This is a genomic window from Paenibacillus sp. R-74696 (genome assembly GCF_055814915.1).
This window is the reverse complement of record NZ_JBPULM010000022.1, coordinates 1-87,037: the sequence shown is the minus strand read 5'-3', so window position 1 is coordinate 87,037 and position 87,037 is coordinate 1. Positions and strand designations below refer to the sequence as shown.

Genomic DNA, 87,037 nt, shown 5'->3' with positions numbered 1-87,037 from the left:
CGGAGCAAAAAAAGAGACCGGAGCCGTCCCCAGAACGGACTCCAGCCTGATGCCGTTAGCTATACGAGCCTTGCAGCGTGTTGGTTTTCAAGGCAGTGCAAACCATCCTTACAGTATTATCGTCATTTATGGCGTGTGATGCCCCATATACTGGTACGTCCCTTTTGGATAAAACGACCATTGGCTCGTATCGTACAAGCTTTTGCCGATTTCCCCCGATTTGCGGACCATTGTGCCACCGCTTGGGAAAAGGGTGCTTGTTAAAGCTCCGTTTGAGCTGATATCGCCAACCACATCAACGACAACGCCATCTTTCTTAAGAGCGATGCCGCTCACGATAAATCCCCATTCTGGAGCAAGTTTTTCTTCAAGATTGTAATAGACAGCATTGGTTAAATCAAAAAAGTCGTACCACGCCGTGTCTATTATAACGGTTACTCCGTTCGGAGTGAATTGAGAAAGAGCCAGTTCTTTCTCGTAATATTGTCCATTGGTAGAGTTGCGCCCGTAAACAAACAAGCTATAGCCTGTAAGGTTGTTGCTATAAATTTCTACGGCTGCCCGGTTTTCATCCTGAAGTAAAAATTCAGAAATATAAACGGGCGACGTTGTGAATGGCGGAGCGTCAGCAACCGTCGTAAACGTCCACTGCGTCTTTGAAGTCATTGCCGTCGATGTCAGGCCATTGCTATCTTTAAAGCTTCCAGCAGCAAACTTCACATAATAAGCGGTCGCGCCTGATAAACCGGATATTTGGACATTTGCCGTATTGCCGTTAAACGTCACCTTAGACGGATCATCAAGGGCGATGCTGGCGGCAACGGTATCGTCTGATGCTTTATACACGGTAAGCGTTTGGCCTGCTGCCGCTGTAACGGGCCGATTAAACGTAAGGGAGAGCGGTGAATTTTTATTCACACCCGTCGTCTGGTTGGCAGGGGACAGGCTGGTAATCTCCAACTCATCCGTTGCTGCAATCAGCATGGCAGGAGTTGTAAGCGTACGTCCGCTGGTCAAAGCGCTCGCCTTGGCCGTAATGCTGAAATTTGTAATATCCGTATCGAAGTCGGTGTCGTCGTAATCAACCGAGAGCCAAATTTCCTTGGAGGATAAATGCATAACAGACAGTATAGACATGCCTTGTGGAGCATGATTGAGGTCGAAGTCGCTAATGTCTGCTGCTGAATTGAAGGTATCCTGATCTAATGTAACGTTGAAAATAGCCCCGCCGGAAGCCCGCAGCTGATCCTCCGTCAAATCCTCAAGATCGACAGCCGTTAACGTCCGCGAATCTGCGGTCAGGAACGTCCAGGCTGCATCACCGCTGATGCCTGCAAACGGATTGCCATGCACATCTGTAAATGCGCCTTCCTCAACCTCTACGTAATAAGCCGTTATGCTCGTGAATTGAAAAAGTTGTGAAGCGGGATGGAGAATCGCTTTGCCGCCTTGAATCGTAACCTGCTCTGATTCAGATACGATGTAGGTTTGCACGATCGTATCGTCTGAGGCCTGCCGAATCGTAATTTTTTTGCCTGTGACCGGAACGATATCCTCGTTAAACGATAGGGAAGGCTCGGCTGACAAAGCATAATTCAGCTCCTGATTTGCAGGAGAGGTCTGCACGAGCAGCGGAGCGGCGATATCGGCAATTGTAAAGCTCCATGCCGAGGAATCACTGATGCCTTCAAATGCATTGTCCGCTTGATCGATGAATGCGCCAGCGTCAATCGTGACGAAATAGCTCGTCTCACTGCCTAGATCAGCATGCTTAATCGAAATATTTTTGCCATCTATGATGATATGACTGGTATCAGCTGCATCGTAGGCCAGAACATCAAGCGGGTTTGCCGTATTTGTAATATAAATCTTCTTGCCAGAAACAGCTGTAACAGGCTTATTCATTGTCAGTTCCAAATCGGCAGTGGCACTAATTTCGCCCGCTGAATGAGCCGGAACTCGGTTCTGAATATAGGGTGCAGACGTATCTGGCACCACCGTGCTGGAGGTCAGCGTGATGGATTGACCATGTGTTGTGCCTGTCGCTGCAACTGGTGTAGCCTCGACAAACAAATAAAGGCCAACATCCTCAGGCGCGACGAGGTAGGAGGCCGAAGTTGCGCCAGCAATGGCCGTGTGGTCCGAGCCATCAGCCTGCGAGCCGCGGTACCATTGTAAGATGGATGTGGCTTCGGCGTCATTTTCGGCATCAAAATAATCATATTGCACCGTCATCATTTCGCCCGCCTTCAGTAAACCATTGAGCGAAGCGCCATACAGCACAGGAGCATCGTTGATGGAGCTAAGCGTGACAATGTAAGTGGAGCTGTTTGTAGAAATGCCTTTGCCCGCATAGCTGCTCATTAGCTTGGTCGCATCAGCAGCGGTTACAACGCCGTCACGATTAATATCAAGCAGGTTCATTTCTTCCGGCGTCAGTACAGTGCCGCTGTTTACCACCTTCATGATGTACAGGGCGTCAGCGGCTGTGATAACACCGTCGCCAGTTGTGTCCCCGATGCGGGTTACCGTCAGTTCAAACTGCTCCGTAAGCTTCTCAAGGCTAGCGGTATGTGCTTCCAGCGTAATCGTAGTTCTTCCCGCAGATAAAATTTCTAATTCAGTGTAAAGCTGATAAGCATTTGCTGTAGCAACAGCGGAATTGCTGGAGGAGGCTGTTAGCTGTGAAAGACCAGCAATACCAGAGAACAGCACACTTGCATCCAAGGCAATATGGGAACCGCTGTGCTCGATAGCGGCGCCAAATGGCACATTGGAATCGGAGGAAGGCTTAATCCAACTAATGTCCCTATTAACGATTGGGGTGAAAAAGTTGGAACTAGCTGGAGTTGCATTTGCTGCATTGGGCAGCGGCAGTGCGGTCCCCAGCATAGTCGCACACAAAATAAGCGCAGGCCCCTTGCTGCGGGAAAAAGTAGTCATTTTACGCCAATAGTTATTCATTCGCACAGGTCTCCTTGTAAGCCGATTGATGAGATGATGCTTTTATTGTAGAACAAGCGGTTGAACGAATTCTGAATCTTTTTGTCGAATATCATCGGTGGAAAAAGGCTGCAAAATTCTAGAGACAGAATTTTGCAGCCTGATTAAAACCATACAGATTAAGCTTAGCCGTTAATCAGTCCAGCTTTGACAAGCAGGCGTTTTACGATAGCAGCCGTTTCTGCTCGGGTCACATTGGAATTTGGGTTCAGTGAACCGTCAGCACCTTGCACAATGCCGTTTTTCAAAGCGCTGGCAACAGCGGCTTTCGCATAGCTCGATACCGATGCACTGTCTCCGTAAGCAGCCAGCAGGCTATCGATTTCAGCAGTATCGCTGACGGTTGGCAAAGCTGTAAGCGCAAGAGCACGGTTTAAAATAATCATCGCTTCTTCACGTGTAATCAAACCGTTTGGACGGAAGGTGCCATCCGAATAGCCGCTGATCAGCTTGTTTGATACCGCGAGCTTCACTTCATTTTCATACCAGCTGCCTGCCTTTACATCGGAGAAGGAAACCGAAGTGGTGCTGGAAGCCTTGTGAATGCCAAGCGCGCGAAGCAAAGTTGCTGTAAACTCAGCGCGTGTAATGGAAGCATTCGGTGCGAACTCCGTGCTCGATACGCCCTTCATGATCAGACGGGAGCCGAGATCGTTGACGTCATTTTTGCTCCAGTGATTTTCAACATCCTTGAACGAAGCAGGGGCATAAACGACCGCATAGCTGCTGTTCGTCAAGCTGTTGATATTGGCAAAATACGTGCTGCCCGTTACGGAAATATAGGTCGGTACATGGTGCAGCGTACCATCTTCGCCAAATACAACGCCTGTTGTAATCGCTTTGCCGTCAGAGCCGGCAGGCAGAGCAATCGTACGCTCTACATAATGGTTAAATTGGCTAACGACTACACTTTTCCCGTTGTAATTTGCGGTAACTTCAAAGTCTACCGGAGTGCCAACAACGTTCAAGCCTTGCTTGGAAGCTTGAGCTTGGATGGCGCTTGCTGCTGCACTGTCCGCTGTTTTCACGGTAATCGTGATTTTAATATCCGACAAGGCAACCGAAGCTCCAACCTGTGCGGAAATGCTGTCAATGTTAATGTCGATGGCCGGCAGCGTGTAGGTAGCGGTTGGCGTTTGGATTTTAACAGCTGCGCCGCGGCTTTCCAGCTCTTTCACCAGTTGGCCGTTAAGCTCGCCGGTTACAATAGTAGCAGTTGTATCTTGAACCGGAAGTACCAGCTCCTTAATGCCGGTAGTACTGATTTGCTTGATTACTTTATCGTTGTCAACCTCAAGCAGGACGGATTTGCGTCCATTTTGCTCAGAGGTTTTGGAAGTTGCGAATTGCGGCTGTTCCTTGCCATCAATGTAGACAATGACAGGTGTTGATATTGCTGTTGGAGCCGGTGTGCTTGCAGCAGGAGTCGGAGTCGGTGTTGTGGAGCCACCGCCCGACGAGCCAGAGCCAGAACCTGAACCCGAGTTGGCTTTGGAAATGACAATTTCTCCACCATCAATGGTAGACGGGATCGTATACGATGAGCTGCGGTAGACCGCCCATTTCTCATCGTCTGAAGTATCTACAGTCAAATGATACGTTCCAGTCGTTTCGCTGCTTAGCGATTTAACTTCAATAGCGAACAGTTGGATCGGATCATGAATGCGCGCATTTCCGCCCGTGGAATCTATCCAGATAACGCGAGCCCAGCCGGCTGTGTTGTCAAAATTAGACTGGAAATACCCTGTATCCGACGGAGCGCCGTCTTCGGGAGCAACTACTCCATGTGTAGGCGTGATGCTGACGATGCTCAAGATGGAAGGATCAAAGTCGATTTGCATATTGTAAGCGCCGACGCCGTCTCCTGGGCTTGTCAGCATGACAGGCACAGTTGCCGATTGTCCGGCTGTTACATTGGTATTCGTAATCGTAACCTGAGCAGGAGCGCTTGATTCAGCGTGTGCGGCAGCTGGGAGAAGAACAGCTGGCAACACGAGCAGGCAGCTCAGCATGAGCAGCAAAAGGCGTCTTGCAGGAGCTTGCTTCAATAAAGTTTGCATAATAACCTCCATGATTGTAAGGGTAGATGTGTGGTGCTTGGGTATTTTGACGTTGGGTAGTTTTCACAAAATTAACCTACGTATTGGGTAGTGAAGACCCATTCAGCAAATGCAGTGCCTGCAAAATCATTGCCATCCATATCTTCAAAGGCGCCGTCATCAATGATAATGCTGAATTGTGTATCGGATGGCAGGAACATGGTTAAACCGCTAATGGTAACCGTATTTCCGCTAATGATAACGTGAGCTGGATAGTCGGTTGGAAAGCTCAGCACTTCACTGTTAGTTGAGGTATCAATAAATTTGATCTCTTTACCAGCAACGGCGGAAATGTCTCTATCAAATGTAAAAACAATATCGTCATTTTGATTGACATTGACGCTTCCGTTTACAGGGGTGCGGCTTACAATGAAAGGAGCAGCGCTTGCTACGGCAGCATTTGACTTCAAGAGGACAGCCTGGCCCGTCAGCAGATCACCAGATGCGGCAACAGGCGTAACCTCTGCGAACACATAATAATTGACATCGGCTTGCTGGAGGCTATAGGTATTCGCCGTTTCACCGATGATTTCCGCACGGTCGGAGCCGTCAGCCAGCGTGCCGCGGAACCATTTAATGCGGGTATTGCCCTCGGCATCATTTTCGGCGTCAAAATAGCTGTATTGTGCAGTAGCGGTCTGGCCAGACACCCATGAGTTGACACTTAAGGAAGTGTTGTACACAGCAGGAGCATCGTCAATGGAGCTTAACGTAACGATATATTTTTCAGTTGAGTCAAGGGAGGTTTTGCCGGTATACAGATTCATCAGTGCTGTTACATCTGCCATGGAGACGCTGCCGTCACGGTCGATATCGTACAGATTGGCGTCGCCCGGGGACAGGACGGTATTCCGGTCTATCTCTCTTGCGATTAGGAACGCATCCGCTGCTGTAACCATGCTGTCCTTGTTCGTATCCGCAAAGCGGTCGACCGTAACGCGGAAATGCTCGGTAAGCTTTTCATTTCCAGCTGTAACGCCTTCAATTCTGATTTCAGTCGTTCCAGCAGCTAAAATTTCAACGTCTATATAAGGCAGCTGCCCATTAACCGATGCGACATTTGTATCGCTGGACCAAGCGGTTAACGTAGTGATGATGGCTCCCTGAGGGAACAGCTTCCTCGTATCCAGCATAATGGAGGAGTCGTACGTAATAATCTCCGATCCCAAGCTAGGGACAGGACTGTAATTAGAAGTAGGCTTGACCCACTGTATATCGTTATTTACAACAGGTAGGAAGTAGTTCAATGGACCAGATGCTGCATGCGCCAGAGTTGATAATGACAAGCTTGTTCCTAGTACAGCGGTGCACAACAATAGCGAGGGACCTTTGCTGCGTGAAAACCCAGCCATTTTACGCAAAGAATGCTTCATTTGTCGTAAGTCTCCTTTATTCCGAGTAGTTTGTATAATTCCAGCAGCTGAGTTTGAAAAGCTGCAAGATTCCAAGCTCAGAATCTTACAGCTTTATAACAAGCTTGCTAGTAGCTTAGCCGTTAATCAGGCCAGCTTTGACGAGCAGGCGCTTCACAATAGCAGCCGTTTCTGCTCGGGTCACATTGGAATTCGGGTTCAGTGAACCGTCAGCACCTTGCACAATGCCGTTTTTCAAAGCGCTGGCAGCAGCGGCTTTCGCATAGCCCGATACCGATGCACTGTCTCCGTAAGCAGCCAGCAGGCTGTCGATTTCAGCAGTATCGCTGACGGTTGGCAAAGCTGTAAGCGCAAGAGCACGGTTTAAAATAATCATCGCTTCTTCACGTGTAATCAAACCGTTTGGACGGAAGGTGCCGTCCGAATAGCCGCTGATCAGCTTGTTTGATACCGCGAGCTTCACTTCATTTTCATACCAGCTGCCTGCCTTTACATCGGAGAAGGAAACCGAAGTGGTGCTGGAAGCCTTGTGAATACCAAGCGCGCGAAGCAAAGTTGCTGTAAACTCAGCGCGTGTAATGGAAGCATTCGGTGCGAACTCCGTGCTCGATACGCCCTTCATGATCAGGCGGGAGCCGAGATCGTTGACGTCATTTTTGCTCCAGTGATTTTCAACATCCTTGAACGAAGCAGGGGCATAAACGACCGCATAGCTGCTGTTCGTCAAGCTGTTGATATTTGCAAAATACGTGCTGCCCGTTACGGAAATATAGGTCGGTACATGGTGCAGTGTACCATCTTCACCAAGCACGACACCCGTTGTCATCTTCGAGCCATCGGAGCCGGCAGGCAGAGCGATCGAGCGTTCTACATAATGATTAAATTGGCCAATGCTGATGTTTTGTCCGTTGTACTGCGCAATGACTTCAAAGTTTACCGGAGCGCCAACGACGCTTACGCCTTGTTTGGACGCTTGGCTTTGTACAGAATTGATGGTTGCATTGTCTGCTGCGGTAATAGTAATGATGATTTTAATATCGGACAGCTTCACCGTGGTACCGACCTGTGCGGAAATCGCATCAATGTTGATGTCGCTCGCAGGCAAGGTGTAGCTAGCCGCTGGCGTCTCGATTTTAACAGTTGCGCCGCGTTTCTCCAGCTCCTTCACCAGCTGACCGTTCAAGCCGCCAGTTACGACAGCAGCTGTGCTGTCTTGAATCGGGAGCACAAGCTCTTTAATGCCAGCTGTGTCGATTTGCTTAATGACCTTGTCATTGTCTACATCCAGCTGAACCGTTTTGCGGCCATTTTGAACGGATGTTTGAGCCGTTGCGAACTGCGGCTGCTCTTTGCCGTCGATGTATACAATAACCGGAGTTGTTGTAGTTGTCGGAGCTGGTGTAGTTGTAACAGGAGTTGTGGTGGAACCGCCGCCTGACGAGCCTGAACCTGAACCTGAACCTGAACCTGAACCAGATCCTGAGTTGGCCTTCGAAATGACGATTTCTCCGCCATCAACGGTAGAAGGCGTCGTATGCGATGGGCTGCGGTAGAACGCCCATTTCTCAGCGTTCGTCGTATCTACAGTGAGGTGATACGTTCCTGTCGTTTCGCTGCTGAGCGATTTAACCTCAATAGCGAACAGTTGGACAGGATCGTTAATGCGCGAGTCTCCGCCCGTAGAGTCTATCCAGATGGCGCGTGCCCAGCCCGCCGTATTGTCAAAGTTGGACTGAAAATAGCCTGTAGCTGATGGAGCGCCGTTTTCTGGCGCCACTTCACCATGTGTAGGTGTAATGCTGACGATGCTCAGTACGGAAGGATCGAAGTCGATTTGCATATTGTAAGCGCCGACGCCGTCTCCTGGATCTGTGAGCATGACGGGCACGGTTGCTGATTGTCCGGCTGTCACATTGGTATTCGTAATCGTAACCTTTGTAGGGGCGTCTGATGCAGCATGTGCGGCAGAAGGGACGAGAAAAGCTGGCAATACGAGCAGGCAGCTCAACATGAGCAGCAGAAGGCGTCTTGCGGGAGCTTGCTTCATTGATATTTGCATAATAACCTCCATGAAAGTAAGAGTAGATGGATGAAGCTTAAATATCAGTTGAAATTTATAAATGTAAGGGCTGATGCAGGGTTAGCTCGGGTATTCGGTAGCGAATTCCCATTCTGCACCATTGAAGCCTGCAAAATTGTTGCCGTTTGCATCTTTAAAGGCACCAGCGGAAATTAAAATTAAATAATTTGTACCGTATGTCAGTTTTCCAGCCAGGTTTTTAATGGTAACTGTTTTTCCATCAACCTCGATATTGTAATCATCATCGGCATCATAGTTTAATACAACGCCGTCTATATCAGTATTATAAAAACGAATAAATTTACCAGGAACAGCTGTAACCTCTCTATCAAAAGTGAAGACAATATCGGCATTTCTATTGACATTTACACTTCCACTTTCGGGTGCGCGGCTAACAATGATAGGAGTAGCACTCAATACGATAGAATCGGGCTTCAATAGGACAGTTTGGCCCGTCAGCAGATCGCCCGATGCGGCAACCGGTGTCACTTCTGCGAACACATAATAATTTAGATCGGTTTGCTGAAGCGTATAGCTATTCGACGTTTCGCTTATGATTTCCGTACGGTCTGATCCATCAGCTTGCAGGCCGCGGAACCATTTAATGCGGGTATTGCCTTCGAAGTCATTTTCAGCATCAAAATAACTGTATTGCGCAGTCACCGTTTGGCCTGGTGCCCATGTATCGGCGCTTAAGGAGCCGTTATATACAACTGGAGCATCGTCAATGGAGCTTAAGGTGACGATATATTTTTTAGACGAGTCTGGAACGGTTTTGCCAGTGTAGAGGCTCATTAGGGCGGAAGCATCCGCTGCCGTTACGGATCTGTCGCGGTCGATATCATATAAATTGAGGTCTCCGGAAGTAAGGGTGGAATTTCTGTTCAACTCTCGAACGATGTGAAAGGCATCCGCTGACGTAATAATGCCGTCTTTATTCGTATCGGCGAAGAGGTCTACCGTCAAGCGAAAGTGTTCGGTCAGCTTTTCATTTTCAGAGGTAACGCCTTCAACCCTGATTTCAGTCGTTCCCGGTCCGAATATTTCCATCTCAAAGTCGGGCAAATAACCATCCGCAGACGCGACGTTCGTATTGCTGGAAGTAGCAGTTAACATCGTTATGGTGGTTGATGGGGGGAAGAGCTTCTGTGAATCCAATGAGATGTAGCTGCCATAAACGTCAATGGTTGATCCCATTCCCGCATTCGCATTGGAATCAAATTTAACCCATTGTAGATCATTGTTTACTACAGGAAGAAAGTAGTTCGAAGGTTCTGGAATTGCATATGCCGGAGCAGATAGTGACAAGGTGGTTCCCAATACTGCAGCACAAACAAAAAGAGAGGGGCCCTTTTTCAGGGATAATGCGGTCATTTTGCGCCAATAATTGTTCATTTGTCCGGGTCTCCTTGTTACGAATAGTAGGATGCTTAGCTTCATTTTACTTTTTAGGGCTGAACCGATTCTGAACGGAAGTGTCTAATTGGAAAGAATAAAGTAGCAAAATGTCGAAAAATGTTGAAATTAAAAAGAAAAACACAAAAAAACCGTTAATATCTGCAAGCAGAATTTAACGGTTCAAAATATTATTTCTTCATTAAAGGTCCATGCTTAGCAGCACCGGACAATGATCGCTTCCCATAATTGCGGAATCAATGGCCGCGTCCTTCAGCAGTGGAGCGAGTCGCTCTGAGATCAGAAAATAGTCAATGCGCCAACCGACGTTCCGCTCGCGAACCTTCGGCATATAGGACCACCATGTGTAGGCATCGGTGCGGTCAGGGTAGAGATAGCGGAAGCTGTCGACAAAACCGGCGGCCAGCAGCTCGGTCATTTTGCCGCGTTCTTCCGGGGTGAAACCGGAATTGCCGTGGTTGGCTTTGGCGTTTTTGAGATCGATTTCCTGATGGGCGACGTTGAGATCGCCGCAGACAATGACGGGCTTCACCGCATCAAGCTGCTGCAAATAAGTGCGGAAGCGATCCTCCCATTCCAGTCGATAATCCAGCCGCAGCAAATCGCGCTTGGCATTAGGCGTATATACATTAACCAAATAGAATCCCTCAAATTCCAACGTCAAAATGCGGCCTTCCGGCTCTTCATTTTCTTCAATGCCATAGCGGACGGAAAGCGGTGGTACTTTCGTAAACACTGCCGTACCGGAATAGCCCTTCTTAACAGCATAGTTCCAGTAATCCGAATACGCCTCACCGAGCTCCAGCGAAATTTGCCCCTCCTGAAGCTTCGTCTCCTGCAGACAGAAAATATCCGCATCCATCTCGGTAAAATAATCATTAAACCCTTTATTTACACAGGCTCTCAGCCCGTTAACATTCCATGAAACCAGCTTCAATGCGGAACCTCTCCTCTGTTGGCATTTATATAAAAAAAAGCTAAAAGCAGTGCTTCAACTAAGCGGGCAGCAGGATGAAGACTTTGCCATCGGTATTCAAAATCTGGCTTCCATTGCTAAGCGTGGCATAGGGAGGCTCCCAGTGTGAGTGCCCGCAAAATACAAGCGTCTCTGGCAGTTGTTCAAGCGCAGTGCGAATGGCGCTGTTCCCCTCAAGCCCAAGTGTCGGCTCATCCGGTCCCTGATGCAGAAGCAAAGCGTGGGGCTGCTTCATAATAAGCTTGCGAAGCCACTTCACATAATCGTGCTGAGACATGCGATTAGGCTTGTCTGCTCGTCCGATAATGCCGCTTAGACCGGCAAGGCGGAGTCCTAATATTTCGGTCAAAGCTGGCAGGTCCATGAAATGCATGCAATCGCTAGCGGCGAGCATATTCATATGCGCAGACTCCATTATATCATGGTTGCCGGGTACACCTGCGACCCAGCCGAATGTTTCACCGAAAGCGAGCCAGACTTGAAGGGGATTACCGCTGCTGCCCCTTTTGCTGGCATCCCCATATAAATCGCCGCATAACAGAGCGACCGTACGCTGTAGGGAAAGATGGGGAAATTCAATCGCCATTAATAGCGCTAAATATTCGGGGAGCAGCTCGCCAAGCTGTACCTCACAACCATCATCGATGGCAACGCCCTGCAAATCGGAGGTGACAATTAGGGCATCTACACGCTCGGGCAATCCGGATACAAAGCCCTGATAGACGGGCAGCAGCACAGGGGAGGTTCCACCGCCAGCCGCCGCTGTTTGATAGGGGAAGCTTTCAAGAGGTTCGGGAAGTATTCGCTCGATTTTCATAGCAGCCGATGTAGCCCCCTTTGCAACTGGAAATGATTCATGCTTTCGCTATTTATACCATGCTTGCGAGTAGTGGGCAACTCAGGAGATTTGATCATTTTTACTAGGGTGCGTTATGATAGGGGAGGTAAATACAAGCAAAAAAGGAGACGGTATGGACAATTTCGTATTATGGCTGAAGTATTTGATTCTCGGTATTATTCAGGGCTTTACGGAGCCGATCCCCGTATCATCAAGCGGACATTTAATTATTGCCCAGCAACTGCTAGGCGTAGATCAGCGAGGACTGGCATTTGAGATTTTAACGAACACGGCATCGCTGATTGCGATTGGCTACATTTTTCGCCAGGATATTAATCGGCTGATCGTTAACACCATCAAATATATGAGAACACGGGACAAGGCCTACAAAAGCGACTTCCTGTTCGCTATGTATGTCGTCATTGGAACAGTGCCGGCCGTCATTATCGGGCTGCTGTTCAAGGATCAAATCGAATCATATTTCTCCTCCGTGCGCACGGTGGCGATATCGCTGCTCATAACGGGTGTGGCACTTTGGCTAATCCGCAATTTGCAAGGACGCAAGCGGGATGGCGACCTGACGGTCAAGGACGCTTTAATTGTAGGTTTGGCACAGGCTGTAGCGCTCATTCCAGGTATTAGCCGCTCCGGTTCTACCGTCATTACATCTATTGCGGTTGGGATGAAGCAGGAGACGGCGCTGCGGTTTTCTTTTATGCTATACATACCAATTAGCTTGGGCGGACTGGTGCTGGGCGTGTCGGACATTGCCAATGATCCTAACCGCACCTCGCTGATGATTCCTTATCTCATAGCCTTCATCGCTACTTTAATCGTGACCTACTATTCTATGCGCTGGTTCATGAACATTATGGCGCGTGGCAATTTGAAATATTTCTCCTATTATTGCTTTGTCGCAGGCATTCTGCTGCTCATTTTCCTCTAGAACGACTGCTGGAAGAGAGGGCGCACGGGTCCGGGTAAAAAGGGTTTGAGAGGCTGGTATCCGAACAGGGATGCCAGCTTTTTTGTAATTATAAACATTTAAAAGTTCCACACTTATAATCGACTATATTTCAAGGTGAAACGCGCCGCGCCGCCAGAGGACGGCGACAGCCGTTTCACCTTGGCTGCGCCACCTGTAATGGGCGTTTATGCATGCCTGCGAATAAAAAAAAGGGGATGGTGAAGCATGATTTTGTTGCTTTCAGTAGAATTTACAACTTTTTCCTGTCTGATCTGAGCAGAAAATCGTTATTTCTTTATGAAAAACTCACAATATCTAAATTCAGGAAGAATTATAATTAAAAAATATATTGAATTTATTACTTAATTAATTTACAGTTGTGAATATTTATTTAAGGTTTTAAATAAATATTACGCCTTCATATATGTTAATACTTGACTAACATTATCTCTTAAATCGAACTAGATGTTAAAAAAAGAGAGAAAGATAAATAAAAAGTATTGTAACTCTATTCTTAATGATATAAAATGTGACATAGATTGAGGCTCAGGATGCCATCTTCGAACAGCAAGATTCGCCTGAAATGCCGAGCCAAGCGCTTCATTATTTTCAGAATTATCAATTTAATTGACGCTCGAAATTATAATTCGTTAGGGTGATTAAATATGAGTGAGGAATTGCTGAGAATGGAGCATTTAACGACGTCCTTTCGTATAGCTGACCGCTACTATGCGGCAGTGGATGACGTGTCGCTAGCCGTCAGGAAAAATGAAATTTTAGCGATTGTCGGCGAATCCGGCTCGGGGAAAAGCGCATTGGCCTTTTCGATTATGGGGCTCCACACGCGGGCGAAAATCGAAGGGCATATTTATTATAAGGGGCAGGATTTGGCTCATCTGCCGCCAAGCAAATTAAACAAGCTGCGCGGCAAGGAAATGGGCATGATTTTTCAGGACCCGCTGTCGGCGCTTAATCCGCTCATGATTATTGGCAGCCAGATTGAGGAGGCTTTGCTGCTGCATAACGACAAGCTGACGGCGGAGCAGCGCAAGGCGAAGGTGCTGGAGCTGCTCGATAAGGTAGGCATTCCGCGGCCTGAGCATACGTATCAGCAATATCCGCATGAGCTGTCCGGTGGCATGAGGCAGCGCGTCGTCATTGCGATTGCGATTGCCAATGAGCCGGAGCTGCTCATTGCCGATGAGCCGACGACGGCGCTTGATGTAACGATCCAGCTGCAAATTTTGGAGCTGATCCGCAAGCTGAAGAGCGATATCGGAGCCGGCATCATCCTCATCACCCACGACCTCGGCGTTGTGGCGGAAATGGCGGATCGCGTAGCGGTGATGTACGCAGGGCAGATCGTGGAAATCGCCGATATTTATAGGCTCATTTCGAATGCGCAGCATCCTTATACAAAGTCGCTGCTCAGCTCGATTCCGGCGGCCAGTGCCGAGAAGTCTCGGCTGCATGTCATTCAGGGCATCGTGCCCTCCTTGCAGAAGCTGCCCCGCGAGGGCTGTCGCTTCCGCTCCCGCATTCCGTGGATACAGGAAGCGGTGCATGAGGCGGAGCCTGCGATGCACGAAGTAAGTCCCGGTCATTTCGTCCGCTGCACCTGCTATCGGACTTTTTATTTTCCTAAAGTGGACGGAAAGGGGGCTGACTATGGCGCTTCTTGATATTAAGGATTTAAAGGTGCATTTTCCGATTCGCGGTGGCTTATTCGGCAGAGCGGTTGGCGAGGTCAAGGCGGTTGACGGCGTAAGCTTGTCGATTGAGCAGGGCAGCACCTACGGACTTGTTGGCGAGTCCGGCTCGGGCAAGACGACGACGGGGCGGGCGATCATCGGCCTGAATGCGATTACGTCCGGCAGCGTCGTGTTTGAAGGGAAAGACTTGAACGAAGGCGGCAGGCGAAGCTTGCTGAATGCCCGCCGCGATGTTCAAATGATTTTTCAAGATCCGTATTCCTCGCTTAATCCGAAGAAGCGCGTCATCGACATCGTGGCGGAGCCGCTGCGCAACTTCGAGCGGATGTCACCGCAGGAAGAGAAGCGGCGCGTGCGAGAGCTGCTGGAGCAGGTAGGCTTAAGCGCGGAGACGATCTATAAATATCCGCATGAGTTTTCCGGCGGCCAGCGGCAGCGGATCGGCATCGCCAGGGCGATTGCTTTGAAGCCGAAGCTGATTATCGCCGACGAGCCCGTATCGGCGCTGGACGTATCCGTACAGGCGCAGGTGCTTAATTTTATGCAGGACATCCAGAAGGAATTAAACCTCACGTACTTGTTTATCAGCCATGACCTTGGCATTATCCGGCATATGTGCGATCACATCGGCATTATGTACAAGGGCAGACATGTTGAGCAAGGCACAACCTCAGATATTTTTCATAACCCTCAACATATTTACACCAAGAGGCTCCTTGCAGCCATCCCTGATATCGACCCTACACAGCGAGAGAAGCAACGACAGTTTAGAGCAGCGGTAAAAGCCGAATATGATCAAGCCTACAGAGACTATTTTGACGAAGAGGGCCTGGCCTATTCACTAAGGCCCATCTCAAGCACGCATCTAGTAGCTCTGCCTGGGAAAGGTGGATAGCGATGTGGAAAACGATTGCTCGCCGTATATTCATTATGATTCCGCAATTATTTTTACTTAGCATTCTCGTCTTTTTGCTCGCTAAAGCGATGCCCGGCGATGCGCTCACAGGCCTTGTTGATCCGAGTCTGGACCCAGCGGCGCTTGAAGCGCAGCGCGAGCGGCTTGGTCTGAACGATCCGTGGCATGTGCAGTACTGGAACTGGATGATCCATGCGCTCCAGGGCGACTTTGGACAATCGTTCCGCTTCAAAATGCCCGTGTCCGAGCTCATTGGCCAGCGCATTTTTAATACGATCTGGCTGTCGGTCGCGACGCTGATATTGACTTACTTAATCGCGATTCCGCTCGGCATTACGAGTGGCCGCTACAACGATACTTGGGCGGACCGCCTGATTACGGGCTATACCTACTTGGGCTTTGCTGCACCGCTGTTTATTTTTGGCTTGGTTATGCTGTGGCTGTTCGGCTTTCACTTTGACTGGTTCCCAACAGGCGGCAGCGTCAAGCCGGGGACAGAGCCTGGCACGGCTGCGTATGTATTTAGCAAAATCTATCATTTGCTGCTCCCCGCTTTGTCGATGGCGCTGATTACGACCGTGACGACGGTACAGCTGCTGCGCAGCGAAATTATTGATACGAAGCAGCGTGATTTTATTTTGACCGCAAGGGCTAAGGGGGCTTCAGAGTCCCGCGTCTATAACCGTCATATATTACGCAACTCGCTGCTGCCGATTGCCGCTTTTTTCGGCTATGAGATTACGGGCCTGATTGGCGGCACCGTATTTATTGAGAGCATCTTCAGCTACCCTGGCATGGGACAGCTGTTTCTAAGCTCCATCTCCTTGCGGGATTTCAGTGTCGTGACGGCGCTGGTGCTGCTGTATGGGCTCGCATCGATTTTGGGAGCTTTAATTTCGGATATGATTTTGAGCATTGTCGATCCTCGGATTCGGATTAAATAAGCGCGCAGGGAGGCTTAAACTATGAGCAAGCTTGCAACCGCCGAGGCGGACCGAAGCCCCTCCGGCTGGAAAATCATCTGGCGGGAAATTGTCCGCGACAAGGTGGCGTTTGCTTCCTTTCTTTTTCTAGGACTCATCATCATCTTTGTATATGGCATTTCGCTTGTGCTGGATCAGAAGCAGATCGTGACCGTGGATTTGTTCTCGCTGTACAAGCCGCCTTCCGCCGAGTATTGGCTGGGGACGGACTATGGCGGTCGCGACGTATTCGGGCAGCTGATCATCGGTACGCGCAACTCCTTGTCCATCGGGATTATTGTGACGCTGATGACCGGGATTATCGGCATTCTGATTGGGATGCTGTCGGGTTATTTTGGCGGCAGCGTAGACAATGTGTTTATGCGCTTCGTCGATTTCTTTATGATTTTGCCGACGCTCATGATCGTTATTGCGTTCGTAACCGCCGTGCCCAAATACAGCATTATTTCATTTTCGCTCATTATGACGGCATTCCTGTGGATGGGCATTGCCCGGCTGATTCGGTCGAAGGCGCTGCAGGAGCGCGAGCTGGATTACATTCAGGCGTCCAGAACGCTAGGCTCCTCCCACTTGAAAATCATGTTTACACAGCTGCTGCCGAATCTCAGCTCCATTATTATTGTGACTATGACGCTGAATCTGGCAGCGAACATCGGCCTTGAATCCGGCCTTTCCTTTCTTGGCTTTGGCTTTCCTGAAAGTACGCCGAGCCTCGGTACCTTAGTCAGCTATGCGAGAAACCCGCAAACCCTGGAGAGCAGATGGTGGATCTGGTTACCCGCGTCAGTGCTGATTTTGGTATTGATGTTGAGTATAAATAATGTTGGTCAAGCGCTGAAGCGCGCGACGGACGCAAGACAAAGAAAAGGCTAATAAAAGGAGGAGATGGTGTAATGAGAAAGGTTATGGGGACAAGGTATGTATTCGTTTCGCTGATGCTTGTGCTCGCGCTAATGCTGGGGGCATGTACATCAAATGGCGGAAGCGGGGCGGCTGAGAGCGCAAGTCCTGGGGCGAGTGCTGAGCCTACGGCTAGCGCAAATGCAGAGCCAGCTGAAGATGATGGTCTTTATTCGATTGAGGATTTTAACAAGGTGAAAATTAATGAAGGTACGGCGCTGAAGGGCGGCTCCGTGACTTACGGCTTGGTGTCCGATACGCCATTTGAAGGAACGCTGAACTTCAATTTCTATTCGGGCAACCCGGATGCGATGGTCCTCCAATGGTTTGACGAGGGACTATTGACTTGGGATGCGAACTACGTCTATACGAACGATGGGGCAGCTACCTATGAGGTTGCTGAGGATGGTCGCACGTTTACCTTTACCATTCGCGACAATGTGAACTGGCAGGACGGCAAGCCGGTAACGGCTGAGGATTGGCTGTTCGCGCATGAGATAATCGGTCACAAGGACTATGACGGTCCGCGCTACGATTCCAATTTTACGAACATTGAAGGCATGCAGGAATACCATGACGGCAAAGCCAAAACGATTTCTGGCATTAAGGTGCTTGGAGACAAGCAGCTGCAAATTACGTATATTCAGTCTACTCCGTCTCTACTGACGGGCGGCGTTTGGATATATCCGCTGGCTAAGCATATTTTTGGCGAGATGGAGGTAGCGAAAATTTCCGCTTCCAAGGAAGTGCGCGAGAAGCCGATCGGCTTCGGACCTTTTAAAGTGAAAACAATTGTACCAGGCGAGTCGGTCGTGTTCGAGAAAAATGCCGATTACTGGCGCGGCGAGCCTGCGCTGGATGAGGTTGTGCTGAAGGTCATCAACCCGACGACGGTTGTGCAGCAGCTTGAGAGCGGCGGCGTTGATCTCGTCGATTCGTTCCCGGTTGACCAATATCCGGACAATGCGGGCATGTCGAACGTCGAGTTCCTCGGCATGATTGACCGCGCGTATACGTATATCGGCTTTAAGCTTGGTACATGGGATAAAGAAGCAAAAGCTGTTAAGCCGAATGACAAGGCGAAAATGGGCGATGTGAATTTGCGCAAGGCGATGTGGCAGGCGGTGGACAATGATGCTGTCGGCAAAAAGTTCTATCACGGCCTGCGCTGGAATGCAACGACGCTGATCCCGCCGTCCCACCCAGAGTTCCATGATTCTACGAACAAAGGTGTAACCTACGATCCGGAAGCGGCGAAAAAGCTGCTGGATGACGCAGGCTACAAATTGAACGGTGAATTCCGCACCAATCCAGATGGCAGCCAGCTGGTCATCAACTTTATTTCGATGACGGGCGGAGATATTGCTGAGCCACTGGCCCGTTATTATGTGCAATCATGGGCCGCAATCGGTCTCAATGTTAACCTGGAAATGGTCGAGTTCAACTCCTTCTATGACCGTGTAGGTTCTAATGGCGATGACGATCCGGCGGTTGATGTTTACCAGGCGGCGTGGTCTGTTGGCATCGATGTAGACCCTGCGGGTCTATATGGCAAAGATGCGATTTATAACTTCCCGCGTTTTGAGACGGAGGAGAATAGCAGGCTGCTTGCAGAGGGCGTGTCGGAGAAAGCCTTTGATGTAGAGGTGCGCAAAGGCATTTATAAGGAATGGCAGCAATACATGGTCGATCAGGTTCCGGTATTCCCGACGCTGTACCGCTCTGAGCTTGCCCCTGTCAACAAGCGGATTATGAACTATGCGATTGGCGACGGCACAGGCATTTACTTGTATCAGCTGGCTGTTTCGCAGGATAAACCGTTTGTGGCAACGAAATAGCGTATAATAGAGCTTAGAGTAGCAAAAAAGATAACAGGCGGGGCTTAAGTCCACCTGTTAGACGAGGGCTGTTCACTAGGGCGGAGGATTCCGCCTTGGGGAGCAGCCCGCTTTGCGATTGCAGCGGGGAGGACGCGGCAGCGCTCTTTTCAAACGGGGGCGGGAATGCTACAATCTCTGAAACTGAAGCTTTGAAAATAAAGAAAGGCAGGTAACGAATATGAGCAATCGACCTTCTATTAATGACTTTAACCCTTTTTATCAAACATACATTGAAAAGGTGCCGGAAGTCAGCATTAAGGATGTGCTGCTTGAGGCCTACGATACGACAAGTGAGCTGCTCGCAAGCATTCCAGAGGAGCGCGGCGACTATAAATACGCAGAAGGCAAATGGAGCATTAAGGAAGTCATTGGCCATATTAATGATACCGAGCGCGTCATGAGCTATCGCCTGCTGCGGGTTTCGCGGGGCGATTCGACGCCGCTGCCTGGTTTTGAGCAGGAGGTATTTGTAGCGGGCGCGAGGTTTAATGAGTTTGCGATTGCGGAGCTGACTGAGGAATATCGGACGATCAGGCAATCGACGCTTAAGCTGCTTAGCAAGCTTTCCGATGAGGAACTGGCACGGCGCGGTAACGCAAGCAATTCCGAGGTAACGGCACTGGCTCTCGCCTACATTATCGCTGGTCACGAGCTGCACCATTTGAACGTATTGAAAGAACGATATTTAATTGACTAGCTTATACAACAGTCACCAAAGGAGCTCTATGATGAGTGAAGCAAGCTTTAAGGATTATCAATTAAGTGAAGACATTACCCGGGCGCTGGATAGCTTAGGCTACAAGCAGCCGACCGTTGTACAACGCGAAGTGATTCCGATTGCGCTGAGCAAGCGCGATCTTACGGTCAAGTCGCACACCGGCAGCGGCAAGACGGCAGCCTACGGCATTCCGATCTGTGAAATGGTCGATTGGGACGAAAATCGGCCGCAGGCGCTCGTATTGACACCGACCCGCGAGCTTGCTGATCAAGTAACCGAGGATATTACGAACATAGGCCGTTACAAAAGAATTAAAGCGACGGCTATTTATGGCAAGCAGCCCTTTGCCCCGCAGCGCATGCAGCTGACGCAAAAAAATCATGTGGTCGTCGGTACGCCGGGCCGCATCATGGATCATATCGAAAAAGATACGATTGATCTGGAGAAGCTGCGCTTCCTCGTCATTGACGAGGCGGACGAAATGCTGAGCATGGGCTTCATCGAGCAGCTGGAAATGATTATTCAGGAGCTGCCCAAGGATCGGGTGACGCTTCTATTCTCCGCTACGCTGCCGAAGGATGTAGAACGTCTATGTCATCGCTACATGAATGATCCCGTTGACATTGAGATTAAAGGAGCGGGCAGCACGAAGGCTGAAATCGAGCATTCGCTGTTTATCGTACGGGATAACCGCAAGCTTCAATTGCTGCAGGATGTGACGGTAATGGAAAACCCGGACAGCTGCATCATTTTTTGCCGAACGCAGGTGAATGTCGATGAGGTGCATCATGAGCTGACCCAGCTCGGTTATCCGATTGGCAAAATTCATGGCGGCATGGAGCAGGATGACCGTAATCGGGTCATGGGCGAGTTCCGCAGAGGCGAATTTCGTTATTTGGTAGCGACTGATGTAGCGGCGCGAGGCATTGATATTGATCGGATTTCCCATGTAATCAACTACGATTTTCCGATGGAAAAGGAAAGCTATGTCCACCGCGCAGGCCGAACTGGACGAGCTGGTAACAAAGGCAAGGCGATCTCGTTCGTGACGCCAAATGAGGATTCTTTTCTCGCGAATGTTGAGGCGTATATTGGGTTTGAAATCCGTCAGGCGGAGGCTCCGCCCGAAGATGTTGTGGACAGCCGCAGGGAGAGCTTTGAGCTGAAGCTGAAAGCAAGTCCCGAATTGAAGCAAGACAAGAAGTCACAGCTGAGTGCGGACATCCTCAAGCTGCATTTCAACGGCGGCAAGAAAAACAAGCTGAGGGCGGTTGATTTCGTGGGCACCATTGCGAAGATTGAGGGCATGACAGCTGTCGATATCGGCATTATTACGATTGAAGACAATAAGACCTATGTGGAGATTTTGAATGGCAAAGGCCAGCTTGTACTGCAAGCGATGAAAAATACGACGGTTAAAGGCAAGCTGCTTAAGGTGCAGCCTGCACGGAAATAATGGGTAGAGCCGATTACGATCAGCAGGCGTAGTGGAAGGGCGCATCAAGCAAAGCGCTCCTCCAAGCAATCGCGCTGCATCGTTATCGGCTTTATTTTTGTAGGAGGCAAATAAAACTCGACTGACAAAATTGAGATATTGACATTTGTATTGAACTAGGCTGTATGTTATGGTTGAAGCACCAAATTGGTGGAGAAGGGGATAACAATGGCAAATGAGACGCCGCTAACGAAGGAAGCGATTTTGGACGCTGCGGAACAGGTGCTTCGGCGGTATGGCCCAGAAAAAACGTCCGTTACGGATATCGCGAAGTTTCTTCAGGTCAGTCATGGTACCTTATATAGGCATTTTGCCAGCAAAGCTGCGCTTCGAGAGACAGTTACCGAGAGATGGCTGGATAAAAGCGTATCCGAGCCTCTGGAAGGAATTGCGGCTGCAACGGACGGCAGCGCTGCTGTACAATTGCGTTCGTGGCTTGAGGCGCTCATGCAGAAGAAACGGATGTATGCGCTTGAGGATGCGGAGATGTTTGCGATGTACTCGGCGGTAACGCTGGAAGCCGTTGATTTAATTGCGGAGCATGTCGATCACTTGGTCAAGCAGATTGCCGTCATTGTAGAACGCGGCATGGACAGCGGCGAGTTTAAGCCGGGTGATGCGCATGCGATGGCAAGGGCTATTTTTCACGCGACAACGAAATTTCATCATCCGGCATTTGTGCGCGAATGGTCGAGCAAGGAAATCAATCAAGATTTTGATGCCGTATGGAGCTTGCTGCTTGCCGGATTACAATGAATACGCCTTTAGAAACAGATCGGATTAATCCTCCGGCAGCCGTTTCTAACAGGCGTATTTTTTTGTGTTTAATCAGTATAAATGACAAAAAATAATATTTGTTATTTGACATTCGTAATGTGTCCGCTTATACTCAAGTCAACAACAACGAGGAATAATTCCTCGCGACAAAGGATGGGACCACGGATGGAGAGAAGTTTAACGGGTAAAGTGGCTTTAGTTACGGGTGCATCGAGAGGCATTGGGCAGAAAATCGCCGAGGATTTGGCTTCGCATGGGGCCCAGGTCGTTGTCAATTATGCAAGCAGCCCGGAAAAAGCGGACGAAGTAGTCGCCGGAATTAAACGCAATGGCGGGGAAGCGAAAGCGATTGGAGCGGATATTAGCAAGGTGGCGGAAATCAAAGAGCTGTTCGACAAAACATTGGAAGCGTATGGACAGATAGACATTTTGGTCAATAACGCAGGCATTATGATTAACAAGCCGCTCGCAAGCATAACGGAAGAGGATTTTGACAAGCAGTTTGAAATTAATGTCAAAGGCACCTTTTTTACGATACAGCAAGCAGCACTGCATATGAAGGAGAACGGGCGCATTATTAACTTTTCAACGTCGGTGGCGGGCCATATGTTCCCGACCTACAGCACCTACGCGGGAACGAAAGGGGCGGTAGAGCAGTTTACCCGTCAGCTTGCGAAGGAGCTTGGACCGAAAGGCATTACGATTAATGCCATTGCACCAGGGCCCGTCAATACGGAGCTGTTTAAAGTTGGAAAGACGGAGGAGCAAATAAAGGCAATCAGTAATGCCAACTCCTTTGGACGGCTAGGCGAGCCGGAAGACATTTCTCAAGTAGTGCTGTTTCTGGCAAGCAAGGAGTCGCAGTGGGTAACGGGGCAGACGATGCGAGTGAATGGCGGCTTCATTTAAGAGGATAGTTTGAACCCCCTGTGCAGCTATGATATGGTTCGTATAAAAGGGGAGAGCAATCATGCAGCATCTGGATCAAATCGTGCCGCTTCTGGAACAGGATACGCTTACGAACATTACGCTGCTGAAAATGATCGAGGCTTATGAGGCATCCATCATCAGCAAGCTCATTAAGGACTCTGGAACGTCGCGATGGGGGCTGCTCCTACTGCTGCCAGTCGAAGCTTATCCCTATGATCAGCAGACGTATCCCGGCACCAACTTTATCGTTTTTGTCGCGTATACGGAGCAGTCGCTGCTGCTTGAGCTGCTTGAGGCGGTTCCCGCAGGAGCCCGCCTTGTGTTCAAGCTGCAGAAGGATGAGTATCGGGAACAGCTTGCCCACTATTACGAGCTGGAGCAGGCGAGAGCTTATATTTCCTATACGAGCCAAAACGAGCTAACAGGCAGCAGCGTGCAGCAGCATAAAGGGATTAGGAATGAGGACGTTGTGAAGCAGGAGGCGCTGGCAGAGGAACTGCTGCCGCTGCTTTGCAGCAACGGTTATACGCCGGAGGAGCTTCGAGACTATTTTGCCGCAGGCGCCTATGCCTTCATCATATACCGGGAAGGTGAAGCTGCTGCCGGTTGCTTTATTTTTTGCAACTATGACGACGTTTGGGAAATTGCAGGAGTCCATACCCGGGAGCGCTGGCGTGGGCAAGGCTTGGCGAGGCAGCTTGTGGCTGCGGCCTTGGAGCATTTGCAGCATGGTGGGCTGAGGCCGAGATACCATGTGCTGGAGACGAACACTGCCTCGATCCGCCTCGCGGAATCGCTGGGCCTCCAGCCCTTCATGAAGCTTACGCATCATACGATGCGAAGACCAACTGCGGAACAGCGGTAAATTTAGCCGAATCAACAAAAGCCCGCTCCTTCAACGTTAGCTGAAGGAGCGGGCTTTGCTTCGTCAAACCTTATAATTCCAGCAGCACGTAGCTGCCCATATAATACATTTCGGCATCATCATATTGATCAGGTACTTCCTCCCATACAATATCCCAAGTGTCATCCAGCATTTCTGAATAATCAACCTCAGGGGAGAGGCGCAAAATAATTTGCTCCTGACCGCTTTGCACGAGCTTCTTCAATTCGATACGAAACTGCTTATTGGAAGTCACTTCGAGACCATTTTTCACATAGTAGTCGTATTTATTGCTCTCGCCCGTATATTGATCGAGCTCATCATCCAGCCAGTAAGAGACATCCTCTATATATTCCTCATTGATTGCAGTAGTATCGTTGGCGTTATACAGCATATAGGGAACGTCAGAATTGGTCGCATTGTTGGTCGGATCGACGTTCAGCCATTCTCCTTCAATGTTAACCTTGTTCCACGCATGCGGAACGCCATCCAAATAGCCGGTTACGACAATCGTCTCCACGCCAGCGAGATCGTTCAGCAGCTTGTAGGTGTAGGCATAGCTCATGCAGACGCCGAGTTTATTGATCATAATGCCATAGGTGCTGTAAGCATCATAAAACTCGGGGTCCACCTTGCGAAAATCATATTTATACGCATTATCCAGCGCCTCATCATCGTACACCGTCGTATCGTTCAAATAGTCATAAAGCGCCAGCCGTTTTTCCTCGTCGCTCATTTCAGGCGTAATGGTGGCTGCAATAATGCGCTCGGCCTCCTGCATAATTTCCCGCTGCTTCGCGCGCATCTCCTTGACGGGATTCTCGTAGGACACATAAAGCGTAAGTGTGCGGTAATCGTAGCCGTAGCTTGCCAGCCCGATAATATAAGGATTTTGGTACATGACCTTCTCGACGACATCAATGAGAACCTCGGTATTTTGCGCTTCGGGAAAGGACATGAGCGAAATGTCTTCCTCTCCGATCATCAAGTTGCGAGCCAAATATTCTTCCAGTGCCGAGTCAGCAGAAATATGCAGCTTCTCCAGCAGCTTGTCGGTTGGGACGGTTGCTTTATCGCCCTTGGCGACGACCCGGCGCGTATTATCGATTTGCCGATCAATCAGATTGTCTGTGGCTGAAGACGCTTTGGTGAAGCGAGTAATAATCGTCGGCACATTGGCATCCGGTATAAAATAGGTCGTATTTTCCGGCTGAACATAGCCAGTATTAGCTGTACCCTCGGCTTCCCCATCCTCGTCTTCATACCAAGAAGCGATATAATCGATATCCTCAAGGATGACGTCTTCAACCCAGACGACGCCTGTCAGCGCCGTGCCTTTAATGGAATACGGAATGCGCAGGGGGCTCAATGGCTCAAGGACAAGCTCATCCGTTTCATACACGATGTCCTTAAAGCTGATAGAGCCATCGGTATGCTTTACTTCGACACTGTAGGGCAGATCATCCACGTACTCGTAGGTGTTGCCGAACAGCTCTCCTTCATATTCGTCCACAACCTCCGTCGGAAGCTGGCTCGACAGATCGGCCGTCACGACGGGAACGCTGAAGTTGGATTCCTTGCCGTTTGCGACGGCGGTAACATAGAAGTTGCCCTGTACTCCGGTATTTTGCGCGAGTGTAAAGCTCTCGCCGCTATCGAGCTCTATTTGGTCGTAAGTGGTATCGCCAAAATCGTCTAGCTCCGTTCCTTTGACCCGCTCAATCAGGACTGGGGACTCCAAATAAAAAGCGGATTTTTTGCCGGGAGCGCTTGTTACGCCATCCGTTTTCCGAGCTTCGGGGAAGGTCTGATACACCTTGTATTCGCTGATCCCTGTTATTTTATCCCAGACGAGCTTTAGCCTGCCCTCCTCGCTAATTTCATAGCTGAGATTCGGAACGGGCAGCTTGGACTGTACCGTGAATGGGATAATGAGCGGCTCCTCCAGCTTTTGGGGCGTAGTGGAAGCCATGTCATAATCAATGCGGAGATAATAAATCGGCGCGTTGCCCCAGCCCAATTGATTATAGGAGGAAGCGGAAGGAAGCGGCAGCACACCTGAATCCAGCGGCTCGACCGTAATCATGCTTTTGTTGCCCTCTACAGGGGTGACCCGGTTGAATGAAGCCATTTGGCTGGAGGGCAGCGCCTGCCGATCGGTATGAACGGTGATCGTTTCCTCCCATTTTAAAATGTCGAGTTGCGACAAATCGGATTGGAAATTAAACTCGAACTTCCTATCTTTTGCTACATTGTAGAGCGGCATGATCGGTTTCTTGCTGGTTTCGCCGTATTTTTGCTTTAGTTGCTGCACGGACAGCTTCTCCGGCGTCTGCCAAGCATATTTAAGCAGCTTAATGCTGGAATTGAAGCCATTGGCGGCATCTGACATACAGCCCGTCAGCAGCAGGCACATGACCAGCAGGCTGAGCAGCATTTTTTTCATTTATTTAGCTCCTCTAATTGATATCTATATGAAAATTTTAACTCGTTAAATATAATTGTTCAATCCATTTTTTCCAAAAATGCGATTGCTCTATGGATCGGTGATATAATGGTATTTTAAGGTAAATGGCTGCAGGAAGATGAATGATTCTTCTATTTCTAATATTGAGGAGTGCTGCAAATGTATGAATTAGCCCAAGTTGATTTTTATAAAGCAAGGCCGCTTCTTGAAGATCATTTTATGCATCCCGAGATGGTTTCCGTCATTGAAGGAAATAACCCGGGCTGGATTTTTGTAGACCAAATGGCTCAGCCGAGGACGGCCTTAGTATGGAGCAAGGGGATTCAGGGATTCTACTTAATCGGCGACGCTACGAATCCGACATTTATCGCTGAGCTGGATGATTATATTAATACTCATGTGGCACCTAGAATGCGCCAGGCTGGATTACAGCATTTTGAATGTTCTGGTCAACATGACAAATGGAGGCTGGGTGAGATTTTCCCCTCTAGAAGCCTGTATTCGTTTGAGCAGTTCGTATTCAAGCTGTTACAAGAGCCTCCGGTACCAAGCGCAAGAGGGATTAAGACCATTGATCTCAAAACAGCGGATTGGGATGACTTGCCGTGTACGAATCTAGCATTTGTGAAAGACACGCTTGAGCTATTTTGGTCTTCGAAAGATCATTTTTTGGAAAAAGGATATGGCTTTGCCGCGATAGATGGGTCGGAAATCATAGGTCTGTGTTACTCCAGTTTTGTGACCGGGGATACGCATGCGATAGGCATTGAAACCCTTCCCCAGCATCAGAGGAAGGGCGTGGGGGAGCATCTGGCGAGTCTGGTCGTCCATGAAATCGTAAAAAATGGCTATATACCCTATTGGGATTGCTCATCAGATAATGAAGGCTCTCAAAAAGTGGCGCTGCGGGCTGGCTTCGAGCAAGTTCATCGCTATCAAGGCCGCGTTTTTTCCATATAGACCATGGATGCTGGCCAGACGGCCAGCATCTTCAGCCTCCTCAGTAAACAAACCCTCGCTTTCACAAATCGCACTAATTGCCTCCTTATAAAAGGTGAAAAACAACCTTTTAGCCTGCTTATTCTATTTTTAATATCGCTTATCCTGAATTGAACAAAAAATTAAACGACTGGCATAAATAATCCCATTGAGAAGTGGGGCGCTATGCTATTTAATTAATACGAACCAATGAAAACGCATACATCTAGGAGGGGAAACATGAAGCGTAGAAAAATAGCAGCGGTGCTGCTGATTGCCGCTATGCTGCTCAGCACGCTGACGGGGCTTGCGCCACGCGCGGCTTGGGCAATGGAGGAGGAGCTTGCAAATCCGAATGAAGGCATGTCGGCAGCGGAGTCGGTGTACGAGCCAGGCCTGATTTTACACTATGATATGAAAACGACGGCGACCGATGCAGGGCAGACGATTGTGAAAAATGTAGCTGGCGGAACAGGCGCATATGATGGCATTTTCCGCAATCCGTCGAACGGCCAGCTTGTAGCGGATGGGTCTGCCGGTTTTGCTGGCTTTAACGGAGGCGCTGCTTCCGCGAACAGCGGCTATATTGAAATACCGAAAGGCGCTGGCGGCGAGGATCTGCTGAGCGGATTAACCGATGTCACGATTTCCTCGCTCGTTAACTGGGAGAACGACGGCACGAATCGCTGGATATTCGGATTGGGCGCCACGACGAGCGATCCCGAGAACGGCAACAAATATTTGTTTGCTACGCCGCGTCATGGCAGCACAGGCAATTACGTGGCTGCGGGCATATCGAAAAGCGGCTGGCGCAATGAAGCGATTTGGAAAGGCACTACCTCGCTTGCAGCCGGAGCCTGGAAGCAGGTTACGGTCGTATTCTCCGGTGCAGCGGATACGATAACGCTGTATGTGGACGGCGTGAAGGCCGCCTCCGGCTCGGCGAAGGGCATTAAGCTTGCCGATATTATAGCGACTGGGTCGAATTATTCCGGTTATATTGGCAAGTCTATTTTCGCGGGTGATGCTTTCTATCGCGGTTTAGTAGGCGACTTCCGCGTCTACAATTATGCGCTGAATGAGCAGCAGGCATCTGAGCTGTATACGCAGACTTCCAGCACAATTGCGAATCTCAAGCAGCTTGTGCTAACAGCAGCAGCGGATGCACTAGCTCCGGCGACGATGCTTGCCTCAGGCGATGTGAGCGCTGATGCGGTTACGAAAAATCTGACGCTGCCAGCAACTGGACGCAATGGCGTAGCGATTGCATGGAGCTCCAGCGATGCGTCGGTCATCGCCGCGGATGGAAAGGTGACGCGTCCAGCGGCGTCAGAAGCGGATAAGCCGGTGCAGTTAACGGCGAGCCTGACGTATCAGGGGCTTTCCATGCAGCGAGTGCTGAGCTTTAAAGTATTGAAGGAATTTTCTGAAAGCGCTATCGCTCAGGCGGATATGGAGGCTTTGGTCATTCCTCATACCGATCAGGTGAAGGGAAATCTGACGCTGCCGCAGCTTGGAGGAAATGGCTCCACCATCGAGTGGGAATCCAGCGATCCGGCGATTGTGAAAGGCTCGGCACAGGCGGCGGGCGATCTGACCCAGCTGGGCAGAGTGCTGCGTCCTGCGGACAAGGATGCTGCTGTTACACTGAAGGCCACGGTGAAAAAAGGCAGTGCAAGCGTGGAGCGGCTGTTCCACCTGACCGTGAAGCAGGCTCCGCCGAGCCTTGATTATGACGCGTATTTCTTTGCTTATTTTACCGGGGAATATGAGGGCGGAGAAGAAATTTCCTTTGCGACAGCCGAGGACCCGCTCAAGTGGCGGGCGCTGAATAACGGCAAGTCGATTATTCAATCGACACTTGGCGAGAAGGGGCTGCGCGATCCATTCATTATGCGCTCCCATGAGGGCGATAAGTTTTATTTGCTGGCGACGGATTTGCACATGGGCGAAAGCACGAACTTTGACCAAGCGCAAATAACGGGCAGCCATTCCATTATGATTTGGGAATCTGAGGATCTCGTCAATTGGAGCGAGCAGCGCATGGTCGATATCGCGCCGAAAAACGGGGGCAACACTTGGGCGCCAGAGGCCATTTACGACGAGAAGACGGGGCAATACGTCGTATTCTGGGCTTCCTCGATGAAGGTTGCTGATACGTATGGTAAGTATACGGGCGGCCGCCCATCGGGGCAATACAATGTCATGTATTACGCGACAACGCGGGATTTCTATACCTTCTCCGAGCCAAAGGTGTATATGGATGAAGCGTTCCCGACGATTGATACGACGATGGTACAGGAGGGCAATAGCCTGTATCGTTTTACGAAATCGGAAATCGGCTACAAGGTGTATTACGAGAAGGCAGCAAACGTCTTTGACGATGTGGATGGCATTCCGGCCAATGGCTATCAGTTCCCGGCGATTGCCGGTACGAAAAATGGAAACCAGGGACGAATTGGACATGGCGGCAATAACGAAGGGCCTACCGTATTCAAGGGTATTCGGGACAATAAATGGTATATGTTCCTCGATTCCTGGCCCTATCATGTGCGCGTCTCGAACAATCTGGAGGACGGAGCGCAATTCAGGGATAATCTGCTCGCTGAGGATCAATATGCACTGCCGCCAGGGCCGCGCCACGGCACGGTCATTCCGGTGACGCGGGCGGAATATGATGCGCTGCAAGCGAAATACGGCGTATCTGGTCCAGTGGAAAAGGAGGAGCCTGTCGTGCATTACACGTTCGACAGCAGCAGCGTAACGGGCACGCTTGTGAAGGATATGTCCGGTCAAGGACATGATGCGGAGCTCGTTGGCGGAGCCTCCATTAACCAGTCGGATAAAATAGGCGACTCCGGCAGCTCGGTGGAGCTGAACGGCACAACGGGCTATGTAAAGCTGCCAGACAATCTTGTTCGCGATTTGAATTTGGAGAAGACGACCATTGCGACTTGGGTGAGGGCGGATCAGAACAAGCTCAATCAGCGGATTTTCGACTTTGCATCAGACACGGGCAGAGCCGCTAACCGCAATACGATGTATTTGAGCACGACAGGCGATAATGGAGGCCTTGAGTTTGCTATTGTAACGCCATTCACAGAGAAGTTCGCCAATGACTCGACACTGCTTGGCGCAGGCTATAAATATGCGCTTCGCTCGGCGAAGCCAGCGGCAAGTGCTTGGCATCATGTGGCGGTATCCATCGATGGCTTCGAGGCGGTCATGTATGTGGACGGGAAAGAAGTATCGCGCAGCAGCACCTTCAACGTAGAGCCGCGCATGCTGCTGCAGACGACGATGAACTACATCGGGAAATCCCGGAATGCGAGTCACGGCTTGTTCGACGGCAAGCTCGACGATTTCCGTATTTACAATCGGGCGCTGACGAAGGAGCAGGTTGCTGCGCTTGCAGCGGATATGCCGGAAACACCGGGAGGCGGCGAGCAGCCGGAGGCGCCTAAGGCGATTCTCCATTATGATATGGGCCAAGTGGATGGCACAACGGTGAAGGATTTGGCTGGAAGCTTTAATGGCACTTGGGTCAATTCGCAAAAAGCAGAGTGGATTCATGCGGGGCAGAATGGTGTCATCAGCTTCGCAGGCGGCACGACCAGCTCCTATATTGAGCTGCCAAAAGGAGCGACCGATGGCCTGGCCGATACGACGGTATCCATGCTGATGAACTGGAGCGGCAAGGCTGGGGCGGAATGGGCCTTCGCATTGGGGCAGAACAGCACCAAATATATGTATTTTACACCGCGTTATAATACGTCGTCAGCGAATGCGCGCGCGGGCATTGCGACAAATTCATGGAACAACGAGGTTGCGGCGCAGCATACAGCTGGTCTGCCGACTAATCAGTGGAAGCTGGTAACGGCGGTTTTATCGGAAGAGGAGCAGATGCTAACGCTCTATATTGATGGCGTTATGGTAGGAGCAACACCAACGGGCGGCATGACTATGGCCCAAATACAAAATGCAGGCGGCATCAGCGGTTATATCGGCAAATCTTTTTATGCAACAGATCCGTATTTCGGTGGCATGATCGCTGAGTTTAAGCTGTTCAATGGCGCTTTGAGCGGAGCGGAAATCGGGGTGCTTCAGCAGGAGGCAGCTGCGAAGATTGCCGCGCTAGATGGGCTCACGCTGGAATATGCGGCGAATCAATTGGATTACAGCGCTTTTCTCAACGGCAATACGAGCAAGGATAGCGTTCGCACGAATTTGAAGCTTCCAGCAAGCGCTGGACATGGGACGACAATTACTTGGGTTTCGGGCACGCCGAGCGTGATTTCGAATACGGGTGTTATCCTACGTCCTGCCAGCGAGGCAGGCAATCAGAGCGTCACGCTTATTGCTACGATAACTGATGGGACCAAATCGGTGACTCGCAGCTTCACGGTCATTGTGGAGAAGGATGCCAGTCTTATGGAGAAGGCGCTGTTGGATGCGCAAAGCCTAATCATCTACAATCTGGCCGATGTTCGCGGTCATTTGACGCTGCCTGTCAAGGGAGCGAACGGGTCTACCATTGCATGGGTCAGCGAGCAGCCTAATGTCATCACGGCAACAGGCGAGGTTGCACGTCCCGCACATGGCGCACAGGATGTAACCGTTAAGCTGACCGCCATCATCACGAATGGCGCAACCTCTATTTCGAAGGCGTTCATAGCGACGGTGAAGCCGCTGCCTGCGCCAGCCGATTATAAAGGCTATGCATTCACTTATTTTACAGGGGAAGGCTCGGCAAGCGGCGAGCAAATCTATTTTGCACTAAGCAAAGGCAACGACGCGCTGCATTGGCAGGAGCTGAATGGCGGACTTCCAGCAATCACCTCTAATTTGGGTGAAAAAGGTTTGCGTGATCCGTTTATTATTCGTTCCCCGGAGGGCGACAAATTTTATCTGATCGCAACCGATTTGAAAATTTACGGCAATGGCGATTGGGGTGCCTCCCAGACGAGCGGAAGCCGTTCCATTATGGTTTGGGAATCGACGGATCTTGTGAATTGGTCGAACCAGCGAATGGTAGAGGTATCTCCGCCAGAAGCCGGAAATACTTGGGCTCCTGAAGCGTTTTACGACGAGAAGACAGGAGAATACGCCGTATTTTGGGCATCGAAAATGTATGAAGATGAGAGTCACAGCGTAGGTACGCATCAGCGCATGATGGTAGCTAAGACACGCGATTTCTATACGTTCTCGAAGCCGGTCGAGTATATGAATGATGGTTATTCGATTATTGATACGACGATGATTGGGCATGATGGCAAAGTATATCGTTTTACAAAGGATGAGCGCAGCACTAGCAGTGCGACGCCGAATGGGAAGTTTATTTTTCAGGAGTCAGGCAGCAGCGTCTTTGACAGCAGCTTTAAGCTGATCAAGGAGGGCATTGGGCGCGGACAAATTGGCCAGGGGGAAGGTCCGACCATATTCAAGTCCAATACGGAGGAAAAATGGTATATGTTCATCGATGAATTCGGCGGCCGAGGCTATGTGCCGTTCGAGACAACAGACCTCGATTCAGGGGAATGGAAAATATCGACGAATTATGACCTGCCGTCAAGGCCGCGCCACGGTACCGTTATTCCCGTGACACAAGCGGAATATGACCGCCTGCTTGTAAGTGTACCGAAGGCCGGACAGTCCGAGTCAGGAACGAAAGTAACCGGTGTGCAGCTAACGCCTTCAGCGCTTGCACTGAAAGCAGGGGAAGGAGCGCAGCTTACAGCAAATGTTGCGCCTGCGGCTGCGACGAATAAATCTGTTGTTTGGTCGAGCAGTAATTCGGCGGTGGCAGTGGTGGATGCAGCAGGCCGTGTGCAGGCAATTGGAGAAGGTACAGCCAATATTAGCGTTGCCACGGTAGATGGTGGATTTATCGCCGTATCGGCAGTGATGGTAACCGCAGGGGAAGATAACGGTGGTGGAACACCGACACCAACACCGACACCGACACCGACACCGACACCTAGTCCAACACCAACACCGACGACACCAAGCTCGGGTTCAACAGGGACCCAGCCAAGTTCGACGCCAGCAACACCTAGTCCAAAACCGAGTGTGGCACCTAGCACACCGCCGACTAGCGCTTTTAACGATACAGCGAACCATTGGGCAAGCGCTTCGATTACAAAGCTGACGGAAAAAGGATTAATGAAGGGTTATCCAGGCGGCAGCTTCAAGCCAAATGCTGCGATGAGTCGTTCTGAATTTGTGGCGGTCGCCTATCGCATGCTTGGTCTCGACTCTACTGCTGCTGCTGGATCAACGGCAAGCTTCAGCGATGTATCGGCAGATGCTTGGTACAGTGAGGCGGTTCATGCTTTGCGTGAAGCGGGAATTGTTAGCGGCGATGCCTCTGGCATGTTCAGGCCTGGCGATGCCATTACACGAGAGGAAGCTTTTGTGCTTGTATACCGCATTATGAAAGAAAAGCTTGCGCTCAGTGGGGATAGTAATGAGCTTACATTTACTGATGATGCAGCGATTTCAGAGTGGGCGAAGGAGGCGATAGCCGCCTTGTCCACGGCAAATGTACTGAATGGCTACGACGATGGTACGCTCAAACCACAGGGCAGCATTACCCGAGCTGAAGTCGCAACGATTTTGGCCGCATTCGTAGAATAAGCAATAGAAACCAGCTGAAAAATCAGCGAAATAAAAATACGGCGGAGGCTCCCGAAATTATGCTCGGGAGCTGCCGCCGTTTTATTTTCAGAAATACGTATGGCTAAAAGCTCCTCAGCGATAGCTTTAGTCGAAAGTGCTAGGAGAAGCAGAGTTAGCTGGTTATGAGCATAGGAGAGCAAACTGGACATCGCTTTTCACGAAGAGGTACAATCTAATACAGATCATTCATGCCTGTGGCAGAAGGGTCTACAAGAGAGGATGAAGATACATGTCCAATGCAAATCATTTATTTGGCCAAGCCCTTGTCAAATCGCTGGTAGGGGAACGCGGTCATATCCGTATTGCCCGTGCTTTACCTGACATTAATGCTGAGTTAGCTGGGCGCGTACATCAAAATATGCCTTACAGCATCTACCAGCTGCTAAAACATATGCATTACTGGCAGCATTTCATGCTGGAGCATTTGGAAGGACGTAAGCCGCAGCTTCCCGCAAACGTCATGGAGAGCTGGCCTGAAGAGACCGCTCCGCAAGATGAGATATCTTGGCAGGCGGATATTCAGGCCTTTCTGGCCGGAGTTGATCAAGCAGTAGCTATGGCCGAAACCGCACAGCTGGATGAGCCGCTTCTTTATTTTCCGGGTGAGACAAAGGCGGGTCTGTTGCGCAATATTGCATCCCACAATTCGTACCATCTGGGTGAAATTGTGCTGCTGCGCCGCTTTTATGGTGCATGGCCGCCACCAGGGGGCGGATTCCCGGCGTAACGGGTAGAAGTACCTTTTTACAGTTGTTTAGGGGCTGCTAATTTGATTAGCAGCCCCTAGCTGCTTATTTTAACCTCAGTAAATAATGCTGCGACAGTAGCAGCGAGCTGTTCAGGGGGAAGCTCCAACTGCAGGCCAATCTTCCCGGCGCTGACGACGATCGTCTCCTGTAATTCAGCGCTGCTGTCGATAAAGGTAGGATACCGTTTTTTCATACCGATTGGAGAACAGCCGCCGCGTATGTAGCCCGTCCACTTCTACAAATCCTTCACTGGAAGCATTTCAAGCTTCTTCTCTCCGGCCGCTTTGGCCGCTTTCTTCATATCCAGCTCAGCCCCAACGGGAATGACAAAAATGTAGAGGCTGTTTCCGCTATGCGTGACCAGCGTTTTAAACACGCTATCCGGAGCTTTTCCAATTTTTCAGCTACAGCACTGCTGGGATGCGCCTATCGATCCGGTATAACAAACGACACCGTTGTTCCTTCATTAATGCTGCTCACAATGGACAAGCCCTGGCCGTATAGCTGCTGCAATCGTCGATTCGTATTAGGGATGCCAATTCCGGCTTTTTCACTCAATGCAGCATTTTGCAATTGGGCGACCTTCTCCTGATCCATCCCCTTGCCATTATCCTTTACTTCAATAAGGGTAAAACCCTCTCGGCGAGTGATGGAAAGCTGAATCGTACCTCCCGCGTTTCGGCTGAGGAGACCGTGCTTGACGGCATTTTCGATCAGCGGCTGAATAGAGAGCGGGGGCAGCAGCAGGCGAATTTCCGGCTCCACCTCCCATTCAATCGACAGCCGATTCCCGAACCGCGTTTTTTCAATATATAGATAGGCTTCGACGAGCGCGAGCTCATGAGACAGCTCTACTAACTCTCCTGTATTGAGATAATCAAAGCTAATTCGTAAAAAGGACGAGAAAGCCTCACCCAGCTTGCGCATGCTTTCCGTATCAATATCACTTAATGCCATTAATGAATTAAGGGTGTTGAATAGGAAGTGAGGCTGAATTTGCGCTTGCAAATAGGCGGCCTCCATACGGAGACGCTCATTAATGGATTGCTTCAGTGCTATCAATGCTCTGATCCGATATTTTAACTCCAGAGCATCTACGGGCTTCGTCACGTAGTCGCTTGCTCCCGCTGAAAATCCGGTGTAAATGTCGGCTCGCTGGCTGCGTGCGGTTAGAAGCAATACGGGCAGCTCCGACATGGAAAACTTCTCTCTTACTTTCTGCGTTAATTCATAGCCGGACATTTGTGGCATCATGACGTCAGCGATAAGCAAATCCCACTGCCTTGTCCCAAGCAATTGCAACGCTTCACGCCCGGAACGGGCGGTTGTAAGGGTGTACGGTTCGGTCGAAAGAATGCTCCCGAGAACATTCAGATTGATCGGATCGTCGTCAACGGCAAGAATATGGGTGTACTCTTCCTTAAGCAGCGGCGCAATTGTGGCTGCAGCCTCTATTTCTCCTGAGAAATGATGCGGGAGCAGGAAGCCAGCGGGCGTCTCCTCCATGATTGCGGGCACCTGTCCAGAAGTTTTCGGGAACTGCGCTAGCGGAAGCTTAGCCTCATCTGCCAACGGAAGATTAAAGCTGAATACAGAGCCTTTGCCCAATTCAGAGCGAACCGTCAATGCTCCGCCGTGCAGCTCGACAAGCTGCTTGCAAATACTTAAGCCCAGTCCAATGCCTTGCCCGTCGCTTATTCCAAAAGAACCTTGCTCATAAGGAAGAAAAATCTTCTCCTGCGTTTCTTTATCTATACCGAGTCCCGTATCGGAAATATGAATAATCACTTGCTTGTCTCTCATTTCGGCTGAGATGGCAATGCTTCCTTCCTCCGTATACTTGAGGGCATTATGCAGCAGGTTATATAAAATTTGAACGAGCCTTTTCTCATCAGCCATAACGAAGGGCAGCGATTCGGATATATCCATATGCAGATTAATTGGCTTGTGCTCCTTCATGAATTGCAGCATCGCGATAACACCGGGTGCGATAGCCTGAATGCTCAAGGGCTCCCGCTGCAAAACAATGCGTTGTTCCTGAAGCCGAGCAACATCGAGAAGATCGCCAAGCAGCTGCGACATTCGCCTGCTGATCGTAATGAGGAGCTGCATGTCCTCAAGACTGCTTTTCGCAAGTCTAGACTTCTCTTTGGTGACCACGTTGTAAGCAATATTCATAATGCCGTGCAGCGGGGTACGGAGCTCATGAGATGTATTAGCCAAAAATTGGTCTTTAATTTTATCCGCTTTTTGCAGCTGCTTGTTCAAGTCTCTGTTTTCTATCGCATTTCGAAAATATTTTTTAAACCAATAGGCCGAAAAGCCAATAATGGCAAAAATAATGTCGAGGGGATAGTAGACGGTGGTAACATCTCTTATATTCTCAGCCATACTCCATAATAAGTTGGAAAGAATGCCTGCTGCAGATAACAGCAAGTAAATGATGTCATTATCTTTATTTTTTTGCAAAAACATCGTTCCTACTATGTAGATAAACCAGGCGAATGAGATGAAATTTATCGTATTCAATACATTGAAATGGATAAGTCTATAAACGATAGAGACTGGCGAAACTAGAAAAATGACGGTAAGAACAACGATGGCCGCATTGTATGTGCGGAACCAGTTCTCTCGCAGTGGGGCGGTGTTGAAGCTATTGAATAGCAGCAGCAGGAATATATTTTGCCACAGCAGAGTGATCAGTCTAATTTTGAACGCCCAAGTATAGTTGATCGGTAGCCATAATAAAAGTATATTGTCGTGACCAATTAGAATGGTAATGCCAACGGATAATGTTAATAGCGCTGCGAACAACAAGGTCTTCTCTTGCGGACTTAATAGGTAGAGGATGCAAGCATATGCACAATGAAGCAGCAGAATAAGAAAAACGAGCATCTGAAACCCAATAGAGTACCAGCGTACAAAATCAATAGTGGCCGCAGTGCCAAAGCGAATCGGCGTTACAATACCGCCCTGATAAGGGCTGTCAAAATTGGCTGCACGAATGACCAATTCGATCTCTGTCGCTCCTTCAATGCCATAAGTAGAGGTGAACGAGGCGCTTTTTGGCGTATATTCATTTGCAGCATCGGCAAGTTTGCCCTTGCCCCCATCATTTTTTCCGTTAATTTCAATTTCTGACGCCGCCTGAATTTTTTTGAACCAGAATGAAACAGGAATCTGAAGCGGATCGATCAAAATGCGAAGACGATACGTTCCATACCCGTACGAGTTGCTTGAATGATACGGCAGCGCGCTGCTCCAATCGCCTGGAACGACAACATGACTTGCATCGGATTCCGTCTCCAAAAGCTCGCTGCCCGTTAAGAATTTTTCAGGATAAAACTGCCATTCTCCATTCAAATTTAGCACGGGGGAATTTTCTAAATCGATACCGCGAAGGTCAAGCACACCGCCAACGGCACGCGGTTGCTGGTCAGACATGGGAAAAACGACAGACCACGCCCATCTCATGCCAACTAATACAGCAAAAATCAATAGCATGATCGTTATATATTTAAAACGTGTTATATGTTTTGCCTGTATGATGTTCATCAATTTTGTCATAAATGAATAAAACCTCTTTTGACCGTTCTATATTGTTAATCCTTTACATTATAGCACAGGAGGTTGTCGTTCTCTTACTAGGATGCTAGAGGGAAAAGAGGGGAAGAACTCAGTGTGCGCGAAAATAAACAACGCCCCTTGGAATGAGCATTGGAGACCTATGTAGGCTCACCAGTGCTATTCTAGGGGGCGTTTAAAAGGGAGATGTCTTCCTGCGTAATCTCTAGCGTACCTGTATCATCAAATAGAGGCAGCGTCTCGCCTGCGAACGCTTGCAGCAGTCGCTCGATAATGCGTGTGCCCCACAATTGTTCATTTTGCGATAGCGACGCTGTAATTTGCCCATTGTGAATGGCTTCTTGGATTTCCGGCATCATGCCGAAGGTTAGGGAATAGCGGTTTAGACCCTGCGCTTTCCAGACGAGCACCGAGGCGGAGCCGGAGAGGGCATCCATCGATACGAGCGCGTCAAAATGCGGGTGGTCGTCGATCATTTTTTCCAGCTGCGCCAAAGCGCGGGTTTCGTTGCCTTCGTTATACTGCACTTCGAGCACTTGAATGTCGGTCTGCTCGTTAATATAGGTCAGCATGCCTTCTAGGCGCTCGCTTAAGCTTTTCATCCGCGTCATCCCGTTCTCGACAATAACCATTCCCCGCCCGCCTAGCAGCTCGGACAGCATATGCCCCATCTGGGCGCCCGCAGCAGCATGATCCGTTCCGATAAACGCAGCGCGCTTGCTGCTTGGTGAATCGGATTCAAAGCAAATGACCGTAATGCCCGCCTGTACGGCTTTGTTAATGACAGGCACGAGCGCTTCCGCATCAATCGGATCAAGCGCTATGCCGTCTACCTGCGAGGCAATCATCGTCTCCATCATGCGGATCTGCTGCTCCAGATTCGCTTCATCCGGCGCTTTCACAATAAGCTGCACGCCGCGCAGAGCTGCTGCTGCTTTAGCGGATTCCGTCACCGTCTCATAATACGGATGCGCCATCGGATATATAATGCCAAAGGTGGCGATGTCGGGTGCTGCTGTTGAAGCGGTTGATGCAAAAGGGGAGGATGCTGGCGAGCCGCTATCCCAGCTGCTCGATGAGACGGGGCGGATATCTTCCGCTGCTTCATTATTTGTACAGCCTGTCATGAGCAAGGTGAGCACCAGCAGGGCTGTAAGCAAAGCAGTAAGCAAGGCCCTTCGTCGTAAAGCAGCCCGTCTATGGAAGAACAATGCCGCTAGTGCTTGCATGGTGATACACTCCTCCTGCAGCGTGCGAGCTGCCACCTTGTTCTTGCTGCTTGCGAAACTGCGTTGTCGTCATGCCGGTTACCCGCTTGAACAAATTGGAGAAATAATGCGCATCATTATAGCCGACCTGATGGGCGATTTCATACGACTTTGCATTCGACGCCTGCAGCAGCTCCATCGCTTTGCGGATGCGCGTGTGGGTTAGAAATTCAATAAAGGTCTGACCCGTCTCTTGGCTGAACACTTTGCTAAGATGGCTGGGGCTGACGCGCACATGCTCCGCCGCATCATTCAGCGACAAATGATCATCGCCATAATGCTTCAAAATATAGTCCTTTACCTGGCTCAGCATCTCGGCGTACTTATCCGCGGCGCCGGCGCGCCATTGCCAGAACTGCGCCAGCAGCGTTTGGAGATAGCAGCAGGCATCCTCTTGGCTGCGGACCTCGCTCATTGCCAGCTGCAGCTTATCCAGCTGCTCCTTCGGCATATCCGGATTCCGCTGAATGGCTTTGGCAATATGAACAGCTTCAATCGTCAGATCATTAAGCAAATAATAGCCGTAAAAGGCACCGCGCCAGTCCAGCTGCTGAAGCCCTGCCGCAAAGCTGGCGACGAAAGCCTCCGTCTTGGCGGGCGTGCCGAGCTTGAGAAAGTCGATGAAGCGCTGGCGCTGGGCGACCACCGATTGCTCGGATAAGCCGGAGGCGGCATCGCGCAGCGCCTTGCGGTTTTGCCCGGAGAGCCTGCGCCAGTGCTTGTCATCCTCCGCCTCCAAATAGGAGGAGTGGATACCTTGCAGGCGATCCTGAATGCTGCCGATGCCAACGGCTATCGAGCAGCTCGCACTGCGCTCCGCCTGCTCCTTCCAGCTGCAAGCGAAGCGCGCCAGCACCTCTTGCAGCTGCGGCAGCGAATCGCTCTTGAGCAGCCAGATCGTCTCCGTCTGGCTGCGCTTATAGGAGAGCGCTCCCGGCAGGAGGGAGCTGATCGCTTCGTGCAGCAGCAGCTCCGTCTGCTGCTGAATAGCTAAATCAACGCTGATGGAGCCTTCCGAGCAGCGAATGTCCGAGATGGCGGCTGCGTAATAGCTTGCCGTCAGTCCAATCGAAAGCGAGCCGGCCTGATGGATGGCTTCCGCTGTTGTAATAAAGCCGCTGCATAAGTCGCTGAGCAGCTTATACCGCATCTGTTCTGCGCTTCCGCCCTGGGCGAGCTGCTTCTTCTCCAGCAGCTCGCGCTCATAGCGCTCGCGGTCAATACTGCGGCTGACGTCATGCAGCGTCCGCACGATATCGGCAGCACTGACCGGCTTGAGGCAATATTCTTCTACGCCGACTCGCAGTGCCGCGCGGGCATATTCAAATTCGTCATGCCCGCTGAGAATAATGATTTTGATATCCGGCATCCGTTCGCGGACGATGGCGCTCAGCTCCAAGCCATCCATAAACGGCATCTTGATATCTGTAATGAGGATATCCGGCTGGCGCTGCTCAATAAGCGGCAGCGCCAGCTCGCCATCGGAGGCGTCCCCGCAAAATATAAAGCCCTCTTGCTCCCAATTGATACAGTCCCGAATGCTTTCCCTGACTAGAATCTCGTCGTCAACGAGCATAACCTTTTTCATTCGGCTTCATCCTCTCCATTGGAATGCGGATCGTAACCTTTGTTCCAAGCTGGTCTTCGCTTTCTACGATAACGGTATAGGCTTCCCCGTAATAGAGGCGCAGCCGCTGCTGGACATTATGGAGGCCGAAGCCGCCGGATACCTCCGAGCCCGTTTCCTCGGGAATATGCTGCATGCGGAGCGCCTCGCGCAGCTCGGCAAGACGCTCTGGCTTCATGCCGATGCCATTGTCTTCAATTATTAAATATAAGTCCGAATCTTGGCTGGCATAACCATAAATGCGGATTAATCCTTTACCGCGTTTATTTTTAATGCCGTGATATAAGGCATTTTCAACGATGGGCTGGAGCGTCATTTTCAAAATCGGCAAATCCTTCAGCTCCTCTGGCACATCCAGCTCATAGTCCAAAATGTCGCGGTAGCGCATCTGCTGGATGATCAAATAGCTTTGCACATGCTCCAGCTCATCCTTTAGGGCAATCCAGTCCCGCCCCCGATTGAGGCTGATGCGGAAAAAGCGCGACAGCGCCTGCACCAGCTGGATAACCTGCCCGCTGCGCCCGGCCTCCGCCATCCATACGATGGAATCGAGCGTATTATAGAGAAAATGCGGATTAATTTGCGCTTGCAGCGTTCGCAGCTCGGCCTTCTGCAGATGCTCCTGCTCCTCAATGCTTTGCATGAGCAGCCTCTTAATTTTCTCCAGCATAATGTTGAAGCTGTTGCCCAAATCGGCAATTTCGTCATGGCCGCTTGGCTGCACCTTGACCTCGAGGAAACCGCCAGCTGCCAGCCGCATCTTGCTCTTCAGCAGTTGGATCGGCCGCGTCAGGCGGGCTGTAATGAAATAATGCAGCGTAATCGCAAACACGATGCTGAGCAGCACGCTAATAATGATCAGTTGGCGAATTTCATTCGCCTCGGCGACAATCTCCTGCAGCGGAACGGAGCCGACGATTTTCCAGCCTGTGGTGGACGAGGTTGTGAAGGCGACGAACTTCGGCCTGCCGTTGCTGTAATCCACATAGCTGTTTTGCTCTAAAGCGAGCTGTGCGCTGAGATCAGCAGGCGGCTGGGCCTTCGCTACACTCGTCATGGCCGAGGGGAGGAAGATGGGATTGCCTACTTGGTCGAGCACATACACGTAGCCGCTCTCGCCAAGCGTAATATTTTCACAGTAACGCTCAATGATCGAATCATCTAAATCGATGACGATAAAGCCGATAACCTCGTGGGTAATTTGCTGCTTGACCGTTGCCATGATAGAGATGACGTTATGCTGCGAATAATGAAAGCCGTCGAGACGGTCAAGCGGCGAGGCGTCCGGCGGGGGAATGTTCAATACCTCATCCGGATGGTTAAGCAAATATTGAAAATGCGGGTTGCGCAGCGGATTCCTGTCCAGCTGGAACACGCCTTTGCGCTCGCTTAAGCCCCGTCCATACAGATTGACGACCGTAATGTTGAGCACGCTTTCATATTTATACGTTTCCCGGTACAAATTCATCGTTTGAATAATCGCTTTGGCATCCTCATACGTATCCGTTTGCGAAAATAAATAATGCAGCACCTGCGGGTTGTTTTCCAGCTCCAGCAGCCTGCCCGTATCCTCGAGCAGCGCATCAATGTCATTGCCAAGCTGGCCTACAACAAGCATCGTCGCCGCTTTGCTGTGATCAGATACCGCATTGTACGATTTTTGATAGGATATCAGGCCAACCGCGATCAGCGGAACGGAGGTCAAAATAATGAACATCAGCAGCAGCTTGGCCCGAAGGCTTGAGAAAATCCAGCGCATCAGCTTCATAGGTTTATAGGAACCTTTCAAATTGGAAATGAATGCGATTTCAAAACTGTCCAACCTTCACTATACCAAATTGTCGTTAACCTCGCTACGCACAGATGTTCGATCGACTAAATTTCCACCTTTCGCACAAAAAATCAAACCATTTGCCGCTCTTGCTGAAAAATTACCCAAAAAATCAAATCGAAAGGCTATCGGACTCCGTATCCTGACCTTTTGTAAGCGTTCTATAATGAGGGCACGCCAAACGTTGGTGAATGACAGGGGAGGTAATACAAAGATGAAAAAAGCAGGAAAACTAGGCATGTCGCTTCTGATGGCGACGATGCTGCTCGTCACATCCGCTTGCGGAAGCGGCAATGGAGGAACGAATACGGCAGGAGCAGGAAATGCTGGTGGGACGAGTGCTCCGGCAGCGGCGAGCAGTGAGCCAGCGGCAGCACCGGCGGACAAAAAAGTAACGCTCGGCTTCGCACAGGTTGGTGCTGAAAGCGGCTGGCGTACAGCGAATACGAATTCGATTAAGGAATCGGCTACAGCAGCGGGTTACGATTTGAAGTTTTCCGATGCTCAGCAAAAACAAGAAAATCAAATTAAAGCGATCCGCTCCTACATTCAGCAAAAGGTAGACGTTATCGCATTTTCTCCAGTCGTAGAATCTGGCTGGGATACGGTATTAAAAGAAGCGAAGGATGCGGGTATTCCGGTCATCTTGACAGACCGCGCTGTTGATTCGGCAGATACTTCGCTGTACCAAACGTTTATTGGCTCGGACTTCGTAGAAGAGGGCCGCCGTGCTGGACAATGGCTGGTAGATAAATATAAGGATTCAGCTGAAGAAATCAACATTGTTGAGCTGCAAGGCACAACAGGCTCGGCACCAGCGATCGATCGCAAAACAGGCTTTGAGGAAATCATCAAGGGCAATGCCAACCTGAAGGTTATCGCTTCACAAACGGGTGATTTCACTCGTGCGAAGGGCAATGAGGTTATGCAATCGTTCTTAAAAGCGAATAAAAAAATCGATGTTCTCTATGCTCACAATGATGACATGGCGCTGGGCGCGATTCAAGCGATTGAAGCAGCAGGCCTTAAGCCGGGCGAGGACATTATCATCATATCCATCGATGGCGTCAAAGACGGCTTCGTTGCAGCAAGCGAAGGCAAAATCAACTTTATCGTCGAATGCAATCCACTGCTCGGACCGCAATTGATGCAGGCAGTACAGGATGTGCTGGACGGCAAAACGATTGAGAAGCGTATCGTAACCGAGGAAGGCGTCTTTACTTCGGAGCAAGCGAAGGCTGCCCTGCCTGACCGGAAATACTAGAAGCAGCGCAGAAGCCAGCGAAGGAAGCCGCGTAAGGCTGGTCTACGTACCAGGCGGACGGCTTCCTTTTTTATCGCTTACACATAAGCGAATAGGAGCATAGGCAAAATTCAAAACCAAAGGGGAGAAGAAGATGGAGCGGGAACGCGAACCTATCCTGCAAATGAGCAATATCCATAAAGGCTTTCCAGGCGTAAAAGCTTTATCCGGCGTCAGCTTTCGCCTCTTTCCCGGCGAAATCCATGCGCTGATGGGCGAAAATGGGGCAGGAAAGTCTACCTTGATTAAGGTGCTGACAGGTGTTTACTCCATTGATCAAGGCACGGTAGAGCTTGCGCGTCAGCGTATGGCCATCGACAGCCCTCAGTCGGCGCAAACGGCTGGCATTAGTACGGTTTATCAGGAAGTGAATCTATGTCCGAATTTGACAGTTGCTGAAAATATTTTTATCGGCCGCGAGCCGCGGCGTTTTGGCCGTATTTTGTGGAAAGAGATGAATGCGGCAGCCGAGGAGCTGCTGCTTACCCGCTTGCAAATTCGTTTGGATGTAAAGCTGCCGTTATCGGCCTATTCTGTCGCGATTCAGCAGCTTGTTGCTATTGGGCGGGCGCTGAATATTTCGGCGAAGGTGCTCATTTTGGATGAGCCGACGTCAAGCCTTGACCGCAATGAAGTGAAGCAGCTGTTTGAGGTGATGAACAAGCTGAAGGCGGAAGGACTGGCCATTTTGTTCGTTACGCATTTTCTGGATCAGGTGTATGAGGTGTCCGATCGAATAACCATTCTCCGTGGCGGAGAATTTGTAGGGGAGTATTTGGCGAAGGAGCTTCCCCGGATAGAGCTCGTATCGAAAATGATCGGCAAGGAGCTGGAGCAGCTCGATGCGCTGCCGCGTGAGAAAGAGACGGCACCCGCTGCTGAGCATTCGAAGGATCTGGTTATCGAAGCGAAGGCTCTGGGCCGCAAAGGGGCCATTGAGCCGTTCGACCTGACTATTCGCAAGGGCGAGGTTGTTGGTCTTGCAGGCCTGCTCGGCTCAGGAAGGACGGAGCTTGCGCGGCTATTCTTTGGCGCAGATCGGCCTGATAATGGCGCGCTGCGGGTGAATGGAGTGAAGGAGGGCATCGCTTCTCCTCGCGAGGCGATTGATCAGGGAATTGCCTTCTGTCCGGAAAACCGCAAAACAGAAGGCATTATCGACGAGCTGACGGTTCGTGAAAATATGATTCTCGCCCTGCAGGCGACGCGCGGCTGGTTTCGCGCCATTCCCCGCAAGCGCCAGGATGAGTTTGCTGACGAATATATCAAGGCGCTCAATATTAATCCGCCTAACCCGGAGCAGCTGATTAAGAACCTTAGCGGTGGCAATCAGCAGAAGGTCATTCTTGGACGCTGGCTGCTGACGCAGCCGAAGCTGCTCATCCTTGATGAGCCGACGCGCGGTATTGATGTTGGCGCAAAGGCGGAAATCCAGAAACTTGTGCTGAAGCTGTCGGGTGAAGGCATGTCGGTGCTGTTCGTCTCCTCGGAGCTGGAGGAGGTGCTGCGGGTCAGCGACAGGATCGCGGTGCTGCGAGACCATGTAGTAGTCAAGGAAATAGCAGAAGATGAAATGAGCCAGCAGCAGCTTATGCAGGCCATGGCAGGGGAGTGAGCAAGCATGGTGAAACATCATTTATTTTGGCCGCTGGTCATGCTGGGGGCGCTGTTATTATTTAATTTGCTTTATGAGCCGGAATTTTTCTCCGTGCAAATGCGGGCAGGCAAGCTGTACGGCAGCTTGATTGATATTTTGAATTTTGGCGCGCCGCTTATTCTCGTCGCTATCGGCATGACGCTCGTTATTGCCACGAAGGGCATCGACCTGTCGGTTGGCTCGATCGTGGCTATCGCAGGCGCCATGGCCTGCATGATGCTCAGCCAAGGCACGGATCAGAACATGCTGGGCCTCGTGCTCAGCGCGATCGGCATTGCTCTAGTGCTGGCGCTTGTGCTGGGCTTATGGAACGGCATGCTTGTGGCAGTCTTCGGCATTCAGCCGATTATTGCCACGCTCATTTTAATGGTTGCTGGGCGCGGCGTTGCCCAACTCATTACAGGCGGGCAGATTATTACCGTATCGAGCAGCGCCTATAAGTTCATCGGCGCAGGCTCGCTGCTCACGCTGCCCTTCTCCATCTTTATCGCTGGCGGAGTGCTGCTGATTGCAGCGCTGCTGACGCGCAAAACCGCCCTCGGCCTGTTCATCGAGTCCGTTGGCTGCAACCCCGAAGCGAGCCGCCTGGCCGGCATTCGCTCGCGAGTCGTCATGATCGCCGTTTATATGTTTTGTGGCTTATGCGCCGGCATCGCCGGTTTGCTGCTCAGCGCCAATGTATCCAGCGCCGACGGCAACAACGCCGGGCTGTGGTATGAGCTTGACGCGATTCTTGCCGTCGTCATCGGGGGCACCTCGCTCAATGGCGGACGCTTTTATTTGCTCGGCACGGTCGTCGGCGCGCTCATTATTCAGACGCTGACGACGACGATCTACATGATCGGCGTTCCGCCGGAAATAACGCTTGTAGTCAAAGCGTTTGTCGTGCTGCTCGTCTGCCTTATTCAGTCGGAGACGTTCCGCAAGACGCTGGCACATCGCTTTAAGACACGCCGCTATCCGGCAGAGAGTGAGGTTAAACGCCATGCTTAAAAGACAGTATATCCCAATCGTGGTGACAGCCGCGCTGCTTGCTTTGATGTTTGCGGCAGGCTCGTTCCGCTACACCGGCTTTTTCTCGCTGCAGGTGCTGCTCAATCTGCTCATTGACAACGCCTTTCTGATTATCGTCGCGGTCGGCATGACCTTCGTCATCGTTTCCGGCGGCATTGACCTGTCGGTCGGCTCGGTCATTGCGCTGACGACGATGATTTCGGCGAGCCTCGTGCAGCAGCAGGGCTGGCCGCCTGCCGTCGTCATTCCGCTTGTGCTCGTGCTGGGCGCAGCCTTCGGCTGGCTGATGGGAGCGATCATCCATTATTTTAAAATCCAGCCGTTCATCGTCACGCTCGCCGGCATGTTTCTGGCCCGGGGGCTGTGCTACGTCATTAGCATCAATACGATTACGATTGATCACCCGTTTTATACGAGCATGGCGCAGACGAAAATCAAGCTGCCGGGCGGCTTTTTCATCTCCATCAGCGTCATTATCGCATTGGTTGTGGTAGCTGCAGCGATTTATTTGGCCCATTATACCCGCTTCGGACGCAATACGTATGCGCTTGGCGGCAGTGAATCCTCCGCGCTGTTAATGGGGCTGCCCGTTGCCCGCACGAAAATTCTCGTCTATACCTTTAGCGGACTTTGCTCTGCGCTTGCGGGTGTCGTCTTTACGTTCTATATGCTGTCAGGCTACGGCTTGCATGCGGTCGGACTGGAACTGGATGCCATCGCTGCGGTCGTCATTGGCGGTACGCTGCTGACAGGCGGCGTCGGCTATATTCTCGGAACCTTTTTCGGCGTATTGATTCAAGGGGTTATCCAAACCATTATCAGCTTTGAAGGCACGCTCAGCTCCTGGTGGACCAAGATTGTCATCGGTCTGCTGCTGCTGCTGTTCATAGTCCTGCAGCGTCTGCTCAGTGCAAGGCGGCAAATGCAAAAAGCTTAATAGATTGCGGTTCAGGGGTGCAGCGCAACGATTCGACGTTGTTCGCGGCACCCCATGAGTCGTTACGACGATGACAAAGTGCTCCGTATCCATTACAATACGATCAGTAAGCTGGAAGGGCATAGACGCTTTTACTGGCTGAACCGGAGGGAAGGCCTATGCGAAGACAAGCTGTATTTGTGAAAATAATTTATGCAATCGCTTTCTTGATGCTTCTGAGCAGCTGCCAGCTTACGTCCCCTGCTCCTTCATCATCGGGAATAGACCAAGCTCTGCACAACGAATCGGGTGTAGGTAAGGGCAAGATAGCAGGAGACGGAACGCTGCCCGAGGCAACAGGAATCGAGCTGCTGCAGCCAGTGAGGCCGATTGTTCTTGGTTTCTCCCAGCTCGGTTCAGAGAGCGAATGGCGAATGGCCAACACCAATTCGGTCAAAGAGGCGGCAAAAGAGGCCGGAATCGAGCTCTTGTTCGCAAATGCGGAGCAATCACAGGAAAAGCAGTTTGAGGCGATCCGATCCTTCATTAGGCAGAAGGTCGACGTCATTGCCGTTGCTCCGGTTGTGCATTCGGGCTGGGATGAGATTTTAACCGAGGTGAAGCAGGCGGGTATTCCGCTCATTATAACCGACCGTTCCGTCGATGTGGGCGATTCCTCGCTTTATGTGACGCATATTGGAGCGGACTTGTATGAGGAAGGGCGCAAGGCGGGCAAATATTTGGTCGATAAAATGCGGGATGCCGTGGAGACAATCCAAATCGTCGAGCTGCGAGGAACGGAAGGCTCATCCCCCTCGATCCAGCGTGGACAGGGGTTCCGGGATATTGTACTGAAGCAGCCAAATTATAAAATCATGGCCAGCGTTGACGCTGATTTTACTTTTGAACGGGGCAAGGAAGTGATGGGCACACTGCTTGAACAATATGGCGGTGAAATGGATGTGCTGTTTGCCCAAAACGATGATATGGCACTTGGCGCAATTGAAGCGATTGAGGAATATGGACTGCGGCCGGGCGTGGATATTGTCATTATTTCAGTGGATGGGACGCGGCGGGCGTTCATGAAGCTGGCGGAAGGCAAAATCAACTGCATTGTCGAATGCAATCCGCTGCTTGGCCCGAATATCATGCAGGCGGTGCAGGAGCTCGTTGCCGGGCGCACGCTGCCGAAACGAATCGTGCCACAGGAAAGCGTCTATACGGAGCAAATGGCGAAGAAGGAAATCCCGTTTCGGAAGTACTAAGCGCAGCTTTGATGGTGAAAAAATCGCCTTGCATCCCCCATCTCTCATCCATCAACGATCATACACAGCACAAGGCAGTTTCCGTCAGCGTAGAAGCTGCATGGAAACTGCCTTGTGTCGTTTCACTATATGGTTTTGGTAGAAGCGAGGAACAGCGTTACATGCAGGATCGGAATAACCCGGTTATCCAGCCTGAAAGCTTGGTGGAAAATGTCCTTCTCTGAAGAATCGGGCACACGCTCAATGTCTGTTTCTTCAATGGAGGCCGTATTTTCGATATCATCGACGAGCAGTGCTACTTTGGCTTGCCGGAGCAAAATGATTTTTTGATAGCTGCCTTGGGCCTGTCCAAACAGATTAAATTTTTTGCGCAAGTTAATAATGGTGTAGAGGCCGCCACGAATGTTGGCCACGCCACCATGCCACGGCTCGGCGAAAGGAAGTGGTGTTCCTTCTACGGCTGCTTGAATCTCATCAATTTCCGAAAAATGGACAGCAAAAGGTTTGTTGGCCACGTTGAAAATAATAAAGTCGCTCATTAGAGATGGTCTCCTTGCCGTGTTTGGTATGCTTCGAGCAATTCCTATCTCCATTATATTATATCGTTCGACACGCTGCATATAGCTTTCAAAATAATGATTTGACATTGCAAGCAACTTGTAACTATAATAGTTACAATAAGTAGGTCGCTTTTCAACTAACAAGCCTTATATATACTCAGGAGGAATAGACAATGAAAATAGCAGTTATTGGCGCGACAGGTAAAGCAGGTAGCTTGATCATTCAGGAGGCTGCAGCAAGAGGCCATGAGGTGACGGCGATCGTCAGAACGGCATCGAAGTTTGCACAATCTAATGCAGCTGTATTGGAGAAGGATGCATTCAAGCTTACAGCTGAGGATTTGAAAGCCTTTGACATCGTAGTCAACGCATTCGGCGCACCACAAGGCGAGGAAACGAAGCATGTGGAGCTAGGCAAAGTGCTGATTGAAGCGCTCCAAGGCGCACCGGAAACTCGTTTGATCGTAGTCGGCGGAGCTGGCAGCCTGTTTGTGGATAAAACGAAGACGACGCGTTTGTTCGAAACGGAGCATTTCCCTAAAGAATATTATGCAACAGCCTTCAACCAAGGCAGCAACTTGAATGATCTTCAAGGCTCGACGGGCATCAAATGGACCTTCGTTAGCCCGGCTGCTTTTTTCAACCCGGACGGCAAACGTACAGGCTCTTACACGAAAGGCGAAGACAATTTCTTCTTTAACGCAAAAGGCGACAGCTACATCAGCTATGCCGACTATGCCATTGCCATTGTGGACGAGGCGGAGCAAGCTAACCATGTGAATGAGCGTTTCGCAGTCGTAGCGGAAGCGGAGTAAGCAAGAGACGTTATAGTCAAAAACAACCGACAAGGGCAAGATTCATCTCATCATGAATCTTGCCCTTGTTAACGTTCTAGTGGCTTGCAGGTGGGGTGTTCTGTCGACGCACTAGGCAAGCTGAACTCGTTTGCCGTTCGTCGATGAAGGCAGCAGTGAATAAACGTTTTGCAGGAAAAAAACGCTTGGGCTAAGCTTGAAGCTGGAGCCTTTGAACGTGCAGCGATCATAGTTGAAATGCAGGGACGATATTGTAATGGTGCAGTTGTTGAAAGTGCAGCCAATGTAGTGGTTGCCATCTAAAAGTATTTCTTCCCCATCAAAGCGTTTGTTTATAATATATTCCATCCTATATTCCTCCTCGAAATGTATATCGAATTACTTTTATTTACCCGAGCAAACAAATATGAAACAGGCATTTCGTGCCATTGACTATTTTCAGATATAAATAAGCACTTTTTTTATTTGACGAAAAAGGAGCCTGTCCGGTTGTGCGGCGGGCGCTCTTGCACACTGGGCTTAGCTAGGCGTGGACGGGCCAGCGACGCATTCATTTCCCCGCCTAATATAATGATATGTGACGTAATGAATAACCAGACTAGCAAAATAATAATGCCGCCAATACTGCCGTAGGTTTTGGAGTAGCTGCCGAAATTATTAATGTAAAACTGGAACAGCATCGAGGCTGCGACCCAGCCGAAGGTTGTAAACAGCACACCGGGGATCACCTCCCGCAGCCGGAGCTTGCGGTTAGGGGCGATCCAATACAGGATGGTAAATACGAGAAGCATAGCAGTGAGCGGAATCGCATATTTCAGCAAATTCCATACCCACTCGCTTTCACTCGGCACATGAAGCAGGTCGAATAAGTAGCTGCTGATCGTCTTGCCGAATACAAGCATAAGCATGACGAGCGTAATGACAAGGCCAAGCACGAGCGTGGCGATCAGCGCAATGCCGCGGATTTTCCAGAAGGGGCGGCTTTCCTGCTCCTCATAGGCGGTATTCAGACCTTTAATAATCGCATTCATGCCATTGGACGCCGACCAGATCGTCGCGAGCATTCCGAACGACAGCAGTGCCCCATTGCTGCCCTGCGTAATTTCTTCAAGCACCTGGCTGATCGCCGTGCCCGTCTCGGCAGGGAGCAGGCGAATGAGTTCGGCAATGAGGCTGTCCCCCGATAACTGAACGAAGCCAAGCAGGCTGACAACAAACAGCAGAAAGGGGAAAAAGGACAAAATCAAATAAAAAGTCAGCTGCGCCGCGACGCCCGGCACATCATCATCACGGAAACGGACATACATATCGAGGAAAAATCGCATCGTCTTTGATTTAGGGGCCATGAGCAGCTGCCTCCATTCAGGATCTATTTTTTTAACTAAGTTATTCATATATGATCATCTATTCTGGTCCATTCACAGCACTCACTGTGGCCTATGTCTTTGCTTATGCTTACCCGAACAGGCGGCAACTTAAGCGAAATGAAGCGCAGGCTATTAATCGCGCAGAAGGTACAACTTTTTCCTAATGATTATCGTCTATAGCATAAATGGGCGGACAGGAAGTGATGGTTTGGATGTTTATTTGAAGGCGAGCGTCGTTATTGCACTGCTGCTGGGGGTGGGCCTGCTGTTTATCGCTTCGTCGAAGAAGCGCTATGGCCAAGATGTGCACATGAGCGAGCGTCGAAAAACGCTGCGGCGCATCGGTGCCTGCATCGTGATCTTCACAACGCTGCTGATCGTGTTCGGCTTATTGTCCTATAACGCCGAGGAAGTGCATCAGATGGGGCATTGAATATTGAAACAGAAAGGGGTTATCCGCAGGGTCGCGATTGAATAAGGCGACTTGCGGATAACCCCTTTTATTTGTTGCGGGTCAGCTGTGGGGGAAGCGGTAGGCTGCGCCAGCATGAGTATCCGGCAGGCGTGTATTTCCTTTGCCGAACAGGCGCTCGCGAAGCGTATCCTCCTCGTATTCTTGTCTGAACATGCCGCGGCGCTGTAGTTCTGGCACAACGAGATCGACAAAGTCGATATGCGTCCCGGGCAGCACATAACGCTCCAAGTTAAAGCCATCAATACCCGTTTCCTCCACCCAATATTGCATGTGATCCGCAATCTCCTCGGCGGTTCCCGCTATCACAATGCCACGAAATTCCTTCTCGGCAAAATTGTTGCTCACTTCGCGCACGCTCTGAACTTTGCTGCTATGCTTCGTATAACGCTCGGTATGTGTGCGTCCTTGCTCGGTTTTTACATGTTCGAACGGTGCATCGGGATCGAGCGCGGACAAATCTATACCCGTCGCGTTCTCATAGGTGAGGAGAGCCGCCTCCCGGCTGTGATGGGCGTTATATTCGGCAAGCTTGCCCTCAGCTTCCTCGCGCGTACGGCCAACCACAGCCGACAGTCCCGTGAAAATTTTAATTTCCCCGTCTCCTCTGCCATAAGCCGCAGCCCGCTTGCGAATATCCTGTACCTGAGCCCTCAGTGCTTCTACAGTAGGGGCTTTCAGAAACACACCCTCGGCATGCTTGGCGGCAAAATCACGTCCGCGATCCGAGCTGCCCGCCTGAAACAGGACAGGCGTACGTTGAATGGATGGCTCACTGGCATGGGAAGCCTTCATTTTATAATATTTGCCGCTGTGCTCAATAACATGAACCTTGTCCGCATCGGCGTAAATGCGGCGCTCGCGATCAGCGAGTACAGCGTCGTCCTCCCAGCTGCCCTCCAGCAGCTTATAGCTGGCTTCCATAAATTCCTCAGCCTGCTCATAACGTTCATCATGCGGCAAAATGCCGCTGCGGCCAAAGCTTTCCGCGCCGCTGATGCCGCCTGTAGCCACGACATTCCAGCCAATGCGGCCGCTTGTCAAATGGTCAAGCGTCGAGAAGCGGCGGGCATTGGGAAAGGGCAGCTCGTATACAGGCGAGGCCGTCGTGACGAATGCGAGATGCTTCGTGCTGGCAGCGAGTGCAGAAATGACCAGCATCGGATCGTTGGAGGGCGTGTATACGGCTTCGCGATACGAAAGCTCACGCTTATGATGGGGATAGCCGTAGGAATCGGCAAAAAACATAAAATCGAATTTACCACGCTCCAGCACCTGCGCAAGCTCAATCCAGAAAGCCAGCTCCTTATAGCGTGTAGATTGATTGGCGGGATGGGTCCATAAGCCCTGCGTCATTTGATTCGGGGTATGAATATCGAAAATACCTAAATGGATTTTTTTCATTACAAGCAGCGCTCCGTTCCACTATTTAAATAACAAGTTATTCACTCGGAATAATAGTTATAAGTGAGCATAGCGGAAGGCGCAGCGTTTGTACAATTGAAAATGCTAAAGCGCTGCTTTAATAAACCTAAAGCTTAATTGCTGCTACCAATCTGGATCAGGAGTGAGCGCCAGCTTAATATCGGTAATCAGCTCTTTATTAATTTGGCTCAGCGTCGTGCTGTTCCGCTTAATGAGGATGCCGAGCTCAGGCCCCTCGGCCATATCGATAACCTGCTTGATGATCGTCCCTGGCAGCGGCGGAGAAATGGCGACAACTGGCGATAGGGCAATGCCTAGCTGCGCCTGCACATAATATTTGAGCGCGGAAATGCTGGCAACCTCAATGCTGTTATGCCGCAGCTTGCCGATTTTTTTCGTAATCATTTCCTCGATGCGAATGCGAAACGAGCAGGTTCCCGGTGTGAACAGAAACTTTTCATTCCGCAAATCCTTCATCCGTATTTCCGCGCGTTCAGCAAAGGGATGCCCAGCAGGGAGCAACAATGAAAATTGTTCTTTCATTAAACCGTGAAATTCCAGCTCGATATGCGGTTCAGGCTGATTGCACAGCGCCAGATCAATTTCATCGTCGATGACCATCTGCATCAGCTCTCTGGTCGTACCGACCTTGACTTTAATTTGCACCTTCGGCTTTTTTTGCGTATACGCGGACAAAATCCCTGGCAGACGACTGCTGGCAGAAGGCTCCGAAGCGCCCACCCGCACAACGCCGGCATCCCCTTGAATGAAGTCCGTCAAGGAGCTGTTTAGCTCGTCGTATTCCCGCAGCAGCATGTCGGCCCGTTCATGGAATAGCCGTCCCGCGCTGGTGAGTGTTATGGTTTTGCCTCGCTCGAACAGCTTCATGCCGAGCTCCTCTTCCAGCTTCTTAATTTGTATCGTAATAGTAGGCTGCGAATATTGCAGTGCCTCGGCAGCGCGCTGGAAATTACCGAGCTTAACAATGGTCTGGAACGTTTTAATTAACCGAATTTCCATGCGTTTTCACCCCTGTGCTTAAAAAATACTAAATTGGCTATTTAAATCTTTCAATTATACACGTCCAGCTTTATGCCCTATTATAACAGATATAAACCCGATTAAATCAAGTGGATTACACATATTTAAAATGGAAAATGGAGGTTTTACCCTAATGTCGAACGAAAGCCTGTACACCAGACACGCACCCAGCTTCTCATCCAAAATATTCAGCTATGCCCCCGATGCCTTTAAGGCGTTCGGCGAATTCAACAAGGAAGCACTTGCCGATGGCGTCATTTCAGTCAAAGTTAAAGAGTTTATAGCCGTTGCCGTTGCCCACGTTACAGGCTGCCCTTATTGTATTGAGGCCCATGTGGGCAAAGCAAAGGCGCTAAACGCATCGTTCGAGGAATTGTTCGAGGCGGCGGCTGTCGGTGCTGCGGTCAATGCGCATTCCGCCTTCTACCATTCGGTCAATGCGCTTAATGCGTTCAACGGCAGCAAAGAAACGGACTTGTACAGCAGAAGCAATATCGAGCTGGTAGAGCAGCTGGAGGACGTTAATGAGGAGCTGTACAATGCTTTCTTCGAGTATTTGCACAAATCGCTAAAGCCGCAGCATATCGAAGCGAAGGAAAAGCTGCTCATCGCAGTTGGCTCGGCCCATGTGACGGGAAGTGCTTACAGCATTGAGATTTTTACAAGGCAGGCGAAGGAAGCGGGAGCGACACTGGAGGAGCTGGCTGAGACGATTGTTGTGGCAACGGTTTTGAAGGCAGGCTCTGCGATGGCGCACCGGGTGAATGCCCTGCAAGCCTACGAGCGGGAATAGAAACGGATACCGTGCATTAATAGCTTGGTAGAGAAGAAGGGGGAAGCAAGCATGACAGTTGAAAATAAAGGCTGGAGCGGACAGCTCCCCGAGTGGGTTCATGAGCAGGCTGTCGCATGGCGAAGGCATCTGCATCAGCATCCGGAGCTGTCCTTTGAGGAGACGGAGACGGCGCAGTTTGTCGAAGATACGCTGCGCAGCTTTGGAGGACTGATCATTAGCCGTCCAACGAAGACGAGTGTGCTGGCAAGGCTTGTCGGCGCCTATCCGGGCAAGACGCTGGCGCTGCGGGCCGATATGGATGCCCTTCCGATAGCGGAAGAAAACACGGTTGAGTATGCTTCCCAAAATCCGGGTGTCATGCACGCCTGCGGGCATGATGGCCATACCGCTGTGCTGCTGGCGACAGCGCGGCTGCTTGTAGAGCAGAAAGAGCGGCTGCACGGCGAAATCCGGTTTATTTTCCAGCATGCAGAGGAGCTTCCTCCGGGGGGCGCGCGCGAGCTGGTCGAGGCTGGCGTACTGGACGGCGTGGATTGGGTCGTAGGCGAGCATCTAGCAGCCCAGTTGCCCGTTGGGCAAATTGGCATCGTATATGGGCAAATGTCGGCATCGCCGGATAATTTCACCATTACAGTCAATGGGGTTGGCGGCCATGCCGGCTTCCCTCATCGCTCGGTCGATACAATTGCGATTGGCGCCCAGATCGTGACGAATATTCAGCATATTGTGGCGCGTTATACCGATCCCTTGGAGCGGCTGGTCGTCTCCGTGACCCAATTCACGGCGGGAGCCTCCCATAATGTCATACCCGATAAGGTAACCCTGAAAGGTACGGTGCGGAGCTTTAGCGAGCAGGTTCGCAAGCAGGCGGAGGAGCAGCTGCAGCGCATTGTTGCCGGTATTGTTTCGGCACATGGGGCGCAATTCGAATTCCAATATGTGTACGGCTATGATCCCGTGGTCAATGACGAAGTGTTGACCCGAATCGTGGAGGAGGCGGCGATTGAAGTCGTCGGCAAGGAGTACGTCGTTCACAACCCACCGGGCATGGGCGGCGAAGACTTCTCTGCCTACCAGCGCAAGGTGCCTGGCACATTCATTAATATAGGCGCGGGCAATATCGAGAAAGGCATCGTCTATCCGCATCACCATCCGCGATTTGAGATTGATGAGGCAGCGTTGGCAAACGGAGTGGCCTTGTTCGTAAAAGCAGCAGAAAAGCTAGTGGATTGGCAGTCATAATGCACAATAACAGGGAGGCACTTTATTTATGAAGCATTATCAAAAGTTGGGAATAATCGGATTGCTCAGCGCTTTGCTTATCGTTTTCGGCTGCTCCAGCAACAGCTCTGCACCTGCAAGCTCGGAAGGAGCGGCTTCGCCTGCCGAGTCAGCAGCAGCTGGCGCATCGGGAGGCGAGAAGCTGGCAACCGAACTGAAATATCCGCTCGCGCAAACGATACCGACGCTGGATCCGCATCTGTCGCTTGGCGGAAGCAATTCCACGGTAGCGGTCAATATTTATGAGGGACTGTTCGCCTTTAATGCCAAGTATGAGCCGGTTCCTATGCTCGCCGAGTCTTATGAGCTAAGCGAAGACGGAAAAGTATATACCTTCCATCTCCGCAAAGGAGTCAAGTTTCACAACGGCAAGGAGATGAAGGCAGAGGATGTAGCCGCTTCGCTCAATCGCTGGAAAAATACGGCGCCGCGCGCGAAGAGCTCTTTTTCCGATCGCGAGTTTGAGGTGAAGGATGATTATACGGTCGTGCTCAGCTCAAACGTGCCGAGAAATGATACATTGGCGCAGCTTAGCCACGTGCTTAATTTTGCAGCTATTATGCCGAAGGAGGTCGTGGATGCGGCTGGTCCGGACGGGGTAACCGAGTATATTGGAACGGGTCCATTCAAGTTTGTGGAGTACAAAACCGACCAATACGTGCATGTGCAAAAGTTTGCCGATTATCAGCCTGTTGATGCGCCAGCTGACGGTTTTTCCGGCAAAAAGGAAGCGCTCGTGAACGATCTGTATTTCACTTTGGCAACGGATAATGCGACGCGTTTCTCCTCCTTCCTCGCGAAGGACTTTAACAACGTCGATGTCAGTCTAGATAATTTGCCGCAGGTTGAGAGTGACCCTGATGTGGAAATTATCAAAAACCTGTCTACCGATTTTAATTTGGTTTTCAATAAAAAAGGGCCATTGTTCTCGCAGCTGAAATACCGCCAGGCTGTCGCATCGGTGCTCGATGTTGACCAAGTTCTGCTTGGCATCGTGTCCACACCGGAGCTGTACCGCTTGAACCCAAGCTACATGTACAAGGAAAATACGAAATGGTACAGCGAGGCAGGCAGCGAAGCCTACAACCAGAAAAATCCGGACAAGGCGAAGCAGCTTCTTCAGGAAGCGGGCTACAATAGCGAGGAAATTACGCTGCTGACGACCAAGGATACAGGCACCTTCTATAATGCAACGTTGATGGTGCAGGCGCAGCTGGAGCAAATCGGCATAAAGACGAAAATCGACATTTCCGATTACGCCACGATGCTGACGAAGCGGGCTGACCCGAATGGCTGGGATATTTATGTCGGTCCATTCCTCGTGCCTTCAACACCTTCACAGCTGCTTTATTTGAACCCGTCCTATGGCTTTGCTGATGATGCCAAGCTTGCTGAGCTGCTTGCAGCTTCTACCTCGGCGATTAGCGACGATGCGATTAAAGCGGCGAATGATGCGCTGCAAGCTTATGAGTGGGAGTATTTGGCGGCGATTAAAATCGGCGATATTTACAACTACAATGCGGTTCGCAAAAATCTCGTCGGCTTGACGTTCCTCAGCAACATTCCGAATCTTGCAAATACGAAGCTCGTTGAATAACAGCATTGCGCAGCACTATCCAGCATGGCAGCAAGCTTAAAGCAGGCATACAGCAGCTGCACGCCGTGCGGAATTCCACCTTGGAAGGAGGTAAACGGTTTGACCGCTTTTATTGTAAAACGGGTGTTATCGTTGATCCCCATTCTGTTCATCATGTCGGTTATTGTCTTTCTGATCATTTACCTCATTCCGGGTGATCCCGCGCGCGTCATGCTGGGCGATGGCGCAGATGAAGCGACGATTCAGCAGCTGCGTGCCAATATGGGGCTTGATCAGCCCCTTATCTTGCAATATGGCCAGTGGATGGGCTCGGCGCTGCAAGGGGATTTAGGCGATTCTTATTTTTTGAAAAAATCGGTGTCCGCTGTCATTGGCGAGCATCTTCAGCCTACTCTGTCGCTCGCGCTGCTTGCCGAGCTGATGGCGATTGCCATCGCCCTGCCGTTCGGCATTTGGGCAGCCGTTAATCGCGGGGGCTGGGCGGACAAGGCATTGACTGCCTATACGCTGCTCGGCATAACCATTCCCGGCTTTTTGCTCAGCATGTTTCTGGTGCTTCTGTTCGCGGTTCAGCTGAAATGGCTGCCGGTATCCGGCTATGCGCCAATCAGTGACGGGCTGTGGGACTTCCTGAAATTTTTAATATTGCCCGCCATTTCAGTCGGCGTCGTCATGTCGTCGGTTATTGCCCGAATCGTTCGCTCCTCCTTTCTGGAGGTGATGAACCAAGGGTATGTGAAGACGGCGCGCTCGAAGGGGCTGCGTGAGCGGAGCATCGTATACAAGCATATTTTGCGCAATGCGCTGATTCCCATTTTGACCGTCATTGGCGGAACGTTTGGTACGCTGCTTGCTGGAGCTGCGGTTGTGGAAAGTATTTTTAACATTCCGGGACTGGGACAGCTTCTCGTGCATTCGGTATCGCGCCGGGACTATACCGTCATTCAAGGCTTGGTGCTGTTCATCGCGTTTACCTATGTGCTTGTGAATTTGGTCGTTGACCTGCTTTATGCGGTCGTTGATCCCCGGATTCGGTTGAATAAATAACAGAAAGGAGGCTGAGCGCGGATGGGAAAAGCACAGCCATCGCTTCATCTGGCAAAGCGCAAGCGTGCTTTCGGCAGTCGAAGGCGTGGACGCGGGCTGCTCAAGAGGCTGCTGGCCAGCAAAACAGCGTCGGTGGGCAGCGTGCTGATTATAGTGGTCGCCTTCATTACTTTTTTTGCGCCATGGATTTCGGTTTACGGCCCGCTCGAAGTCGATATCGTCAACCGCTTGTCTCCGCCGGGCGCGGAGCACTGGTTTGGCACGGATAATTTGGGCCGGGACATTTTCAGCCGGGTGATGCATGGCACGCAAATATCGGCGCAGGTTGGCTTTGCCGTCGCTTTATCGGTCGCTATTCTCGGGCTTGTGGTCGGCTTGTATGCGAGCATGTACAAGTGGCTGGATCAATTGCTGATGAGGACGATGGACGCTTTGTTTGCTTTCCCGGCGATTTTGCTGGCGATTGCCATCATGGCCGCGCTCGGGCCAAGCGTCTCCAATCTGATTATTTGCCTGATTATCGTTTTTATTCCATCGGTAGCCCGAATCGTCCGCTCGGCCGCGCTCGTCGCAAAGGAGCAAACCTATGTGGAGGCGATGCATGCGCTTGGCGCGTCACAGACGAGAATTTTGTGGCAGCATATTATGCCCAGCACGATTTCGCCGCTCATTGTGCAGAGCTCCTTTATTTTTGCCGAGGCGATTATTGTGGAAGCCGCACTTAGCTTTCTGGGAGCGGGCATTCCGGCTCCAATGGCAAGCCTCGGCAATTTGCTGGCCGATGGAAAAATGTATATATACAACTCCTGGTGGATGACGCTGTTTCCCGGCTTTGCGCTCATTATTTCGGTACTGGCGATGAATTTGTTTGGGGATGGCATCAGGGATTTGCTCGATCCTCATGTTAGACAGGGGAAGGGAAAAAAATAGGGCATCGCAGATGGCGGGCTGGAGTCCGACTAAGGAGGGGTGGAAGAAATGCCGGAGGAGCTTTTGCTGGAGGTTAAAGCGTTACGAACTTATTTTCATACAGCACGCGGGAAGCTGGCGGCAGTCGATGGCGTTTCCTTTGATGTGAAGCGAGGGGAAATCGTCGGTGTTGTCGGAGAATCCGGGTGCGGCAAGAGCGTCACTGCCCAGTCCGTGCTGCGGCTGCTCGATGAGAAGCATGATGTTAGCTATGAAGGGGAAATTCGGTTTGCGGGCAGCAATCTGCTTGAGCTGAAGCAGCGGCAAATGCGGGCAATTCGCGGCAATGAAATTGCAATGATCTTTCAAGACCCGCTTAGCTCGCTCAATCCGGTATACACCATCGGCGAGCAAATTATCGAGGCGATCATGCTGCATCAGAAAATCAGGCGGAAGGAGGCGGTTCGCAAAGCAATCGAGCTGCTTAAGCTGACGGGCATCCCTTCTCCGGAGCAGCGGGTATGGGAGTATCCCCACCAGCTTTCCGGAGGCATGCGCCAGCGCGTCATGATTGCGATGGCGCTGGCTTGCGAGCCGCAGCTGCTCATAGCCGACGAGCCGACGACAGCGCTGGATGTGACGATTCAAGCGCAAATTATGGAGCTGATTACGGAGCTGAATCGCAAGCTGGGTATGAGCGTTCTACTCATCACCCATGATCTGGGCGTCGTTGCGGAAACATGCCAGCGCGTCGTTGTCATGTATTTGGGGCAGGTCGTTGAAATGGCTGATGTGGCGACGCTATTCGCGCGCCCGCTGCATCCGTACACGATTGGCCTGATGGGAGCCATACCGCGAATGGATGGTGACAGAACGCAGGATTTGCAAGTGATTGAAGGTAGTGTGCCTTCGCTATTGAATGTGCCGTCTGGCTGCCGCTTTGCGCCGCGCTGCGCATATGCCGACGACCAATGCCGCCAGCATATGCCAGAATTAATTCAGGATGCTGCCAGTGGAGCGATGGTGCGATGCTGGCATGCCGGCACCCTGTCCGAAGCAGTCGAAGCGGTCGAAGCAGCTGAGGTAGCTGAAACAGCTGAAGTAGTTGAAGCAGCCGATGCTGCTGCAGAAGCTGATGCGAAAGGAGGCGTGCAGCATGCCATCACCCCATGAACAGGAAGGCGGTCCAGTGCCGCTGCTGGAAGTGAAGGGCTTGTCCAAGCATTATAGTACGAAGCGTCCGGCGTCTTTTCGCAAAAGCCTCGTTAAAGCCGTTGATGATGTTTCCTTTCACATTTATGAAGGGGAAACCTACGGGCTGGTCGGGGAGTCGGGCTGCGGCAAAAGCACGCTAGGCAAGGCGCTGCTGCGTCTAGTTGAGCCTACTGCCGGAGAAGCGCTGTACCAGGGCGAGGATTTAAACCAGATGCCAAGCCGCCAGCTTCGGGCCAGTCGCCGCCAGCTCCAAATGGTTTTTCAGGACCCCTATTCTTCGCTAAATCCCCGCAAAACCATTGGCAGGACGCTGGAGGAGCCGCTCATTATTCATGGAATAGGCAGCCCGCAGCAGCGAACGGAGCTTGCGCTGCGGATGCTCGGGACGGTGGGCTTGCAGGAGGAGCATTATGATCGGCTGCCGCATGAGCTGTCCGGCGGCCAGCGTCAGCGGATCGGCCTCGCCCGGGCCCTTATTCTTGAGCCGCGCCTCGTCATCTGCGATGAGCCCGTTTCAGCACTGGACGTCATTATCCAATCGCAAATCATTAATCTGATGCGCAAGCTGCAGCGGGAATTGAAGCTGACGTATTTATTTATCGCCCACGATATTGGCGTCATACGCCATATATCTGACCGTATTGGCGTTATGTATTTAGGCAAAATGGTCGAGGAGGCCCGAACGGACGATCTGTTCGCCCAGCCGCTGCATCCTTACACGCAGGTGCTGCTGTCTGCTGTGCCGATTCCCGACCCCGCTATCAAGAAGGAGCGGATGATTTTGCAAGGCGACATCCCGTCTCCGCTGGAAACGGTTAGCGGCTGTGCCTTTCATCCGCGCTGCCCGTTTGCGGTTGAGACATGCCGGAAGCTCGCGCCAGTCAAGCGGGAGGTTGCGCCTGGCCATTTTGCAGCATGCCATCTTGCGTAACGCCTGTGCAGTCAAGCTAAGCTAATGAGGGATAGGAGAGAGTAGACGATGAAGAAAAAAATTCATTTGGGAGTCTTCGAGGTAAACGCAGTCAATCATTTGACCCAAGGCATCTGGACGCATCCAGAGCAAAATCGCATTCATTATAATAGCATTGATTATTGGATTGATATCGCCCGAACTTTGGAGCGGGGCAAGTTTGACTTTATGTTTTTCGCTGACAGCTACGGCTATCCGAAGGAGAGGACCGAGCTTGCGTTCCGCGAAGCATCGGGCGCAGTAGGCAATGATCCGATGCTGCTCATTCCAGCGCTTGCGCAGGCGACTGAGCACCTCGCTTTTACGATGACGACCTCGACGACGTATGAGGCTCCTTATGCGAATGCGCGCAGATTTTCAACGCTGGATCATATTACGAGGGGGCGAATCGGCTGGAACGTCGTAACGACAAGCAGCAAATCAGCCGCCGATTTGTTCGGCAGAAGCGAGTTTCTGCCGCATGACGAGCGTTATGATATGGCCGACGAATATATGGATGTCAGCTATAAGTATTGGGAGGGCAGCTGGCAGGACGATGCGCTGCTCGTTGATCGCGAGAAGCGGATATTCGCTGATCCGCAGAAGGTTCATAAGGTGAAGCATGAGGGGAAATATTTTAAATCGGAGGGGTACCATGCTTCGACGCCTTCCCCGCAGCGGACGCCGGTCATTTTTCAGGCAGGCAGCTCAGGAAGGGGACGCGCTTTCGCCGCGAGGCACGCGGAGGGCATCTTTCTCAAGGCGCCGACGACGGAGGTGCTTCGGGACCAAATCGCTGATATTCGCAAGCGGGCAGCGGAATATGGGCGTGATCCGGCAGCGGTGAAAGTGTTCACCGGGCTGTCGGTTGTAGTGGCGCGGACGCGCGAGGAGGCGCAGCGCAAATTCGACGAGTATATGCAGCATCAGAGCGCAGAAGCGACGCTGTCCAGCTACGCCGGTGTGACGGGCATCGACCTGACGTTGCTTGATCCGAACGCCTTTTTTGAAAATATTCATACCGAAATGGGCCAAACCCATACCGACCGTTTTACGAAGCATAGCAAGACGAAGAAGACGGTGCAGGAGGTCATGGACGATTTTGTGCAAAAGGGCTTTCGCGGTTTGACCGTTGTCGGTACGCCGGAAGACGTTGCGGATCAAATCGAACGCTGGACGGAGGAGACGGACGTGGACGGCTTCAATCTGGAGCCATATGTGCTGCCAGGCTCTTATGTCGATTTTGTCGATCTGGTCATCCCGGAGCTGCAAAAACGGGGGCTGTTCAAAACCGATTACGAAGCAGGCACGCTTCGCGAGCGGCTGTTCGGCAAGGGAGAGGCACGCCTGCCGGAGCATCATCCAGGCGCTTCTTTCCGTACGCCGGCCGCCCTTGTCTGATCGAAGGAAAGAAGGAGACGATTATGTTTAACGATGAGCTGCTTCTCCAGCTTGTGGAGCAGACCGAATATACGCAGCGCCAAGCGGAGCTCCTCGCCCAGCTTCGCCGTATAGGCAAGCAAAGCATTGGGCCCGCCGCGAAGCAGGTGGATAACGAGGGAGCTTACCCGTATTCATCACTGGCTGCGCTTAAGAGCGAGGGCTTGCAGAATCTTTCTGTACCTGATGCATTCGGCGGATTAGGGGCTGGCTGCAAGGGGGATGCGGTGCTGCTCGTACTGGCGCTGATGGAGCTGGCGTCTTGGTGCTCGTCCACCTCGCAAGTATTTGCCTTGCATAATACCGGTGTGCAGCTGGTGCATGCGATGGGTGATGCGGCGCAGCAGCGATTTTTTTTCGAGGAGGTCCAGCAAGGTCACCTATTCGGTAGTTTTGGGAGCGAGGCAGGGGCGAATCGTTTCGTGCTGGCCAATACGCTTCGCAAAGTAGAAGGAGGCTACCGGCTGAATGGGAAAAAGATTTTTGCAACCGGCTCGCCCGGCGCAAAATGGGCGTTCTGGCGCTCGGTTTCCGAGGATGCGCCGGGCAATCAGGATGAGCGGTATATGATGCCCATAGCGGAGCTTAATGGAGCGGGCATCACGGTCAACGATGATTGGGACGGCATCGGACAGCGCGGCACCGGAAGCGGAACCGTCCTAGCGCAGGAGGCTTTTATTCCAGAAGCGCATGTGCTGGGAGGGCCTGGCGCTTATGCCGCCCATGCTCCTTTTTTCGCAGCGCAGTTTCATATTCATTTCGCCGCCCAATATGTCGGGATTGCGATAGGCGCATATCGGGAGGCCGTGGCCTATTTGAAGGAGAAAGCAAGGCCATGGTCAGACGTCAAAACGGCGGCAGAGGACCCGATAACGCAGCTCCGTGTGGGCGAAATGGCAGCCAAGCTCGCCTCCGCGCAGCAGCTGGTGCTTCGCGCCGCACGCCTGCTGCAAGCTGTTAATGAGCGGCCAGATGAACCGGAATTGTACAGGGCCGTTCAAGCGGCGGCGTCCCATGTCAAAATCATCGCGACCGACACCGCGCTGGACGTAACGAATGCGATTTTTCAAATTATGGGCGCTCGCTCGGCGACCAGAAGCTGCAATTTCGACCGCTATTATCGCAATGCCCGAACGCTCACGCTGCATGATTCGGTAGACAAGCAGCGCGAGGCTGCGGGCAAGCATGAGCTGGGGCTGTAGCCTGGGAGTCCAGTCAACCACAATCAAGCACAAACAAGAAAGCCTTCCGAATGCCAATTTGGGAAGCTTTCTTATTTGTGCTTAGCTTGGTTTAGCTAGGCTTGGCAGGAGCAAGCAGGAAAAAATGATATTATTGAAAACGCTTGCAAATAATAATATACTTTGATAAAGCGGCAGAAGAGAGAGGGGTAAGGCATGAGGTTCCGGCATCCGTTTTTTTATCGAACGCTCCGCTTTAAGCTGTTATTTGGCTTTCTGCTGCTCGTCATTCCGATTGTTTCCTTCATGATCTACAACAACTTGTATGCGATTAATGTCGTACGCAATCAGGTAGCCCAGTCCAATAAAAATTTGATCAGTCTCTATATGGGCCAAATTGACCGCAATTTGGAGGATGTGGAGAAATATCTGTTTAATATTGCGGCGATGGAGACTGGCCTGCTTGTGCTTGAGCAGCCGCGCGAGCAAAATCCCGACAGCTATTCGTTCGAGAAGATCCAGCTGAGCAACCAGTTGAGGAATGAATTGCCCAATTATAAGTCGATGGACATGTTCTTCATTTATTCGCCGGAGAACGATGATTTGATGAGCGTATTCGGCGTTGCCCCGGATTATGCCAGCCGTTCCGTGATGGAGCAGGATATTGTAGATAATATCAAGCTAGCCAAGAAGCCGCTGCAAAAGGACTGGTTCGTTCAGCATATGGCAGGCGGTGATTATTTAGCCTATGTCATTCAATACGGCGACATTTATTTAGGCGCGATGGGCAATGTCGATCAGCTGATGGTTCCACTGCATTTAATTGATTTGGGTGAAAATGGCCGGGCCTTTCTGACGGATGACCGTATGAAGCCCATTATAGATGCGCCGCTGGATGACGGCATCTCGATTGAGCCAAGCAGCAGCGACAATGAAGGCTACCAGCTTACGGGAAGCAACGACCAATTTATCGCAGTCGGCGAGCCCTCCTCGCGAGGCCGCTTCGGACTGGTCGCCCTCATTCCCGACAGCGTCGTGCTGGAGAAGCTTCCTTTTTTGCGCAGCATCGTCTCGCTCATCTCCTTTGGGGCCATTATCATTTTGCCGATCATTTTGCTGCTGCTGCGCAAGCTGGTGCTTGTGCCGGTCAATCGCATAATTATGGCGATGCGCCGCATCGAAGCCGGCAATCTGGATATGCGGATCACGAAACCGTCCTCGACATTTGAATTTGAGGTGATGAACGAATCGTTCAACCGCATGATTACGCAAATTCAGGAGCTCAAGGTTAATGTGCTGGAGGAACAGCTGAATTACAAAAAAGCGCAGCTTAAGCATTTGCAGCTGCAAATCAATCCGCATTTTTTTCTTAACTCACTGAACATTGTTTATAATTTGGCGCAGGTGAAGGACTATCATCTCATTCAGGAAATGACCCATTGCCTAGTGCAATATTTCCGATTTATGTTCCGCAGCAACCTGTCATTCGTGTCTCTGTCTGATGAGCTTGCCCATACGATGAATTATTTACGCATTCAGGAAATGCGTTTTCCGGGCGATCTGACCTTCGCTTTCCACACGGATGAGAGTCTCGGAAAAATACCGATTCCACCACTAGTCATTCAATCGTTCGTGGAGAATACGATTAAGCATGCGGTAAATACGGATACACAGGTTCACATTGCTGTTACCGCCCAGGCGCTTAATGAAGATACGCTATATGTCCGCATTGAGGATACGGGGGAAGGTTTTCCGCCGCAGGTGCTGGCGCTGCTCCAGCGCGATATGGAGCTGAGCAATGAAGAAGGCGATCATATCGGGATTCAAAATGTGAAGCAGCGGCTGGGACTGCTGTATCATGATGCAGCCCGCATGGCGCTTAGCGGCAGCTCCGGCCTTGGAGCAGTCGTGGAGCTGTGGCTGCCGATGCAACCAGAAGAGACAGGGGGACGACGAGAATGAGACAGCTGTTGATTGTCGATGATGAGCGGCATGCGGTGCGGGGCATTAAAGCAGGCGTCGAATGGGAGTCGCTCGGCATTTCGGTCGTGCATGAGGCGTACAATATCCGAACCGCCAAGGAAATCATGAGCGACAGCAAAATCGATGTGCTAATTTGTGATATCGAAATGCCGCAGGGCAACGGCTTCGAGCTGCTGGACTGGGTGAAAATTCATTTTCCCCAGACGGAGGCGATGTTCCTTACCTGCCATGCGGATTTCTCCTATGCGCAAAAGGCGATTCAGCTTGGCAGCTGCGATTATATGCTCAAGCCCGTTCGTTACCCCGAGCTGGCGAGCACGGTCAAGCGTGCGCTGGACAAGCTTACAAAAGCCGATCTCGACCGCGAGAAGCTGCAATTCGCAGACATGTACGAGCATTATTATCGGCTATGGGAATCGTACCAGCCGATGTTTATGGAGCGCTTCTGGCAGGACCTGCTAAGCCGCTCCATTCCTTCAACCAAGGAGGGCGTTCGCGAAGCACTGGCGAAGCATAACATTGCCTACGAGGAGCTGCCGCACTATAAGCCGGTGCTCATTAGCGTCCAGCGCTGGCATAAGGAGCTGACGCTGCGCGAAGAGAAGATTATGGAATATGCGCTGCGCAATTCCTTTGAAGAGATGATTCTAGCGAAGTCTGGGCTTGGCCGAATCATTCAGGTGCGCAGCGGGGCGCTGCTTGCGCTACTGCCTATTCGCCAGGAGGATGGCGAGCAGCTGCATGAACAGATCGATTCGTACATCGAGGCATGCAATCGTTATTTTTTCTGCGACCTGTGCTGTTATATGGGCAGCGCGGTGCCTGTGGAGGAAATATGCGAGATGTACGAGCAGCTTGCCGAGCTGGAGTCGCATAATGTGACTCGGTCAAATGAACGGCTTAGCCTAACTAATTGCAGCGTTAGCCCAGATGTCGCGCCGCTTCCGGTAATGAGCGGCTGGGCAGAGATGCTCAAGCTCGGCTGCGGAAAAGAAATGCTTGAGGAAATCGAAAAGTATTTGGACAGCGTCAAGCATACGGGTCAGGCCGATGCCCGCTGGCTGCGCAGCTTCTATGAGGATTTTCTGCAAATGGTGCATCAGGTGCTGCATGCGAAGGGGCTGCGGGCGCATCAGGTGTTCTCCGCCATGGTGCTGATGAAGCGGGCGGATGCCGTCACCCGTTCCATCACCGACTTGTCGGAGTGGGTAGGGGTGCTGATCAAGGAGGTCAGCGGCAATCTGAATGTTGTGGATGAGACACAGACCGTTGTGGACAAGGTGAAGCATTATATTGCCAAGCATATGAGCGAGGATTTATCGCGTGAAGATATTGCCGGCCATGTGTGCCTGCATCCGGATTATTTGGCCCGGCTGTTCAAGAAGGACACGGGACTGACGATTTCGGAATATGTGCTGCAGGAGCGGGTAGCGCTCGCCAAGCAAATGCTGGCGAAGACGGAGCTGGCGATTACGAGCATTGCCTACGAGCTGGGCTATGGCAACTATTCGCATTTTTCAAAAATGTTCAAAAAAGCGACATCAGTCGGCCCGCAGGAATATCGCAAGCTTCAGCAAAGCGGGCAGGCTAAGGGAAGCTGATGGCCCAGTTATTTTCTTAGTCACAGAAGAAGCCCAGCAAAAACGACTATATGATCAAAGTAATTAGAGCGTGTATGCAAACTTAAGCAAGCCAGATCCAGATCGAATTTAGTGTCAAACGTTTTGCCTCTCCTACCGGGAATGTTACACCTCATGAAGGTAAACATATGTACCGAAAGTCAGCTTTATATCCATCGTTTCAGTGGGCTACTCCCTGCGCAAAAATAGACTGGGTGGACAGAGCAGCCGCTATTTCAACAGAATCACCGAGAAAGGCACAGGTGGTGGACTCAGGAGCCGCTAATGCGCTGCAAATAGCCATTTTGACGGAATATGCAGGGCCATAACGGATTTCCTGTCCGCCTACGACCAGAAACCGCATCAAAAGCCAGAATAGCGGAACCTCAGTCCGTCAAAAAAAGAGTAAGCGTCCGGAAATGCACGATTTCGGCAATGCGGCTTAGCCACCGGAGGCTTAGCAACAATCGGCGGCTTCGGTTCTCATGCCTTGAATCGTCAGATAAGTTTGGCATCGATTCTCCAGCCTTGATAAAGTTCTGGGCAAGGAGTGGCAGGGCTACTCCAGTTTGCATACACACCCTAGCAACCTTATTATAAGACTATATAGTGACCTAGTAGAAGCCTGCTCTGTACGCGCAATCGTACGAGGCAGGCTTTTTAGCTGTTTGATAAAATGACATGTCTTTTTTCAAATATAGGAAAGGATGTTCTAAGGCGATCCCTTCTCTATATTTCTCGGACTGAAACGCGTCGCGCCGCCAAAGGAAGGCGACAGCCGTTTCACCTTGGTCGCCTTCCTCAAGATGTCGGAAGATGACAACGAAGAAGTCGGTTTAGTCGTAGTCCAACACCTTGCGAAAAACTAAGATAGAGGTAGAAGAAGTGAAGGGGGAACCGCGATGGCGACGACGGCAAGCACAGCTACATCAAAACCAGCGGAGCAGCAGACGGAAGTAAGACGGGCACAAAATCCCGTATTGAAAAGGCTGAAGCGTTACGCACCATTATTCATTATGATTATTCCCGGCGTCATCTATTTGTTCATCAACAACTATTTGCCGATGCTGGGTCTGATTATCGCCTTCAAGGATGTTAACTTTGCAAAAGGCATTCTAGCCAGCGATTGGATCGGCTTTAAAAACTTTGAATACTTATTCAAAACCGAAGATGCTTGGATCATTACTCGCAATACGCTGCTCTACAACATATCTTTTATCATATTAAACCTGATTATAGCAGTGGGCATCGCCATCTTGCTCAATGAAGTAAAGAAAAAAGTGGCCGCCCGTTTTTATCAAAGCATCGTACTCATTCCTTATTTGATCTCAATGGTTATCGTTGGTTATTTGGTGCTTGCCATGCTGAGTGGTGAAACCGGATTCATAAACAAACAGATCCTTCCGCTCTTCGGAATTGATCCGATCTCTTGGTACAGCGAGCCTAAATATTGGCCCTTCATCTTAGTTATCGTTAACGTTTGGAAAAACGTCGGCTATCTCTGTATCATTTATCTTGCAGCTATTATCGGCATTGATCCGGAATATTACGAAGCGGCTACGATCGATGGAGCAGGCAAATGGCGTCAAATTACGCAAATTACGATTCCGCTTATCGCGCCGGTTATTACCATTATGACACTGCTGCAAATTGGCCGTATTTTCTACTCGGATTTTGGTTTATTCTATCAAGTACCGCTGAATACGGGCGAGCTGCTCTCAACGACGAACGTAGTAGATACGTATGTATATCGGGCACTCATCAATCTCGGCGATATCGGAATGTCCTCCGCTGCTGGCTTGTACCAATCCGTTGTCGGCTTTGTGCTCGTGCTGCTGTCCAATTATATTGTAAGTAAACGAAACCGCGACAATGCGCTGTTCTAGGAGGTTATAGTCATGGTAAATACGAAGGATAAAATTTTTCAAGTTGCGATTCATGTGTTCTTTATCGCTGTTGTGCTCATGTGCCTCATGCCATTCGTGCTGCTGCTGACGACTTCCTTTACGAGTGAAGCGTCCATTGTCAAGGAAGGGTACTCCTTAGTTCCGAGCGAATGGAGCCTCGATGCTTACAAGTTTTTGTGGAGTGATGCTGAAAATATTACCCGCTCCTATGGCATTACCATATTCGTCACGCTAATCGGAACCTTCGTCGGATTGTCCATATCGGCGCTGCTCTCTTATCCGATGTCGCGCAGCGATATGCCAATGAAAAAGCAGCTCGCCTTTTACGTCTTTTTCACGATGCTGTTCAACGGTGGACTCGTTCCGACCTATATCATTTACACTCAAGTATTTGATATGAAAAACTCCCTGCTGGCGCTTATTATTCCAGGTTTGCTGACAAATGGCTTCTTCGTCCTCATTATGCGGACGTTTTTCCAAAATTCGATTCCGCATGCGATTATTGAATCCGCTTCCATTGACGGCGCTGGAGAATTCAGAATTTTCTTCAAGATGATTTTGCCGCTGTCGCTGCCGATTTTGGCAACGATTGGGCTCATGCAGACGATTGGCTACTGGAATGACTGGTTTAACGGGCTCATCTATATTACCGATAGCAAGCTGTTCAGCTTGCAAAACCTGCTGAACCGGATTTTGCTCAACGCCCAGTTTATCCAAAACAATGCCTCGACGCTTAATGCGGGGGAAGTAGCCAATGCGCAAATTCCGCTGGAAACGGTAAGGATGGCAATGGCGGTTATCGGTGTAGTGCCGCTGCTATGCGCATACCCTTTTTTCCAAAAGTATTTCGTCAAAGGGCTGGTCATTGGTGCTGTTAAAGGTTAATGAGATTAACGTTCGGCTACACACGGCTTTTGGCCGGTTAGCATACAAGCTTGAACATACAGGGAGGTTGCAGAGATGAGAAAACGGACAATTGGAATAGTGGCGATGCTGCTGAGCGTTATGCTGGTGCTTGCAGCATGTGGTGGCAACAGCGGCAGTTCAACATCGAATGCCGGAGCAACGAATGCTGCAGGTGGAGAAACAGGCGGAGCGTCTGAACTCAAGCCTTATGAAATGACGGTGGCTTTCTTAAGCATCGGCAATACGAAGGATTTGGCTGAGGTTCAAGCTGAGGTCAATAAAATTACACAAGCTAAAATCAATGCAACGGTTAAATTCCTGCCAATCGATATCGGAGCATGGCAGCAGCAGATGAACCTAATGCTTGCAGGCAATGAGCCGCTGGATATTCTCGTAACCGGCACAGGGCTTAACTTTGGCACACAGGCTGCTAAGGGCCAACTGGTAGAGATGGATGAACTTCTAGCGAAATACGGACAAGATATTCAAAAGGTTGTCGGCGAAGATGTGATTAAAGCCGGCTCCTCGAATGGCAAAATTTACGCTCTTCCAAGCGTACGTGACTGGGCAGCAGATTATGGCCTCGTTATGCGCCAGGATATTGTAGACAAACACAAAATCGATGTCAGTGCGATCAAGACGCTGGATGACTTGACGGCTGTTTTCCAAACGATTAAAGCTAATGAGCCGGGCATGGCGGCCGTTCTCCCAGAGGGCCCAAGCTTCTCGGTTATCCAATCCATGGTGGGCAGCGTCATCGACCCGCTTGGCGACGAGAATGGTGTACTCGTTGGCTTTGATGGCGAGCTGAAAGTCGTAAACTGGTACGAAACGCCTGAATATGCGAGCTTGGTGAAAAAAGCAAGAGAATGGTACAACGCAGGCTTTATCCCTAAAGATGTTTCGACGAACCAAACGACTTCCGAGCAGTTGATCAAAGCTAACAAAGCGTTTGCTTTTATGGCGCATATGAAGCCTGGCTATGAAAGCAAGGAGTCCCTGCTTACAGGTACGCCGCTCGTTGCAGCACGTATTTCTCCAGCGATTTCGACGACTTCTTCAATCGCTAACATTATGTTCGGCATTGCTAGAAACTCCGAGGACCCTGAGCGCGCTATGATGTTCCTGAACCTGCTTTATTCGGATGCAGACCTCGTTAACCTGATCGACTATGGCATTAAAGGCAAGCACTATGAAGTGAAGGATGGCAATATCGTTGGCTTCCCGGCTGGCGTAGATTCCTCCAGCTCGACTTACAACCCGACGCATGGCTGGATGTGGGGCAATCAATTGCTCTCCCATATTTGGGAAGGGGATAGTGCGGATCTGTGGACGAAGCTTGATGAGTTCAACAAATCGGCAGTGAAATCGAAAGCGCTTGGCTTCAGCTTTACAGCGGACCCTGTGAAAACAGAAGTGGCGGCTGTACAGAACGTGAAGGAGCAATTCAAGATTGGTTTGGAAAATGGCACGCTTGAACCGGATAAATATTTGCCGGAATATATTGCGAAGCTGAAATCGGCTGGCATGGAGAAAATCGTTGCCGAAAAACAAAAGCAGCTTGATGAGTGGGCTGCAGCCAATAAATAATATTCCAAGGAGTGATGGTCTGGCATGAGCATTCAAGCAGGCATTAACATTTATTCCGTCCATGAGCAGCTAGCTCAAGATTATTACGGCACTTTGCGCCAGCTTGCGGAAGCAGGCTATACCCATCTGGAAATGCTAGGCTTCAATATGGTGAAAATGTCGCGGTTCAGCGATGAGTTTCCAGCCAAGGAGGTTGCCGCCGAGCTGGCGGCTTCCGGCCTTAAGGCTATCGCAGCCCATGAAGGGCCGATGCCGGGTGAGGATTTACTAGCCCACCGCTGGGATGAGCTGATGGATTATTACGAACAGCTCGGCTGTACGTCACTGGTGCTTCCATCCGTCTGGATGGATGACCGTGACAGCACGCTGCGTCTCGCCGAGCAGTTGGAGCAGCTTGGCGGCAAGCTTGCGCAGCGCGGCTTCCAGCTTTATCTCCATAATCATGCTCATGAATTCAAGTCGGATGGCGATACAACATTGTTTGATATCCTGGCCGCCCATACCGATCCCAAGCATTTGAAATTTGAGCTGGATCTCGTGTGGGTGATGCGGGCTGGGGTTGATCCGATTGCGGTAATGGAGCGTGTAGGCGACCGCTGCGATATGATTCATCAGAAGGATTACAGCAAGCAGCTGTCTGGCCCGCTTAATTTATTCGAATCCATGCGTGCGAACGGCGACGAAGGGCTTGGGCTGATGGATGTATACCGCAAATATATTGTGCCTTCGGACTTTGTTGATCTCGGTACAGGCGCTTTCGATTTTGCCCATGTGTATGGAAAGATCAAGGAACTCGGACATGTGAAATATGCGTTGGTTGAAAATGAAGGAAAATCAGCGGATAAGCTTGCCAGCGTCCGCAACGATCTGGCGTATTTGCGCACATTCATTTAAAATATAAGAATTTATATGCTCACATCTATAACTATGCTTATATTTCATCGCGAAACGGTTGCTTTGCCGCCAAAAGACGGCGACAGCCGTTTCACCTTAGGAGGCTGCAAATGATGGGGAAATTGAAAGCAGGCATTATAGGCTGTGGAGGCATCGCCTTTCAGAAGCATATGCCGTCACTTAAAAATAATAGCGATTTGGTTGATATGGTTGCGTTCTGCGATATCATCCCGGAGCAGGCAGAGAAAGCGGCGCAGCAGTTCGGTACAGAGGATGCCAAGACGTATACCGACTATAAGCAGATGTTAGAAGATAGCTCTATTGATATTATTCATGTGCTGACGCCAAACCTGCAGCATTCATTTATTACCGTAGATGCGCTGGAGGCGGGCAAGCATGTGATGTGCGAGAAGCCGATGGCGATTAACTCGGCAGAAGCGCGTAAAATGCTGGATGCTGCAGAGCGGACAGGCAAAAAGCTGACAATCGGCTACCAAAACCGTTGGAATGACGATTCCCAAACGCTGCATCAAGCTTGCCGGGAAGGAGCGCTCGGCGAGGTGTATATGGCGAAAGCCCATGCGATCCGCAGGCGGGCGCTTCCGACATGGGGCGTCTTTGCCGACAAGGAGCAGCAAGGTGGCGGCTGCCTGATTGATATTGGCACGCATGCGCTTGATTTGGCATTATGGTTTATGGACAATTACAAACCGAAGTCCGTTAGCGGCTCGGTGTTCTACAAGCTGCGGGATAAGCCGGAGGGCAATATGTTCGGTCCGTGGAAGCCGGAGGAGCTGGAAGTTGAGGATTCCGCATTCGGCCTCATTAAGATGGAAAATGGCGCAACGATTTTCCTTGAAAGCTCCTGGGCATTGAATACGACGGATGTGAAGGAAGCGAAGGCATCACTCTATGGCACAAACGGCGGCGCAGAGATGAAGCAGGGCGCAGATTATGCTGGAGAACTGATCTTCAACAATGTCCAATTCGGCAAGCTGATGGAAACGAAGGCGGCAGCCGGTCCCGGCATCGCGTATTTTGGCCCCGGCTCGAATGATCCGGGCACGAAGGAAGCCCGGCAATGGCTCGAGGCGGTTATCCATGATACGGAGCCGCTCGTTAAGCCGGAACAGGCTTTCGTGGTGACGCAAATTTTGGAAGCCATCTATGAATCGGCAGCGACCGGCAAGGAGATTTATTTGTAAAAGCATACAAAGAAGCTTGCAGCGATATTCGGCCCAGCCGAAGCTGCGGGCTTTTTTTGCATTTTAATAGAGCCTGGCGTTATTTTCATTGTAAATGAGAAGATTTATCAATTATAATGAAGGAACTAAGGGATAGCTCGATCGGTTCATTTAAGGCAGGGAGTGGGGAGGTTGAGGAATTGAAGCTGGATGAACATATAAAATTATGGAACCAGACGGCTATTAAAATATGGGATATTCGCCATGTCGTCATGCAGCCAGGCGAGCTGCTGGAGGATTATTTGCTGCCATCAAGCGGCTTCATTTACAGTGTGCGTGGTGCTGGGTATTTGAAGCTGGACGGCGACGAGCATGAGGCTCAGCGGTTTCATGTCCTGCATGGCGGCAAGGGCATGCGGCTGGACGTGTGGGCGGAGGAAGAGTTCGAATATTATTTGCTTTTGTACCGGGCGGTGTATGCTTTGCCGGGCAATAAAGAGCTGGCTCGGCTCATGGAGCGGCATCAGCCCTTTGAGCTGCAATATGGTTTTCAGCCGCAGGAGCCGCTGCCATTGCTTCGTCCACTGGACCATATTCGCAAAGCATGGCAAAACGCAGATGATTTGGATCGCATCCAAATCAAGGGGTTGTTTTATCAATTTATCCATGAGCTGCTTCGGCAAATGAAGACACAGGGCATTAAAGTAAGCAAGCCGGACCTCGTTACGCAGGCCATCCGCTATATAGAGGATCATTTTCAGGAGGCTGTTACGCTGGAGTCGCTGGGGGAAAAGCTGAATTACAGTCCCCGGCATCTGTCGATGCGCTTTAAAGAGCATACGGGAGCAAGTCCGATCCATTATTTGATTCAAATTCGGGTGAAGCGTGCGGCCGAGCTGCTCATTGGCACGGATGCGGCACTGAATGAAATCGCGCTTGAGGTTGGCTATGCGGATGTGTATTATTTCAGCCGGATTTTCAAAAAACATACCGGCTTATCCCCCGTTCGTTTTCAAGAGCGGGAACGCAAGAAGCGGCTTTCAGAAGATCGTCCATTCATCTTATCTGAAATATCCATTGGAACGGGAAAGCTGCGGCGTTATATTGGTAATTATGATAATCATTATCAATATAAACGTGGAGGGTCTGTACGAATGAAAAGAAATACAACATCTGGTCTCGCTATTAGCTTGTTGCTTACGTTAACGCTATTGCTAGGTGCCTGCTCATCAGGTACTGCGAATACGAGCACGAACACCGGAGCTTCTGCTTCCCCAAGCACTGCCACGGAATCAGCGTCGCCCGCGCAAAATGACAGCGGCCAAGCATCGCCAACGGAAGCAGCAACTCGCATCATCAGCACAGAGAAAGGCGATGTGGAAGTGCCTGCCGAGCCGAAGCGCGTCGTTGCGCTATATATGCTGGGCGATGTGGTGGCGATGGGCGTGAAGCCGGTCGGTATTTCCGATGTGTACGAGGGAGCTGCGTTTGAGCAGGAGCTTACGGGTATTGCAACGCTCGGCGAATGGTTTGAGCCGAATCAGGAGGCGGTACTAGCTCTTGATCCAGACTTGATTATTGCCCCTTCTGAGGATACGTATAACAAGCTGCGTGATATTGCTCCAACGGTTTACATTCCGTTTGACAAAATGACGACGGATGAGCGAATGAAAATGCTGGGCAAGGTGTTCGGCAAGGAGCAGGAAGTAAATACGCTGATGGAAAACTTCAACAAGAAAGTGGAAGATAGCAAGGAGAAGCTGAAAGCAGCAGGCGTTTATGACAAAACGGTTTCTATTATTGAAGGCGGCAAAAAGCAAATGTCGGTCATCGCCAGCAAGCAGTATGGCCGCGGGTCGCAAATTATTTATGAATACCTGGGAATGAAGGCTCCGAAGGTGATTCAGGATAAAATCGATGTCGCAACAGTTGGCGATGGCGAAAACGTATCGTTGGAGGTTCTGCCGGAATATATGGGCGATTATATTTTCCGCTCCTCATGGACGGGTATGGATGATTTATCCGACAACTCGATTTGGAACAGCATCCCGGCTGTAAAAGAAGGTCGCTTGGTCGAAATCGAATTTGGACTTGCGTATTACAGCGATATTTATTCGCTGGACAAGCAGCTTGATTTTATCGTGGAGAAGCTGCTGGAGGGTGCACCAAAGGCATAGCACCTGTTTTATCTTTATACCAAAGCTAGCCAGCTGCTCGACAACAGCTGGCTTTTTGATGAGGGAATGCCCGTTCACATGTGCAATTAGCGGCTGTGAACGGGCATTCTCTTTTTCATTTATAAATAGAAGGGATCTAGTATTTGTGCAGTCCTATCAAGTAAATGGCGCAGTGTGAACAAATGAAACCTGGGTGAACAATTTGTGGGAACAGCAGCGGTTCAGCCTGCTCCGAATTGTTCAATTGAACGATAGCCAGTGGTTGGTTACAATTCATTGTGACGCTCCAGCATTTTTTTGCAAACGCATACATGCTTGGGGTGATCTATATACAGAGAGGGGATTCATCGTATTGAATAAGCGAAAATGGCTTTCGGCCGCATGCTCCTGTCTATTGGTGCTGTCCATGCTTGTATCTGCTTTTCCTGCCTATGCGGCAGAGGGGCTGCAAAACGGGGACAATTCTTCTAATGTGAGCGCAGCGGTACGTGATGATTTTACCGAGCAGGAATTGAAGGATAACGACTATATTCTTTATTTTGTGAATGCAGGGGATGCAACGCCATCTACGGTAGAAGGCACGGATAAGTTTGGACTGTATTCCTCCGTAACCGAGCAGGTCTATGGGGCGGATGCTGTAACTGAAAAAAAATGGGGGTTAGTAACGACTACATCAGCTGCAAGAACAGGCGATGCTTCAACGAAGCTGGGTACGCTGCGTTATTATAACGGCTCGCAAGTAAGGGATAAGGCGATTGAATACAAATTTGAGCTGCCGGAAGACAGCTATGATATTACGTTTGGGTTCAAAAATCCATGGAGCGGCCGCAGCGTCAATATGGTTGTGAACGGGACGAATCTCTTCGGTGAAACTGCTATTGGAGAATATGATGCCGTAAAGGAGGTAACTTACCGCAATTTAAGGCTGACAGGAAATGAAATGCAGGTTCGCGTTCAAGGGCCAGCAACTGCAGCATTAAGCAATTATAATGATCCAATGCTTAGCTATATTATTGTTCGTCTGAATGTCACGGTTCCTTTGTCCGACTTGGGAGATAAGCTGGATGAGGCAAGAAGCGAGGCAACTGATGTGAAGTACACACGCTACAGCGTACAGGTGCTGAATGATGCAATTGCCACAGCTGCTAGTACATTCGATGCACTGTCTGCAAATGGCACAGACATTCAAGACCCTGCGGTGCAGGAGCAGATTCGCTCGGCTATCGCTTCATTGAATACCGCGCTTGCCCAGCTTTCGCTGGATGTGCCGAATACGTCGTTTAAGCCGGGCACGGTTTGGAATGATACGAGCGGTGCGCTTATTCAGGCTCATGGCGGCGGCATCATCTACGATGAGCATACGGAAAAATATTATTGGTATGGCGAGGATAAGACCAATGGCTATTTGCCAGCCCGCGGCGTTCGGGTATACTCCTCAACCGACTTATACAATTGGGAGGATCATGGTCTGGCGTTGACTGCGATTGGGTCGATGGATGATTTTACGAATGATCCGCTCATCTCTCAGCTGTATGCAGGCAGAACGGATCAAGCCAGCATTTTGAACGATATTGGGACGGATCGCATTATCGAGCGTCCAAAGGTTATTTACAATGATGCAACCGGAAAATACGTGATGTGGATGCATACGGATGGCCCGTCGGAAACGTCGACAGCCAACTATGCGAAGGCGGAGGCTGGCTATGCGCTGAGCGATTCGCCAACAGGACCCTTCGTCTACGGCGAAAGCCACCGGATGGACCGTGCTCCTGCGGATGCCACCTACAATGGGCAGCCTAACCAGCCGGGAATGGCGCGGGACATGACGCTTTTCAAGGATGATGACGGTACAGCTTACCTCGTCTATTCCAGCGAGGAAAATATGACGATGTACATTTCCAAGCTTAACGAGGAATATACCGATATTGTCGGCTGGCATAAAGACGGCAATGTCGAGCGCGATACCGTATACAAAGCCGAATATGGTGTCGATTACGTTCGGGTATTTCCGGGAGGACAGCGGGAAGCTCCTGCCTTGTTCAAATATCAGGGCAAATATTATATGATCACATCAGGCGCCACCGGATGGGACCCGAACCTTGGGAAATACACGGTTGCCGATGATATTTTCGGTGAGTGGAAGCCGATGCGCGATGTAGCGCCAGGCAGCGGTACGACGTTTGGCTCGCAAAGCACGCATGTTCTTCCGATTGATCCAGCAGCGGGTAAATTCCTGTATATGGGCGATCGCTGGGACAAAAATGATTTGAAAAATTCGCGTTACATTTGGCTGCCGATCGAATTTGGCCAAAATGATGAAATCGCGCTGCGCTGGCGCGATGAATGGACGCTGGATGAGCTGAACGCTATGGGACGTATTACGATTGATACGCCTTTGCCTTCGCAAACCTCGATTGGCAAAGTGCCTGTGCTGCCAGATACGGTGCAAATTACATTGTCTGGTGGTTCGCAAACGACGGCTGCAATTGCTTGGAATGCAACGCCGGAGCTGTTTGCTAAGCCTGGAATTGTTACGCTGAAGGGTACGCTTAGCGGGGCGAGTAGCAAAACGATTGAACAGCAAATTTATGTGGTGCCGGATCGCAGCGCTTATTTTGTTCATGCTGGAGGAGCGGCAACAGCCGATTATAACGACATGATTGCCTACATGGATGATACGCTTATTAATAAAGATGCGATCGACCAGAAATATGACCCGGATAATGGTCAAAATTGGGGTTATGTTGGTGACAATACCTTGACCTCGGGTACGGCTAGTGGCGATCTGTTCGCTTCACTGCGTTATTTAAAGTCTGGTACTGGCGATGATTTGCCTTACCGTTTTGATATCGCAAATGGCGAATACGATGTATATGTAGGCCTGTTCGACCCATGGTCGCAATATAACCCTGGTACTCGGAAAGCTCATATCGTTATCAATGATGAAATTAAAACGAGCAGCTATACATTCAGCGCTTCGCGAGATGTGCTGGGCTACGAAGACGTGAATGTATCTGATGGGAAGCTTGCGCTGACGGTTCGCCGGGCGGTTAATGGCGCTCCCGATCCGCAAATCAGCTGGATTATGATCGTCGCTAAGGAGCAGACAGCCGTTCAGGCAGCAAATCGTCTAGGCGAAATAGCAGCACCAGCACAAGGGGCGGTACAACTTGCGCTTCCGGAAGCCCCAGAAGGCTTCACAGTGGCGATCAAATCCTCCAACAGTGCAGTAATTGGCACCGATGGTACAATTACGCCGCCAGAGCAAGCAACAACCGTTCAATTGGAGCTGGAAGTGACAAGGTTATCGGATCAGACCAGTGCTATTATCGTACGGTCGGTTATCGTTCCTGCCAAAGCAAGCAGCGGTGGCGGTACGGACCCAGGCACGAATCCTGGAACAAACCCAGGGACGAATCCTGGCTCGGGGTCCGGCAGCAATCCAGGATCAGGCTCGGGAAGCGGCTCAGGCAATGGGTCGAATCCAGGGACTACGCCGGGGACTGGAACTGGTACGGATCCGGGAACGAATCCAGGAACAGATCCAGGAACAGGAACGAATCCGCCAGCATTTCCGGATGTAAGCAATCACTGGGCAGGAGCGGCAATTGGCAAGCTGACGGCTCAGGGTATCATGCAAGGATATCCAGATGGCACGTTCCAGCCGGATAAAAAGATGAATCGCGCCGAGTTTATGACGATTATTTTCCGCTTATTGAAGCTGGACACGGCTGCCGGTTCATCGAAATTTAGCGATGTGTCGGAAGGAGCTTGGTATGCAGGCTCGGTAAATGCGTTGGTCAATGAAGGAATTGTGAGCGGATTTGCTGACGGCAGCTTTAAGCCGAATCAGGAAATTACCCGCGAGGAAGCTTTTGTGATTTTGTACCGTGCGATTAAGGGGCAGCTTGCTGCTGGCACGGCGAGTGGCGAAGGCAGCTTTAAGGATGGTGACAGCATCTCTGCTTGGGCAGCGGAAGCGGTTCAAGCTCTGGCAGAGCATGGTCTGATCAGCGGTTATAAGGATGGTTCTATCAAACCGGAGCAATCGATCAATCGTGCTGAAATAGCTACGATTGTCGCCAAGCTTTTGCAAGAGTAGTAGAAAATGAGAAGAGCAAGGTTTCCCGGGATCGCCTTGGAAACCTTGCTCTTTTATTTTACCCTCGAAACGTTAGCTTTGCCGCCAGAGGAAGGCGCCAGCCGTTTACGCTTGAAATATAGGAAAGGATATGATGTTTTGATCCATTCTCTCTATTTCTACGCGAAACGGTAGCTTTGCTGCCAGAGGAAGGCGCCAGCCGTTTACGCTTGTTTGTTTTTCAACTGTTCCGTTAGCAGTAGCCTTCGTCAGTTCACTTTAAAGCTGGAAATAGCTGTTTCCAAATCGCTAACAATACGATTCAGTGCTTGTGCCGATGCTGCGATATGCTCCATCTGCGCCAGCTGTTCCTCCGTTGCCGCCGCCACGTCATCTGTTTTCTCCAAATTGGAGGCAGCGCCAGCTGCAGCTGATTCTGTCGAAGCACTAATTTGCTGCGAGCCTGCGGACAATTGCTCAGCAATGGCCGAATTATCATGGAGCTGATTCGCAATTTGCTCAATAGCGATAGAGATAGCATCAAGCCGCTCCTGCACCACTTTCAGCTGGCCGCCGCCATTTTCGACCTCTTGAACGGTTGTCGCCATATAGCTGGATGCACTAGCGATTTCACTGCGTGTGCCAGCTACGAGCGTATTGATGCCTTCCGCTGATTCCAGCGAGGCCGCTGCCAGCTTGCGGATCTCCTCCGCAACTACGGCGAAGCCTTTGCCTTGTTCTCCTGCCCGTGCCGCCTCAATTGAGGCGTTCAGCGACAAAATATTCGTTTGACCAGCGAATGCGGTAATATTTTGAGCGATTTTGCCGATTTGCTGCGAGCGATGCTCAAGAGACTGAATGCTTTCCGACAGCTTCGTAATGACGGAACGAACATCCTCCATCTGGGCGATGAGCGCAGCGAGCGCCTGCTGGCTTTGCTCGGTTTGCTCTGACGTTTCAGAGGAATGCATGGCAATGGAAGTTGTATTTTCGGCAATACGCTGAATGCCAACCGCCATTTCTTCAATCGCACGGGATGTTTCCTGTGCAGTTCTAGCCTGAACCATGGAGCTTTGAGCGACCTCTTGAATCCGAATCGCGGTGTGCTCTGCGGCCTCGGTCGATTCCTGCGACGCAGCTGTCAGCTGGGAGGAAGCTGCGCTTACCTCGACGGAAGACTCCGAAATGCCGGAAATCAGCTTGCGCATCGTATCTATCATATGATCGACGGCTGCTGAAATCCGGCCAAGCTCGTCTTTTCCAGGATTTTCATCGCGCTGCACCGTCAAATCTCCCGCTGCCACTTGGTTGGATTTGGCGACGATAATACGGACTGTCCACATGATTTGACGGACGGTGATGATAACAATGATGACTAGAAGAAGCGTAACTAAAGAAATCGTTATGAATGCTACAAGTTGATTTTGATCCACTTGCTTGTTGATGGCCGCAATCGTCAGCTCCGCATGCTTGTCTAAGCTGTCTCCAATCTCGTCAATGCCGGAGCGGCTGGATTTAAAAGCGTCGTCAATTTCCGCATTGCGGAATTGTTGCTGCTCCCCGGAAGCAGCCTGTACGGCAGCAGAGGACCACAATTCAAATTTTGGCTGGAATTGGCCCAGAATGTCCTCAATCGTACGGCCAGACTCACCATATGCCAATTTTTTCAAAGCTTGCGCTTCAATAATAACGTTTGCTTTTCCAACACGTTCGGATACCTGCGCGATATTTTCGGCCAGCTCTTTGCGCGCTTCATCCGTTTCAGTCGCGTTTAACGTACCAGACGCCACTTTTAAATATGCTTCATAAGCCTGATACATGTCGCGGTCTGCATTCAAAATCAGTGAATTGACCTGATTGGATGTGTCATAAATCTCCTCTGTCATCGTATGCACAATTTGCTGCTGGCCGTTCAGGTAATACAAGCTCGACAGCACATACGCAATAAGCGGAATTGCAGCAAGCAGAGCCAGCCGCCAGCGTAAAGATAGTTTTAACATAGAATCCCGCCCTCTTTTCTAAAAGTTAACCTAATATGTAGTATATATCGGTGAAAATCACGTTTTCCATAACGATTTTATGGTGTGTTTTTAAAATAATTATGTCGAGGCTGTATGGTGAAAAGAGGTGGGGGAAATGCTAGGCTATTTTCATGGGTAAAGCCTTGCCAGTAGCGGTTTATGCTCGATTGAAGATTCGACACATTTCGATAAAAATTATCCCTGAATCCGTCTTTTTATAGGAGGAATATGTTATAATTTGTCGAATTTATTCACAGCTAGAAATTTCCTGACTTAATTATGGTACAGAAGCTATTGGGTGGCGTCATCAGAGAGAGTATAAATGAAGCATAGAGGAGAGTGAATCCGGCGGGATGTACGAGCCTGCATATTTAGGAATCGGGTTTTTGAAAGAGCTTGCAAGACATAGACAGCAACTTAATAAAATTCTGGAGGCACTCAGCTATGACAAAAAGGCATCACACATCGATATGGCCACGAATAGGAATTTTTATGCTCGCTTTTATCATCATGCTTCAAGTTTGTACCCCTTCCATTTATGCAGCGCCTACGCCGGACACCTTTACAACAAAAAGCGGAGAGACGTTGCCTACGAATTCTATGACAGCTGGAGCCTATGGTAATGGACTATACATCGCGGTTGGATATTATGGGGCAATTATTAAATCTACAGATGCCGAACATTGGGAAAGCGTAAAAACCAAGGCGGATTCTAATTATAGTGGAGTAATTGCTCCAGCAAGCTTTATTTTTTATGGCGTTGCTTATGGCAATGGCGTCTTTGTTGCCGTTGGTTCTGAAGGGGTTATTTTAAGCTCCACGGATGGCGTGAATTGGACACAGCGAACCTCGGGGATTTCTACCCAGATTTCTAATGTCGAATATTTTACCTTTAATGGAGTGGGAGCCTTTTATGCACTCTCGCAAGGGAAGTATGTTACCTCCACTAATGGTACGACTTGGACAACGGTTGTACCTACTGGATTACCTTCTGACAAATCCATCACTCAAGTAACAGTGGGAAACAATGGGACGCGCCTCGCTGTATCGAGTCAGGAAGGCAAAATTTATTCGACGACTAATGGCACGACTTGGACTTCCGTTCATCCAGTGACCCCAGCCTCGCTCCCCGCTAATGGAGCCAATTTTCTGGAATGGATGAATGACCGTTATTTTATGGCTGATATTAGCGGCTATATCTGGACCTCTACCAATCTCTCCACTTTTACCTTAATGGGTGCCCCGTCTTTACAAGTTGGGTCAAATCCAACCGGCCAAATGAGAAAAGGCTTTTATGATGGAGCACATTATTATTTGTTTGGCAGCGAGGGAAGCAAATATGGCGCTGTTTATACATCAACAGATGCGACAACTTGGACGCTGCAGCCTTTTGAACGAGAGTTTGTTGATCAAAATGCTTCCTATATAAACGGAAAATACTTTTTGTTTGGAAATGAAGGTATGAGCGTCTCAGATACGGGCTCTAATTGGAGCTATAAATGGGGCGGGAATTTTAATGAAATTATATATGACGGTAGCCAATATATAGCTGTTGGGCAGCTAGGAAAAGAAGGAAGCATCTGGACTTCAAATGACCTGTCTGTATGGACAAAGCACAGTATTTCAGGATTCGCAGATGCTTTTACAGCAGTGGCGCACGGAAATGGCAAGTATGTGGCAGTTGCTGGACCTTATCACGGCACAACAAAAATTGCTGCCTCCAGCAATGGAACGAGTTGGAGCGTGCAAAGCGGCGCGCTTGGCAATGAAACTTTTACTGATGTAGCTTATGGCAGTGGGGTATTTGTGGCAGCAGGTTATACCAATAAGGCTGTGATTGAGACATCGGTGGACGGTGTAACTTGGACGGAGCAGACCTTGCCTACCAATACGTTGAACTATTTATCCTCGGTTGTTTATATTAATAATCAATTTGTAGCGCTAGGGAATGCTACTGATAATTATGGAAATGTGACCGAGTTAGCAATTTTGACTTCAAATGATGGGATAAATTGGACGAATCACGATAGCAGTTATCCTAATTCAACGGATTTTGTAACCAATGTGATTTATGATGGAAGCAAATATATTTTGCTTGGGTACGATTCATCTACTTATGAAATGTTTACCCGTACAAGTTCGGATCTTATGACTTGGTCTCCTTCTGGTTTAACAGGCGGATATTTAGCATTTGGTGGTTCGACATTTTTAGGAAAGAAAGGCAATACGCTTTATGGACTTTTTACAGATAGCAGTTATGAATCAGAGGACATTTTTTATTCAAATGATGACGGTGCTACTTGGCAAGCTTCTTCTACTTTAGATGCTACCAAGAGAGCGTCTGCATTAATGACCGTCAATAATGAAATTGTTATATCCGGTCCTAACAAACTGGTTATGACCTCGGAGGCGGTAGTTTCTTCATCGGCAATTACCCCTGGTACGGCAAGCTTCGATAAAGAAACATCAGCGCAAGCGGATGTAGCTGTAACGTTGACGCTAAACGGCAATACGTTGAGCAGCATCACGAATGGTGTAGCAACGCTAATAGCGGGAACGGACTACACGGTTGCGGGCAACACGGTAACGATTAAAAAGTCGTATTTGTCGCAGCAGTCAGTAGGCACGACGAACCTAGCGTTCAACTTTAGCGCAGGAGCAGCGCAGACATTGGCAGTAACGGTGAGTGACACAACGCCGCAGAACAGCCAGCTGAGCCAGACAACAGCGAGCTTCGATAAAGAAACATCAGCGCAAGCAGATGTAACTGTAACGTTGACGCTGAACGGCAATACGTTGAGCAGCATCACGAATGGTGTAGCAACGCTAACGGCGGGAACCGATTATACGGTAGTGGGCAACACGGTAACAATCAATAAATCGTATTTGTCGCAGCAGTCTGTAGGCACGACGAACCTAGCGTTCAACTTTAGCGCAGGAGCAGCGCAAACGTTGGCAATAACGGTGAGCGATACAACGCCACAAAACAGCCAATTGAGCCAGACAACAGCGAGCTTCGATAAAGAAACATCAGCGCAAGCAGATGTAACTGTAACGTTGACGCTGAACGGCAATACGTTGAGCAGCATCACGAATGGTGTAGCAACGCTAACAGCGGGAACGGACTACACAGTTGTGGGCAACGTAGTGACGATCAACAAAGCATATTTGTCGCAGCAGTCAGTAGGCACGACGAACCTAGCGTTCAACTTTAACGCAGGAGCAGCGCAGACATTGGCGGTAACGGTGAGCGACACAACGCCGCAAAACAGCCAGCTGAGCCAGACGACAGCAAG

General features: G+C 50.4%; 58 protein-coding genes and 1 pseudogene. 40 read left to right on the top strand and 19 right to left on the bottom strand.

Features of this window, described 5'->3' with window-relative positions; genetic code table 11:
• Positions 1-126 precede the first annotated feature (126 nt).
• The 7 genes from ACSR9A_RS06405 to ACSR9A_RS06375 all read right to left on the bottom strand — a co-directional run bounded on the left by ACSR9A_RS06405 (position 127) and on the right by ACSR9A_RS06375 (position 11,764).
• On the bottom strand, positions 127-2,964 hold the full coding sequence (locus ACSR9A_RS06405) for an Ig-like domain-containing protein (RefSeq protein ID WP_473756244.1): 2,838 nt from the start codon (positions 2,962-2,964) through the stop codon (positions 127-129).
• 164 nt (positions 2,965-3,128) lie between these two features.
• Positions 3,129-5,063 carry an S-layer homology domain-containing protein gene (locus ACSR9A_RS06400; protein WP_473756243.1) on the bottom strand — a complete coding sequence of 645 codons (1,935 nt, stop codon included), beginning with the start codon at positions 5,061-5,063 and terminating at the stop codon, positions 3,129-3,131.
• Between the two features lie 71 nt (positions 5,064-5,134).
• On the bottom strand, positions 5,135-6,475 hold the full coding sequence (locus ACSR9A_RS06395; protein ID WP_473756242.1) for an Ig-like domain-containing protein: 1,341 nt from the start codon (positions 6,473-6,475) through the stop codon (positions 5,135-5,137).
• A gap of 115 nt (positions 6,476-6,590) precedes the next feature.
• Positions 6,591-8,534 (bottom strand): S-layer homology domain-containing protein, encoded by a 1,944-nt coding sequence (locus tag ACSR9A_RS06390; RefSeq protein WP_473756241.1) that lies wholly within the window; start codon positions 8,532-8,534, stop codon positions 6,591-6,593.
• 81 nt (positions 8,535-8,615) lie between these two features.
• Entirely contained in the window at positions 8,616-9,950 is a 1,335-nt protein-coding gene (locus ACSR9A_RS06385; RefSeq protein ID WP_473756240.1) for an Ig-like domain-containing protein, read from the bottom strand.
• A gap of 202 nt (positions 9,951-10,152) precedes the next feature.
• Positions 10,153-10,908: an exodeoxyribonuclease III gene (locus ACSR9A_RS06380; RefSeq protein ID WP_473756239.1), complete on the bottom strand. Its 756-nt coding sequence runs from the start codon at positions 10,906-10,908 to the stop codon at positions 10,153-10,155.
• 58 nt (positions 10,909-10,966) lie between these two features.
• Positions 10,967-11,764, bottom strand: a complete 798-nt coding sequence (locus tag ACSR9A_RS06375) for a metallophosphoesterase family protein (protein ID WP_473756238.1) — start codon at positions 11,762-11,764, stop codon at positions 10,967-10,969.
• A gap of 154 nt (positions 11,765-11,918) precedes the next feature.
• Here ACSR9A_RS06375 and ACSR9A_RS06370 point away from each other — a divergent pair, with 154 nt between their 5' ends.
• From ACSR9A_RS06370 to ACSR9A_RS06320, 11 genes are all read left to right on the top strand, one after another.
• Positions 11,919-12,731, top strand: a complete 813-nt coding sequence (locus ACSR9A_RS06370) for an undecaprenyl-diphosphate phosphatase (protein ID WP_473756237.1) — start codon at positions 11,919-11,921, stop codon at positions 12,729-12,731.
• A gap of 686 nt (positions 12,732-13,417) precedes the next feature.
• Positions 13,418-14,434, top strand: a complete 1,017-nt coding sequence (locus ACSR9A_RS06365) for an ABC transporter ATP-binding protein (protein WP_473756236.1) — start codon at positions 13,418-13,420, stop codon at positions 14,432-14,434.
• Positions 14,421-15,359: an ABC transporter ATP-binding protein gene (locus ACSR9A_RS06360; RefSeq protein ID WP_473756235.1), complete on the top strand. Its 939-nt coding sequence runs from the start codon at positions 14,421-14,423 to the stop codon at positions 15,357-15,359. Before ACSR9A_RS06365 ends, ACSR9A_RS06360 begins: the two co-directional genes overlap by 14 nt.
• 2 nt (positions 15,360-15,361) lie before the next feature.
• On the top strand, positions 15,362-16,324 hold the full coding sequence (gene opp4B, locus ACSR9A_RS06355; RefSeq protein ID WP_341279608.1) for an oligopeptide ABC transporter permease: 963 nt from the start codon (positions 15,362-15,364) through the stop codon (positions 16,322-16,324).
• Between the two features lie 21 nt (positions 16,325-16,345).
• Positions 16,346-17,236: an ABC transporter permease gene (locus ACSR9A_RS06350; protein WP_473756234.1), complete on the top strand. Its 891-nt coding sequence runs from the start codon at positions 16,346-16,348 to the stop codon at positions 17,234-17,236.
• A 20-nt stretch (positions 17,237-17,256) separates the two neighbouring features.
• Positions 17,257-19,101 (top strand): oligopeptide ABC transporter substrate-binding protein, encoded by a 1,845-nt coding sequence (locus ACSR9A_RS06345; protein WP_473756233.1) that lies wholly within the window; start codon positions 17,257-17,259, stop codon positions 19,099-19,101.
• Between the two features lie 220 nt (positions 19,102-19,321).
• Positions 19,322-19,840 carry a DinB family protein gene (locus ACSR9A_RS06340; RefSeq protein ID WP_473756232.1) on the top strand — a complete coding sequence of 173 codons (519 nt, stop codon included), beginning with the start codon at positions 19,322-19,324 and terminating at the stop codon, positions 19,838-19,840.
• A 31-nt stretch (positions 19,841-19,871) separates the two neighbouring features.
• Positions 19,872-21,317 (top strand): DEAD/DEAH box helicase, encoded by a 1,446-nt coding sequence (locus ACSR9A_RS06335; RefSeq protein ID WP_473756231.1) that lies wholly within the window; start codon positions 19,872-19,874, stop codon positions 21,315-21,317.
• A 207-nt stretch (positions 21,318-21,524) separates the two neighbouring features.
• Positions 21,525-22,112, top strand: a complete 588-nt coding sequence (locus ACSR9A_RS06330) for a TetR/AcrR family transcriptional regulator (protein ID WP_473756230.1) — start codon at positions 21,525-21,527, stop codon at positions 22,110-22,112.
• Between the two features lie 186 nt (positions 22,113-22,298).
• Positions 22,299-23,042 carry an SDR family oxidoreductase gene (locus ACSR9A_RS06325; protein WP_473756229.1) on the top strand — a complete coding sequence of 248 codons (744 nt, stop codon included), beginning with the start codon at positions 22,299-22,301 and terminating at the stop codon, positions 23,040-23,042.
• 61 nt (positions 23,043-23,103) lie between these two features.
• Positions 23,104-23,928: a GNAT family N-acetyltransferase gene (locus ACSR9A_RS06320; protein ID WP_473756228.1), complete on the top strand. Its 825-nt coding sequence runs from the start codon at positions 23,104-23,106 to the stop codon at positions 23,926-23,928.
• A 70-nt stretch (positions 23,929-23,998) separates the two neighbouring features.
• On the opposite strand, the gene ACSR9A_RS06315 is transcribed toward ACSR9A_RS06320, so the two are convergent.
• Positions 23,999-26,392, bottom strand: a complete 2,394-nt coding sequence (locus ACSR9A_RS06315) for a transglutaminase domain-containing protein (protein ID WP_473756227.1) — start codon at positions 26,390-26,392, stop codon at positions 23,999-24,001.
• Between the two features lie 180 nt (positions 26,393-26,572).
• Here ACSR9A_RS06315 and ACSR9A_RS06310 point away from each other — a divergent pair, with 180 nt between their 5' ends.
• The 3 genes from ACSR9A_RS06310 (at position 26,573) to ACSR9A_RS06300 (ending at position 34,796) form a co-directional block, all read left to right on the top strand.
• Complete coding sequence (locus ACSR9A_RS06310) at positions 26,573-27,373, top strand: GNAT family N-acetyltransferase (protein ID WP_473756226.1); 801 nt, start codon at positions 26,573-26,575, stop codon at positions 27,371-27,373.
• 258 nt (positions 27,374-27,631) lie between these two features.
• Positions 27,632-34,027, top strand: coding sequence for an immunoglobulin-like domain-containing protein (locus ACSR9A_RS06305; protein WP_473756225.1), 6,396 nt, complete (start codon positions 27,632-27,634; stop codon positions 34,025-34,027).
• Positions 34,028-34,298: 271 nt separating this feature from the next.
• A complete protein-coding gene (locus ACSR9A_RS06300; protein ID WP_473756224.1) occupies positions 34,299-34,796 on the top strand; it encodes a DinB family protein in 498 nt (165 codons plus the stop codon).
• Between the two features lie 56 nt (positions 34,797-34,852).
• Here ACSR9A_RS06300 and ACSR9A_RS06295 read toward each other — a convergent pair.
• From ACSR9A_RS06295 to ACSR9A_RS06275, 5 genes and pseudogenes are all read right to left on the bottom strand, one after another.
• A pseudogene (locus tag ACSR9A_RS06295) lies at positions 34,853-35,218 on the bottom strand (YbaK/EbsC family protein); the annotation flags it as partial.
• Between the two features lie 26 nt (positions 35,219-35,244).
• On the bottom strand, positions 35,245-38,385 hold the full coding sequence (locus ACSR9A_RS06290) for a hybrid sensor histidine kinase/response regulator (RefSeq protein ID WP_473756223.1): 3,141 nt from the start codon (positions 38,383-38,385) through the stop codon (positions 35,245-35,247).
• Between the two features lie 182 nt (positions 38,386-38,567).
• A complete protein-coding gene (locus ACSR9A_RS06285) occupies positions 38,568-39,632 on the bottom strand; it encodes a sugar ABC transporter substrate-binding protein (RefSeq protein WP_473756222.1) in 1,065 nt (354 codons plus the stop codon).
• Entirely contained in the window at positions 39,601-41,259 is a 1,659-nt protein-coding gene (locus ACSR9A_RS06280) for a response regulator transcription factor (RefSeq protein ID WP_473756221.1), read from the bottom strand. Before ACSR9A_RS06280 ends, ACSR9A_RS06285 begins: the two co-directional genes overlap by 32 nt.
• Entirely contained in the window at positions 41,237-43,066 is a 1,830-nt protein-coding gene (locus ACSR9A_RS06275) for a sensor histidine kinase (protein WP_473756219.1), read from the bottom strand. The genes ACSR9A_RS06280 and ACSR9A_RS06275 overlap by 23 nt, the downstream gene beginning before the upstream one ends.
• 277 nt (positions 43,067-43,343) lie before the next feature.
• On the opposite strand from ACSR9A_RS06275, the gene ACSR9A_RS06270 reads away from it, so the two are divergent.
• From ACSR9A_RS06270 to ACSR9A_RS06250, 5 genes are all read left to right on the top strand, one after another.
• Positions 43,344-44,393 carry an ABC transporter substrate-binding protein gene (locus tag ACSR9A_RS06270; protein ID WP_473756218.1) on the top strand — a complete coding sequence of 350 codons (1,050 nt, stop codon included), beginning with the start codon at positions 43,344-43,346 and terminating at the stop codon, positions 44,391-44,393.
• Between the two features lie 133 nt (positions 44,394-44,526).
• Complete coding sequence (locus ACSR9A_RS06265; RefSeq protein WP_473756217.1) at positions 44,527-46,047, top strand: sugar ABC transporter ATP-binding protein; 1,521 nt, start codon at positions 44,527-44,529, stop codon at positions 46,045-46,047.
• A 6-nt stretch (positions 46,048-46,053) separates the two neighbouring features.
• Positions 46,054-47,082 carry an ABC transporter permease gene (locus ACSR9A_RS06260; protein ID WP_473756216.1) on the top strand — a complete coding sequence of 343 codons (1,029 nt, stop codon included), beginning with the start codon at positions 46,054-46,056 and terminating at the stop codon, positions 47,080-47,082.
• Entirely contained in the window at positions 47,075-48,040 is a 966-nt protein-coding gene (gene yjfF, locus ACSR9A_RS06255) for a galactofuranose ABC transporter, permease protein YjfF (protein ID WP_473756215.1), read from the top strand. Before ACSR9A_RS06260 ends, yjfF begins: the two co-directional genes overlap by 8 nt.
• Before the next feature lie 158 nt (positions 48,041-48,198).
• Positions 48,199-49,284, top strand: coding sequence for an ABC transporter substrate-binding protein (locus ACSR9A_RS06250; protein WP_473756214.1), 1,086 nt, complete (start codon positions 48,199-48,201; stop codon positions 49,282-49,284).
• A 125-nt stretch (positions 49,285-49,409) separates the two neighbouring features.
• On the opposite strand, the gene ACSR9A_RS06245 is transcribed toward ACSR9A_RS06250, so the two are convergent.
• Entirely contained in the window at positions 49,410-49,823 is a 414-nt protein-coding gene (locus tag ACSR9A_RS06245; RefSeq protein WP_341279589.1) for a chemotaxis protein CheW, read from the bottom strand.
• 194 nt (positions 49,824-50,017) lie between these two features.
• Between ACSR9A_RS06245 and ACSR9A_RS06240 the strand changes: the two genes are divergently transcribed.
• The gene (locus ACSR9A_RS06240) at positions 50,018-50,659 is read left to right on the top strand and encodes an NAD(P)-dependent oxidoreductase (RefSeq protein ID WP_473756213.1); all 642 of its coding nucleotides are present in this window, start codon (positions 50,018-50,020) and stop codon (positions 50,657-50,659) included.
• Positions 50,660-50,770: 111 nt separating this feature from the next.
• Here the strand turns inward: ACSR9A_RS06240 and ACSR9A_RS06235 are convergent, their stop codons facing one another.
• Together ACSR9A_RS06235 and ACSR9A_RS06230 are read right to left on the bottom strand one after the other, a co-directional pair.
• Positions 50,771-51,007 carry a hypothetical protein gene (locus ACSR9A_RS06235; protein ID WP_338553137.1) on the bottom strand — a complete coding sequence of 79 codons (237 nt, stop codon included), beginning with the start codon at positions 51,005-51,007 and terminating at the stop codon, positions 50,771-50,773.
• Positions 51,008-51,120: 113 nt separating this feature from the next.
• Positions 51,121-52,005, bottom strand: a complete 885-nt coding sequence (locus ACSR9A_RS06230; protein ID WP_473756212.1) for a YihY/virulence factor BrkB family protein — start codon at positions 52,003-52,005, stop codon at positions 51,121-51,123.
• 184 nt (positions 52,006-52,189) lie between these two features.
• Between ACSR9A_RS06230 and ACSR9A_RS06225 the strand changes: the two genes are divergently transcribed.
• Positions 52,190-52,459: a hypothetical protein gene (locus tag ACSR9A_RS06225; protein WP_341279586.1), complete on the top strand. Its 270-nt coding sequence runs from the start codon at positions 52,190-52,192 to the stop codon at positions 52,457-52,459.
• A gap of 81 nt (positions 52,460-52,540) precedes the next feature.
• Here ACSR9A_RS06225 and ACSR9A_RS06220 read toward each other — a convergent pair whose 3' ends face one another.
• Together ACSR9A_RS06220 and ACSR9A_RS06215 are read right to left on the bottom strand one after the other, a co-directional pair.
• Positions 52,541-53,902: an LLM class flavin-dependent oxidoreductase gene (locus tag ACSR9A_RS06220; protein ID WP_473756211.1), complete on the bottom strand. Its 1,362-nt coding sequence runs from the start codon at positions 53,900-53,902 to the stop codon at positions 52,541-52,543.
• Positions 53,903-54,046: 144 nt separating this feature from the next.
• The gene (locus ACSR9A_RS06215; protein WP_473756210.1) at positions 54,047-54,943 is read right to left on the bottom strand and encodes a LysR family transcriptional regulator; all 897 of its coding nucleotides are present in this window, start codon (positions 54,941-54,943) and stop codon (positions 54,047-54,049) included.
• A 154-nt stretch (positions 54,944-55,097) separates the two neighbouring features.
• Here ACSR9A_RS06215 and ACSR9A_RS06210 point away from each other — a divergent pair, with 154 nt between their 5' ends.
• The 18 genes from ACSR9A_RS06210 to ACSR9A_RS06125 all read left to right on the top strand — a co-directional run bounded on the left by ACSR9A_RS06210 (position 55,098) and on the right by ACSR9A_RS06125 (position 81,741).
• Positions 55,098-55,757, top strand: coding sequence for a carboxymuconolactone decarboxylase family protein (locus ACSR9A_RS06210; RefSeq protein ID WP_473756209.1), 660 nt, complete (start codon positions 55,098-55,100; stop codon positions 55,755-55,757).
• Positions 55,758-55,808: 51 nt separating this feature from the next.
• Positions 55,809-57,002 (top strand): amidohydrolase, encoded by a 1,194-nt coding sequence (locus ACSR9A_RS06205; protein WP_473756208.1) that lies wholly within the window; start codon positions 55,809-55,811, stop codon positions 57,000-57,002.
• Between the two features lie 28 nt (positions 57,003-57,030).
• Positions 57,031-58,638, top strand: coding sequence for an ABC transporter substrate-binding protein (locus ACSR9A_RS06200; protein ID WP_473756207.1), 1,608 nt, complete (start codon positions 57,031-57,033; stop codon positions 58,636-58,638).
• Positions 58,639-58,737: 99 nt separating this feature from the next.
• Positions 58,738-59,685: an ABC transporter permease gene (locus tag ACSR9A_RS06195; RefSeq protein WP_473756206.1), complete on the top strand. Its 948-nt coding sequence runs from the start codon at positions 58,738-58,740 to the stop codon at positions 59,683-59,685.
• A 21-nt stretch (positions 59,686-59,706) separates the two neighbouring features.
• Positions 59,707-60,615 carry an ABC transporter permease gene (locus ACSR9A_RS06190; protein WP_473756205.1) on the top strand — a complete coding sequence of 303 codons (909 nt, stop codon included), beginning with the start codon at positions 59,707-59,709 and terminating at the stop codon, positions 60,613-60,615.
• Between the two features lie 48 nt (positions 60,616-60,663).
• Positions 60,664-61,767 carry an ABC transporter ATP-binding protein gene (locus ACSR9A_RS06185; protein ID WP_473756204.1) on the top strand — a complete coding sequence of 368 codons (1,104 nt, stop codon included), beginning with the start codon at positions 60,664-60,666 and terminating at the stop codon, positions 61,765-61,767.
• Positions 61,751-62,740, top strand: coding sequence for an ABC transporter ATP-binding protein (locus tag ACSR9A_RS06180; protein ID WP_473756203.1), 990 nt, complete (start codon positions 61,751-61,753; stop codon positions 62,738-62,740). Before ACSR9A_RS06185 ends, ACSR9A_RS06180 begins: the two co-directional genes overlap by 17 nt.
• Positions 62,741-62,788: 48 nt before the next feature.
• Positions 62,789-64,159 (top strand): LLM class flavin-dependent oxidoreductase, encoded by a 1,371-nt coding sequence (locus tag ACSR9A_RS06175; protein ID WP_473756202.1) that lies wholly within the window; start codon positions 62,789-62,791, stop codon positions 64,157-64,159.
• Positions 64,160-64,182: 23 nt separating this feature from the next.
• Positions 64,183-65,400 (top strand): acyl-CoA dehydrogenase family protein, encoded by a 1,218-nt coding sequence (locus ACSR9A_RS06170; protein WP_473756201.1) that lies wholly within the window; start codon positions 64,183-64,185, stop codon positions 65,398-65,400.
• 195 nt (positions 65,401-65,595) lie between these two features.
• A complete protein-coding gene (locus ACSR9A_RS06165; RefSeq protein ID WP_473756200.1) occupies positions 65,596-67,341 on the top strand; it encodes a sensor histidine kinase in 1,746 nt (581 codons plus the stop codon).
• Positions 67,338-68,963, top strand: a complete 1,626-nt coding sequence (locus ACSR9A_RS06160; RefSeq protein WP_473756199.1) for a response regulator — start codon at positions 67,338-67,340, stop codon at positions 68,961-68,963. Before ACSR9A_RS06165 ends, ACSR9A_RS06160 begins: the two co-directional genes overlap by 4 nt.
• A 1,034-nt stretch (positions 68,964-69,997) precedes the next feature.
• Entirely contained in the window at positions 69,998-70,867 is an 870-nt protein-coding gene (locus tag ACSR9A_RS06155; RefSeq protein WP_341283075.1) for an ABC transporter permease, read from the top strand.
• A 12-nt stretch (positions 70,868-70,879) separates the two neighbouring features.
• Positions 70,880-71,773 (top strand): carbohydrate ABC transporter permease, encoded by an 894-nt coding sequence (locus tag ACSR9A_RS06150; RefSeq protein WP_473756198.1) that lies wholly within the window; start codon positions 70,880-70,882, stop codon positions 71,771-71,773.
• Positions 71,774-71,848: 75 nt separating this feature from the next.
• Positions 71,849-73,384, top strand: coding sequence for an ABC transporter substrate-binding protein (locus ACSR9A_RS06145; RefSeq protein ID WP_473756197.1), 1,536 nt, complete (start codon positions 71,849-71,851; stop codon positions 73,382-73,384).
• A 24-nt stretch (positions 73,385-73,408) separates the two neighbouring features.
• Positions 73,409-74,278, top strand: coding sequence for a sugar phosphate isomerase/epimerase family protein (locus tag ACSR9A_RS06140; protein ID WP_473756196.1), 870 nt, complete (start codon positions 73,409-73,411; stop codon positions 74,276-74,278).
• Between the two features lie 110 nt (positions 74,279-74,388).
• Positions 74,389-75,483, top strand: a complete 1,095-nt coding sequence (locus tag ACSR9A_RS06135) for a Gfo/Idh/MocA family protein (RefSeq protein WP_473756195.1) — start codon at positions 74,389-74,391, stop codon at positions 75,481-75,483.
• Positions 75,484-75,662: 179 nt separating this feature from the next.
• On the top strand, positions 75,663-77,639 hold the full coding sequence (locus ACSR9A_RS06130; RefSeq protein ID WP_473756194.1) for an AraC family transcriptional regulator: 1,977 nt from the start codon (positions 75,663-75,665) through the stop codon (positions 77,637-77,639).
• Positions 77,640-77,991: 352 nt separating this feature from the next.
• Positions 77,992-81,741: an S-layer homology domain-containing protein gene (locus ACSR9A_RS06125; protein WP_473756193.1), complete on the top strand. Its 3,750-nt coding sequence runs from the start codon at positions 77,992-77,994 to the stop codon at positions 81,739-81,741.
• A 248-nt stretch (positions 81,742-81,989) separates the two neighbouring features.
• Here ACSR9A_RS06125 and ACSR9A_RS06120 read toward each other — a convergent pair whose 3' ends face one another.
• A complete protein-coding gene (locus tag ACSR9A_RS06120; RefSeq protein WP_473756192.1) occupies positions 81,990-83,720 on the bottom strand; it encodes a methyl-accepting chemotaxis protein in 1,731 nt (576 codons plus the stop codon).
• Positions 83,721-84,185: 465 nt separating this feature from the next.
• Here ACSR9A_RS06120 and ACSR9A_RS06115 point away from each other — a divergent pair.
• A partial coding sequence (locus ACSR9A_RS06115; RefSeq protein WP_473756191.1) for a X2-like carbohydrate binding domain-containing protein occupies positions 84,186-87,037 on the top strand: 2,852 nt, incomplete at its 3' end.

Bases quoted from the DNA above. Each gene is read 5' to 3' on its own strand.
- ACSR9A_RS06405 (WP_473756244.1), bottom strand. From the start codon at position 2,964: ATGAATAACTATTGGCGTAAAATGACTACTTTTTCCCGCAGCAAGGGG.
- ACSR9A_RS06400 (WP_473756243.1), bottom strand. From the start codon at position 5,063: ATGCAAACTTTATTGAAGCAAGCTCCTGCAAGACGCCTTTTGCTGCTC.
- ACSR9A_RS06395 (WP_473756242.1), bottom strand. From the start codon at position 6,475: ATGAAGCATTCTTTGCGTAAAATGGCTGGGTTTTCACGCAGCAAAGGT.
- ACSR9A_RS06390 (WP_473756241.1), bottom strand. From the start codon at position 8,534: ATGCAAATATCAATGAAGCAAGCTCCCGCAAGACGCCTTCTGCTGCTC.
- ACSR9A_RS06385 (WP_473756240.1), bottom strand. From the start codon at position 9,950: ATGAACAATTATTGGCGCAAAATGACCGCATTATCCCTGAAAAAGGGC.
- ACSR9A_RS06375 (WP_473756238.1), bottom strand. From the start codon at position 11,764: ATGAAAATCGAGCGAATACTTCCCGAACCTCTTGAAAGCTTCCCCTAT.
- ACSR9A_RS06370 (WP_473756237.1), top strand. From the start codon at position 11,919: ATGGACAATTTCGTATTATGGCTGAAGTATTTGATTCTCGGTATTATT.
- ACSR9A_RS06365 (WP_473756236.1), top strand. From the start codon at position 13,418: ATGAGTGAGGAATTGCTGAGAATGGAGCATTTAACGACGTCCTTTCGT.
- ACSR9A_RS06360 (WP_473756235.1), top strand. From the start codon at position 14,421: ATGGCGCTTCTTGATATTAAGGATTTAAAGGTGCATTTTCCGATTCGC.
- opp4B (WP_341279608.1), top strand. From the start codon at position 15,362: ATGTGGAAAACGATTGCTCGCCGTATATTCATTATGATTCCGCAATTA.
- ACSR9A_RS06350 (WP_473756234.1), top strand. From the start codon at position 16,346: ATGAGCAAGCTTGCAACCGCCGAGGCGGACCGAAGCCCCTCCGGCTGG.
- ACSR9A_RS06345 (WP_473756233.1), top strand. From the start codon at position 17,257: ATGAGAAAGGTTATGGGGACAAGGTATGTATTCGTTTCGCTGATGCTT.
- ACSR9A_RS06340 (WP_473756232.1), top strand. From the start codon at position 19,322: ATGAGCAATCGACCTTCTATTAATGACTTTAACCCTTTTTATCAAACA.
- ACSR9A_RS06335 (WP_473756231.1), top strand. From the start codon at position 19,872: ATGAGTGAAGCAAGCTTTAAGGATTATCAATTAAGTGAAGACATTACC.
- ACSR9A_RS06330 (WP_473756230.1), top strand. From the start codon at position 21,525: ATGGCAAATGAGACGCCGCTAACGAAGGAAGCGATTTTGGACGCTGCG.
- ACSR9A_RS06325 (WP_473756229.1), top strand. From the start codon at position 22,299: ATGGAGAGAAGTTTAACGGGTAAAGTGGCTTTAGTTACGGGTGCATCG.
- ACSR9A_RS06320 (WP_473756228.1), top strand. From the start codon at position 23,104: ATGCAGCATCTGGATCAAATCGTGCCGCTTCTGGAACAGGATACGCTT.
- ACSR9A_RS06315 (WP_473756227.1), bottom strand. From the start codon at position 26,392: ATGAAAAAAATGCTGCTCAGCCTGCTGGTCATGTGCCTGCTGCTGACG.
- ACSR9A_RS06310 (WP_473756226.1), top strand. From the start codon at position 26,573: ATGTATGAATTAGCCCAAGTTGATTTTTATAAAGCAAGGCCGCTTCTT.
- ACSR9A_RS06305 (WP_473756225.1), top strand. From the start codon at position 27,632: ATGAAGCGTAGAAAAATAGCAGCGGTGCTGCTGATTGCCGCTATGCTG.
- ACSR9A_RS06300 (WP_473756224.1), top strand. From the start codon at position 34,299: ATGTCCAATGCAAATCATTTATTTGGCCAAGCCCTTGTCAAATCGCTG.
- ACSR9A_RS06290 (WP_473756223.1), bottom strand. From the start codon at position 38,385: ATGACAAAATTGATGAACATCATACAGGCAAAACATATAACACGTTTT.
- ACSR9A_RS06285 (WP_473756222.1), bottom strand. From the start codon at position 39,632: ATGCAAGCACTAGCGGCATTGTTCTTCCATAGACGGGCTGCTTTACGA.
- ACSR9A_RS06280 (WP_473756221.1), bottom strand. From the start codon at position 41,259: ATGAAAAAGGTTATGCTCGTTGACGACGAGATTCTAGTCAGGGAAAGC.
- ACSR9A_RS06275 (WP_473756219.1), bottom strand. From the start codon at position 43,066: ATGAAGCTGATGCGCTGGATTTTCTCAAGCCTTCGGGCCAAGCTGCTG.
- ACSR9A_RS06270 (WP_473756218.1), top strand. From the start codon at position 43,344: ATGAAAAAAGCAGGAAAACTAGGCATGTCGCTTCTGATGGCGACGATG.
- ACSR9A_RS06265 (WP_473756217.1), top strand. From the start codon at position 44,527: ATGGAGCGGGAACGCGAACCTATCCTGCAAATGAGCAATATCCATAAA.
- ACSR9A_RS06260 (WP_473756216.1), top strand. From the start codon at position 46,054: ATGGTGAAACATCATTTATTTTGGCCGCTGGTCATGCTGGGGGCGCTG.
- yjfF (WP_473756215.1), top strand. From the start codon at position 47,075: ATGCTTAAAAGACAGTATATCCCAATCGTGGTGACAGCCGCGCTGCTT.
- ACSR9A_RS06250 (WP_473756214.1), top strand. From the start codon at position 48,199: ATGCGAAGACAAGCTGTATTTGTGAAAATAATTTATGCAATCGCTTTC.
- ACSR9A_RS06245 (WP_341279589.1), bottom strand. From the start codon at position 49,823: ATGAGCGACTTTATTATTTTCAACGTGGCCAACAAACCTTTTGCTGTC.
- ACSR9A_RS06240 (WP_473756213.1), top strand. From the start codon at position 50,018: ATGAAAATAGCAGTTATTGGCGCGACAGGTAAAGCAGGTAGCTTGATC.
- ACSR9A_RS06235 (WP_338553137.1), bottom strand. From the start codon at position 51,007: ATGGAATATATTATAAACAAACGCTTTGATGGGGAAGAAATACTTTTA.
- ACSR9A_RS06230 (WP_473756212.1), bottom strand. From the start codon at position 52,005: ATGGCCCCTAAATCAAAGACGATGCGATTTTTCCTCGATATGTATGTC.
- ACSR9A_RS06225 (WP_341279586.1), top strand. From the start codon at position 52,190: ATGATTATCGTCTATAGCATAAATGGGCGGACAGGAAGTGATGGTTTG.
- ACSR9A_RS06220 (WP_473756211.1), bottom strand. From the start codon at position 53,902: ATGAAAAAAATCCATTTAGGTATTTTCGATATTCATACCCCGAATCAA.
- ACSR9A_RS06215 (WP_473756210.1), bottom strand. From the start codon at position 54,943: ATGGAAATTCGGTTAATTAAAACGTTCCAGACCATTGTTAAGCTCGGT.
- ACSR9A_RS06210 (WP_473756209.1), top strand. From the start codon at position 55,098: ATGTCGAACGAAAGCCTGTACACCAGACACGCACCCAGCTTCTCATCC.
- ACSR9A_RS06205 (WP_473756208.1), top strand. From the start codon at position 55,809: ATGACAGTTGAAAATAAAGGCTGGAGCGGACAGCTCCCCGAGTGGGTT.
- ACSR9A_RS06200 (WP_473756207.1), top strand. From the start codon at position 57,031: ATGAAGCATTATCAAAAGTTGGGAATAATCGGATTGCTCAGCGCTTTG.
- ACSR9A_RS06190 (WP_473756205.1), top strand. From the start codon at position 59,707: ATGGGAAAAGCACAGCCATCGCTTCATCTGGCAAAGCGCAAGCGTGCT.
- ACSR9A_RS06185 (WP_473756204.1), top strand. From the start codon at position 60,664: ATGCCGGAGGAGCTTTTGCTGGAGGTTAAAGCGTTACGAACTTATTTT.
- ACSR9A_RS06180 (WP_473756203.1), top strand. From the start codon at position 61,751: ATGCCATCACCCCATGAACAGGAAGGCGGTCCAGTGCCGCTGCTGGAA.
- ACSR9A_RS06175 (WP_473756202.1), top strand. From the start codon at position 62,789: ATGAAGAAAAAAATTCATTTGGGAGTCTTCGAGGTAAACGCAGTCAAT.
- ACSR9A_RS06170 (WP_473756201.1), top strand. From the start codon at position 64,183: ATGTTTAACGATGAGCTGCTTCTCCAGCTTGTGGAGCAGACCGAATAT.
- ACSR9A_RS06165 (WP_473756200.1), top strand. From the start codon at position 65,596: ATGAGGTTCCGGCATCCGTTTTTTTATCGAACGCTCCGCTTTAAGCTG.
- ACSR9A_RS06160 (WP_473756199.1), top strand. From the start codon at position 67,338: ATGAGACAGCTGTTGATTGTCGATGATGAGCGGCATGCGGTGCGGGGC.
- ACSR9A_RS06155 (WP_341283075.1), top strand. From the start codon at position 69,998: ATGATTATTCCCGGCGTCATCTATTTGTTCATCAACAACTATTTGCCG.
- ACSR9A_RS06150 (WP_473756198.1), top strand. From the start codon at position 70,880: ATGGTAAATACGAAGGATAAAATTTTTCAAGTTGCGATTCATGTGTTC.
- ACSR9A_RS06145 (WP_473756197.1), top strand. From the start codon at position 71,849: ATGAGAAAACGGACAATTGGAATAGTGGCGATGCTGCTGAGCGTTATG.
- ACSR9A_RS06140 (WP_473756196.1), top strand. From the start codon at position 73,409: ATGAGCATTCAAGCAGGCATTAACATTTATTCCGTCCATGAGCAGCTA.
- ACSR9A_RS06135 (WP_473756195.1), top strand. From the start codon at position 74,389: ATGATGGGGAAATTGAAAGCAGGCATTATAGGCTGTGGAGGCATCGCC.
- ACSR9A_RS06120 (WP_473756192.1), bottom strand. From the start codon at position 83,720: ATGTTAAAACTATCTTTACGCTGGCGGCTGGCTCTGCTTGCTGCAATT.